Origin of the sequence: Pseudomonas ekonensis, from assembly GCF_019145435.1 — a bacterium.
In the GTDB taxonomy this organism is placed as follows: Bacteria; Pseudomonadota; Gammaproteobacteria; order Pseudomonadales; family Pseudomonadaceae; genus Aquipseudomonas; species Aquipseudomonas ekonensis.
The window spans coordinates 387,566-502,908 of the sequence record NZ_JAHSTS010000002.1; the positions used below are offsets into that span (position 1 = coordinate 387,566).

The following is a 115,343-nucleotide window of genomic DNA, read 5'->3' on the forward strand; positions in this document are numbered from 1 at the left end:
GACGGGTGGCCAGGTAGGCGCCGTACTCATGGTCGATGCGCACCAGGTCCGCGTCCACGCCGTCCAGGCCACGGTCGACGATGACCATGGGGGTCTTCACCCCGGTCAGGCCCTGGACGAGGCCGTCATCCCCGCCGGCGGAGGCGACGATCAGACCGTCGATGCGTTTTTCCAGCAGAACCCGCAGGTAATTGCGCTGCTTTTCCGGATCGTCATCGGAGTTGCAGAGGATCACGCAGTAACCGTTGCGCTCGCAGTAGTCCTCGATCCCCCGCGCCAGCTCGGCAAAGTACGGGTTGAGGCTGTTGGGCACCAGCAGGCCGATGGTCGCCGTGGTCTTGGCCTTCAGCGAACGCGCCACCGCGCTGGGCACATAATCGAGGCTCTTGATCGCCGCCTCGACCTTCAGGCGCACTTCCTCGCTGACCGGGCGGGTCTTGTTCACGACATGGGACACGGTCGTGTAGGAAATCCCCGCGAGCGCCGCCACATCCTTGATCGTTGCCATGCTTCAGCCCCGCCGTGCAGCGCGTTGGCTGCGGTAGGTGTCCAGCACCACGGCGATGACGATCACGGCCCCGGTGATGATGCGCTTGGTCGGTTCGGTCGCACCGATCTGGGCCAGACCGGCCGCCAGCACGGATATGATCAGCACACCAAAGAAGGTGCTGATCACCGAACCGCGGCCGCCCATCAGGCTGGTGCCGCCGATCACCACGGCGGCGATCACTTGCAGCTCCAGCCCGGAACCGGCGTTCGGATCCGCCGCCTCCAGGCGGGAAATCTGGAACAGCGCGGCAATGCCCGCCAACAGCCCCATGAGGCTGAACACCAAGATCTTGTAGGGTTTAGGATTGATGCCCGCCAGGCGCACGGCTTCCTCATTGGTGCCGATGCCGATCAGGTAACGGCCGAACACGGTGCGCGTCAGCACCGCCTGGGCGATGAAGATCACCAGCAAGGCAATGATGAACGACGGCGAAATGCCGAAGGCGATCGGGTTCGACAGCCAGGCGAACGCATCGCCGATGTAGGCGGTCCGCGAACCGGTCATCTGATACGCCAGGCCGCGGGCCATCTCCAGTACACCAAGCGAGACGATGAACGACGGAATCCGCCAGGCCACGGTGATCGACCCGGTCACCGTGCCCGCCAATGCGGCCACCGCCATGCCCAATACGGCGGCCGGCAATACGCTCCAGCCCCAGCCGAGGATCGCGACGCTGACGGTGGAGGCCGACAGCGCCAGCACCGAACCGACCGACAGATCGATGCCGCCGATGATCAGCACGAAGGTCATGCCCACGGCCAGTACCATCAGGTCAGGGATCTGGTTGGCCAGCGTGGTGAAGGTGTTGTACGACAGAAAGTGGCTGCTCATGACCGAGAACAGCGCGACCATCGCCAGCAAAGCCCCGGCCAACCCCAGATAGGTGCCCAGGCCATAAAGATTGCCACTACGGATGCCGGCGGGAGATGCAGTTTTCATGGGAGATCCCTAGGCGCCGCTTCATTGAGCAACGCATCACGTTTTTGGTAGCCGGCGAACGCGGCGGCAAGCAAGTCATCCTGGGTCCAGCTGTCACGCTCGAAGGTGTCGATCAGACGGCCGGCCGACAGCACACCGATGCGGTCGCAGATCAGCATCAGTTCGCGCAGGTCGCTGGAGACCACCACCAGCGCCTTGCCCTGGCGCGTCAGTTCGCCGAGCAAGGCGTAGATGTCGAACTTGGCGCCGACGTCGATGCCGCGGGTCGGCTCGTCGAACAGCAGCACGTCACAGTCGCGTTCCAGCCAGCGGCCGATCACCACCTTTTGCTGGTTGCCGCCCGACAGCTCGGACACCCGTTGCGCCGGGCTCGAGCTGCGGATGCGCATGGCGCCGATCTGTCGTTGCGCCAGCGAGATTTCCTCGCCGTCATTCAGGACGCCGCCCCGGGAGATCTTCGGCATGTTGCCCAATGCGATGTTGGCGCTGATCGACTGAGTGAGCAGCAACCCCTCGCCCTTGCGGTCTTCGGTGATCAAGGCAATGCCGTTGCGCACCGCGTCGACCGGCGAGCGGACGCTCACCACTTGCGCCGGCGTGCCGAGCGCGATCGTACCGCTGTCTGCGGCATCGGCGCCGAAGATCAGGCGCAGCAACTCGGTGCGCCCTGCGCCGATCAGCCCGGAGATCCCGAAGATCTCGCCGGCCCGCACTTCGAAGGAAACGTCCTGCACCTTGTCGGAACGGCTCAGGCCGTTGACCGTCAGCAGCGGCGCGCCGATCTGGCGCGGCCCCATGTCGATGTGTTCGCCCAACTCCCGGCCGACCATCAGGGTGACCAGTTGCTCGCTGTTGTAATTGGCCATCGGCTCGACACAGACCAGATTGCCGTCCCGCAACACCGCGATGCGCTGGGCAACACGGGCCAGCTCTTCGAGCCGGTGGGAAATGTAGATGATCGAAACGCCACGGGCCTGCAGGCGGGTGATCTGCTCGAACAGCATCTCCACCTCGCGGGCCGTCAGCATGGCCGTCGGCTCATCGAGGATCAACACATGGCAATCGCCGATCAGGTTGCGGGCGATCTCGACCATCTGCTGGTGACCGATGCCCAGCTCACCGACCGGCGTGTCCGGGTCGATGGCCTCCAGCCCGACCTGGGCCATGGCCTCGATGGCGGCCTTGCGCAGTTGCTTGCGGCTGATCCAGCCGCCGTGGTTGGGCAGGTTGTCGAGAAACAGGTTTTCCGCCACCGACAAAGTCGGCAACAGATTGAGTTCCTGCATGACCATGCGCACACCCAGTTCTTCAGCCTGAGTGCGGCTGCCGGGGCTGTAGGCCTTGCCCTGGAACTGCATCTGGCCGGCGGTCGGCGTCACCAGGCCGCCGATGATCTTCGACAGCGTGCTTTTCCCGGCACCGTTTTCGCCGGTCAGCGCCAGGACTTCGCCTCTCATCAGCGTCAGGTCGATGCCGGCAAGCACCGGTTGCGCGTAGGTCTTGCCGATGCCGCTGACCGTGAGGACAGCGTTCGGGGCGGAAACAGACATAAGGAATCTCCATGCGCCTGCCGGAGTCGGCAGGCGCCGTTGTGTCGCCGGAAAACTATTGGGTGACCAGCTCGACCGGCGTTTCGATCACGCCGTTGGCGCCGCTGTCGACTTTCTCGCCCTTGAGGATCTTGAGCGCGGTCTCGATGCCGAACACGGCCTGCTTGGCGGCGAACTGGTCAGCGGTCGCCAGGACGCGACCGTCCTTGAGCATCGGCTTGATGGCATTGATGTTGTCGTAGCCGACCACTTTTACCTGCCCTGCCTTGCCTGCGGCCCGCACGGCCGACACCGCACCGACGGCCATGCTGTCGTTGCCGGCCAGCAGCGCCTTGATTTCCGGGTATTCGCTGAGCATCGAAGAGGCGACCTGGTTGCCTTTGTTGATTTCCCAGTCACCCGACTGCAGCGACACCACCTTGATCTGCGCCGCGTCCATCGCATCCTTGAAGCCTGCGGTGCGGGCCTGGGCGTTGGTCGTGGTGGAGACGCCCTCGATGATGCCGACTTCGTCGCCGGCCTTCAGTTGCTTGGCCAGGTACTCGCCGACCAGGCGAGCGCCCTTGCGGTTGTCGGGCCCCACGAACGGCACGTTGATGTTTTTGCTTTTGACGACAGCCGGATCCAGCTGGTTGTCGATGTTGATGACGGTGATGCCGGCATCCACGGCCTTCTTGATCACCGGCACCATGGCCTTGGAGTCCGCCGGGGCGATGACCAGGGCGTCGACCTTGGAGACGATCATCTGCTCGACGATGCGGATCTGGTTGGCGGTGTCGGTTTCGTCCTTGATGCCGTTGGAGACCAGGTCGAAATCGGCGGCGTGTTCTTTCTGGTACGCCTTGGCGCCGTCTTCCATGGTCAGGAAGAATTCGTTGGCCAGGGATTTCATGACCAGCGCGACCTTGGGTTTTTCGGGAGACTCGGCGAAAGCCGAAGAGACAGGCAGTGCGGCGGATGCGGCAGCCAGCATGGCGACAGCGAGAAGGCGTCCGGCAAATGGCAGCTTCATGGGTTCACTCCGATCTTATGATTATTGTGAGCAACGCTTGCGCTGACGTAAGCTTCGCGGCGTTCCAGAAGGCGAATACGCTACCGGGAATGCCGCGCAAACGTTTGCGTAGACCGAACTATGCGAACCCTGCCGAGATTTGTCAACGACTGGGAATCTGCTTTTTTTGTAGGGCGAATAACCGCAACCGCCCGCGACGTCACACCGAAGTGTTGACCAGATTGCCGCTTCCGGCCTCTTTGGCCAGCTCCTTGACCAGATCGCCAGCGACCTGCGCAATCGCAGCGGCGGTGCCCGATATCTGCCCCTGGATAGCCATCACGGCAGTGGATTTAGCTTCAGGCGTGGGATAGCTGGCGGCTTGCGCGGCGGCCAGTTGCTGTTGCTGCTCCTGCATTTGCTTCTGCAGTTCCTGCATCCGCTTGAGCAACATCTTGACGACAAGGCTGTGGGTGTCGCCGGCGTCTTCTTTGTCCTCGCTCGGCGCTGCGCCGCCGGTTCTGACCTTGCCGTCGTCTTCAACCTGCCCCAGCGCCTGCTCCGAGTTTTCGGCCGTCGCCTCGTTCAGGCTGGCGATCATGGCCGGAGTTTTCCCGCCGATGGTGACTGCGCTGGGATTTGAGAAACCGATGGTCATCGACATGTGAGCTCCTGAGAGAAATGGATTCCTTTGAAAGCAGCATCGGCCAACCGGCCTGTTTCTTTAATCCAGATCGCCAGGGTGGCCATTCCTCTGATTCGATCTGTTGCGTAGTACCTTTCGGAGAGCCGAACGCGAAATCGGGAACCGTTCGGAAAACCGGATCCAACATCCCGGCCATTTTTCACGCATCAAAAAATTATTGATGTAAATCATCAGCTTAAACGTTTCTCTCAAGCAGAGTGTGGCTGGTACAGATCCTGCTCCCCTCTTGCACCCCCGGCTTTCAGATGGGTCTGGGGCGCATCTAGATGAACCTGCATCCGCACCGTCTCACTACTAGAGAGAAAAATAATGAAGTCTGCTTTCAATACCCTGGTTCCAGGCGCCTTGGCGCTTCTCATGCTCCTGCCGACCGCCCTCCAGGCCAAAGAAGTCGAAACCCAGGCCAAGCTGGCCAACGTCGTGGTGCTCGCCACCGGCGGCACCATCGCCGGCGCCGGCGCCAGCGCGGCCAACAGCGCCACCTACCAGGCCGCCAAGGTCGGCGTCGAGCAGTTGATCGCCGGCATTCCGGAACTGAGCAAACTGGCGAACGTGCGCGGCGAACAGGTCATGCAGATCGCATCGGAAAGCATCAGCAACGAAAACCTGCTGCAATTGGGCCGGCGCGTCTCCGAACTGGCCGACAGCAAGGATGTCGACGGGATCGTCATCACCCACGGCACCGACACCCTCGAAGAAACCGCCTACTTCCTGAACCTGGTCGAGAAGACCGAGAAGCCGATCATTGTCGTCGGCTCGATGCGTCCGGGCACCGCCATGTCGGCGGACGGCATGCTTAACCTCTACAACGCCGTCGCCGTCGCGAGCAGCAAGGAAGCCCGCGGCAAAGGCGTGCTGGTGACGCTGAACGACGAAATCCAGTCCGGTCGCGACGTCAGCAAAATGATCAACATCAAGACCGAAGCCTTCAAGAGCCCTTGGGGCCCGCTGGGCATGGTGGTCGAAGGCAAGTCCTACTGGTTCCGCCTGCCGGCCAAGCGCCACACCATGGACTCGGAATTCGACATCAAGAACATCAAGAGCCTTCCTGACGTAGAGATCGCCTATTCCTACGGCAACGTCAGCGATACCGCCTACAAGGCCCTGGCCCAAGCCGGCGCCAAGGCGATCATCCATGCCGGCACCGGCAACGGCTCCGTCTCCTCCCGCGTGGTTCCGACCCTGCAGGCCCTGCGCAAGGACGGCGTGCAGATCATCCGCTCGTCCCACGTCAATGCCGGCGGTTTCGTCCTGCGCAACGCCGAACAGCCCGACGACAAATATGACTGGGTCGTCGCCCATGACCTGAATCCGCAGAAGGCCCGCATCCTGGCGATGGTCGCACTGACCAAGACCAACGACAGCAAAGAGCTGCAGCGGATGTTCTGGGAATACTGATGCCCCCTCGCCCGACCGGTTCCGGATCGGGCCTCCACCACCCGTCATTCGTGGCGGGTGGTTCCCCGGCAAAAAAATATCGCGTAATCCCTGCCAAAAACGGAAAACCGTTGTCAGAGGATCCTCTTGTTTTTTAAGCAGTTGCGAAATCGCCTACAGTTAAATACTGTATGCACGTACAGCTTAATAAGGATAACCTCGTGGCCACCTCCCCTGATGCTCCTGACGCTTACGAACGCATGGGCATGCGCATTCAAAAAATCATCAACGCCCCCACCGCACAAAAAGCCAGAGCCGCACTGATCTTTCGCTTGCCGGACGAACCGGTGGACGCATGGGAGCGCTTGCTGGAAGAGATCGACGAAAACGACAACGTCACCCTCGCCTACCGCGACGACGGTGGCGTACAGATTTTCTGGGTTGTACCGAAGGAAGACTGATCCAATGAGTGTCCGTTGCTTTGCCCTGCTGTTGCTGTTCATTTCCCTGGGAGCCCAAGCCGGCGCCCCACGCACCTTCACCGAAGCCAAGAAGGTCGCCTGGAAGCTCTACGCTCCGCAATCGACCGAGTTCTACTGCGGCTGCAAGTACACCGGCAACAAGGTCGATCTTGCCGCATGCGGTTACGTGCCCCGCAAAAACGCCAAACGCGCATCGCGCATCGAGTGGGAGCACATTGTTCCGGCCTGGGAATTCGGCCACCAGCGCCAGTGCTGGCAGGAAGGCGGACGCAAGAACTGCACCCGCTACGATCCGTCCTACCAAAAGGCCGAGGCCGATCTGCACAACCTGGTACCGAGCATCGGCGAGGTCAACGGTGACCGCAGCAACTTCAGCTACGGATGGCTGCCGGAACAGAAAGGCCAATACGGCGCATGCCTGACCCAGGTCGACTTCAAGGCCAAGAAAGTCATGCCCCGCCCCTCGATTCGCGGCATGATCGCCCGGACGTACTTCTACATGAGCAAACAGTACGGCCTGCGGCTGTCAAAACAGGACCGCCAGTTGTATGAGGCGTGGGACAAGACCTACCCGGTGCAGGACTGGGAACGGCAACGCAACCAGAGCGTGGCGTGCGTGATGGGACGCGGCAACGACTTCGTCGGGCCGGTGAACCTGAAAGCGTGCGGCTGACCGGTTACGCAATACAAAAGGCCTCGCGCTTGATGCCCGAGGCCTTTTTTGTGCTCAACTGCCGGCCTTGTTGTAGCGCCAATAGCCCATCAGGTTGAGCGATTCGCGAGGAATGCCGCGCTCCTTGATCAGATGCCGACGCAGGCTCATGACGGCAGCAGATTCACCGGCGACCCAGCCATAGAAACCTTCGGCGGACGCTTCAGCGATTTCCCAAAGAATCTCTTTGTCGATATCGACATCGGCCAATTCGACCGCCCGCCCCGCCGGCGACGAGTCGACAGGCAATGCCGCCGCCTTCACCGCCTCCACCATCAGCGCTCCCGCCACGGCGCCACCCGCCTGCTCCCGGACAAGCCACTGCACCGAAAGCCCAGGCCAGTCGGGAACCGGGAGCATGTCCTGCGCAGTATCGACCTCGAAGTAGGCCTGAACCTGGGGCGGCTCCGCGAGCGGCGCCAAGGCTTCAAGGATCCCCATGGCCGCCGGCAATGCTGTCGGATCGGCGACCAGCAGAACGTGCCTGAGCGCCTGCGGCGGCTTCCATTCGAAGCCCCCGGCCTCCTGGGCCGAAAAACGCCGGTCGGGCGCCAGCATCTGCATGGACGCTCCCGGCTGCGCCCTCAACGCCCAACGGGAAGCCGGGCCGGTTTCGCCATGCAGGACAAAATCGACATCCACCTCGCCAAGATCCGCACGCAGCTGGCGAATGGTGTAGGTGCGCATCGCCGGACGCCGGTCGGCCAGCATCGCCCGGAAGCGACTGTACCAGCCTTCCCCCTGCGACAGCTTCGAGGGCGAACCGTCAGCCGCCGGAAAGAACAGCTTCACCCGCTGATCGGGCGCCCATGTCGCCATTTCCGTGACGGCGGAACCGGCCAGCGTGATCCTCATCAGATGCGGAGTCAGCTGGACCTTGCGGCGCAATACGACATCGAACAGCTTGTAGGGGTTGGCGGAGGCCATGGATCGCTCCTTCTGGAAATCGTCGGTGACTCTCAAGAAAACGAGTCAGACAAGACTTCCTTTACCCGGCTCCGCCAAACGAGCCTGTCACTGCACCGCATTGCGCTCGATGATCAGCGATTCGATGTTCTGCTTTTTCGCCCGCACCAGCGCAGCGCTCAGATCTGCCTGGCGCGCCTCGGCTTCGGCCTTGGAGTTGAACGGCCCTAACAGGATGCGGGTATTGCCGGCGGCATCCTTGATGACGTTAGGCACGAAGGCATGCTCGATCAACCAGCCGCTCAGGTCGCTGACCGCCTGCGTGGTTTCACCGCGCACTTCCAGATCCCACTGGGCAGCAGGAGCGACAGCGGACGACGTCACCGCAGCCGGCTGCGGCTTTTGCCCCGCGACATTCTTGCCCTCTCCACAACCCGCCAATGCCAATGCCGCGACGACCCAGACCAGTTTGCGCACAACACTTCCCCCGAAAATCACAAAGGCGGCATCTTAACATTCGCGAATACTTCACGAACGCCGCAAAATCACCACAAAACAACGAGATTGATGATTGCGGCCCCTGTATAGTGACGCGCTGGGAATTAATGCCTCGTCTGCACGTCAGAAAGATGCACCCAAACCGCGAGACTTCGCACTAATCTATACGTACCACCGACTCTGCACTGTCCGAATCAGGTGCCCTACAAAGCTATCAAGGAGAACACCATGCTGATACTCACCCGCAAAGTCGGTGAAAGCATTAACATTGGCGATGACATTACGATCACCATCCTCGGTGTCAGCGGCCAGCAGGTCCGAATCGGCATCAACGCTCCAAAGAACGTTGCAGTGCACCGCGAAGAGATCTATCAGCGCATCCAGGCCGGCCTGACCGCTCCGGACAAGCCGCAAACCCCTTGAGCCCTGCCGCAGTCGCTAGCCAGTCCGCTGCCTTCATGTGATGGCTGGCTAAAGATTCAGCGCCGTATTGCCTCTGCTTCATTGGTCACGGCGCCTGCCATGCCCCCCTTCCTTTGCCCCGCCCAATAGTAACCACACCGCTCAAGGTTGGCTGTCAGACATTTCCCTTAAACAGCGGGGAATTCCACTCTCCTAAGCGAAGACCACCCCTCGCGCCATTCCGGTAGCCGCCACCACCATCAGCACCAGCAACAGCGCCTCGGCATGACTGATGCGCGCAAACAGCCTGGCGCGGCTCGAATCGGGCACCCCGCCGCGCGCCAGAGCGATGCGCCATTTGATCAACGTCACCATCGGCGCAAGCTCCAACAGCAGGATCAGCACGAACAACGTCATCTTCAGGTGGAACAGCGGCTGATGGAGATAGTAGTCGGTGCCCTTCTCATAACCCCCAAAGGCGCGCATCCCTCCGCTGACCAACAGAATCAACGCTGAGATCCCCCACAGGTTGTCGGCAAGCAGCACACGCCCCACAGCCCCCTCTCCAGCGGCAAGACGACTGAACGCCGTCCCACGGGTCAGCACAGCCCAGAACCCCAAAGAGACAGCCAACAAATGAACCGCAGCAAGAATCCAGTGAGCCAGCATCGATGCACTCCCGTCAGGCAGCCTTGTCATTCGGCCAGACAGTAGTAGTTGAAAAAGCGCGAACTCGCCCGATGCCGACGCACATGCAAAGGCGCCCGGGCGGCTTTTAAAGGAAGGAGGCAAATCGCAGGCAAAAAAAAATCCCAAGCAGCTGATGGAAGCTTGGGATTTAAAAATGCATAAACCGTGGTGGTGAACGCGGGGCGAATGTTACTGAATTATACGAGCTGTAACAACGTATTTTTGATAACCGGTCAGTTAAAAAGAATCGTAACCCCTTAAATATCCACATGTTTTCATGGGCGCTTGAAGAAAAGGCACAAAGTCGGTGCACATCCTTGCGAATTGCATACAAGGGAAAAGGATTATCGAGGAGAACTCGGAAAGTCGGATTCGTCGAGATCAGCGATCTGGCGACTGAAGTGAGGTTTGCAAAGCTTTGCAAATGACAGAAAGCAAAAAGGGGCCACCGTTTCCGGTGACCCCTTCCAGACCGCCCAGCAGAGCGGATTTTTGTTTGGTAGGCACGATTGGACTCGAACCAACGACCCCCACCATGTCAAGGTGGTGCTCTAACCAACTGAGCTACGTGCCTGCTGTGAGGCGGCATTCTACGGAATTCCGGAGGGGTGTCAACACCTTTTTTTCACCTAACCCTATGAATATGCAAAATTTTTAATTTCGCCCCGATAAAGAAGATTTTTCGGTGGCTGGCGGAGGTTTTTCAAACCGGGTAGGATCGTCGCACTCGTAAAATATATTAAACAGAGGCAGCAGGATGGCGAACACCCCTTACCCAGAGTCTTATTACGCTGCGTCGGCCAACGCCGCACCGGCCCGCCCGGCCCTGCAGGATGACGCGGAGACGGATGTCTGTGTGATCGGCGCTGGCTATACGGGGCTGTCCTCTGCCCTGTTCCTGCTGGAGAACGGCTTTCGCGTGACGGTGCTGGAAGCCGCCAAGGTCGGCTTCGGCGCTTCGGGCCGAAACGGCGGGCAGATCGTCAACAGCTACAGCCGCGACATCGATGTGATCGAACGCACCGTCGGCCCGAAACAGGCGCAACTGCTCGGCCAGATGGCCTTCGAAGGCGGCCGGATCATCCGCGAGCGCGTCGCCCGGTACAACATTCAGTGCGACCTGAAGGACGGCGGCGTGTTCGCCGCGCTCTCGGCCAAGCAGATGGGCCACCTGGAGTCGCAGAAGCGCCTGTGGGAACGTTTCGGCCATACCCAACTGGAACTGCTCGACCAACGCCGCATCCGCGAAGTGGTGGCTTGCGATCAATACGTCGGCGGCATGCTCGACATGAGCGGCGGCCACATTCATCCGCTGAACCTGGCGCTGGGCGAAGCGGCCGCCGTGGAGTCCCTGGGCGGCACCATTTACGAGCAGTCGCCTGCCGTGCGCATCGAGCGCGGCGCCAATCCGGTGGTGCATACACCGCAGGGCAAGGTCAGGGCCAAGTTCATCATCGTCGCCGGCAACGCTTACCTGGGCAACCTGGTGCCGGAGCTGGCGGCCAAATCGATGCCGTGCGGCACCCAGGTGATCACCACCGAACCGCTCGGCGAGGAACTGGCGAGATCGCTGCTGCCGCAGGACTACTGCGTCGAGGACTGCAACTACCTGCTGGACTACTACCGCCTGACGGGCGACAAGCGCCTGATCTTCGGCGGCGGCGTGGTGTACGGCGCCCGGGATCCTGCGAACATCGAGGCGATCATCCGTCCGAAAATGCTCAAGGCTTTCCCGCAGCTCAAGGATGTGAAGATCGATTACGCCTGGACCGGCAATTTCCTGCTGACGCTGTCGCGCTTGCCGCAGGTGGGGCGCCTGGGCGACAACATCTATTACTCCCAAGGGTGCAGCGGCCACGGTGTGACCTACACGCACCTGGCGGGCAAGGTGCTGGCCGAGGCATTGCGCGGCCAGGCCGAGCGCTTCGATGCGTTCGCCGACCTGCCGCACTATCCGTTCCCAGGCGGCCAGATGCTGCGCACGCCGTTCGCGGCGCTGGGCGCCTGGTATTACGGATTGCGCGACAAGCTGGGCGTCTGACCGCAGCTCCAGACTTCAGAAACACCTGTGGCGAGGGAGCTTGCTCCCTCGCCACAGGCGTCAGAGATGGTTGCGAGCGATGCCGCTGCGGATCCGCAGGATATCGGCAAGCACCGCCAAGGCAATTTCGGCAGGCGTCTTGCTGCCGAGGTTGAGCCCGACGGGCGCATGGATCCGCGCAAGCTCCGCCTCGCCCAACCCGCCGATCCGACGCAGGCGCTCGAAACGCTTCTGCGAGGTCTGCACCGACCCCATCACGCCGATGTAGAACGCCTCGGTGCGCACCGCCTCCATCATCGCCAGATCATCGATGCGCGGATCGTGCGTCAGGGCCACCACCGCGGTGTCGCGATGGCAGCCTCCTTCGGCGATGAACACCGACGGCAATTGCCGGCGGATCTCCACCCCCTCGAGCACCACCCCTTCCAGCACCTCGTCACGCGGATCGCACAGGATCACTTCGAAGCCGAGGCCCAACGCAAACTCGGCACACGCCTGCGCCACACTGGAGTAGCCCGCCAGCAGCAAGCGCTGCGCGGCGCCGATGCGGATCCTGACCCGGTCGATTTCACGTTCGATCCGCGCGCCTTGCTCGGCATCGGCCAACAACGCACGGGCACCGCTCGCCAGGTCGACCTCGCGGATCAGACGGGAATGCCCCAGCAGCGCCGACTCCAGTTCGCGCAAATGCGCCTGCACGTGGCAGCCGGCGTCAAATTTCTCTACCAGCACATCGAGAATGCCGCCGCAGGGCAGGCTGACCCGCGAACGCGGATCCTCGCCCTCCCCGTAGCGCACCACATTCACCGCCTCGAGAAACGCACCTTCGGCGACCCGTTCGAGAAAGTCTTCCTCGACGCATCCGCCGGACAACGAACCGATCCATTGCCCGCTGTCGCTCACCGCCAGCAACGAGCCCGGCGCACGGGGTGCCGAGCCATAGGTGGCCAGCACCGTGCACAACCACAGGCGCTGGCCGGCGACGGACCATTCCAGCGCCCGACGCACGACTTGCAGGTCCAGATGCTGCATGTCAGTGCGCCTTGTGCTCGACGGACGGCGCATCGGCCCGCAGCTTCTGCACGTCGCCCACGGCCAGATCCCCGGCCTGACCGCCCCAGCCTTCGCGCAGGTAGTTCAGCAGGTCGGTCAGTTGCCCGGCACTGAGCTTGTCGGCGAAGCCCGGCATCGGCTGCATGTGTTCGAAGCCGGCGAACTTCTGTTCGCCGATACCGTCATCGATCACCCGCAGCAGGTTGCGCGGATCTTCCAGGCGCAGCGTGGTATTGCCGCGCATGGCCACCGCGATGTGCGGTTTGCCTTCGCCGCCGGCAGCATGGCACCCGGCGCAGACGTTCAGGTATGCCTGACGGCCGCGTTGGGCGCTCGGGCTGAGCTTGTCCAACGGCACTTCGGCCAACTCTTTTGCCTTCGGCGGCTGATCGCCAAGCAGGAACGTCGCCATCGCCGCCAGGTCCGGATCGCTCAGGCCCTGGGTGCTGTTGTGGAACACCGGGAACATCTCGTTGAACATCGTGCCCTGGGCGCTCATGCCGTGCTTGAGGAACGCGCTCAGATCCTGATGATTCCAGCCCCGCGCGGCCAGGTCGGTGGCCAGCAGGCTCGGCGCCAGGTAGCCGTTGAGGATGCCGCCGGTCATGCGTTTGTCTTGCTGCATCGCGCCCGGCAGGCCCCGCGGCGTGTGGCACTCGCCGCAGTGGCCAAGGACGTCGACCATGTACTGGCCGCGCTTCCAGGCCTCGCTTTTGCCCTCCGCGGACTCCAGCTTCACGTCCTTGCCGTAAAGCATGTTCCAGCCGGTCAGGCCCAGGCGCACGTTGAACGGAAAGCTCAGGGCCGTCACCGGTGCCGGGCGCTCGATCGGCTCGATGGTCTTCAGGTACGCATGAATCGCGTCCGAGTCCGCACGCGGTATCAGGTGATACGAGGTGTACGGCATCGCCGGGTACAGGTTGGCGCCGTCACGGCGCTTGCCTTCGGTGAGCGCGGCGAAGAACTCGTCATCGGTGTAGAGACCGATGCCGTGCTCCTTGCTCGGTGTGATGTTGGTGCCGTAGATCGTGCCGAACGGCGAGACGATCGGCAGCCCGCCGGCAAACGGCGCTCCGCCCGGCGCGGTATGGCAGGCCATGCAGTCGGCGGCGCGGGCGAGGTACTCGCCGCGCTTGGCCTGGTCGTCCGCATGGGCCAGGAACGCCGGCGCAGCCAGCCCGACCGCCAGGGCCAGGCGGGTCAATGTACGCTTCATGCTCAACCCTCCTTGACCAGGCCGAGATCGGTCAGCACGTTGCGGGTGGCGTTGTAGTAACGCACGTACCCGGTGCAGCGGCAGACGTGATGACCGAGGCTGTCCTCGATGACCTGTTCCAGCTTGCTTTTGGCCACCGGCTGGCGCTGAAGCTTTTCCACCAGCACCGTCGCGGCGTTGACGAAGCCCGGCGCGCAGTAGCTGCACTGGAACGCGAACTCATCGACGAAACGCTGCTGGATCGGGTTCAGCTCGGTGACGCGCCCTTCCTCGTCACGCTTGGCGTGGCCTTCGATGGTTCGGACTTTCTTGCCTTCGAAATAATGCGCACCCGTGATGCAGGTGCGCACCTCTTCGCTGGTGCCGTCCGGGTTGTCGACGATCACCACGCAGGCATGGCAGATGCCCTGGCCGCAGCCCAGGCGCGAGCCGGTCAGGTTTTCGTGTTCGTGCAGGTAGTCGATCATCGGCAGGTCATCAGGGATGTCCACCGGACCTACGGATTGACCGTTGAGGGTCAGTTGAAGCGGACGGTTAGCCATTGAGGGCCTCCTTGATGCGGGCAGCGGTGATAGGCAAGTCGCGGACACGTTTACCGATGGCATGGGCCACGGCGTTGCCGATGGCGCCGACCACCGGGATCATCACCACCTCGGCGATGCCCTTGGACGGGTCGCTCGGCGACAGCGGCGGCAGGATCTCCGCCGTCTGCTTCCATACGGCCACGTGACGCGCCATCGGCAAGCGGTAGCGGTTGAAGTTCCAGTCGCCCTCCCCCGGCCCGCCTTCGTACAACGGCATCTCTTCCATCAAGGCGTGACCGATGCCCATGGCGATGCCGCCTTCGAGCTGCCCCTTGACCAGTTCCTCAACCAGCACACGTCCGCATTCGAGCCACGAATGGTGGTTGAGCACTTCGACTTCAGCCGAACCTTTGTTGACCTTAAGCTCCACCAGCGTCGCCACCGGGCTGTAGTAGGTCACGGCCGCGTTGTTCAATTGAACGACCGGGTAAGCGACGTTCTGCCGATCCAGCAGGTGGAATCCGGCGCTGGTCATCTGCGCCTGTTTCGCCTTCGGCGCGCCGTCGCCATACTTCACCGCCAGGCCGTCGAGCGGCAGACGCTCGCGCACGCCATCGATGCTGAACTCGGCCTCGGCCCAGCTCCAGCGGTTGAAGCCATGCACCGTCGCACCGGTGACCAGGCCGCGCTCGTGGGCGCGCCGGGCCAGCTCTTCGAAACTCAACGGCTGCATGCCGTTGGCGGTGAGCTTGCCGTCGATCCAGTGCGCGTCTTCACGGCGCACCACATAAGGGTTGGCCTGGCCGCCGTACGGGCCCTGCCGCCAGATCTCCAGCGCCGCCGGCCACAGGCCATGGTTGAACAGCACGCGCGCCGCTTCACGGGTGGCATGGCTGAAGTAGTACGCGGAGTTGGTCGCCGACGAGGCCGACGCGAGCTTGCCGACCCAGCGCGGGTTGCGCAGGAAGTTGTCCTGCTCGGCCTGGCTCATGATGTAAGGGTTGCCGGCGGTGACCAGTTGCATTTCCTTCCATTCGGTTTCGCCGGTCTTCACGTCGTGGGCCGGGCTGCCGAGGAAATCGGCCACCACCAGCGCTTGCGAAGTGGACATGCCGGTGCCGATCTCGATGCCGATGTGGCGCAGGGAAATGCGCCCGTCGGCTGTGAACTCGATGCTCGCCATCGGCGCTTCGGAACCGGTGCCGAAGTCTTTCTGGCAGATGGCGAAGCCGACGCCGTACCAGTTGTCCGGATCCGCCGCCTCACGCTGCTTCTTGATCGCATCGCGGTTTCGCCAAACTTCGTGCAGCGAGGCCTTGTCGAGAATCTCATGCAGGCGCAGCGCCCCGGCCGGAATCGCGCCCTGGGTGTTCTTCATCCCCGAGCGCAGCGCATTCTTGCGACGCAGGTCGATGGCATCGACACCGAGACGGCCGGCGATTTCATCGACCATCATTTCGGTGGAGGCCATGCTCTGCAGGGTGCCGTACCCGCGCATGGAGCCGGCTTCGACGGCGCGGGAATGGTAAGCGGTGACCTGCAGGTCGTTCTGCGGCATGTAGTAGATCGACTGCGCCGCCGTGGCGCCCACCGCCGCCACCGAAGGGCTGTAGTTGATGCGGCCGCCGCCGTCGACGCTCATTTCGGCGCGGAAGATCTTGAAGCTGTGGTCGTTCTTGTCCACCGCCAGTTGGTAGCGGATGTCGAACGGGTGGCGCTTGATGCCGCTCTGGAACTGCTCGTAGCGGTCGTTGGCCAGGCGCACCGGCACACCGGCGCCATACAGCGCAGCCAGGGCTGCGTAGTAGACGAAAATGTTATGGTCCTTGGAGCCGTAACCCACCGTGTAGCCCGGGTGCATGTTGAGATGGGCCAGGCCGAAGCGCGACGGCGCGATCATTTTCGCGGTCTCGGTGGCGGTCTCCAGCGGGCATTGGGTGGCGACCACGAAGTGCAGGGTCTTGGTCGCCGGGTCGTACCAGCCGTTGCCGTTGTCCGGCTCCATGGCGGCCGGCTCGATCGACGGCGTCTTGTAGCGTTCGTCGAACACCAGCCAGTTGTCCGGCGGCGTGTCGATCTGCTGCTTCATGCGATCGGCGTAGAACAGGCCGCGCTCGGTGAGATTGCCGTGCAGGTTCGGCTGGGCGTTCCAGACCGGACGGCGGTTGCGCAGCATCGGGAACAGGATCGAATCCTTGAGGCTGGCGAACTCGTCTTCGTCCGCCGAGGTCGGGCCGCCGACGCGCACATAGCGGAAACTGCCGTAAGGATCGCCTTCGTAGAACGGCACCTGGGCGCCGTAGCGGATCGCCTTGTCATTGAACTTGAGCCTGGCCTTGGCCTGACGGAAGCGCTCGAAGTCGTTCCAGATCAGGATCGCCACGGGATGACCGATGAACATCGGCACCTTGCCCGGCGGCAGCAGCGGATCCGGGGCGTGTTCTTCGGGGAACACGATGCCGTCCTTGTCCAGGTCGGCGGCGGTGACGATGCGGTCAGGCTGCAGCTCGGCACCGAGCCACGACAGGTCGTAACCGTCATAGATGCGGTCGGCCTTGATGGTCTTCAGCAGCATGGCGTGGCCTTGCTGGTGAGGCCAGCCCGGCATGTCCTTGGCGCGGATGTCGCGGGCAAAGACCTTGCTGCCGCAGACCTTGGACAAGGCATCGTTGCGTTGGCGCGCCTTGCCGTTGTGGCCGAGCCACTGCTCGGACGGCACGGTCACGCTGTTTTCCATCAAGGCCGCCAGCGCCGGGCTGCCGATCGGCGCGAGCGTGACGCTCACGCCGGCTACGAGCCCGCCCTGAAGGAACGAACGCCGGGATATTTCACGGTTGGACATGGATCATCCTTTGGGCGGTTATGAATCCGCCCTTCTGGTTATCTACGGGGAATCTCGAGTCTTGCAGAAGCCCTTTCAGGCGAAGCGAAGGGCTGTGACGAGCATGCAAAGCTGACCGAAAGGTTAACTTTAAAGGTTTCTACGCCCGCAGCAAACAACTGGACACAAAAAATTGACTAAAGAATCAAAAAAACTGCTTGCGAAGGCGTCGGGCCATTCCGCGTTTGCCTCGACTGGAGGAAGTTATCGCGAGCAGGTTCGCTCCCACCGGGATTGGCGTGGAATACGGGTGGCGTCAGGGAGGGAAAGGAGGAAAGGACAAATTTCAGGCACAAAAAACCCCGGTCTATCGACCAGGGTCCTTGTTATCGATCCGAATCAGCCAGTGGCTTGTTTCGGCGTTTCAAGGCGTTCAGTAGTCCTCGAAACAGATATGGCGCAGCGGACGGGACTCGAACCCGCGACCCCCGGCGTGACAGGCCGGTATTCTAACCGACTGAACTACCGCTGCGTATCGCTGTGGACTTGCGTCCGGATAACTCGTTTTGATTGAAAGCTTCGGTGCTTTCCAATCGCGAACCAGGCATTGCCTGAGTCGTGAAAAATGGCGCAGCGGACGGGACTCGAACCCGCGACCCCCGGCGTGACAGGCCGGTATTCTAACCGACTGAACTACCGCTGCGCGTCGGTGGAGGCATTTCAGCCTTCCATCTTGCTTTCGCAAGACTCTCGGGAGTGGTGGGTGATGACGGGATCGAACCGCCGACATTCTGCTTGTAAGGCAGACGCTCTCCCAGCTGAGCTAATCACCCGTTTGCATCTCCGAGGCCGCGAAATTTACGCAGATGCCGAAGCTAAGTCAATACCCTGCTTGAAGTTTTTCTGAAAAAGACGAAATCGTTTCAATCGGGGCACCGCAAACAGCCGCTCGAACCCACCACCTATTCGGAATAGATCATCTTCTTGGTCATGCCGCCATCGACCACAAACTCCTGGCCCGTGACGAACCCGGCGTTCTTCGACAGCAGCCAGGACACCATCGCCGCCACATCTTCGACCGTCCCTACCCTGCCTGCCGGATGCTGGGCGTGATCGGTATCGGTCAGCGGCTCGGCGCGACGCACGGAAGGATCCCGCGCATCGATCCAGCCGGGGCTGACGGCATTGACGCGGATCTCCGGCCCAAGGCTGATGGCCAGCGCATGGGTCAAGGCCAGCAGGCCGCCCTTGCTCGCCGCATAGGCCTCGGTGTCCGGCTCCGATTGCCGCGCACGGGTCGACGCCAGATTGACGATGGCGCCGCTGTGCGCGCGCAGGTACGGCGCACAGTGCTTGGCCAACAGCATCGGGCCGCTGAGGTTCACCGCCAGTACCCGGTTCCACCAGGCCAGATCGAGGCTTTCCAACGTGATGTTGTGCGGATCGGCCACCGCCGCATTGCACACCAGCGCGTCCAACCGGCCGAACTGCCCCAGCACCTCGGCCACGCCCGTCGCCACCTGGCCCTCGTCCGCCACGTCCATGGCAATGAACCAGGCGTTTTCGCCCAGCACCTTGGCCACTTTGGCGCCGCGCACGCGATCCAGGTCGGTCAGCACCACCCGCCAGCCTTCGCTGATGAGCCAGGCCGCGATGCCCAGGCCGATGCCGCGCGCCGCGCCCGTGACCAGTGCGACACGCCCATGGGCGCCTGCGGCCTGAGCCGGCAGCTCGATCACAATGCCGCCAGTCCGCGGGACAGGTCGGCCTGCAGGTCCGCCACGTCTTCCAGGCCGACCGCGACGCGGATCAGGCTGTCGCGGATGCCCGCCGCCTCACGCTCCTGCGGCGCCAGGCGACCGTGGGACGTGGTGCTCGGGTGGGTGATGGTGGTCTTGCTGTCGCCCAGGTTGGCCGTGATCGACACCAGCCGGGTCGCATCGATGAAGCGCCATGCCCCTTCCTTGCCCCCCTTGACCTCGAAGCTCACCACCGCACCGAAGCCCTTCTGCTGACGGCGCGCCAGCTCATGCTGCGGATGGCTTTCGAGGCCGGCGTAGTGCACTTTCTCGATGCCGTCCTGCTTCTCCAGCCATTCGGCCAGTTGCTGGGCGTTGGCGCAGTGCGCCTTCATCCGCAGGTTCAGGGTTTCCAGGCCTTTGAGGAAGACCCAGGCATTGAATGGGCTCAGGGTAGGCCCTGCGGTGCGCAGGAAACCGACCACTTCCTTCATCTGCTCGCCGCGGCCGGCGACCACGCCGCCCATGCAGCGGCCTTGGCCGTCGATGAACTTGGTCGCCGAATGCACGACGATGTCCGCACCCAGCTTCAGCGGCTGCTGCAACGCCGGGGTGCAGAAGCAGTTGTCGACCACCAGCATCGCGCCCTTGGCATGGGCGATCTCCGACAGCGCGGCGATGTCCACCAGCTCCGCCAGCGGGTTGGACGGCGACTCGACGAACAGCAACTTGGTGTTGGCCTTGATCGCCGCATCCCAAGCCGACAGATCCGCCAGCGGCACGTAATCGACTTCTACGCCGAAGCGCTTGAAATACTTCTCGAACAGGCTGATGGTCGAACCGAACACGCTGCGCGAGACCAACACATGGTCGCCCGCACTGCACAGGCTCATCACCACTGCCATGATCGCGGCCATGCCGGTGGCGGTGGCGACCGCCTGCTCGGCACCTTCCAGCGCGGCGATGCGCTCTTCGAAGGCACGCACGGTCGGGTTGGTGTAGCGCGAATAGACGTTGCCCGGCACTTCCCCGGCAAAGCGCGCCGCCGCATCGGCCGCGGTGCGGAACACGTAGCTGGAGGTGAAGAACATCGGATCGCCGTGCTCGCCTTCCGGCGTACGGTGCTGACCGGCACGTACGGCCAGGGTATCGAACGCTACGCCTTCGAGGTCGCTGTCCAGCCGACCGGCATCCCATTCCTGACTCATGCTGTCACTCCTTGCCCTGATCCTGATAAATGAACGTCTTGCGACAGATGCAAAACCGGCCCCTCAGGGCCGGTGGAAACTCAGTTGTTGTACAGATCGATGATCGCGCTGACCGCCTGGGTCTTGGCCTTGGAGGCATCGTTGCGCGCCTGCTCGATCTTGTTCAGGTACGCCTCGTCGACGTCGCCGGTGACGTACTTGCCGTCGAACACCGCACAGTCGAACTGCTCGATCTTGATCTTGCCGCCGCCGACGGCTTCGATCAAGTCAGGCAGGTCCTGGTAGACCAGCCAGTCGGCGCCGATCAGGTCGGCCACGTCCTGGGTCGAACGGTTGTGAGCGATCAGCTCGTGGGCGCTCGGCATGTCGATGCCGTACACGTTCGGGAAGCGCACGGCCGGGGCCGCGGAGCAGAAGTAGACGTTCTTCGCGCCGGCTTCGCGGGCCATCTGGATGATCTGCTTGCAGGTGGTGCCGCGCACGATGGAGTCGTCCACCAGCATCACGTTCTTGCCGCGGAATTCCAGTTCGATGGCGTTGAGCTTCTGGCGCACCGATTTCTTGCGCGCGGCCTGGCCGGGCATGATGAAGGTACGGCCGATGTAGCGGTTCTTGACGAAGCCTTCGCGGAACTTCACGCCCAGGTGGTTGGCCAGCTCCAGGGCTGCGGTGCGGCTGGTGTCCGGGATCGGGATGACCACGTCGATGTCGTGGTCCGGACGCTCGCGCTGGATCTTCTCCGCCAGTTTCTCGCCCATGCGCAGACGGGCCTTGTACACCGACACGCCGTCGATGATCGAGTCCGGACGCGCCAGGTAGACGTGTTCGAAGATGCACGGGGTCAGGGACGGGTTGGTCGCGCACTGACGGGTGTGCAGCTTGCCGTCTTCGGTGATGTATACAGCTTCGCCCGGCGCCAGGTCGCGGATCAGGGTGAAGCCGAGCACATCCAGGGAGACGCTTTCGGAGGCGATCATGTACTCGACGCCTTCGTCGGTGTGACGCTGGCCGAACACGATCGGACGGATGCCGTGCGGATCGCGGAAACCGACGATGCCGTAGCCGGTGATCATCGCCACCACCGCATAACCGCCGACGCAGCGGTTGTGCACGTCGGTCACGGCGGCGAACACGTCCTCTTCGGTCGGCTGCAGCTTGCCGCGCTGGGCCAGCTCGTGGGCGAACACGTTGAGCAGCACTTCCGAGTCGGAACTGGTGTTGACGTGGCGCAGGTCGGACTCGTAGATCTCCTTGGCCAACTGTTCGACGTTGGTCAGGTTGCCGTTGTGCGCCAGGGTGATGCCGTACGGCGAGTTCACATAGAACGGTTGGGCTTCGGCCGAGGTCGAGCTGCCGGCGGTCGGGTAACGGACGTGGCCGATCCCCATGTGGCCCACCAGACGCTGCATGTGACGCTGCTGGAACACGTCACGCACCAGGCCATTGTCCTTGCGCAGGAACAACCGGCCGTCATGGCTGGTCACGATACCGGCAGCGTCCTGGCCGCGGTGCTGGAGCACGGTTAGCGCGTCATACAGCGCCTGATTGACGTTCGACTTACCGACGATACCGACGATGCCACACATGCGACGCAACCCCTACTTAATGGATCTGAACTGAACAACACTCACTGCGGCGTTTTGGCCGACGGCAAGAGCTGCTCCTTGAACGGTATTTCAGCGGGTACGCTGATACCGCTGGCAAGCCACTGACTGCTCCACCCGAGAATCAGGTTCTTGGACCAGTCGGCGACCAATAGAAACTTTGGCACGAGCTGTGATTCTTTCCACCAGCCGTCCTGCTGCACCGGCCCCAGGCTCAGCAGCCCGACGGCCACGACCACCAGCAGCACGCCACGCGCCGCGCCGAAGGCCATGCCCAGGAACCGGTCGGTGCCGGACAGTCCGGTGACGCGAACCAGCTCGCCGATGAGGTAATTGATCATTGCGCCTACGATCAGCGTGGCGACGAACATGATGGCACAGCCCGTGATCACACGGGCCGATGGTGTCTGGATGTATCCGGCGAGGTACTCGGACAGTGAGCCACCGAACATCCAGGCAACCGCTCCTGCGATGATCCAGGTCACCAGCGATAGCGCTTCCTTGACGAAGCCGCGGCTCAGACTGATCAAAGCGGAGATGGCGATGATTGCAACGATCGCCCAGTCAACCCAGGTAAATGGCACAGTGCAGCCTACAGACGGATAAGGCGGCGCATTTTAGCAGAGCCCAGGGCTGTCGGTAAGCTGCGATTGTCAGTGCATTTCAATCGGGACGATAGTTTTCAGCCGCGCTCAGGCTGGAAACGCACGACGAAGCCCTTGAGGTTCTGCTGACGGCTGAGCAGATCCCGCAGGCGGTCGGCCTCGGCGCGCTCGATCAGCGGCCCCACGAACACCCGATTCTTGCCGTCGGCGGAACGGATGTAGGCGTTGTAGCCCTGGCTGCGCAGGGTTTTCTGCAGGCTTTCGGCGCTGGCGCGGCTCGACAGGCTGGCCAGTTGCACCGACCAGCTCACCGACAGGCCGTTGGCATCGACGCGACTTGCGCTGGTGTCCGGCTTGGTCGCTGCCGCGGCAATCGGCTGGGCCGGAGCCGGTGCGGGCTTGACCACCGGCGCCGGCGCAGGGGCCACCGGTTTCGCCGCCGCGACAGGCGCGGCCGGCGCAGGGGCTGGTGCAGGCGCAGCCGGCGCAATCGGCATCGCAGGCGCCGACTGCTCGGCGACGTCTTCATCGCTCGGCACCGGCTCTTGCGGCAAGGCTTGCGGCTCAGGCACCGCCACCGGTTCCATCTGCACTTGCGCCACGGCAGGCGCCTGCGGCGCGGTCGGGGCATCGACGGTCACCTGACGCTGCTCGTCCTGACGGGAAAACAGCATCGGCAGGAAGATCACCGCCAGCGCCACCAGCACCAGGGCGCCGACCATGCGCTGTTTGTACGCCTTATCCAGCAATGCCATCTGCCGCTTCCTCCGTGGAGCGCCGGGCCAGCCATTCGAGGGCCTCGGCAACACAATAAAATGATCCGAACAACAGAATCTCGTCTTCGTCCGTGGCCACAGCGCACTGCCCTTCCAGGGCGGCCGCCACGCTGTCGTAAGACGTGACGGACGCACCCAGCCCCTGCAACGCCGCGTGCAGCTCGGCGACCGGGCGGGCCCGCGCCGAATCCAGCGGCGCCACGGCCCAGTGCTGGACACTAGCATTCAACGCGCCGACGACGCCATCCAGATCCTTGTCCGCCAGCAGCCCGAACACCGCCAGGCGCTTGCCGGCCGGTGGCCGCGCCGCCAGGCGCCGGGCCAGGTATTGCGCCGCATGCGGGTTGTGGCCCACATCCAGCAACAGATTCAGACGCTTGCCGTTCCAGTCGAACGAGCGCCGGTCGAGACGGCCGACCACCCGGGTGGCCTGCAACGCACCGACGATCTGCTCACGCTCCCACGGCAGGCCCGACACGAGATAGGCCTGCAGCGCCAGCGCGGCGTTTTCCATCGGCAGGTCGAGCAGAGGCAAGTCCGGCAACTCGACGACCTGCCCCTGGCTGTCCGTCCCGCGCCATTGCCAATGCCGGTCGGTCACGCCCAGGTCGAAATCACGCCCGCGCAGGAAGAACGGGCACGCCAGCTCGCGGGCCTTGTCGAGCAACGGTTGCGGAGGGTTCAGGTCGCCGCACAGCGCCGGCTTGCCGGCGCGGAAGATGCCGGCCTTTTCGAAGGCCACGGATTCGCGGGTGTCGCCCAGGTACTCGGCATGATCGACGCCAATGCTGGTGACCAGCGCGATATCGGCGTCCACCACGTTGACCGTGTCCAGACGCCCGCCCAGGCCGACTTCCAGCACCACCGCATCGAGCCCCGCGCGCTGGAACAGCCAGAACGCCGCCAGGGTGCCCATTTCGAAGTAAGTGAGGGAAGTGTCGCCGCGCCCTGCCTCGACCGCCGCAAAGGCTTCGCACAGTTGCGCGTCGGTGGCTTCGACGCCGTTGAGTTGCACCCGCTCGTTGTAGCGCAGCAGGTGCGGAGAATTGTAGACACCGACGCTCAGGCCCTGCGCCCGCAGCAGCGAAGCCACGAATGCGCAGGTCGAACCCTTGCCGTTGGTGCCGGTGACCGTGATCACCCGAGGCGCCGGCTGGCCCTGCCCCATGCGGGACGCTACCTGTTGCGAACGCTCAAGCCCCATGTCGATGGCCGAGGGATGCAACTGCTCGAGGTAGGCGAGCCACTCGCCAAGGGTGCGCTCGGTCATACGTTGGCAGGCACCGGCGGAACGACGATCGGCTCGACCGGAGCGGCGACGTAGGTCGGCGTCGGCTGGCCGGTCAGTTGCGCCAGCAGGTTGCCCAGACGCGGACGCAGCTTGCGGCGGTCGACGATCATGTCGATGGCGCCATGCTCCAGCAGGAACTCGCTGCGCTGGAAGCCTTCCGGCAGTTTTTCGCGCACGGTCTGCTCGATCACGCGCGGGCCCGCGAAGCCGATCAGGGCCTTCGGCTCACCGACGATCACGTCGCCGAGCATCGCCAGGCTGGCGGATACGCCGCCGTAGACAGGGTCGGTCAGCACGGAGATGAACGGGATGCCTTCTTCGCGCAGGCGAGCGAGCACCGCCGAGGTCTTGGCCATCTGCATCAGCGAGATCAGGGCTTCCTGCATGCGCGCGCCACCGGAGGCGGCGAAGCAGATCATCGGGCAACGGTTTTCCAGGGCGTAGTTGGCGGCGCGCACGAAACGCTCACCGACGATGGCGCCCATGGAACCGCCCATGAAGTTGAATTCGAACGCCGACACCACCACCGGCATGCCCAGCAGGGTGCCGCTCATAGAGATCAGGGCGTCTTTTTCGCCGGTCTGCTTCTGCGCAGCGGTCAGGCGGTCCTTGTACTTCTTGCCGTCGCGGAACTTCAGACGGTCGACCGGCTCCAGGTCGGCGCCCAGTTCGCTGCGGCCTTCGGCATCCAGGAAGATGTCGATGCGCGCACGTGCGCCGATGCGCATGTGGTGGTTGCACTTGGGGCAAACGTCCAGGGTCTTTTCCAGCTCGGGACGGTACAGCACAGCCTCGCAGGACGGGCACTTGTGCCACAGGCCTTCAGGCACCGAGCTCTTCTTGACCTCCGAACGCATGATCGAAGGGATCAGTTTGTCTACCAACCAGTTGCTCATGCTTTCTTTCTCCAGTACCGGCGGCCCGAACGCTCTGGTTCGCGGCCCCGCGTATGCCCTTCAGCTAAATTCATTGTGTGCGGCGATGACCGGTGGACTGCCGGGTCGGCGGGAAGCGACCTTGCGCGCAATCCAAACATCCTCAGCCGCGCCTGCTTGTTGCAAGTGCAGTTATGGACGGCGGCAGTCTGCCAGCCGTCACATCGGTGCTGCGTTGCCGCGTGCGGCGTTGATGAACGCCCGGATCCTGGCGTGATCCTTGATGCCCTTGCTCGCTTCCACCCCGCCGCTGACATCGACCGCATACGGCCGCACCCGGGCGACGGCGTCGGCGACGTTGTCCGGCGTCAGGCCGCCGGCGAGGATCAACGGCTTGCTCAAACCCTGCGGAATCAAAGACCAGTCGAACGCCTCGCCGGTTCCGCCCGGCACGCCTTCGACGTAGGTGTCGAGCAGCACGCCGCTGGCGCTCGGGTAGGCATCGCAGGCAGCGGCGATGTCGTCACCGGCCTTGACCCGCAGCGCCTTGATGTACGGCCGGTGCCAGCCTTCGCATTCGGCGGCGGTCTCGTCGCCATGGAACTGCAGCAGGTCCAGCGGCACGGCGTCGAGGATCTCCCCCAGTTCGCACCGGCTGGCGTTGACGAACAGGCCCACCGTGGTCACGAACGGCGGCAGCGCCCGGATGATCGCCCGCGCCTGCTGCACGGTCACCGCCCGCGGACTCTTGGCGTAGAACACGAAACCGATGGCGTCGGCCCCGGCCTCGACGGCCGCCAGCGCATCCTCTAAGCGGGTAATCCCGCAAATCTTGCTGCGAACGGCTGACATGTCGATAGAACCCCAAGGCAAATCCGTGAAAGTCCCGGATGGTAGCAAATGCATTCGAGGGCGTCAGCCGTCCAGTTCAGCGAAACCGGTCAGGAAATGCGGCCCGATGAAACGCTCCGGCAACGGGAACTCGTCGTGGTACTCGACCTGCACCAGATAGAGCCCGAACGGGTGCGCCGTCACCCCGCCGGAGCGCCGCTCACGGCTTTCCAGCACCTCTTTCATCCACTCCACGGGGCGCTCGCCGGCGCCGATGGTCATCAGCACCCCGGCGATGTTGCGCACCATGTGGTGCAGGAACGCGCTGGCGCGGATGTCGATCACGATCATCTTGCCGTGGCGGGTCACGCGCAGGTGATGGAGTTTCTTGACCGGCGACTTGGCCTGGCACTGGCCGGCGCGGAACGCGCTGAAATCGTGGGTGCCCACCAGGCACTGCGCCGCCTGCGCCATGCGCTCGACGTCCAGCGGACGGTGGTTCCAGGTGATTTCCTCATTGAGGTGCGCCGGACGGATCTGATCATTGTAGATCACGTAGCGGTAACGCCGGGCGACGGCCTTGAAGCGCGCATGGAAGTGGGCCGGCATCACCTGGGCCCAACTGACGCTGATGTCGTGGGGCAGATTGATGTTGGCGCCCATGACCCAGGCCTTCAGCGACCGCACGGCCTGCGTATCGAAGTGCACCACCTGCCCGCAGGCGTGCACCCCGGCGTCGGTGCGGCCGGCGCACTGGATCGCCACCGGCGAATCGGCGACCTTCGACAGAGCCTTTTCCAGCTCTTCCTGCACCGACGGCACGCCTGTGGCCTGGCGTTGCCAGCCGCGGTAGCGCGAACCTTTGTACTCAACGCCCAGGGCGATGCGGAAAAAGCCTTCGGGGGCCATTTCGGCGGCCGGGTTATCTATGTTTGCCAAAGCGGGACAGCCTGCAGATCCACAAAGGCGGGCATTATAAGGCCATGAATGGGGGATGCCAGAAAGTTCTCCAGCGGGTGTTCCGGCCTCATCGCGGGCAAGCCCGCTCCCACACTGACCGTATCGTGCACAAGACCTGTGGGAGCGGGCTTGCCCGCGATGAGGCCGGAACAGTCACCCAATGCCTGCCACCGAAACAAAAACGGCAGCCCCGATGGGCTGCCGTTCTCATTACCGCCGAACGCCGGATCAGGCCAGGTGCGAAAGCATCTCCCGGGCCTCGTTCTTCTGCTTGTCGTCACCCTCGCTGAGCACTTCGTTGAGGATGTCGCGCGCGCCGTCGTTGTCGCCCATGTCGATGTAGGCCTGGGCCAGGTCGAGCTTGGTGGCGGCCTCGTCGGTGCCGGAGAGGAAGTCGAAGTCATCCTCGCCCAGCTCACCGAGGTCACCGCCCATGGCCGCGTCAGCTTCGCTGAAGCTCGGCTCGCCGAGGCTCTGGGACAGGCGGTCCAGCTCTGCGTTGACGTCGTCCAGCTCGGCGGAGAACGCATCCGGTTCTGCAGGGGTCGCGTCCATTTCGTCCGCCAGGGACAGGTCGAAGTCCGCCGGCAGATCCAGCTCGTCGATCGGCGCCTGGGCCACGGCCGGCGCTTCGACCGGCGGCAGATCCTTCGCGCCGTCGTCCAGATCCAGCAGGAAATCGTCTTCGGCCAGCGTGGCCGGCGACGCTTCGGCGCCCAGGTCCAGGTCCAGGTCGAACTCCGGCAGGTCGTCGAGGTTTTCCTTGATTTCGGTCTGCTGCTGCAGCACGGACTCGAAACTCAGGTCGTCATCGGCCGGGAACTCGTCCAGCTCGACCGGCGCCTCGGGCTCGACGAGCGCAGCAGGCTCAGGCTCAACCACCGCCGCCGGCTCCACCGGTTTGATGTTGTCCAGATCGTCGAGACTCAGGTCGAACGCGCTGTCCAGCTCGTTGTCGGTTTCGGCCGGGGCCTGCGGCTCGTCGAGCAGCAGTTCCTTGACGTATTCGGCATCCAGCTCGGCGGCCATGGCCGCAGCGGCCAGCCCGGTGGCGGCGACGACCGCCATGGCCGGGAAGCGCTTCTTCAGCTCTTCGACCTTGGCGAAGTTCTCGCCGTTGGCGACCAGCTGACGCTCCTGACCGACGAACATGTCGCGGTCGCCCTGGCGGCCGTAGACTTCCATCAGCTTCAGGCGCAGATCGCTGCGCTGCGGCTCCAGGCTCACGCCCTCCTCCAGCAGCGCGGCGGCCTGGTTCAGGCGACCGCCGTCGATGTGCGACTGGGCCTTGGCCAGCACGTCATCGGTGCGCTCGGCCGCCGGCGCGACCAGCGGCGCGGCGATCGGCTGCGCCACCACGACAGGCTCGACGGCCGGGGCCGGGGCTGGCGTTGGGGCTGGCGCCGGAGCAGGTGCGGGGTTCAGCTTGACGCTCGCCGCCGGCGTTTCCAGGCCTTCGAAGCTGCTTTCCGGCAGATCGAGTTCAGGCTCGAAGGATTGCTCCTCCAGGGCCCGGGCCATGCGCAGGTGCTTCTCGGCTTCCTGCTGGGCCTTGCGCCGGCGGGCCAGCAGCAACAGCAGAAGCAGCAGGACGATGGCGCCGCCGCCGGCCAGACCCAGCAGGATCGGGTTGGTCAGCAGTTCGTTGAAGGCTTTGTCGTCATCGGCGGCCGGTTTCGGCTCGACCACAGGCTCGGCGGGCGCAGGCGCAGCCGCTTCGGGCGCCGGAGCGGCCGGGGCGATTTGCGCCGGGGCGACCGGCGGCGTGGTGGCCAGCTCGGCGGTGATGGCCGGCACCGGAGCCGGCGCAGGCGCAGCTTCCGGTGCGGCGGCCGGCGCAGCCCCTTCGGCCTGCATCTTCGCCAGTTGATTGTTCTTCAGTTCGATCAGGCGCTGCAGCTTGTCCAGCTGGCTCTGCAGGTCTGCCATGCGGCTTTTCAGCTCGGCATTGTCGCGACGGGTCGTGTCGAGGCTTTCCTGGGTCACCGCCAGCTTGTTGCTCAGGGCCTTGGCGTCGCCGGCCGGGCCTTTGCCGCGGGCCTTGCCGCTTTCGGCGGAGACCAGGCTCAGGTTGTCCTTGGGGTTCGGCGCAGCGCCCGCGTTGCTGCGGCCACGCTTGGTCGCGTCCAACTGCTGCTGGCCGCTGCCCGGCTTGGCCACGTAACGGCGACCCTGGCGCCAGGCGGTGTTCTGCGCCGCCACTTCGGCGATCGCCTTCGATTGCGGCAGCGCCGTGCTTTGCACCGAATCCGGCAGGCGCAGCACCTGGCCGGTCTTCAGGCGGTTGATGTTGCCGTCGATGAACGCATCCGGGTTGAGGGCCTGGATCGCCAGCATGGTCTGCTGCACCGATCCGCCGTTGCGCGCCTTGGCCGCGATTTCCCACAGGGTGTCGCGCGGCGTGGTGGTGTATTGCGCCGGATGGGTGGCGCCGGTGGTCGGCGCGGTGATGGTCTGCACCGGGGCCTGTTGGGCGGCGTCGGCGGTCTGCGGGGAGAACTTGGACGGATCCAGCAGCACGCTGTAGTCGCGCAGCAGGCGGCCATTGGGCCACATCACCTGCACCAGGAACTTCACCATCGGCTCGGACAGCGGCTTGCTCGACGTCACGCGCAGCACGCTCTTGCCGCTGGCGTTGAGCACCGGGGTGAAGGTCAGGTCGTTGAGGAAGACCTGGCGGTCGACACCGGCCTTGGCGAAGTCTTCGGGCGAGGCCAGGCTCGGCACCACTTCGGCGGCGGTGAGATCCTTGACGTCGAGCAGCTCGATCTCCGCCACCAGCGGCTGGTTCAGGGTCGACTTCAGGGTCAGCTCCCCGAGCCCGAGGGCATGCGCCATACCGGATGACAGCGCCGAGGCGGCCGCTATTGCTAACACCAGTTTGCGAACTTGAACCATAGCCTCTTCCTTTGTCTGAACATTCCTCGGCCAGCGAGAAGTCTTGAATACCGCTGCCGCAAGGCATTGCGCGCGACGACGGAAACGGGCCGCGCGCGATCATTTCTTTGATGCCCCGGAAAGTCCCGGAGAGTGACTCGTTGCCAAGCGCTCCGGCCAAGCATAGCGCTCGGCTAGATTCAGTCGACAAATTGTTGCCAAGTATCTTTTACAGCAGGCCTTTTATCAACAATTCGGCGACCTGCACCGCGTTGAGGGCCGCGCCTTTGCGCACGTTATCTGACGTCAGCCACAGATTTAGTTCCGCCGGCTCGTCGACACCGCCGCGCACCCGCCCGACATAGACCACATCCTGCCCCACCGCGTCACCGACCGCCGTCGGATAATCGCCGGCTTCGACCAGCTCAATGCCGGGCGCGCGCTCAAGCGCGGCGTTGACCTTTTTCAGGTCGACCGCGTCCGCTGACCGCAAGGTCACGCTAAAGCTATCGCCAAAAAACACCGGGGCTTGAATGCAAGTCGCGGAAATCTTCACGGAAGGGTTGGCCAGCACCTGACGCAGCTCGCGCACCAGGCGTTTTTCCAGGGAGGTGTGGCCGTCGGCGTCCGGTGCGCCGACCTGGGCCAGCAGGTTGAAGGCAATCTGACGGTCGAAGAACGACGGCTCCAGAGGGCGCATGTTCAGCAGCTCGGCGGTCTGGCGCGCCAGCTCGGTGACGGCTTCGCGCCCCAGGGCGGATACCGCCAGGCTGGCGGTGACGTGCACGGACTGCAGGTCGAGCAGACCGCGCAACGGCGCCAGCGCCACCGCCAGCGTCGTGGCCGACGGGCTCGGGCTGCCGACCTGGAACGGCGCCTTCAGGCCGTCCAGCACGCCGGCGTTGGCTTCCGGCACCACCTGCGGCGCCCGCTCGGCCGGCAAGGCGCCGGACAGGTCGATCAGCGAGCAGCCGGCGGCATGGGCGCGGTCGGCGAAGCTCAGGGTGACGGCAGGGCCGGCGGCGAAGAACGCCAGTTTGACCTTGCTGAAGTCGTACGCATCGACTTCCCGCACCCGCACGTTCTTGCCGCGAAAAGGCACCGAACTGCCGGCGGATTCGCTGCTGGCCAGCAGGTGCAGGTTGCCGACCGGGAAGTCGCGCTCCTCGAGAATCTGCACAAGGGTTTCGCCGACGGTACCGGTGGCGCCGATCACGGCAATATCGATGGGCTGGCTCATGGTGCGACCTCAGGCAGAACGGGGGGGAGCGGCACTTTACCGGGTGGCCGGCACGCAGGCAATTTCTGCCGAAGCCCAGCCATGCCGGCGACCGCCCCGCCCTCCCCGAAGGCCTCGCATCACGGCATCAGGATGACCTTGTCCCCACTGCCCTGATTCACCTCGGCGTAACGGGCCAGCCCCTGCTCCAGCGGCGCTTCCACCAGCCCCTGCGGCAACGGCAGCAAGCCTTCGTCGAAGTAGCGGCCGAATTGCTCGAGCATCGCCGCGCAGGCCTGCACGCCGTACAGCAACGAGTTGATCCCGACCACCGAGCCGCCCTTGCGGTACAGGGCCAACGCCGGCAGTTGCACATGCCCGTCCACCGGTGCGGCGATGATCGCGATCCGCCCGAACGTCGCCAGCGCCGCCACCGAGGCCGGCAGCCAGAATCCGGTGGTGTCGAAAATCACATCGGCCCCGCCGCGGTACACCGCATTGACCTGAGCGCCCAGCGCCTGCGGCGTGTCCAGCAGGATCGTCCGGTAGCCTTGGGCCTGCAAAGCCTCTACCTGCTCTGGCCGGCGCGCCGCCGCCAGCACCTGGGCTCCGCGCACCTTGGCCAGGGCCAGCGCCGCCGTGGCCACCGCCCCGCCGCCGATCACCAGCAGCCGCGTTTCGGCGCTCACCAGGCTGCGTTCCAATGCGTCCCACGCCGTGGTGTACGGCACGCCGAGGCTGGCGGCCTGGGTAAAGCTCAGGTGCGAAGGCTTATGCGCCACACCGTTGGCCGGCAGCTTGACGAATTGCGCATGGGAGCCGTCGGCGAAGAAGCCCAGCTCACGGCCCGTGCCCCACACTTCCCGGCCGATCAGCGCCGACGGCCCTTCGACCACCACCCCGGCGAAATCCCGGCCGGGAATGCGCGGCAGCGTGGTGTAGGGAAAACGCCCGAGCACGTTCTTCACGTCGCTGGGGTTCAGGCCCGCCGCCTTGATCTGCACCAGCACCTCATCGGCGCCCGGCACCGGGGTCGGCACCTCGACGAAGCGCAGGGAAGCCAAATCGCCCGTTTGATCGAACTGCAATGCTTTCATGGGTACATCCACCGATTGGAAAAAAAGGGATTCAGGACAGCCAGCCGGCCACCAGTTGCCGGCCCATCGGCCACAACTGCTCACCGGCCAGCATGCCGAGCAGACCGACCAGGGCAATCGTCGGCGGCGCCGGGGAGCGGACATCCAGCGCACCGTACAGCAGGCCGACGCCCAGGCCGACCGCCAGGGAAATCAGGTAATTCATGGGACAGCTCCGCCTGAGGAAGGGAATGGGCAGAGTCTAGGGAAAGGCGTGCGGCGGCATCGGCCAAGGACTTCCGAATTTCGGCCAATCCTTCGGCGCCCTCAATGGCGCCATCGCCAGCCGCCTATTCACTTTCGGTCAAAGGTCCGGATCCGGCGCGACCACTGTGGGAGCGGGCCTGTTCGCGATCGCGTCGGAACATCCGGCACAGGCTTCGACTGAAAGACCGCCATCGCGAGCAGGCTCGCTCCCACAAGGGACCGCGATCAACCGGAGCCCGTGCCCGCACCGTACTGCGAAGGCGCCACGCCCAGCTCGCGGCGGAACATGTCACTGAAGCTGCTCGGCGAATACCCCAGCTCCCGGGCGATGGCGCTCACCGGCACGCCCTGGATCAGCTCCGCCGCCGCGGTCGCCAGTTGCACCTGCCGCCGCCATTCGGCGAAGCCCATGCCCAGGCCGTCCTTGAACAGCCTCGCCAGGGTGCGCACGCTGGCCCCGGCGTTCTCCGCGTGCCGCTCGAACGGGATGTCCAGCGAAGGCGCGGCCATGACCGCCTGGCACAGGTTCATCAGGCGCCGGTCGGAATCGTCCGGCAGCGGGATCTTCAGTTGCGAGCGCCGGGCGCGCTTGAGCTCCAGCAGGGCCAGGCCGACCAGCGCGTCGTAATAGGCCGGATCGCCGCTGTCACCCTCCTCCACCAGCCCGACGATCAGCTCGCGCAGCAGACCGCCGACCTCGATCACCTGCACCGTGGCGTCGAGCGTCGCGGCCAGCGCCGGGCGCAGGTAGATGTTGCGCATCTGCAGGTCCGACACCACGCGGATCCCGTGGGGCACCCCCGGCGGCAGCCATACCGCCCGCTGCGGCGGAACCACCAGCGCCTCGTGGGGCGTCTCGACCCACATCACCCCGCTCATGGCATACAGCAGTTGGCCCCAGACATGCTCATGGGGCTCGATGAACAGCCCGCGCGGATAGGTGCGCGCCAGCGGCTGCACCGGCACATCGGTATCGCTCAGGTCAGGGGGCGCGGCAAGGGCCATGGCGGACGGTCATCGGTTTGGAGGAAAGCGCATGGTAACCAGTCGCCGATCCGCCCGCCAACGCGCCGCCGGACCATCCGAGTGAATTTTCCCGGCGCGCCGCGATCCCTCTATAACAACAGGGAGGAACCGGGGCTTTATGAACAACGCAAAACTGTTTGTCATCGAATACACCCTTCACGGCGCGCCGAAGTCGTTCATCATCCGTTCGGAGAAAATGGACAACGTCGAGGCCTGGCACTGGGCGAGCTGCGACGCTGGCGTCGGCCGGATCCCGCGCTTCGGCCGGGAAAAGGTGCAGAAGACCAGCAAGCCGACGGCGGAGAAATTCGGCGTGGAGAACGTCACCTGGCGACCGGCAAGCTAAGCTTGTCCGGTCACCGGCAGACACGGGGGATAGCCGCCATGACATCGATCAGCAGCCTGGCGCGGCTCGACTACGGGCTGGAGACGCCGTCCGGGCACGTCATCAAGAGCGTCGAGTGCCGGGTCGGGCTGGAATCGGTCGCGGACGACCCCTACCGGTTTGCGCTGTGCGTGTCCGCCCCGCTGCCGCAGGGCCTGGAACAGGCCAGCACCGTGGATGTGCGGGTGCAGGGGCGACGCCTGCAAGGCACTGTCTTGCGGGTCGAACACCTGGACGACGCGCGCCTGAAACTGGAAGTGGAGCCCGATTAGGCTCCACTTCCGGTTTCAGCTCAGTGGGCGCACTTGCAGCCCTGGCTTGAACATTCCTCACCGTGCTCATGGTGCTTGGCGCAGGCCTCGCAGCAATAGTGCTTGCCGTGCCGCACGACGGGATGCTCTCCGAGCTTGCAGTTGCATTTGGGGCAATCGCAGATTTTGTCGGCCATGGGTCAGACTCCTTTCGTGGTGGTGGTCTGGGGCTTGGAGGTCAAGCCGTACCACCAGTGTAGAAGCTGCCGCGGATATCCGGTCTTTCACAGCAAGTGCGCACGAGACGAACCCGGTGGACGGCGCCCGTCCGGGCGCCGCATGGCTTCAGATGCGGAACTGCCCCACCAGCCGGCCCAGGCGCTGGCCAAGTTCGGCCAGGCTGCGCGAGGTCTGGGCGCCGAGCTGCGTCTCGTCCGCCACGCTGTCCACGGCCACGGCGATCTGGTGCACGCTGCGGTTGATCTCTTCGGCCACGGCGGTCTGCTCTTCGGCGGCGCTGGCGATCTGGGCGTTCATCGAGTTGATGGTCGCGATCAGTTCCGCCATCGCATCCAGCGATGCGCCGGCCTGATTGGCCTGGGCCGAGGTGCCGTCGCCGGCCTCGCTGGAGCGGCGCATGGCCTCGACCGCCGATTGGGTGCCGGCCTGCAATCGGTCGATCATGCCCTGGATTTCCTGGGTGCTGATCTGCGTGCGGCTGGCCAGCGCCCGCACTTCGTCCGCCACCACCGCAAAACCGCGCCCGGCCTCGCCAGCCCGCGCCGCCTCGATGGCGGCGTTGAGCGCCAGCAGGTTGGTCTGCTCGGCGATGGAGCGGATCACCCCGAGCACGCCGACGATCGACGACACGTCCTGCTGCAGGCTGTCGAGGGACACGCCGCTGTGGCGGATGTCCTCCACCAGCGCATGGATCTGCTCGATGCTGCCGGCCACGACCCGCTTGGCGGCCTGGCCTTCTTCGTCGGTCTGACGGGCGGCCACGGCGGCGTTCTGCGCGCTCTTGGCCACTTCCTGGGCGGCGGCGGACATCTCGTTGATCGCCGTGGCGACCTGATCGGTCTCGTGGCGCTGGCGCTCCATGGCCTGATCGGAGCGGTGCGCCTGGTCCGACACCTGGGTCACCAGGCCGGTGAGCTGGGACGTCATTTCGGTGATCTGCCGCACCAGGCCGTGGATCTTGTCGACGAAGCGGTTGAACGAGCCGGCCAGCTCACCGAGCTCGTCCTGGCTGGTGATGGTCAGGCGCCGGGTCAGGTCGCCCTCGCCCGCCGCGATGTCGTCGAGGTTGGCTTTCATCAGGTTCAACGGGCGCAGGATGGTGTTGGCCAGCAGCATGCCCGCCGCGGCGATCACCAGCAGCACCACCACGGCCACGCCGACGATGCTCAGCACCACGCCCTGCATGCGCTCCTGCACCGTGGCCTCGACCGCCGCCACTTGCGCTTCGATGCCGTCCAGGTTCACCGAGGTGCCGACCGCCATGTCCCACTTGGGCAGGTATTCGGTGTAGCCGAGCTTGGGCACCAGCACTTGGGCATTGCCCGGCAGCGGCGAGCTGTATTGCAGGTAATGGCTGCCGTCCTTCGCCACCTTCACCAGGTCGCGGTTGACGTAGACGCCGTTCGGGTCGCGGTTGTCCTTGAAGCTCTTGCCTACGCCGTCGGGGTCGTTGGCCTTGAACAGGCGCACGGTCTCGGAGTCGTAGCCGAAGAAGTAGCCGTCCTTGCCGTACTTGATGCTCGACAGCAGCTTGATCGCCTGGGCCCGGGCGGCGGTGTCGCCGGGCGCGGCGGCGTCGTACAGCGGCTTGATCGTGGTCATGGCCACGGCGACGTAGCTTTGCAGCGTGGCCTTGGCGTCGCCGAGCAGGCGTTCGCGGGTCTGCTCGACTTCCTTGTGCGCCTGTTCCTGAAGGATGAACAGCACGGTCAGGCTGATCACCAGCGCAAAGAGCAACACCGGAAGGACGGCAAGGGACAGGACTTTAGCCTTGAGGCTCAGACGCATGGACGGGCTCACTCTTTTGGTTTTATTGGCGTGGATAAAGGCGTTAACGGCCTGCCGAACCAAAAGTTGAGCCGGGGGCTCCCACCCGTGCCTGCGTGAGAGCCAACAAGCGACCGCTGGAGGTCAGAGCACCATCGCGGCCAGCCACCCGGCCGCCAGCAGCGGCAGGTTGTAGTGCAGGAAGGTCGGCACCACGGTGTCCCAGATGTGGTGGTGCTGGCCGTCGATGTTCAGGCCGGAGGTCGGGCCCAGGGTCGAGTCCGAGGCCGGCGAGCCGGTGTCGCCCAGGGCGCCGGCGGTGCCGACGATGCAGACGATCGCCATCGGGCTGAAGCCCAGCTGCACGCACAGCGGCACGAAGATCGCCGCCAGGATCGGCACCGTGGAGAACGACGAGCCGATGCCGATGGTCACCATCAGCCCCACCAGCAGCATCAGCAACGCGCCGATGGCCTGGCTGTGGTCGATCCACGCCGCCGCGCTTTCCACCAGGGTGCGCACCTCGCCCGTGGCCTTCAGCACCTCGGCAAAGCCTGAGGCCGAGATCATGATGAAGCCGATCATCGCCATCATCTTCATGCCTTCGGTGAACAGGTCGTCGGTCTCGCGCCATTTCACGATGCCGGAGGCGGAGAAGATCAGGAAACCGGCCAGCGCCCCGATAATCATCGAGTCCAGCAGCAACTGGATCATGAACGCCGCCGCGATGGCCAAAAAGGCGATCCCCAGGGTCATCGGGTTATAGGCGACGCTGACCTGTTCCACCTGCTCGATCTTCTCCAGGTCGTAGACCCGCTTCTTGCGGTAGCTGAAGAACACCGCCAGCAGCAGGCCGAACACCATGCCCGACGCCGGAATGGCCATCGCGTGCATGACGTTGACCTGGCTGATGTCCACCCCGGCCTTGCTGACGTTGGCCAGCAGGATCTGATTGAGGAAGATGTTGCCGAACCCCACCGGAAACACCATGTACGGGGTGATCAGACCGAAGGTTATCACGCAGGCGATCAGGCGCCGGTCCAGTTGCAGCTTGGTCAGCACGTAAAGCAACGGCGGCACCAGCAGCGGAATGAACGCGATGTGGATCGGCAGGATGTTCTGCGACGCGATCGCCACCACCCACAGCAGGCCGATCAGCAGCCACTTGACGCTGCCGCCGCCGCTGGTGTGCTGACGGTCGACCATGGCCAGGGCCTTGTCGGCCAGCGCGTGGGCCAGGCCGGACTTGGCGATGGCCACGGCGAACGCGCCCAGCAACGCGTAGGACAACGCCACCGTCGCCCCGCCGCCCAGGCCGCTGTTGAACGCCTTGAGCGTGGCGTCGATGCCCAGGCCGCCGGTCAGGCCACCGACCAGCGCACCGACGATCAACGCGATCACCACGTGCACACGGGACAGGCTGAGGATCAGCATGACGCCGACCGCAGCAATCACTGCATTCATTTCACTACCTCAAAAACACGGCGATGGATGCGTTTCACCGCCAGACAGGATGAGTCCGCCCGGCAACGCCCGGAGGCCGCCAGCGGATTTGGATCGAGGGTCTTGTTAGAAGGGCGCGCACTGTGACGGATGCAGCGGCAAGCTGCAAGTGACAAGCTGCAAGCTTTCGCCATTTGCAGCTCACCGCTCACCGCTTGCCGCTTACCGCTTACCGCTTGCCGCTTGCCGCTTACCGCTTACCGCTTACCGCTTGCAGCTTGCAGCTTGCAGCTTGCAGCTTGCAGCTTGCAGCTTGCAGCTTGCAGCTCAAGAATTCCCCCCCCAAGCCGTTACAGTGCAAAGTCTCAGATAAATATCGAATAAGGACGTCTCCATGTCGCTCAGACAACTTTCCATCCAATGGAAAATCACCCTGCTCGCCGGGCTCTGCCTGGCCGGTATCGTGACCCTGTTGGTGGGTCTTTCGCTGTACCGCATGGAGCACAGTTCCGAGCTGGTGAAGGCGTCGAGCATGGAAATGCTCACCGAATCGGCCCAGGCGCGCATCGAATCCCAGGGCGAGGTGCAGGCGGCGTTCATCCGCCAGCAGTTCATGGACGCCTATCAGTACGGCCACGGCTTTTCGCGCCAGGTGCTGTTCCTGCGCGAACAGGCCGAGAAGCGCTTCCTGGATGCCTTCGACCTGCGCGAGGACATGACCCGTCAGGTCAAGTCGGCCTTGCAGGCCAACCCTGAGCTGCTGGGCCTGTCGCTGGTGTTCGAGGCCAACGCGCTGGACGGCAAGGACGAACTGTTCGCCGGCCAGGCAGAACTGGGCAGCAACGACAAGGGCCGCTTCGCCCTGTACTGGTCGCAGCCGACGCCGGGCAAGGTCACGTCCATGGCCCTGCCCGAGAGCGACATGGCCGACACCAGCACCGGCCCCAGCGGCCAGGCCGCCAACGCCTGGTTCACCTGCCCTCGCACCACGCTCAAGCCTTGCGTGATCGAGCCCTACTTCTATGTGATCGACGGCCAGAAGGTGCTGATGACCAGCATCGTGTTCCCGCTGACGGTCAACGGCAAAGTCATCGCCTCGCTGTCGGTGGACATCAACCTCAACAGCTTGCAGGCCATCAGCCAGAACGCCAGCAAGAAGCTCTACGACGGCCAGACCGCCGTGAGCATCATCAGCCCCGCCGGCCTGCTCGCCGGCCACAGCCCCGACGCCGGCAAGCTCAGCCAGCGCCTGGACGCCGTGGACAAGGCCAGCGGCGCCGAACTGCTGGGCCTGCTGGCCTCCAGCAAGACCGTGAGCAGCCTGCACAGCAACCAGCAATTGAAAGTGCTGTCGCCGTTCCAGCCGATCCCGGGCGGTCCGTCCTGGGGCGTGCTGCTCGATGTGCCGGAAAAGGTGCTGGTCAGCCGCGCCGAAGCCCTCAAGCAGCAACTCGACGCCAGCAACCGCTCGGGCACGCTGATCGAGCTGAGCCTCGGCGCCCTCGCCGCCCTGCTCGGCCTGCTGCTGGTGTGGCTGATGGCGCGCAGCGTGACCAAGCCGATCCTCGGCGTGGCGCACATGCTCGAAGACATCGCCAGCGGCGAAGGCGACCTGACCCGGCGCCTGGCCTACGACAAGAACGATGAGCTGGGCCAGTTGGCCGGCTGGTTCAACCGCTTCCTCGACAAGCTGCAGCCGATCATCGCCCAGGTGAAGCGCTCGGTGCAGGATGCGCGCAACACCGCCGACCAGTCCTCGGCCATCGCCACCCAGACCAGCGCCGGCATGGAGCAGCAATACCGCCAGGTGGACCAGGTCGCCACCGCGTCCCACGAGATGAGCGCCACCGCCCAGGACGTCGCCCGCAGCGCAGCGCAAGCCGCCGAAGCGGCCAAGGACGCCGACCGCGCCACCCGTCAGGGCCTGACCGTGATCGACCGCACCACCGCCAGCATCGACACCCTGGCCGCCGACATGAGCGCGGCGATGGTGCAGGTCGAAGGCCTGGCCGCCAACAGCGAGAAGATCGGCACCGTGCTGGAGACCATCCGCGCCATCGCCGAGCAGACCAACCTGCTGGCGCTCAACGCCGCCATCGAAGCGGCCCGCGCCGGTGAGGCCGGACGTGGCTTCGCGGTGGTCGCCGACGAAGTGCGCAACCTCGCCCGCCGCACCCAGGAGTCGGTGGAAGAGACCCGCCAGGTGATCGAGCAGTTGCAGAGCGGCACCCAGGACGTGGTCGGTTCGATGGGCAACAGCCACCGCCAGGCCCAGGGCAGCGTGGAACAGGTCGGCCAGGCCGTGACGGCGCTGCGCCAGATCGGCGACGCGGTGACGGTGATCAGCGACATGAACCTGCAGATCGCCAGCGCGGCGGAAGAGCAAAGCGCGGTGGCCGAGGAGATCAACAACAACGTGGCCACCATCCGCGACGTGACCGAATCGCTGTCCGGCCAGGCCAACGAATCGGCGCGGGTGAGCCAGTCGCTCAACAGCCTGGCGAACCAGCAGCAGGGCCTGATGGATCAGTTCCGCGTCTGACCCACCGCTGGAACAACCTGCAGGAGCGAGCCTGCTCGCGATAGCGGCCGGTCAGTCACCTCAAGGCTGAACATGACGCCGCCATCGCCAGCAGGCTGGCTCCTACAAAGGGCCTGGGTGGTCGCAGACGCTGTGTTCACCGTCAAAACCTGTGGGAGCCGGCTTGCCAGCGATGGCGTCGGTCAAGGCGCCGCCGCAGCTCCCGCCAGCCCTCAACGCTTGGGCAGTTCGATCACCACGCTCAACCCGCCCCACTCGCTCTCGCGCAGCGCCAGTGTCCCGCCCCAGGCCTCGACGATGTCGCGCACGATCCCCAGCCCAAGCCCATGGCCGTCGGTCTGTTCATCCAGCCGGGTGCCGCGGCTGAACACTTGGTCGCGCTGGGCCTCGGGGATGCCCGGGCCGTCGTCCTCGACGTTCAGCACGAAACCACCCGCGGCCTCGACCACGCTCAGGCGCACCTCGGCGTCGGCCCACTTGCAGGCGTTGTCCAGCAGGTTGCCGAGCAGTTCCAGCAAGTCTTCCCGGTCCCATGGCAGTTGCAGGCCCGCAGGCGCCGTGAAGCTCAACGCCAGGTGTTCGCCGTGGATCATGTTCAGCGTCGCCAACAGCCCCGGCAGCTCCGCGTCGCAGTCGAACAACGCCCCCGGCAGCGCATCGCCGGACAGCCGTGCGCGGTTGAGCTCGCGGTTGAGCCGCTGCTGCACCTGCGCAAGTTGCTCGGTGAGCATCTTGCGCAGCTGCGGATCCCCGTCGAGCCGTTCGCTCGACGCCAGGCTCAACAGCACCGCCAACGGCGTCTTCAGCGCATGGCCGAGGTTGCCCAAGGCGTTGCGCGAACGCTTGAGGCTGTCTTCGGTGTGGGCCAGCAAATGGTTGATCTGCGCCACCAGCGGTTCCAGCTCGGTCGGCACTTGCTCGTCGAGCTGCGAACGCTGGCCCTGCTGCAACTGGGCGATCTGTTCCCGTGCGGTCTCCAGCGGGCGCAGGGCCCGGCGCACGGTGAGCCGTTGCAGCAACAGGATCAACAGCAGCCCGGCCAGCCCGAGCCCGAGCCCGACCTGGCGCATGCGCCGGAAGCTCTCGCGCACCGGGGTGTAGTCCTGGGCGACGCTGATGGAAATCGACTGGCCCAGGCGCCGGTAGTCCGAACGCAGCACCAGCAACTGCTGGCCGCCGGGGCCCAGTTGCAGGTTGCTGTGCAGGCCGGGGTGATCCAGCAGCGGCAGGTCCTGGTCCCACAGCGAGCGCGAGCGCCAGTGGCTGTCGGCGAAATCGATGCGAAAGTAATGCCCGGAAAACGGCCGCTGATAGGCCGGCGACAGGTGCCGCTCATCCAGCTGCAAACCCTGCGGGCCGCGCACCAGCGCCACCAGCAGGCTTTCGCTGTCGTTGCGCAGGCCGGCCTCGAGGTAACGCTGCAGGCCCACTTCGAACAGCCACAGGCTGACCTGCGCCAGCACCAGGCCGACGATCACCATCACGCTGATCAGGCCCAGGCTCAGGCGCCGCTGGATCGACCTCACGAAGCCTGCCCGCCGAACAGGTAACCCTGGCCGCGGCGGGTTTCGATCACGCTCTTGCCGAGCTTGCGCCGCAAGTGGTTGACGTGGACTTCCAGCACGTTGGAGTCGCGCTCGGTCTCGCCGTCGTAGAGGTGTTCGGCAAGGTGGCTCTTGGACAGGATCTGCTGCGGATGGAGCATGAAATAGCGCAGCAGGCGGAACTCGGCGGCGGTCAGCTGGATGTCGGCGCCGTCGCGGGTCACGCACTGGCGGCCTTCGTCCAGGTGCAGGCCGGCGGCCTTGAGGGTCGGCTGGTTGGCCTGGCCCTTGGAGCGGCGCAGCAGCGACTGGATCCGCAGGAACAGTTCCTCCGGGTGGAACGGTTTGGTCAGGTAATCGTCGGCCCCGGCCTTCAGGCCTTCGATGCGCTCGGCCCAGGAATCCCGGGCGGTGAGGATCAGCACCGGCACGGTCAGCCCGCCGGCCCGCCACTGCGCCAGCACCTCCAGCCCCGGCACGCCGGGCAGGCCGAGGTCGAGGACGATCAGGTCATAGGGCTCGCTTGCGCCCTGATAGACCGCATCGCGCCCGTCCGCCAGCCAATCGACCGCATAGCCCTGGCGCTGCAGGCCGGCGAGCAGCTCATCGGCCAACGGAACGTGGTCTTCCACCAATAGCAGACGCATCGGTCAATCTTCCTTGTCTTTGAGCAGTTGCCCGGTGTCGGCCTTGAGGTGCAGCTCGCGGGCCACCCCTTCGACCGTCAGCAGTTCGACTTCATAAACATAGACGTCGTGCTTCTCTTCCAGCTCGACCTCCAGCAGCTTGGCGCCGGGATAACGGTCCAGCGCCTGTTGCAGCACCTGCTCCAGCGGCAGGATCACGCCCTGCTGGCGCAGGCGCAGGGCCTCATCGGGGCCGAGGTCGCGGGCCGCCGCCAGCGAGCAGAACGCCAACAGCGCCAGGGCCAGACGGCTCCCGACGCGCGGATACAGAAAATACGGCTTCATTACGTGTCCTGATGGTCCTTGAGCACTTGCCCGCTGACCGCGTCCAGTTCCATGTCCCACGCCTGGCCCTGCGGATCGCGCAGTTCGATCTGGTAGAGGTACTTGCCGTACTTCTCTTCCAGCTCGGTGTCGGTGACCGTTGAACCTGGGTGTTTGGCCAGCGCTGCGGCGTTGAGCTTCTCGAAAGACTGGATAGTACCAGCGTCGCGCAGGCGCAGGGCCTCATCGGGGCCAAGGTCGCGGGCGTGGGCGAGGCTCGCGGTCAGGCCGATGATCGAGGCGATGGACAGGGCAGTCAGGGTTTTCATGGGGTGTCTCCGTATTTTTATGTGCTGCGGGGCGTCACCTTAGCGGGGTGAACTTAATTGAAACTGAATGGCCATCATTGCCCTGCCCGACACAACCTCCTGCCGGACTTCCTGTGGGAGCTGGCTTGCCGGCGATAGCGATTCTGCGTGCGACATCGCAGTGACTGTCCTTGCGTCCTCGCTGGCAAGCCAGCTCCCACAGGGTCCGCAGTGGCTCTATAATCCCCGCTCGCCATCGACCGAGGCCGACATGACCGCCATCCACATCAAGTTCCCCGCCCTCACCCTCAAGGCCGGCCCCCGGGCCATGGCGCGCATCCGCGCCCGAGGCCTGAGCGCCGCCGACGTCGGCACCCTGCCCGGCGCCGCCGGCGGGCCGAAGGCGCTGGGGATCCAGGGGTTGGACCTGGCGCTGTTCGGCGAATGGCTGCCGGCGGCGCCGCGGGAGCGCTCGCTGATCGGCGCGTCGGTAGGTTCCTGGCGCTTCGCCAGCGCCTGCCTGCCGGACGCCGCCGAAGGCATCCGCCGCCTCGGCCACCTGTACACCGAGCAAAACTTCAACAAGGGCGTGACCGTCACCGAGGTCAGCCGCAGTTCCCGGCGCATGCTCGATGACCTGCTGGACGGCCGCGACGCGCGCCTGCTCGACAACCCCCACTACCGCCTCAACATCATGGTGGTCAAAAGCCATGGCCGGCTGGCGGACGATCACCGTGGCCGACTGGGCCTGGCGCTGGGCTCGGTGATCGCCGACAACCTGCGCGGCCGGGCACGTCTGGCGCGGCACTTCGAACGGCTGATCATCCATGACCCGCGCCTGGCGCCCCCGGTGGACGCGCTGAACGACTTCCCCTCGCGCTTCATCGCCCTGAACGCCGGCAACCTGCGCCAGGCGCTGCTGGCCTCGGGCTCGATCCCGATGGTGATGGAAGGCGTGCGCGACCTGCCGGGGGCCGGCGCCGGCACGTTCCGCGACGGCGGCCTGCTGGACTACCACCTCGACCTGCCCTACAGCGGCGACGGCATCGTGCTGTATCCGCACTTCACCGACCGGGTCATCCCCGGCTGGTTCGACAAGACCCTGCCCTGGCGCCGGGCGTCGACCCAGCGCCTGCAGGATGTGCTGCTGCTCGCCCCGTCGAAGGAATACCTGGCGCGCCTGCCCTACGGCAAGCTGCCGGACCGCAACGACTTCAAGCGCTTCATGGGCGATGCGCCCGCCCGGCAGAAATACTGGCGCGCGGCGATGGACGAAAGCCAACGGCTGGGCGATGAGTTTCTCGAACTGGCCGCCAACGGTCGCCTCGCCGAACGCCTGCTGACCCTTTAGTCAGCGTTTTGCCGCACGGCCGCAGACAAGCTGGTAAACTCGCCGCCTGCCCGAATCGCTGACGCGACGCCATCTGAACAGAGCCGACATCACCGTGGAAATCTTCAAGGAATTTACGTTCGAATCCGCCCACCGCCTGCCCCACGTGCCGGACGGCCACAAGTGCGGACGCCTGCACGGCCATTCGTTCAAGGTGGCCATCCACCTGAGCGGCGACATCGATCCGCACACCGGCTGGATCCGCGACTTCTCCGAGATCAAGGCGATCTTCAAGCCGCTGTACGAGCGCCTGGACCACAACTACCTGAACGACATCCCCGGCCTTGAGAACCCGACCAGCGAAGTGCTGGCCAAGTTCATCTGGAACGAGCTCAAGCCCCTGCTGCCGGAGCTCAGCGCGATCCGCATCCACGAGACCTGCACCAGCGGCTGCATCTACCGCGGCGAGTGACACCAGCGGCACACCTGAAAAACCACCGGGAACGGTGGTTTTTTTGTGCCTATGCTTTTTGGCTCAACCCGCCAAGAGGACAGGCCCATGACAGACTGGCTGCTGGATCAGGTCTTTGACTTCAACGGGCGAGGCGTTCGCCATGCGGTCCGCGGCGACGGGCCGCCGCTGGTGTTCGTGCACGGCACACCGTTCTCGTCCTGCGTATGGCACCGCATCGCCCCGCACTTCTACAAGACCCACCGGGTGCACTGCTTCGACCTGCTGGGCTACGGGCAGTCCGAGCAGCCTGATGCCGACGTGTCCCTCGGGGTGCAGAACGAACTGCTGGCGCAGCTGCTGGATCACTGGAACCTGCAACGTCCGGACGTGGTGGCCCACGACTTCGGCGGCGCCACCGCCCTGCGCACCCATCTGCTCAACGGCAAGGACTACCGCAGCCTGACGCTGATCGACCCGGTCGCGCTGTCGCCCTGGGGCTCGCCATTCGTGCGGCACGTGCGCCAGCATGAGGCCGCGTTCAGCGGCCTGCCCGACTACATCCAGCAGGCCGTCGTCCCGGCCTACATCCGCGGCGCCGTCCACCGCGACATGCCCGACCGCGAGCTCGCCCCCTACGTGCAGCCCTGGCTGGGCGATCCGGGCCAGGCGGCGTTCTACCGGCAGATCGCGCAGATGGACGAGCGCTACACCCGCGAAGTGCAGGACCTGTACCCGACGATCCGCTGCCCGGTGCAGATCCTCTGGGGCGAGGACGATCAGTGGATTCCGATCGAGCGCGGCCGGGCGTTGCACGGGATGATTCCCGGATCGCGGTTCCACGCCATCCCGAACGCCGGGCACCTGGTCCAGGAAGATGCCCCGGAGGCCATCGTCGCGGCCCTGCTGCGTTTCCTCTGATGTCCCAGCGGGTGCGGGTATTGCGCTAAGGTACGACGCAGTGACCGCACCCGATCCATGAAAAGGATGAGCCGATGCACATCATCAACGCCCGCTTGCGCAACCAGGAAGGCCTGCACGAACTGCACCTGGAAGACGGCCTGATCCGCAGCGTCGCACGCCAGACCGAAGCCCCCACCCTGGGCCCCGACGACCTCGACGCCGGCGGCAACCTGGTGGTGCCGCCGTTCGTCGAGCCGCACATCCACCTCGATGCCACCCTGACCGCCGGCGAGCCGCGCTGGAACATGAGCGGCACGCTGTTCGAAGGCATCGAATGCTGGGGCGAACGCAAGGCCACCATCACCTTCGAAGACACCAAGGCCCGCGCCGGAAAAACCCTCCAGGCCCTGGCCGCCCACGGCATCCAGCATGTGCGCACCCACGTCGACGTCACCGACCCGCAGCTCACCGCGCTCAAGGCGATGCTGGAGGTGCGCGAGGAAAACCGTCACCTGGCGGACCTGCAGATCGTCGCGTTCCCCCAGGAAGGCATCGAGTCGTTCCGCAACGGCCGCGACCTGATGGAAGAAGCCATCCGCCTGGGCGCCGACGTGATCGGCGGCATTCCGCATTTCGAGTACACCCGCGACCAGGGCGTGAGTTCGGTGAAGTTTTTGATGGACCTGGCCGAACGCACCGGCTGCCTGGTGGACGTGCACTGCGACGAAACCGACGACCCGCATTCGCGCTTTCTCGAAGTGCTGGCCGAAGAGGCCCGCAGCCGCGGCATGGGCGCCCGGGTCACCGCCAGCCACACCACGGCCATGGGTTCCTACGACAACGCCTACTGCGCCAAGCTGTTCCGCCTGCTCGGCCACTCGGGCATCAGTTTCGTCTCCTGCCCCACCGAGAGCATCCATCTGCAGGGGCGCTTCGACACGTTCCCCAAACGCCGGGGCGTGACCCGGGTCAACGAGCTCCTGGAGGCGGGGATGAACGTCTGCTTCGGCCAGGACTCGATCGTCGATCCGTGGTATCCGCTGGGCAACGGCAACATCTTGCGGGTGCTGGAGGCCGGGCTGCACATCTGCCACATGCTCGGCTACCGCAACCTGCAGAACGCCCTGGACCTGGTCACCGACAACAGCGCCAAGGCCCTGCACCTGGGCGAGCGCTACGGGCTGGAGCCGGGGCGGCCGGCGAACCTGCTGATCCTGTCGGCGGACAGCGACTATGAAGTGATCCGCAGCCAGGGCCTGCCGCTGTATTCGATCCGCGGGGGCAAGGTGCTGATGAAGCGGCAGATGCCGGTGGTGGAGTTCAGCGAAACCGCTCGCTGACCTTGTGTAGGAGCGAGCCTGCTCGCGATGGCGGTATGGCCTTGGACATCGAAGTGTCTGACCGGACGTCATCGCGAGCAGGCTCGCTCCTACAGGGTTGGGTGTGAGGTTTCAGTTCAGCAGGTGCGCGGTGCCGAACAGGCTGACGCGGGCCAGTTCCCCTTCGACCTCCTCCAGCAGCAGCGGCGCCGTGCCGCCGGGCATCACCACCTGCACCTGCCCCGCCTTCACCCAACCGACCCGCCAAGCCGCGCACGCCACCGCACTGGCGCTGGTGCCGGAGGACGCCGTGGGGCCTTCGCCGCGTTCGAACACCCGCGCGATGACGCGCTGCTCGCCGCCGCGCAACGCCCATTGCAGGTTGACCCCGGCCGGACAGGGCTCGCCGGCGCCTTCGGGCATGGCGTAGGCGATCCGGGTCAGGGGCTGGTTCAGCGGCGCATCGCGCAGTTGTTCGTTGTCCGGCAGGTGCGCGCCGTCGGCCACCAGCGTGACGCCATGGGGATTGCCGATGCGCACGAACTGGCTGCGGCCCCAGGCCGGATCGAGTTGCGCCAGCGGTTCGATCCGGCTGAGCTCGCGCCCCTGGAAGACCACTGTTCCGACGCCTTGCGCGCCCACCGCGGCCGGACCGAACCCCGGTCGGCCAAGGTCCAGCCAGAAGCCTTGCGTGCCGTCGACCTGCGCCGGTTTCACGGCGGTGGCCACAGGCGAGACGGCGTCCTGCTTGTCGTGATGCACCCGCAGCAACGCGCCCTCTTCCGGCATCAGGCCTTGTTCGAGCAGCGCCTGGGAAAAGATCGTCAGACCGTTGCCGCTGCGTTCGGCCAACGAACCGTCGGTGTTGACGATCAGCACGTCGAACGGCGGCGCGGACTGGAACGGGCCGATCAACAGGCCGTCGCTGCGGTGCGCCTTGGCCCCCGCCGGGCGCTCGCCTTCAGGCCACTCGCAGCAGGCCGCCACTGCGGCGCGGCTCCACGACGACCGCGACGCCGCGCAATCTTGCGCCGTGGCGGGCAACGGCACGCCGGCCTCCCGCAGCGCCTGGGGTGAAACGACGGCGTAAAGGTTGCCCCGTGCATCGTAAAGCGGCGTCATCGGTCGGTTCCCGGATGGTTCAAAGCCATAACTGTACCCCGTACGGGCGCAAGCCTGCTCGCGCCCGCTGGCTCACTGTGCAAGGATGTCCGCCTGCTGTAACGATTCTGCCAAGGATTCCCATGACCGACCTCAACGCCCAAGCCGCTTTCATTCCCGGACGCCTGCAACAGATGTCCACCCGCATCGCCTTCTTCATCGCCGGCCTCGGCATTGCGGCGTGGGCGCCGTTGGTGCCTTACGCCAAGGCCCGGGCCGGGCTCGACGAAGGCACGCTGGGCCTGTTGCTGCTGTGCCTGGGGGTGGGGTCGATCCTGGCGATGCCGCTGGCGGGCATCCTGGCCACCCGGTTCGGCTGCCGCAAGGTGGCCACCGGCGGCACGCTGCTGATCTGCGCGGCGTTGCCGTTGCTGGCGACGGTGTCGTCGGTTCCGGCGCTGATCGCCACGCTGTTCATGTTCGGCGCCGGGCTGGGCACGGTGGATTCGACGGTGAACCTGCAAGCGGTGATCGTCGAGCGGGCCAGCGGGAAAAACATGATGTCCGGGTTCCACGGCCTGTTCAGCCTCGGCGGCATCGTCGGCGCGGCGGGCGTCAGCGCCCTGCTGGGCCTGGGCCTGTCGCCGCTGGCGGCGATGCTGGTGGTGGTCGCGCTGCTGGTCGCGTCCCTGTTCAAGGCCGTGCCGCACATGCTGTCCTACGGCAGCGAAAGTTCGGGGCCGGCGTTTGCGGTGCCCCATGGCATCGTCCTGTTCATCGGCGGCATGTGCTTCATCGTGTTCCTCACCGAAGGCGCGGCGCTGGACTGGAGCGCGGTGTTCCTGGCCGAGGAGCGCGGCATCGACAAGGCCTATGCCGGCCTGGGCTACGCCGCGTTCGCCCTGACCATGACGGCGGGCCGCCTGACCGGTGACCGCATCGTCCAGCGCCTGGGCGCCACCCGGGTGATCCTGTTCGGCGGCCTGACGGCGGCGGCCGGCCTGTTCCTGGCCACGTTCGCGCCGTCCTGGCAGGCGGCCCTGATCGGTTACGCGCTGGTCGGAGCCGGTTGCTCGAACATCGTGCCGGTGCTGTACACGGCGGTGGGCAAGCAGACGGTGATGCCGGAAAGCATCGCGGTGCCGGCCATCACCACCCTGGGCTATGCGGGGATTCTGGCGGGGCCTGCGGTGATCGGGTTCGTCGCCCACGGCAGCAGCCTGAGTTTCGCCTTCGGTCTGATGGCGGTGCTGCTGGTGGCGGTGGCGATCGGCGGGAAAGTGCTTAAGGTCTGAAGGGGTAAGCTTCAAGCCTCAAGCCTCAAGCCTCAAGCCTCAAGCTTCAAGCTTCAAGCCGGGTGCTGGAAACACTGTGGCGAGGGGGCTTGCTCCCTCGCCACAGGTTCAGGTCAGAAGCCGACGCTGGCCTGCACGAAGAACGTACGCGGCGTGCCCACGTAGATCCCCGAGTTGTTGTCGCTGGAGCGGGTGAAGTACTGCTTGTCGAAGATGTTCTTCACCCCGGCGCCCAGCTTGAGGTTCGACAGTTGCGCGCCGAAGTCGTAGCCGCCGCGCACGTTCCACGTCACGTAGCCCGGGATGTCGCCGTACTGCCCGTCCGCCGTGCCTTCGGTGATGTAGTTGCCGCTGAAGCTGCCGTCGGCGTTGACCCCGGTGCCCGGCGAGCGCTGTTTGGACTGGGCGAAACCGTCCAGGTTGTAGGTCCAGCGGTTGATGTCGTAACGCAGGCCGACGGTGGCCACCTGGCGCGAATAGAACGGCAGGTCACGGCCCTTGAAGCCCGGGATCTCCCCTTCGTAGGTCGCCCGGGTGTAGGTGAAGCCGGCGTTGGCGGTCAGGCCGTCGAGGCGCGGATCCAGCGCCGCCATGTCGTAGTGCACGGACGCTTCGACGCCCTGGTGCTTGGTCGCGCCGAGGTTGGTCCAGCCCACGTCGTTGCTGATGTATTGCAGTTCGTCGTCGAAGTCGATGTAGAACAGCGTCACCTCGCCGCCCCACACGTCATCGTTGTAGCGGGTGCCGATCTCGTAGGTCTTGGCCTTTTCCGGGTTCAGGCCGTTGGCGGTCTGGTCGCCCGAGCCGCCCTGGCCGAGCTGGAAGTACTGCAGGCTGCCGAACGAAGTCTCGTAGTTGGCGAACAGCTTCCACGCATCGGACAGGTGGTACATCACGCTCAGGGCCGGCAGCGGCTCGTTGCTTTCGATGCTGCGGTTCTTCTCCGGCACGCGCTTGCCGGCGGTGTCGAGCACCGCGCGGTCGTGCCAGTCGGTGCTGATGTGCTCGAAGCGGATGCCCGGCGTCACGGTCCAGTTGCCGACGTCGATCTTGTTGTCGACGTACACCGAATTGGCTTCGGTGCCGCCGGTGCGGTCCTGGAACACGTGGCCGTCGGAGGTCTTGGTCACCACCGGCTGGTTGTCGACCAGGGCCAGGCGGCTGGACTGCTCGTGCATGGCCTCTTTCAGGTAGCGGTAGCCGACGCTGACTTCCTGGGTGGTGGGGCCGACGTCGAACACCCGCGACACCCGCGGCTCGATGCCCAGCGTGTAGTAGGAGCGCGGGAACGAGCTGAGGGTCTTCTGGTCGCGGGCGGCGATGGTGCTGCCGCGGAAGCTGTCGGAATAGTAGGTCAGCACTTCGGCCTGGGTGCGCTCGTCGATCTGGCGGATCCACTTGAACGACACGTCCTTGCGCCGGCCGCTGAAGCCGTCGTAGTCGCGGTCGGACTGGAATGGCTTGTCGTCGTACTGCTTCTGGGTCAGGCCGCCGGGCATGTCGGCGCTGGCGTCGTAGTAATGGAAGTTGAGGCTGAAATCGTCCTGCTCGGTCGGCGCCCAATGGGTCTTGAGGATGACGTCGTCGATGTCGTTGCCGTTGTTGCGCTCGCGGTAACCGTTGCCGTTGACGCCGGAGTACAGCAGCGCCATGCCGATGCCGTTGTCGGCGGTGCCGCCCAGGAACGCGGTGTCGATGTGTTTCCAGCCGCCGTGCCGGGAAGTCTCCAGCGTCGTGCCGATTTCGCCGGTGGCTTTTTCGGGGATGGCGCGGGTGACGAAGTTGATCACGCCGCCGACGTTCTGCGGCCCGTAGCGCACGGAACCGGCGCCGCGCACCACGTCGATGCTGTCGAGGTTGCCCGACGAGATCGGCGCCATCGACAGCTGCGGCTGGCCGTAGGGGGCGAAAGCCGCCGGCACGCCGTCAATCAGCACGGTGGAGCGCGGCGACAGGCGCGAGGTCAGGCCGCGCACGCCGACGTTCAGCGAGATGTCGCTGCCGCCGGTGCCGTTGGCCTCCTGCACCTGCACGCCCGGCACGCGACGGAGCACGTCGCCGACGTTCATGGCGCCCTGCTCCACCATGGCTTCACGGCGGATCACGGTGCGGGCGCCGGGATGGTTCTGCACCACGGCGGCGTCGGCGTCGCCGAGCCAGTCGCCGACCACCTTGATGTCGGTCACGCCCAATTCCAGCGGGCCATTGGCGGCGGCCGTCGGCGCCGGGGACAGCGTCACCGAGCCTTCGTTGATCTGGTAGTCCAGGCCGCTGCCCTGCAGCAATTGGCGCAGGGCCTGTTCCGGCGAGAGGTTGCCGTCCACCGCCGGGGCCTGTTTGCCGGCGACCAGGTCAGGACTGAAAAACACTTGCAGCGAGGTTTGCTGGCCCAGTTCGCTCAGGGCCTGGCCCAGCGGCTGCGCGCGGATGTGAATGGCGTCGGCGGCGAACGCCAGCGGCACGGCAGCGTTGACCGCCAGCGCGAGCGCCAGCGGCAGCCAAGGGGATTTCTTGTTGTTGGCGGTGGTGTTTTTCACGTCGAACGTAGTCCTGTGGATCGCAAGTGTATGCGTCTGTTAATGCAAACCAGTTGCAGTTGAACAGGAAGACGATGAACTCGAAAAAAACCTGAATTTTATTTTGAAATTATTTCCTGGCTGCCGTCGGCCAGCGTGCGCACGGCCACCGGCAGGATGTTCGGCAAGGCCTTGAGCAAGGCGTCGGTGTTGTCGGTGCGGAACACGCTGGTCAGGCGCAGGTTGGCCACGGCGGGGCCGGAGACCTTCAAAGGCTTGTCGCGGTAACGGGACACCTGCGCCGCCACGTCGCTCAGGCTGGCGTTGTTGAACACCAGCTTGCCGCTGCGCCAGGCGGTCAGCTCGGCCGGATTGACCGCATAGGCCGGCGCGACGGCGCCCTGGGCATCGACATGGGTGCCCAGGCCGGCGGTCAGGCTGACGAAGGCGTTGTCCGGCGCGTTGCGGCCCTGCACCTTGACCGTGCCCTGCTCCACCGCGACCCGGGTCTGCGCCGGGTCGCGGCGCACGTCGAAGCGGGTGCCGGTGACCGTGACCTTGCCGCTGCCGGCCTCGACCACGAACGGGCGCGAGGTGTCGTGCTCGACGCTGAACATCGCTTCGCCTTCGGTCAACTCGACGACGCGGCGATCCTTTTCAAAGCGCACCTTCAGGGCGCTGCGGCTGTCGAGGTCGACGACCGAACCGTCGGGCAGCGCCACATGCCGCCGTTCGCCGGTCTTCGTCGCGAATTCGGCGCTGTAGCCCGCCGGTGGGTTGAGCCCGCTGAACAGCCCCAGCCCGACCGCCACCGCCAGCACCCCGGCGGCCACCGCATAACGCAGCGCCGGCCGGCGCCCGCGACGGGCCGGCGGCGCGTCGCACAAGGCCTTCAGGCGCGGCGCCGGCAGCAGGTCGGCGGCGCTCCATACGCCTTGCAGCAACAGGAACTCGTCCCGGTGCGGGGCATGTTCGTTCAGCCAGGCGTCGAAGCGCTGCCGCTCGTCCACGCTGACGGCAGCCTCCTGCAGGCGCACGAACCAGCGTGCCGCCTCATCGCGCACCGTTGCCTGCCCGCACGCGCAATCACGGGTTTCCATCATGGAATGTCCTGTCTGGCCGGGGATGAATGACGGCGCCCGCTCATGGCTGCAACCCGTCCAGACGGTCGCGCAGGTGCCGCAGGGTGCGGATCATATACTTTTCCACCATGTTCCTGGACAGCCCCAGGCGCTCGGCGATTTCCGCCTGGGTCAGGCCTTCGAGCTTCTGCCAGACGAAGATCCGCCGGCAGTTGACCGGCAGCTCCGCGAGCGCCCGTTCGATGGAATCGGCCAGCTGGATCGCATGCATGTAATGCTCCGGGTCGCCGGTCGGCGACTCACTGAGATCGATCGCCTCCGACTCCATGGCGCCCCGTCGGTCCTCACGCCGAAAACCGTCCACCGCAATGTTGCGCGCGGTCTGGTGCAGGTACGCCCGTGGCTGCTGCACCGTCGCCGCATCGGTTTCGAGCACCCGCACGAAGGTGTCGTGCGCCAGATCCTCGGCCTGCTGACGATTGCGCAGGCGACGGGTCCAGGTGCCGATCAACTCTTCGTAATGCTCGAAAAAGCCGGGTCTGCGGGGCAGCATGGGGATCATGGCGGCGTGCTGAGGAAAGGGGCGTGAATAGTAATGTTTCGTATTACGCCCGGCAATCGTTCCTTGGCCCTGTCGACGGGAGGCGGCATCTGCCCTATTTGGATTTGCCCTTGACCTTGCCCTGATCCGGATCGACGATGCCGAAGCAGCCCACCGGCGGGTTCAGGTACTGGTACAGCGGATTGACCAGCAGGTGCGCGTCGCCGCAGGTGATCAGGTGGATGTGATCGCGGTAGGTGTCGATCAGGCGCTGGATCGCGGGGGCGATGTGCGGATGGATGCCCGTGCGCAGCTCCATGCCGGCCCGCACGTAAGCGGAATACAGATCCTTGAACTTGAGGCCGTCCTTGGGCGGGATCAGGCTCTTGTCGGCCGGCAGAGAACTGAAGACACCCGCCAACCCGGTCTTTGCCACGACGTAAGGTTTGGCGAACGTCACGATGTCCTGATGCTCGGCCAGCAGGAAGCCCATCTTCGCCACGTTCCCGCTGTCGACCAGCATGCCGCGCAGGAAGCCCACGGAGATCGTGTTGGGAAACGCATGGGCGTTGTTGTAGTAGTTCTTCATCAGGTTTTCGAGGATCGGGAACACCGCGTGCTCCCAGCCGAACACCTTGCCGTGGTCGAACACCGGGCCGAACAGCGGCGGCACCGAATCACGGGTGACCGCCCTGGGGTACTGCTCGACGTGGCAGACGATCTTGTTGTCCTCGATCAGCGGCTCGAAGAAGTTCGCCCAGACACCTTGCGCCGCCCACTGGAACGGCGGCTCGCGGTGGGCATCGCCGGTGAGGAAGATCATCGGGTCGTAGTCGTCCGGGAAATGCTTGGCGGCGGCTTCGAGATCCGTCGCGCGCTCGTCGGACATCAGCACCCCTTCATCGATCCACCAGCCGTTGCCGAACTTCTTGCCCATGTCGTTGCACCCCGTCAGTCCCTTGCAGTGAGCGTCCGTTCTCACACGCTAGTTGCCGTCCTGCGGGTTTTCCAGCGGGGGCGAAGAAATCGACGCTGGCCAGACCATGCCCCCCCTGTAGGAGCGAGCCTGCTCGCGATGGCGATGGAACAGGCACCTTTGCAGTGACTGGTCCGACGCCATCGCGAGCAGGCTCGCTCCTACAGGGTTAGACGGTGGATGGGGCTCATCCACCGTGGGTGCTTCAGCCGCGTTCGTCGATGCCGGCCTGCAGCGTCTGGCTGTCGAAGTGACCGCTGACGGTGACCGGGCCGGCCTTCAGCGTGCCGTTTTCAACCGAGACCTTAGGTGCGTTCTCTTCGGCCTTGTGCGGCAGGGTCAGCCCGGCCTTGGCCCCGTAATCACGGTTGTCCAGCCCCGTCTTGTTGACCTGCGAGCCACCCAGGCCAACCCGACCGTCCGCTGCCGAGATCCGCGCGCCGGTCAGTTGCGTGGCGCCGCCGACGTTCAGGTTCACGCCTTGCTGGCCGCTGATGCCGGACGCCTGGCCGACGCTGTCCTTGTGGGCGTATTCGCCCTGGGCGGTGAGCGTCGGCTTGTAGTCGGTGCCGGCCAGTTCCTTCTTGTCGCTCGGCGGGTTCTTTTTGCCGGTCAGGCCCAGATCCACATCGACCTTGGCGTGGTTCTGCGTGTCCTGGCGGCTTTCGACGGTCAGGTCACCGGCAACCTTGCCGCCCACGGTCTTGCCCTCCACCTGCGCACCGCTCAGGCGGGCGTCGCCCGCGCTGTTCAACGCCACCGCATCGGCCTTGATCCGGCTGTTCTGCTGCGTGGTGCCCTGCACATAGTCCACGCCCACCTTGGCCCCGGCGTTGAAGCCATGGTCGCTGCTGGCCTTCTCGTCGGCGGCGGTCGGCGTGCTTTGGCTCAGGTTGCCGCCGGCATTCAGGGCGACGTTCCAGTTGTTGCGGCTGTCGCTGGACTGCGCGGACTCCAGCACGACGCCACCCTTGCCGGCATCGAGGCTCACGCTCGGCGCACCGACCTGGGTGCCCTGCTGGCGGACCGAATCGCCGCTCAGGGCGATGCCGGTCCGGCTGTCGAGCTGGCCGCCCTTGAGGGTCTGGGTGTTTTCGTTCACCCGGCCGATGTTGAAGTTGCCGCTGAGGTTGCCGCCCTGATCGCGGCTTTTCTCGCTGCTGGTCTTGCTGCCGCCCGCCTTCAGGCCGCCGCCGAGGTTGCCGCCGGTGGCGACGTGGGTGTCGGTGGCCGCTTGCAGGTCGAGGGTGCCGCCGGCCTTCAGGTCGATGGCGCCAGCGCTGTCGATCTTCGCGCCTTGCTGGACCTGGTTGCCGCCGCTGGTGAACTGCACAGGACCGTTGCCCTGGACGCTCGCCACACGGGCCTGGCTGTCGTTGACCTGCTTGCCGGTGTGGTCGAGCTGGAACCCGGCGCCGAGATCGACGTTGGTGCCGTCGGTGCCCGGCAAGGTGCCGACGGTCAGCGAGCCGTTGCCGCGCAAGCTGGAGCTGTCGCTGCCCTGACGGTCGTTGGCCTGGTTCAGGGCCAGGTCGCCGCCGGTCTTGACGTTGACGCCGCCCTGGCCGCCGTCGAACCGGCTGCCCTCGAACTGCGCGTCGCCGCGCACGTTGACGTTCACGCCCTGGCTGCCGGCATAACCGCCGACCACCGACGTCGAACTGTCTGTGCGGGTCTGGCTGCTGCCGCCGGCGCCGCTGCCGGCGACGTTCACGTCCTCGCCTGTCTTGGTGTAGACGCGCACATCGACCTTGGCGTCCACCGCCTTGTCGCGGCTGCTGCGGGTATCGGCCGCCGCGTCGGCCACCAGTTTGCCGGCGTCGATGTTCACCTTGCCGGCGCTGGCGTTGTATTGGGTGCCTTGATCCTTCAGCGTGCCGGCGACGTTCACGTCCACGGTAGCGCCGTCGAAGCGGCTGACCACGGCGGTGCTGCCCTGCTCGGTCTTGCCGGCGCTGGCGTGGCCCACTGCGACATCGATGCCGACGTTCGGCTGCCCGAGGTTGGTCAGGGCGTCCTTGTCCGGCACCTTGCCGGCGAGCACGTCCTTGACCGCTGCGACGACCGGCCGGGCGATGTCCTTGTACTCGACGTTGGCGCCGACGTCCGCCGACCAGTGGCTTTCGTCGTGGGTGCTGCTGGAGGTGTTGCCGGCCGCACGGTTGTCCACCTCGTTGGCGACCACATTCAGACCGTTGCCGGACTTGAGCTGCGCGCCTTCGGTGACGAGTGTGCCGGCATTGATGGTCAGGCCGCCGCTGCTCTGCACGCCGGTGGCCTGCGCGGTGGTTTTGCTGGAGGCGTCGTGCGCCGTGTCGCGGGCGAAATCGATGCCGCTGCCGGCGCGGTCAAGGCCGCCGGTGTAGTAGAAGCCGCCGCCGGTATTGGCTGTGTCGGTGGAGGTCTGGTGGCTGTCCTGCTCCGCCAGCAGCGACACGTTCTGACCGCTCAGGGCCGTGTCGCCGGCGGTGGATTTCACCTCGCCGCCCTTGACCGTCAGGTCGCCGCCGGCCTTCACCTGCACGGTGCCGCCGCTGAGGCTGGCGCCCTGCTGGCTGACATCGCTGGCGGTGACGGTCTTCTGCTTGTCTTCGTAATGGATGCCGGCACGGTACTGCCCGGCGTCCGGCGCGTTCTCTTTGGCATAGGCGTCGAAGCCGCGGGTCTGGGTGCTGTCGCTGCGCTCGCGGGTGTTTTGCGTAGCCTTCACGTTCACATCGCCCGCCGCGTCGGCGGTCAGCGCCGCGCCGGCCTTGACCGAGGCGCCGGCGACTTCGATGTCCTTGGCGCTCTTGAGCTTGAGGTTGCTGTCGGACACCAGTTCGCTGCGCACCGTGGTGCTGTCCTTGGCGTTCTGCCGGGACTCGTCCTTGGTGATGCCGAAGAACTTGCTGTCCTTGTCGTGGCTGTTGCTGTGGGACGTGTCCTGCACGCCATCGACCACCAGCGAACCGCTGTCGCTGATCACGCTGGCGTCGGTGCCGCCGCGCACCTGACTGCCGCTGATGCGCACATCGTCGGCCTTGACCGTCAGTTTGCCGGTCGCGTTGACCTTGCTGCCCTGGTGACGGGTCTGGCCCTTGTCGGCGTCGCCGGTCTTGCCGAAGAAGCCGCCGCCCACCAGATCGCCCGCGTAGCGGTTGTCGCTGCTGCGGTCGGTGCGGCTGGCGGTGGTGATGTCCACTTGCTTGCCGGCCAGTTGCAGGTCGCCCCGGCTGGTCAGCTCTGCGCCTTCGGAGCGCAGCAACGCGGCGGTCTGCAGGGCGATGTTGCCGCCCTTCAGCTGGCTGGTGACGCTGCGCTGGGTCTCGCTGCTGCTGTCCCAGTCGGCCTTCCACAGGTGTTTGCGGTGCTTGCCCTGGTCGGTCTGCACGTGGCGCTCGGTGGCGGCGGTCAGGCGCAGGTCGCCGCCGCTCTGCACGCTCAGGTCGCCGGCCGCTTCGACCTTGGCGGCGGTAAGTTCGGTGTCCTTGCCGGACGACAGTTGCGCATCGCGGCTGGCGACGATCTGGCTGCCGTGCTGGCGCGAATCGCTGTCGGTGCGGGTGCGCTCGTAGGTTTCCCAGGTGATGCCGATGGTGTTGTTGCTCCAGTTCTCGCGCTGTTCCTGGAGCTTGCGGCTTTCCACGGTGGTGAGGGTCAGGTTGCGCTTGGCGTCGGCCTTCACGTCGCGGCCGCTGACGTCCGTGGCGGCCAGGGTCAGGTCCTTGCCGCTGTGCAGGCCGACATCGCCCTGGCTGCTGCGGATGCCGGCACGGGTCACGTCGAGGCTGTCGGCGACGGCCTGGCCGCTGACGCTCAGGTCGCCGGCCGAACGGATCTGCACGCCGTCACGCCCGGCCACCTGCACCGCCCCCACCTTCACACCGGCGCCTTCGGCGGTGCTGACGATGTTGATGCGCCCGGCCTGCATCGCGCCGAACAGGCTGGCGTCGATCCGCTGGTCGGCGGTGTGGCCGCTCGGGTCCACGGTCTTCACCTGGCCGCTGGCGTAATCCACCTGGTTGCGTCCGACGGTGAGGTTCAATTGGTCGCGGGCGCTGAGGTTGCCCTGACTGTCGATGCGCGGAGCGATCAGGTTGACCGAACCTTCGCCGTTGCGCAGGCCGCCGGCCTGGATCTGCAATTGGCCGCTGGCGTCGCGGGTATTCAGCGATTGCAGCTTGCCGTCGTTCAGCTCCGGACGGCCGACCACCAGGCTGGCGTTCGGCGCGTTGATGAAACTGCCGCCGTTGACCGAGATGCCGTTGGGGTTGGCCAGCACGTAGTCGGCAGCGCGGCCGAAGATTTCCTGAGCGCCGTTGATGGCCGACGGGTTGCGGCTGATCACTTCGTTGAGGATCACGCTCGCGGCCTGGCCCTGCAATTGCGGGTTGGCCGCCAGTTGCCCGGCGAGCTGCGACTGCCCGGCCTGCAAGGCGTTGTTCAGCACCACGCCCTGGCGGTCGACGTTGTAGTCCAGGAACTGGTTGTGCGACAGGCCCGAGCCGTTGGGCGCGACGATGTTGACGATGGGCACACCGCCCTGGGTCTGCAATTGCGCGGTGCCGCCGGGGCCGGGGGCGACCACCACGCCGCCGGCCAGGGCGCTGGGCAGGTGGGCGGCCAGGAACAGGCTGGCGATGGCCCAGCGCAATTGGCCCCGGGGCGAAAGGTTGAATGCGAAGGTGTGTGCTGGCATAAAAACGTCTCCATGTAAGTACGGCATCACGTCGCGCGTTTTGGTCTTGGCCGGGGCTGTCGCGCTCAGATCCGTCGGCTGTGGGTTCACTGCGTTGTTCATATCTGCACCCCCACCCGCATCAGCCAGGCGTCGGGCTCATGGGGCAAGCCGCTGGGGGTGTCGAGGCTGCGCTGGTAGTCGATGTCCACCTGCAGGTTCTTCCAGCCCAGATTGAGGCCGACGCTGGCGCCGCTCAGGCGTTGGCCCGGCGCACCGTGGTCGGCCTTGATCCAGCCGTGGTCGAGCCCCAGGCGCGGGGTGACCTGCACGGATCCCCCCGTCGCCAGCGGCAGGCGCAGGGTGTTGCGCCAGATCGCGCCGCTGGCGCCGGACGCACTGGCGACCCGGTAACCGCGCACGGCGGAATCATCGGTGCCGAGCATCTGTTCGATGGCCGGCAGCGGGTCGGGGCTGTATTGCAGGTTGAGCTGGCTCTGCCATTGCCAGGCCTGATCGCCGAGCCGGCCGTTGCGCCATTGGCTGAGGCCGGCGCGGTATTTGCGAAACTGCGCCTTGGGCAGGTTGCTGACCTGGCGCCCGGCGTCATCGTCGGCACCGAACCAGCGCAGGCCCTGGGCATAGTTGACGTCCAGGTTCCACACCGCGCGGTCGAGCCAGAACAGGTTGAGCCCGGCCTCGGCCACGGTCAGGGTCGGGCTCTGGATGCCCAGGCGGGCGTCCGCCAGATAGCTGTCGACGTCTTTGTGGGCCAGTTGCAGGTTGGCGCTGAGCTGGCGGCTCTGGTCGCGCCAGAGCACGCGGTCGGCGCGCAGGCTGAGCTGGTCGGTGATTCCGGTGCTGTACAGGGTCGTCGTGCTGAGCTTGAACGGCGCCCGGTACTCGGCGTGGCTGGCGAACGCGCTGTAGGTCCAGTAGCCGTAGGGAATCGCGTAGTACAGGCTGGCGTTGCGGCTGTAGCGGTCGCCCCGGTTGAGGGTGTCGCTGGCGCTGAGGCTCAACAGGTCGTTGAGCTCCAGCGGGCTGTCGAAGCTGAGGCTGACGGTGTTGCGGTCGCGCCCGGTGCTGGCGCTGCCGAGGTTGTCGGCACCCAGCCCCAAAGCCCAGCGCGACTGCCCGGCGCTGCGCGAACGCAGGACGATCCGCGAAGCGCCGGACTGGCTGCCGGGGGCGATGTCGGCGGTCAGATCCACCGAACGCAGGCGGTTCAGTTGGTCCAGCCCCTGCTCCAGGTCGCGCAGGTTCAGCGGCTTGCCGAGCATGTGGGGAAAGGCGCCGCCCAGCGACACCGGCAAGCTCTGGTCGGCCAGTTCGATGGACTCGACGTAGCCCTCGTCGACCAGGATGTCCAGCGACTGCCCCGCCGCCGGCGCGCTGCTCAAATAGGGACGGCTGGCGATGTAGCCCTGCTCGACGTAGATCGCGGTGATGTTCGCCAGCAGGTGGTTGATCTGGTTGACGCCCATGCACGGCGCCAGCAGTGGTTTGATCCGCGCATTGAGCGCGTCCCTGTCGATCAGGGTGACGCCGCCGATGCGCGTGCCGCTCAGGGGCCAGCAGCGCTCGTCGGGGGTGACGGGCTGGGCGGTGGCCGTGGGGGCCGACGCCGGGCCGAACGCGCCGCGTTCCAGTTGCCGGCGCCGTTGTTCGAGCTGCAGCTGTTGCAGGTCGCGCTGTTGCTGTTGCTGCTGACGCAGCGCTTCCTGGCCGGCGGACGCCGGTTCGGCAGCCCCGGCCGGGGAGGCGCACACGCTCAGCACAAAGGCCGACAACAGCGGGCGACGCAGGGAACGACAACGGGAAACAGCGCGGAACGAATACGGCACTCAACTTCCTTGCGATCATCAAATGGCGTAATGCCACTTCATCAATGATCGTGATAGTCGGAGCCCTCCTACGCAAATGCAAGACGCTTCCTACAGCGGTTACATTTCTTAAACAATTCAGTGATTTGCCGTCATCGACCGCCATCACGGAGGGTTTTGCGCACCCTCAGGGTTTCCCTGAGGGGCGGATGCGAGCCTTGAAGCAGTGCTCAAAGGGTGTTGGCCGATTGCCGGGATTCGTCATTGCGACGGCGGCATGCTCCATTGCCTGAGGCGTTTGCCCGTGGGTCGAACGTGTCGGGCAACCCTCTGTCGGCCGGCAGCAGAAATGAATTGCCACAAAATATTACCTGCGTCATATTACAGCCGTAATAACAGCCCGCTTCCACAGGTACTTCCCCATGACCAGCATGCCCACCGTCGAACCCGACCTCGCCGTCCCGGTCAGCGCCGCCAAGTCTCCCCTGCTCAAGCGCCTGCTGTTGCCCGCCGCCGGGATCGCCGCCCTGGCGTTCGCCGGACTGTACGCCGCCCATTGGTGGAGCGCCGGACGGTTCCTGGAAGAGACCGACGATGCCTACATCGGCGGCGACGTCACGGTGATCGGGCCGAAGGTCGCCGGCTACATCGAAGAAGTGCTGGTCAGCGACAACCAACCGGTCAAGGCCGGCGACGTGTTGATCCGCCTCGACTCGCGGGACTACCGCGCCAGCCTGGCCAAGGCCGAAGGCGCGGTCGCCGCCGAAGAGGCGCTGCTGGCCAACCTCGACGCCACCGAACAACTGCAGCAGGCCGTGATCGGCCAGGCCCGCGCCGGCATCGACGCCGCCGGTGCCGAAACCGCCCGTTCGCGGGACGACAACGCACGCTACAAACGCCTGGTGAGCACCAACGCCGTCTCGGTGGAAAGCGCGCAACGGGCCGACGCCACGTTCAAGACCGCTCAGGCCCAGAGCGCCCGCGCCCAGGCCGAACTGCTCGCCGCGCAGCGCCAGCTCTCGGTCATCGAAACCCGCAAGCAGCAGGCCCGCGCCGCGTTGATGCAGGCGAAGGCCGAGCGCGACCTGGCGCAACTGAACCTCGGCTACACCGAGCTGCGCGCGCCGGTGGACGGCGTGATCGGCAATCGCCGCGCCCGGGTCGGCGCCTACGCCCAGGCGGGCTCGCAGCAGTTGTCGGTGGTGCCGGCCAGCGGCCTGTGGGTGGACGCCAACTTCAAGGAAGACCAATTGGCCCGGATGAAACCCGGCCAGCGCGTGAGCATCCGCGCCGATGTGCTGTCCGGCCAGGAATTCCACGGCCGCCTCGACAGCCTGGCCCCGGCCACCGGTTCGCAGTTCAGCGTGTTGCCGCCGGAAAACGCCACCGGCAACTTCACCAAGATCGTCCAGCGGGTGCCGGTGCGGATCCTGCTCGACCCCGCCGACGGCGTGCTCGGCCACCTGCGGCCGGGGCTCTCGGTGACCGCCGAGGTCGACACCCGCGCCCGGCCTGACACCGCCGCCGTGGCCAGCGCGCCATGAGCCGCGCCCAGGCCGTCCCCGCGCCCGCGTTCAATGCCGCCGACATGGCGACGGCGACCAAGGTGTTCGCCTTCGCCACGATGTGCATCGGCATGTTCATCGCGCTGCTGGACATCCAGATCGTCTCGGCCTCGCTGCGCGACATCGGCGGCGGGCTGTCCGCCGGCACCGATGAGACGGCGTGGGTGCAGACCAGCTACCTGATCGCCGAGATCATCGTGATTCCGCTGTCGGGCTGGCTGTCCCGGGTGTTTTCCACCCGCTGGCTGTTCTGCGCCTCGGCGGTCGGCTTCACCCTCGCCAGCCTGCTGTGCGGCATCGCCTGGAACATCCAGAGCATGATCGCGTTCCGGGCGTTGCAGGGTTTCCTGGGCGGTTCGATGATCCCGCTGGTGTTCACCACGGCGTTCTTTTTCTTCACCGGCAAGCAACGGGTCATCGCGGCGGCGACCATCGGCGCCGTGGCCTCGCTGGCGCCGACCCTGGGCCCGGTGATCGGCGGCTGGATCACGGATCTTTCGTCCTGGCACTGGCTGTTCTACATCAACCTGCTGCCGGGGATCTTCGTCGCCGTGGCGGTGCCGATGCTGGTGAAGATCGACCGCCCGGAACTGTCGCTGCTCAAGGGCGCGGACTACCCGAGCATGATCCTGCTGGCGCTGTTTCTCGGCTGCCTGGAGTACACCCTCGAAGAGGGCCCGCGCTGGAACTGGTTCAGCGACCGCACCATCCTGACCACCGCGTGGATCAGCGGCCTGGCCGGCCTGGCCTTCATCGGCCGCACCTTGCGGGTGGCCAATCCGATCGTCGATCTGCGCGCCCTCAAGGACCGCAACTTCGCCTTGGGCTGCTTCTTTTCCTTCGTCACCGGCATCGGCCTGTTCGCCACCATTTACCTGACGCCGCTGTTCCTCGGCCGGGTGCGCGGCTACAGCGCGCTGGACATCGGCCTGGCGGTGTTCTCCACCGGCGTGTTCCAGATCATGGCGATTCCGCTGTACGCCTTCCTGGCCAACCGCGTCGACCTGCGCTGGATCATGATGGCCGGCCTTGCCCTGTTCGCTCTGTCGATGTGGGAATTCAGCCCGATCACCCACGACTGGGGCGCCGGGGAACTGCTGCTGCCGCAAGCCCTGCGCGGCATCGCCCAGCAACTGGCGGTGCCGCCGGCGGTGACGTTGACCTTGGGCGGCCTCGCGCCGGCACGGCTCAAGCACGCCTCGGGCCTGTTCAACCTGATGCGCAACCTGGGCGGCGCCATCGGCATCGCGGCGTGCGCGACCATCCTCAACGACCGCACCAACCTGCACTTCACACGGCTGGCGGAGCACCTGAACAGCAGCAACGAAGCGCTGAACCAATGGCTGGGCCAGGTCGGCGGCAACCTCGCAGCGTTGGGGCAGCACGGGGATGCGGGCATGACCGCCAGCCTGCGCCAACTGTGGCTGCTGACCTACCGTGAGGCGCAGACGCAGACCTATGGCGACACGTTTCTGGTGATCATGGTGTGCTTCGGCCTCGCCACGGCGATGGTGCCCTTGATGCGCAAGGTGCTGCCGCCGCCCGCGCCGAGTGCCGACGCACATTGAAGGTGGCCTTGGGAGATTGCAGTGATCCCGGATGCGACGTTCAACCGGGATCACTGCAGGAGCCGGCCTGCTGGCGGCAGCGTCAGTGCAGCCACCGCCGGGCAGGGTCAATGCCGTTGGATCAGGCCTGCGGGGTCTTGCGGAAACCGACGGCCAGACGGTTCCAGCTGTTGATGGTGCTGATGGCCACGGTCAGGTCGACCATTTCCTTGGGCGAGAACTGGGCGCTGACGGCCTCGTAGTCTTCGTCGGGCGCGTGGGTCAGGCTCAGTTGGGTCAGCGATTCGGTCCACAGCAGGGCGGCGCGCTCGCGGTCGGTGAAGAACGGGGCCTCGCGCCAGGCGGTCACGGCGAACAGGCGGCGCGGGGTCTCGCCGCCCTTGATCGCATCGCTGGTGTGCATGTCGATGCAGAACGCGCAGCCGTTGATCTGCGAAGCGCGCAGTTTGACCAGTTCGATCAGGCTCTTTTCCAGCGGCAGTCTGGAGACGGCGCTTTCCAGGGCCATCATCGCTTTGAGTGCGTCGGGGGAAGCGGTGTAGAAATCGATGCGGGCTTTCATGGCAGGTTTCCGGGTCAAGTGAATGTGCGGTTACGTTAAGCCCGTTGCCCCATTGCACAAATAGCCAATCCGGCAGAAGTCCGGGTGACCACTGCGCAGGTGCCCGAAAAAGAAAACCGGGACGGCAATTGCCAACCCTGGCGGCGCGCCACTAGAATGCGATCAATTCTTAATTGCACTCAGGCCACGGATGCCCGCACCGAGTATCTGCCCGTCATGTCGTCCATCGACCCGCCGTTGAACCAGCAAATCCATAGTCTCTACAGCGACCATCACGGCTGGCTGCAAGGCTGGCTGCAGCGCAGGCTCGGCAACCGCTGCGATGCCGCCGACGTGGCCCACGACACCTTCCTGCGCCTGCTCACCCGGCAAGCGGCCAGGCCGTTGGGCAACGAGCCCCGGGCACTGCTGACCCACATCGCCAAGGGGCTGATGATCGACCGCTGGCGGCGCCAGGACATCGAGCGCGCCTACCTTGAGACCATCGCACAGCTTCCCGCCGCCGAAGTGCCGTCGCCGGAGACCCGCTACCTGATCCTCGAAACCCTGTGGCGCATCGAGGCGCTGCTGCGCGAACTGCCGGCGCAGACCCGCGACACGTTCCTGATGTCGCAGATCGAAGGCCTGACCTACGCACAGATCGCCGCCCGCCTGGGCGTGTCGCTGATCACCGTCAAGCGTCACATGCGCGCCGCGTTCGTGGCCTGCCTGAGCGTCGCCTGATGACGGCGCCGATGATCGACCCGCAGATTCTCGGCGAAGCGGCCGACTGGCTGGTGCAACTGCATTCCGGCACCGCCACGCCGTCCGATCACCGGGCCGTCGCCCAGTGGCGCAGCCGCAGCGCCGAACACGCCATGGCCTGGCAGCGGGCCGAAGCACTGCTCGGGGACTTTCGCAGCGTGCCGGCCAATGTCGCCCTGAAGACCCTGCAACGGGCCTCGCGCAAGGAAGGCCTCAGCCGCCGGCAGACCCTCACCCGCCTCGGCCTGTTGCTGATGGCCGGGCCACTGGGCATCGCTTCGCAGCACCTGCCCTGGCAGCAGTGGACCGCCGACCAGCGCACCGCCGTCGGCGAGCAGAAGCACCTGCAACTGCCGGACGGCTCGCAACTGCTGCTCAACACCGACACCGCCGTGGACATCGCCTACAGCCCGGTCGAACGCCGGGTGTCGCTGCTCAACGGCGAAATCATGGTGAGCACCGCCGCCGACGTCAGCGCCCGTCCGTTCATCGTGGAGACCGCGCAAGGCCTCGCCCGCTCGCTCGGCACACGGTTCTGCGTGCGCACCGAAGGCTCGCGCAGCCAGGTCCAGGTGCTTGAGGGCCAGGTGCAGATCACCCCGCAACTGCTCCAGCAAAGCCATACGCTCAAGGCAGGCGAGCGCCAGCGTTTCCGGTTGAGCGGCTTCGACGGCGCCGAAACCTTCGACACGGCCACCCTGGCCTGGGACAAGGGCATGCTGCTGGCCAGCGGCATGCGTCTGGACGAACTGCTCGCCGAGCTCGCCCGCTACCGCCACGGCGTGCTGCGCTGCCATCCGGATGTGGCGGCGCTGCGCGTCTCGGGGGCGTTTTCCCTGCGCGACACCGACGCCAGCCTGCGCCTGCTCAGCGACACCCTGCCGCTGAGCATCCACAGCCGCACCCGCTACTGGCTGACGGTGGAGCCGCGCGTCTGAGCCCGAGAAAAAAACCGCTGTGCCCTGATACCTTTTCGTCGCTCGTCCGGTGTGTGGATAGACCCTTGCGATTCCACGCCCCGACAGGAACACCGAATGACCGCAACGCCACCGTCCCGCCCTGCCCTTTTTCCGCTCAAGGCCCTGAACCTGAGCCTTGCCCTGGCCTTCGGCGCCCTCGTGCCTGCGCTCGTCCAGGCCGCCGACAGCCTCAACGAAAGCGCCGGCCTCAGCGTGAACATCGGCCCCGGCCCGCTCGGCCACGTGCTGGCGCAGTTCGCGGTGAGCGCCGGCGTGCCGCTGTCGTTCGACCCGGCACAACTGGGCGACCGCCAGAGTCCCGGGCTGCAAGGCACCTACACCGCGCAGGCCGGGTTCGCCCGGCTGCTGGAAGGCAGCGGCTTCGAACTGATCCGCAGCGGCGCCAGCGGCTATACCGTGGCACCGACAGTCGCGGCGCACGGTGCTCTGGAACTGGGCGCCACCACCGTCAGCGCCCTGCGTGACGACAACAGCGACACCTACGGCGGCGGACAGGTCGCCCGCAGCGCGCAGGTCGGCGTGCTCGGCAACCAGGCGGTCAATGACCTGCCCTTCAGCGTCACCAGCTATACCGCCACCGCCATCGCCGACCAACAGGCGCAGACCGTCGGCGACGTATTGCTCAACGACGCGTCGGTGCGCCAGTCGTCGGGCTTCGGCAATTTCTCCCAGGTGTTCATGATCCGCGGCCTGCCCCTGGCCTCCGATGACATTTCCTATAACGGCCTCTACGGCGTGCTGCCGCGGCAGATCATCGCCACCGAGGCGCTGGAGCGGGTCGAGCTGTTCAAGGGCCCGAACGCCTTCGTCAACGGGGTCACCCCCAGCGGCAGCGGGATCGGCGGCGGGGTCAACCTGCAGCCCAAGCGTGCGCTGGACACGCCGACCCGCAGCGTCACCCTCGACTGGAGCGCCGACGGCCGGGTCGGCACTCACCTGGACCTGGGCCAGCGCTTCGGCGAGGACAACCGCTTCGGCGCACGGCTCAACCTGTTGCAGCGCGAGGGCGACACCGCCGTGGACGACGAGGATCAACGCACTTCGTTGTTCAGCCTCGGCCTGGACTACCGCGGCGAACGCCTGCGGGTCTCCACCGACTTCGGCTACCAGAAGCAGGTGATCAACCAGGGCCGTTCGGTGGTGTACGTCGATTCGGCCCTGAAGAAGACGCCCAAGGTGCCGGACGCCAACGCCAGCTATGCGCAGCCCTGGAGCTACTCGCAACTGGAAGACACCTTCGGCATGGCCCGCGCCGAATACGACCTGAACGACGACTGGACGGCCTACGTGTCGGGCGGCGCCAAGCACACCCGGGAAAACGGCGTGTACTCGTCGCTGACCGTCACCGACCTCAACGGCAACGCCCGCGGCGGCATGCTCTACCCGCCCCACGACGAAGACAACCAAAGCGCCATGGCCGGCCTCAACGGCCGTTTCGACACCGGCGCAGTCAGCCACCGGATGAACCTCGGCTGGGCCGGGATCTGGGGCGAGCAGCGCTCGGCCTTCGAGACCATCGGCGCGGCATCGCGCTACAGCACCAACCTGTACGACGTCACCGACAAACCGCGCCCGACCGCCACCTCGTTCGGCAGCGACATCAACGACCCGCGCATCGTCGGCAAGAACACCCTGCGCAGCGAAGCGCTTTCCGACACCCTCGGTTTCCTCGACGATCGCCTCCTGCTGACCCTTGGCGTGCGCCGCCAGACCCTGAAGGTCGACGGCTGGAGCACCACCACCGGCGCCCGCACCTCCAGCTACGAAGAGTCGGTGACCACCCCGGTCTACGGCCTGGTGATCAAGCCCTGGGAACATGTCGCGTTCTACGCCAACCGCATCGAAGGCCTGGCCAAAGGCCCGACGCCGCCGACCACCGCGATCAACCGCGACGAAACCTTCGCCCCGGTGCGCAGCAAGCAGGTCGAAGCCGGCGTGCGCCTGGACATGGGCCGCTACGGCGGCAACCTCGGTGTGTACCGCATCGAACAGCCGTCGAGCTACACCCAGGACGGCGTCTTCCGCGTCGACGGCCAGCAGACCAACAAGGGCGTGGAACTCAACGTCTACGGCGAACCGCTGGACGGCCTGCGCCTGCTCGGCGGCGCCACCGTGATGAAGACCGAACTCGAAGGCAGCGCCAACGGCGTCAATGACGGCAACCGTGCGGTCGGCGTGCCGCGCTTTCAGTTCAACCTCGGCGCCGATTGGGACATTCCGGGCCTTGAGGGCGCCGCGCTCAACGCCCGCATGCTGCGCACCGGCGGCCAGTACCTGAACGCGGCCAACACCCAGAGCATCCCGGCCTGGAGCCGCTTCGACCTCGGTGCGCGCTATACCTTGAGGTTCGATGAACGGCAGGTCACCCTGCGCGCCAACCTGGAGAACGTCGCCAACGAGGCCTACTGGGCGTCGGCCTACGGCGGCTACCTGACCCAGGGCACGCCGCGCACCCTGAAGGTGTCGGCGACCGTGGACTTCTGAGGCGCCGGGACAGGATGAAGCGGCATCAGACGTGATGCCGCAGCCAGTGCAGGAAACCCTTCTTCGTCACCACCACCGGCATTTCCTGGGTCAGGCTCTTGGCCTTGAGCAGGCGGAAATCCAGCAGCGCCTTCATGGCGTCGCTGATGTCGTGGCGGGCATCCAGGCAGGGCTTGAGGTAAGCCTTTTCGATGCGGTACAGCGTGCAATAGGTCTTGGCCGAGAACGTCGCCGGCAAGGCCGAGTCGCTCAGGATGCCGGCCTCGCCGATCACCTCGCCCGGCCCCATGCGCCCGGACTCGAACGGCGTGCCGTGGCGCAGCAGCGTCACCGAGAGCACGCCTGACTCGATGATCAGCAGATGGTCGCTGACCTGCCCCGCCTCCAGGATCACCTCGCCGGCGCGGAAGGTCTGCAGGGTCATGTTCTGGCTGAACGTGTCTTTTTCTTCCTCGCGCAGGGTGGAGAAGATCGGCGAACTCTCCAGCAGGGCCCGGGGCCGCGACAGGTCGGCGGGCACCAGGGGTTCGACGCTCGACAGCAGGTTGACCCCGCAGGCCTGCAGATGCCGGTACGCCAGATCGAACAGCTGATTGCGCACCGAGCGCTTTTCGCTCATCGAGGCGACGAAGCCGCCGATCTCGTATTCCACGCCGGTGCTGGTGGCGTTCTTCATCGCCACGCTGGGCGCCGGGTCGTCCAACAGGAAGCGGCACCCCTGCACCGCCCGCTCCAGCGCCTCGAGCACCGTGTTGGGCCGCGAATGCGGGCTCACCTGCACGCTGACGGACACCCCGAACATGTTGCTCGGCCGGCTGAAGTTGATGATCTTGGCCTTGGCCGCCAGCGAGTTGGGGATCACCGCCATGCTGCCCTGGGATGTCTGCAGGCGGGTGGCGCGCCAGTCGATGTCGGTGACCCGGCCTTCGGTGCCGTCGATGGAGATCCAGTCATCCAGTTGGTAGGGTTTGGTGGTGTTGAGCACGATGCCGGAGAACACGTCGCTGAGGGTGCTCTGCAACGCCAGGCCGACGATGATCGCCAAGGCGCCGGAGGTCGCCAGCACGCCCTTGACCGGCAGGTCGAGCACGTAGGCCAGCGCCGCGATGACCGCGATCAGGAAGATCACGGCCCCGAGCAGGTCCTGCAGCAGCCGCCCGGTGTGCCCGACCCGCTGCATCATCGCCGCGCCGATCAGCACCGTCAGGGTGCGCGCGCCGAACAGCCACCAGCCGATCTGCAGGCCGGTCGCCGCCAGGTGCAGCGGCACGTTGTCGGCCCAGGGCGCGGTCTCCATCGGGTTGAGGCCTTCGTTGAACAGCAGGATGCTGAACAACGTGAAGATCACCACCCGCACCAGCAGCTTCCACCCGCTGCCGCGGGAGCTGATCAGGCGCCACAGCCCCAGATCGACCAGGATCAGGATCAGCGCGCAAATCAAGGGATGATCGGTGAGCAGTGACAGCATCAAACAACTCCGGCAGAGACCAATCGGCAGAAGATCTCACAGATCGGTTCAGTGTAGGAGCATTTGATTCGCGCCAGAGAAACTGTAGGCGCCAGCCTGCTGGCGAGGGCGGTGGGTCAGGCAACAAAGATGTCGACAGTGCCGGCCTCATCGTCAGCAAGTCGCGCCTGCAGGGGACGGTAGCGTTGGCGAAGCGGGGTCAGTCCTGCATCCGGCCGAACCGCCCCGACTGGAAATCGGCGAACGCCTGATGGATTTCCGCTTCGCTGTTCATCACGAACGGGCCGTGGCCGACGATCGGCTCGTCGATCGGTTCGCCGCTGAGCAGCAGCACCACTGCGTCGGCGTCGGCCTTGAGCGTCACTTGCCGGCCGTTGCGTTCGAACAGCGCCAACTGACCGACAGCGGCCTGCTCCCGCCCGTTGATCTGCACCGAGCCGCGCAACACCACCAGCGCGGTGTTGCGGCCTTCGTGCAGGTCCAGATCCAGGGCCTTCCCGGCGTTCAGCCGGATGTCCCAGACATCCACCGGCGTGAAGGTGCGCGCCGCGCCCTTGCGGCCGTCGAACTCGCCGGCGATCAAGCGCAGACGGCCGGCCCCGTCCTTGAGCTCGATGTCCGGAATGTCGCCATCGAGGATCGTCTGGTAACCGGGCGCGGCCATCTTGTCCTTGGCCGGCAGGTTGACCCACAGTTGCACCATTTCCATCCTGCCACCGGTGCGGGCGAAGTCCCGGGAATGGAATTCCTCGTGCAGGATCCCGGACGCGGCCGTCATCCACTGCACGTCGCCGGGGCCGATCTTGCCGCCGCTGCCGGTGGAGTCCCGGTGCTCCACTTCACCGTCGTAGACGATGGTCACGGTCTCGAAGCCGCGGTGCGGATGCTGGCCGACGCCGCGGCGTTCCTCGGTGGGGGTGAACTCGGCGGGGCCGGCGTGATCGAGCAGCAGGAACGGGCTGATGTGCCGGGCCAGGTTGTCGTAGGAGAACAGCGTGCGAACCGGAAATCCGTCGCCCACCCAATGGCCGCGAGGACTGGTGTAAATGCCGATGAGGTCTTTCATGGTGCCTCCCGAAAGATGGTTTCAATGGATTGATGTTAAATCCGCCACCTATTCGGCACTAGTCGGGCAAAAGCAGCTTCATCGTTCCATTCATGGAACGATAAAAACCCGCACTGTCGATTCGTGACTTGCACTCAACAGCCACGCCACCGTCCCGGAGCGGGACTGACCCGCTACCCCTGAAGGTGCCGCGCCAGGCCGTTCATGGCCTGGCGCAGCGATTCGACGGCGCCCGCCAGCGCCACCGTTTCGGCGTCGCGGCACGCCTGTTCCAAAGTGTGGCAAGCCGCCACGACCTGCCCGGCACCGACCATTTGCGCACCGCCCTTGATGTGGTGGGCCAGGTCGCGCAAGCCTCCCCGGTCGGACGTCCGGCTCAAGTCATCCAGCCGTTTCAGGTCGTCGCGCAGGCTGTGCGACACCTGCTCGCGCAAGTGCAGGACCAACCCACGGTTGTCGCCCGCCAGACGTTCCAGAGTGGTCAGGTCGAGCTCGGCGGATACCGGCCCTTGCTCAATGGGTTCTGCGCCGGGCTCGGCAACAGACAGCGCCCGGCCCAGATCGCGCAGGCCGATGGGCTTGAACAGGCAATCATCCATCCCCGAGTCGCGGCAACGTTGTTTTTCCTCGGCCTGGGCGTTGGCGGTGAACCCGAGCAACAGGCAGCGGCGCCGGCCCGTCGCAGCCTCCTCCTGGCGGATCGCCCGCGCCAGTTGATGGCCGCTGAGCCCCGGCAGGTTGATGTCGACGATCAGCACATCGAACGCCTGCCCGAGCCACGTGGCCAGGCCCTGTTCGCCGTTCTCCACACCCATGCTCCGGTGCCCGAGCTCGCTCAACTGCCAGCCCAACAGCAAGCGGTTCACCGGGTGGTCATCCACCACCAGCACGCTCAGCGGCGCCGACAATGCGAGCGCGTCCCCTTCGGCCTCAGGTGCAGGCAGCGGATCCAGCACCGGGAACCGCAGCAGCGCCCGGACCTGCGTGCCGCGCCCCGGCTCGCTGTCCAGCTGCAGGTCGCCGCCCATCATCCGGCACAGGTCCCGGCTGATCACCAGCCCCAGGCCGGCCCCGCTGCGCACCGGCTGCGCAGCGTCGCGGGCCTGCACGAAGGGACTGAACAGGCGCCGCCGGTCATCGGCGCCGATGCCGATGCCGCTGTCTTCGATGACCACGCTCAGGGCCAGCCGGCGGTCGCGCAGCGACGTCACCCGCAGCACCAGGCTGACCTCACCGCTGGCGGTGAACTTGACCGCGTTGCTCAGCAGGTTCGACAGCACTTGCTTGAACCGCGTCGGGTCGACCAGCACATCGACATCGCTGCGCGGATCCAGCTCGACGTGCCACAGCAGTTGCTTCTGCCGCGCCGGCCCTTCGAACACCCGGCAGACCGAAGCCACCAGGCCGCGCAGGTTGGCGCGCTGCGGGGCGAGTTCCATGTGCCCGGACTCGATGCGGGCAATGTCGAGGATGTCGCCGATCAGCGCCAGCAGTTGCTGCCCGGCGCTGGAGGCGATCTCGATGGCCAGGCGATCGGTCACGCCCTCGTCGGCCCGCTTGAGCGCCAGTTCGAGCATGCCGATCAGGGCGTTCATCGGGGTGCGGATTTCATGGCTCATGGTCGCCAGAAACGTGGTCTTGGCCCGGTTGGCCTCATCGGCCGCCTCCTTGGCCTGTTGCAGCCTGCGCAACCAGCCCTGGCGCTGACGCAGCTGGCGGCGCTGCCAGCCGATCCACGCCAGCGCCAGCATCAGCAGGACGGCGGCCGCCGCGAACCCCGAGAGGATTTCCCGGCGATGGCGCTGCCAGTAACTGTCCTCGACCACCACCCCGTGGCTCCAGCGCTCGACCAGCTCGTCCATCTCCTGGGGCGCAATGCTCAACAGCGCCTTGTTCAGCAGCGAATGCAGCAACGCTGCGTCCGGCGCCGTGGCCAGCGCGATCCGGGCCGGCTGATCCCCCACCGTGGTGACGATGCGCATGCGCCCCTTGTACTGGCGGGCGATCAGGTAGCGGGCCACCAGCAGCGAACCCAGCGTCGCGTCCGCCTGCCCGTTGGCGATGGCCGCCATCCCTGCGGCGGGGCTGGCCACGTCGACCAGCCTGATCTGCGGCACATGCTCGATCAGGTAGTCGCGCAAGGGATGGCCGCGGTAGATCGCCAGCCGCTTGCCCGCCAGGTCGCCCAGCGAACGCAGACGGCCGTCCGCCGCCGCGATCAGCACGAACGGGTTGTTCAGGTAGGCCCGGGTGAACCGCAGTTCGAGCTCCCGCTCGCTGCTCGGCGTCACCACCGGCAGCACATCGAGCTCGCCCGCTTTCAGTTGCGCCATCTGCCGGTCCAGCGACTGCCCCCGCACGATGTCGAACGTCAACCCGGTGCGCTGGCCGATCATGTTCAGCAACTGCGCGGTGAGCCCGTGCAGTTGCCCGTCCGCATCAAAGAACGTCAGGGGCGCGAAATCCTCCACGGCCCCCACCCGCACCACCGGGTGCCCGTCGCGCCACGCCTGCTCGGCGGCGCTCAGGGTGACTTTCGCCTGCCCGCTCATGTCGGCGAGGCCGGCGCTCCAGCGTTGCTCCATCAGCAGCCGCTGTTGGAGGGGAATGGCTGCCAGCGCCCGGTCGATAAGACGCTGCAACCGCCCGTTGCCCCGGGCCAGGGCAAAGCCGAAGGGGTTGGCGTCGAGCCCCGAAGGCCCGGCCAGTTGCAGGTCGTTGCGGTAATTGATGTTGATCAGGTAGTTGGCGCTGATGAGGTCCCCCAGGTACAGGTCGTCCTGGCCGAACGCCACTGCACCGAGCGCGTCGAGGATGGCGGGATAGCGCACCAGGGTCGCCGTCGGGTAGGCCTTGCGCACGGTCGCCTCCGGCAGGTAGTCCTCGGCCATGGCGATGCGCTTGCCGGCCAGGTCCGCCGGCAGCGGCTCGTTGAGCCGGGTCACCCACATGGGCTGGTCTTCGGCGTAGGCACGGGACAGCATCACTTGCGGGTCGGCCAGTTCGAACAGGTTGGAGGTGCCGAGCAGATCGAGCTGGCCGCCCTTGAGCGCCGCCATCGCCCCTGTGCGGTCGCGGTAGCGCTGCACCGTGACCGCAACGCCGAGCAGGCGCCCCAACAGGTCGCTGTAGTCGGCGGTGATGCCTTCCAGCTCATGGCGGTTGCGCGTCAGTTCGAACGGCGGGTAGTCGGCGCCGGACACGCCCACCCGCAGCACGGGATGCTCCCGCAGCCATTGCCGGTCCGCATCGTCCAGGCGGATCGGGGCCGTGTCGGGGCTGCTGCGGGCCAGCACCTCCAGCATCTGCGGCGGCTCGCCTGCCCGGACCTGGGCCGCGACCAGCATCAGCGACAGGAGGAAAAGACGCCACGCTCCCATGCCCGCCCCCTTCAGATCAGTTGGTTGCGCAAGGCGAATTCCCGCAGCAGCACCAGCGACCCCACCCCCAGTTTGGCCATCAGGCGGGTCTTGTAGGTGCTGACGGTCTTGTGGCTCAGGCTCATGCCTTCGGCGATGTCCTTGTTCGCCCGGCCCTGGGCCAGTTGCACCAGGATGTGCAGTTCGCGGTCGGAGAGCAGGTCGATCAGCTGTCGCTCGTTGTTCTGCAGCATGCCGCTGCCGGCGGCAAGGTCCGTGGAACCGGGAAAGTAGGTGTACCCGGAGCGCACGGCCTTGATGGCGTTGCGCAGTTGGTTGAGGGAGTCGGACTTGGTGACATAGGCCATCGCGCCGGCGCGCATGCAGCGCATCTGGTAGTGCGCCGGCTCATGGGAGGTGAACACCACCACGCGGCACTCCAGGCCGTTGGCGCGGATGCGCTCCAGCACCTCCAGGCCGTTCATCCCTTTGAGGTTGAGGTCGAGGATCACCAGCTCCGGCGAATGCCTGCGGATCGCCGGCACCGCTTCGACGCCGCTGGCGACCACCTCCACCTGCCTGAAACCCTCCGACTCCAGGATCAGGCCGAGGGTGGCCCCCACCACCGGGTGATCGTCGACGATGAGCGCTCTCTTCATGACCACTCCCAGTGCAATGCCGGGACGCCGGTGCCACAGGCGTCGCCCGGCTCGGACAGACCCTGGCTGCGCCAAGACTGTTGCACGGGATGCGGGAGGAATCTACCTGTCAGATCTGACAGTTGCGACAAACGGATAACCGTGCTCAAACGCCGACGGCCTGCCCGACCGCCTCCTCGATCTGTGCCATCAGGCGCTCGATCTGGCGGATGTCCGGCAGCTGCGCCTCGCTGATCCGGATGGGCCGGCAGGCAAACCCGGCAACCGTCGACGCCGGCGCGTTGTAGACCAGGGCATGACGGACACGGGGGTTGTCGCACAGAAAGTCCGCCAGGTCCATCGAGCCCGCCGCCAGCCCGGCATTGGCGGCGACCACGTCGAAGGCGCCGCAGTCACGCTCGACCAAGGTCAGCAGTTCGGCCAGGTGGCGCACCGGCGCGATGCGAAAGTACCCGAGGCGGTTGAACGATCGCTCGAGGGTCATCCGGTAAAAATGCTGCGGATCGGCAATCAGGATGCGCAAGGCTTTTTGGGGCACGGTGGACTTCCCGGTCGGTGTCGGCTTCACGAGGCGCCAAGGTTACGCAAGCGCCACGGAACACTCTGTAGGACTTTTCCGAAAAATCCGGCCACCCATCCGGGGCCGCACCGCCGCGCGCAGCGACCTCACTCGGTGGTGCTCGGGCTCCAGAAGGCCTGCACCACCAGGGCCGACGTCGAGACCCGCGCCACCAGCGCGTCCAGCTCATCGCCGTCCACCGAGGTGGTGGCCAGCGTCGCCTCGATCTCCACCTCATCGCTGCCGAAGGCATGCACGTCGACGTCGCTGGCCGGGTAGTTGCTGCGTTCCAGTTCCGCCTCGAGCAAGGCCAGCACGGCCTTCTGCTGCGAACGCCGGGCGATGACGTAGACGATGTTGGTGACTTCCGCCGAGACCACGTCCAGCGGCTGGCGGTTGATGTTGTTGACGATCGGTCGCAGCAGCGTGTTGGCCGCCAGCACGAACAGCGTGCCGAGCACCGCCTCGGCCAGCAGGTCCGCCCCGGCGCAGGCCCCCACCGCCGCCGAGGTCCAGAGCGTAGCGGCGGTGTTGAGGCCGCGCACGTTGCCCTCTTCGCGCATGATCACCCCGGCGCCGAGAAAGCCGATGCCCGACACCACGTAGGCGACCACCCGCACGGCCCCTTCGGCGCCGCCGAGGCGGTTGGCCATGTCCACAAAGATCGCCGCGCCCACCGCAACCAGCACGTTGGTGCGCAGGCCTGCCGTGCGTTGGCGGTACTGGCGCTCGAAGCCGATCAGGCCGCCGAGGATGAACGCCGCGCAGAGGCTGACCAGGGTGTCGAGCAGCGAGGTCAGGTTGAGGTTGTCGATGGCTTGCATGTCCAGCTCCTTGAAAAATCTGCCGTCCGTTGTGGGAGCAGCGGTTCAGTCACCACAGATGGCGGCTGTGCCGGCCTCATCGCCAGCAGGCTGGCTCCCACAGGTATTTCTGGTGTCTGCAAAATCCCTGCGCACCACAAAACCTGTAGGAGCTTGCCTGCTGGCGATGAGGCCGGCACAGACACCGCAGAGCAAGGAGAAGCCCCTTGCTCCCGCCGTGTCGTCCCCGGTCTTACTGCCAGCCGAAGCGGCGGATGTAGAAGCCCTTCACTGCTTGGGTCAGGGCCATGTACGCCAGCAGGATCACCGGCAGGAACACGAAGTACAGCGACGGCAGCGCCTGCAACTTGAAGTAGTTCGCCAGCGGCCCCATCGGCAGGAAGATCCCCACCGCCATGATGATGCCGGTCATCACCAGCAGCGGCAGGGCCGCGCGGCTTTGCAGGAACGGGATCTTCGGCGTGCGGATCATGTGCACGATCAGCGTCTGGGTCAGCAGCCCCACCACGAACCAGCCCGACTGGAACAGGGTCTGGTGGTCCGGGGTGTTGGCATCGAACACGTACCACATCAAGGCGAACGTTGTGATGTCGAAGATCGAACTGATCGGCCCGAAGAACAGCATGAACCGGCCCACGTCCGCCGGCTGCCAGCGCTGCGGCTGCTTCAGCATCTCGTCATCGACGTTATCGAACGGAATGGCGATCTGCGAAATGTCGTAGAGCAGGTTCTGCACCAACAGGTGCATCGGCAGCATCGGCAGAAACGGAATGAACGCACTGGCCACCAGCACCGAGAACACGTTGCCGAAGTTGGAGCTGGCGGTCATCTTGATGTACTTGAGCATGTTGGCGAAGGTGCGCCGCCCTTCGAGCACGCCCTCCTCCAGCACCATCAGGCTCTTTTCCAGCAGGATGATGTCCGCCGCTTCCTTGGCGATGTCCACGGCGCTGTCCACCGAAATGCCGATGTCGGCGGTGCGCAGCGCCGGCGCGTCGTTGATGCCGTCGCCCATGAATCCGACCACATGCCCGTTGCCCTTGAGGATGCGGACGATGCGCTCCTTGTGCGACGGCGTCAGTTTGGCGAACACGTTGGTGGTTTCCACCGCCACCGCCAGTTCGGCATCGCTCATGCGCTCCACGTCGTTGCCCAGCAGCAGGCCCTGTTGGGCGAGGCCCACCTCGCGGCAGATCTTGGCCGTCACCAGTTCGTTGTCGCCGGTCAGCACTTTCACCGCCACGCCATGCTCGGCCAGGGCCTTGAGCGCCGGCGCAGTGCTTTCCTTCGGCGGATCGAGAAACGCCACGTAACCGATCAGCGTCAGGTCCCGTTCATCGGCCAGGCTGTAGGTGTCGCGCCCCTGGGGCATCGGCCGCGCCGCCACCGCCACCACCCGCAGGCCTTCGGCGTTGAACGCGGCGGTGACCTGGCGGATGCGGGCCAGCAGGTCCGCGCTCAGCACTTCGTCGGTTTCGCCGTGGCGCACATGGCTGCACACCGCGAGCACTTCTTCCACTGCGCCCTTGCAGATCAGCCGGTGCGGCTGGCCGCGCCCTTCGACCACCACCGACATGCGCCGGCGGTTGAAATCGAACGGGATCTCATCGACCTTGCGAAACGCCGTGCCGACCTTGAGTTCGCGGTGGATCTCCACGTGCTCCAGCACCGCCACGTCCAGCAGGTTCTTCAGGCCGGTCTGGTAGTAGCTGTTGAGGTACGCCATCTCCAGCACGTCGTCGGAGTCTTCGCCCCAGACGTCGACGTTGCGCGCCAGGAAGATCTTGTCCTGGGTCAGGGTGCCGGTCTTGTCGGTGCACAGCACGTCCATCGCGCCGAAGTTCTGGATCGCGTCCAGGCGCTTGACGATGACTTTCTTGCGCGACAGGAACACCGCACCCTTGGCCAGGGTCGAGGTGACGATCATCGGCAGCATTTCCGGGGTCAGGCCCACGGCGATCGACAGCGCGAACAGCAGCGCTTCGGTCCAGTCACCCTTGGTGAAGCCATTGATGAACAGCACCAGCGGCGCCATCACGAACATGAAGCGGATCAGCAGCCAGCTAACCTTGTTGACGCCCTGCTGGAACGAGGTCACCGCCCGGTCGGTGGCCCCGACCCGCTGGGCCAGCGCACCGAAATAGGTGTTGTTGCCGGTGGTGAGGATCACCGCCACCGCCGTGCCGGACACCACGTTGGTGCCCATGAACAGGACGTTGTCCAGTTCCAGCGGGTTGCGCGTGTCGCGGTCCTGCTGGCGCGGGAACTTCTCCACCGGCATCGATTCGCCGGTCATGGCCGCCTGGCTGACGAACAGGTCCTTGGCGCTGAGCACCCGGCAGTCGGCGGGGATCATGTCGCCGGCCGACAGCACGATCAGGTCGCCGGGCACCAGTTGCTTGATCGGCAGCTCGATGCGCGGCGCATCCCGACGGATCACGGTGGCGGTGTTGCTCACCATGGCCTTGAGCGCGTCGGCGGCCTGGTTGGATTTGCTTTCCTGCCAGAAGCGCAGCAGGGTCGAGAGCACCACCATCGAGAAGATCACGATGGCCGCCTTCAGGTCCTCGGTCAGCCACGAGATCACCGCCAGCAGGGTCAGCAGCAGGTTGAACGGGTTCTTGTAGCAGTGCCACAAGTGAGTCCACCACGGCAGCGGCTGTTCGTGCTCGACTTCGTTCAGGCCGTGCTGCGCGCGCAGCGCATCGACCTCGAAATCCGTGAGGCCGTCGGCGTGGGTGCCCAGCGACGACAGCAGCGCGCCGCTGTCGCAATGGGCGGCGTCCACCAGGGTGTTGGCCAGGCTGGGCGGCACTTCACGGCTGACCGTGGTGTCGCTGATCGATTCCAGCAACGCCAGGCGCCGGAAGTGGCGGGCGATGTGGCGGGTCCGCAGGAAGCCTGCGAAGAATTCCTTGAGCGTCAGTTTCATGGCTGCTACCCCTCTGGTCAGCCGGGAAACCGTCAAGCAGGCATGTCCACGCCCCGGCCGCCGGGAAGACCGGCACGGCAGGGCCTGGCACGCCGGTCACCGAAGACAGGCGTGTCGATAGGGCTGCGGCAGCGACGCAAAGGTCACGGCCACGCTCTGTTCAGCGTCGATGAGAAGGACGTCGGGACATGGCCTCAACCGGCCATGATCGGGATGCCGCCGCTCGCTGTTCGGCGAGACAACGGCATCAGGGAATGCGCGTTATCTTGCCGAGAATCTGCCGGTTACCGAGACCGGCCGACAACTGTCACTCGAACAAGTACCCACTGTGGGTCTCCGCTATTGATGAAAACGCGCGAAGCTTACGCCCCGGTATCTGGAGAGTAAACCCGCAAAGGAAAGTGTGACGGGGAATGTCAGCGCTTTTCAGGAAAGGTTCAGGAAAGGTTCAGGTTGGCGGGTCGAGGGGCGAACGCGAGCAGGCTCGCTCCCACACCGGATCGCCGTTCGGCACACATTTCGAGTGCGCTGGAGATCCCCTGCGGAAGCGAGCCTGCCCGCGATGACGGGCTTGGAGGCGACGTCTCAGCTGGCGGTCGCCAACAGCAGGTCCGCCACCGAACGACTGTGCCCGCGGTGCTTGCCGTGTTCGTAGAGGGAACCGGCGATCTCGTCCGCACGCACCGGCAGCACCGACAGCAGCGTGTCGCTCAGGCCGTGGCTGGCCTGGCAGAAGCCCTGCATGTACAGGCCGGCCTTGCAGCGTTCGTCGGTGATCAGGCGGTAGTTGCGGTCGACCTCGAAGTCGCCCAGGTACTCTTCCAGCGGCGCCAGCAGTTGACGGTGCAACTGGCGTTCGTAACCGGTGGCCAGCACCACGGCGTCGTAGTGGCGCACGGTGACTTCGCCGGTGGCGTTGTTGCGCACGGTCAGCTCGATGCCGCGGTCGGTGGCGACGGCCTTCTCGACGGTGGTCAGGGTGCGGAACATGTGACGGGCGACGCCCGAGACCTTCTGGCGGTAGAAGATGCCGTAGATGCGTTCGATCAGGTCGATGTCCACCACCGAATAGTTGGTGTTGTGGTACTCGTTGACCAGACGCTCACGCTCGCTGCTCTTCTGCTGGAAGATCAGGTCGGTGAATTCCGGCGAGAACACTTCGTTGACGAACGGGCTGTCGTCGGCCGGCTTCAGGGCCGAACCGCGCAGGATCATGTCCACCTGCACCGACGGGAAGGAATCGTTGAGGTCGATGAACGCTTCCGCCGCGCTCTGCCCGCCGCCGATGATCGCGATGCTCATCGGCTGGTTGTTGACGCACGGCTGCTTGGCCATCTGCGCCAGGTACTGGGAGTGGTGGAACACGCGGGCGTCGCCCTTCAGGCCCTTGAACGCCTCCGGAATGCGCGGCGTGCCGCCGGCGCTGACCACCACCGAACGGGCGGTGCGCACGAACTGCTGGCCCTGGACGTCACGGGAGATCACCCGCAGCGCTTCGACCTGCTGGTTGTGCAGCACCGGCTCGATGGTCAGCACCTCTTCGCCGTAGCGGCTCTGCTCGGTGAACTGCCCGGCGACCCAGCGCAGGTAGTCGTTGTACTCCATGCGGCACGGGTAGAAGGTGCCGAGGTTGATGAAGTCCACCAGGCGCCCGTGCTGCTTGAGGTAGTTGACGAACGAGTACGGGCTGGTCGGGTTGCGCAGGGTCACCAGATCCTTGAGGAAGGAGATCTGCAGCTCGCTCTGGGTCGACAGGGTATTGCCGTGCCAGCTGTAGTCGGCCTGCTTGTCGAGGAACAGCACATCCAGTTCGCCCTGGGTCGGGCCGCGCTCTTGCAGAGCGATGGCCAGCGCCAGGTTCGAAGGTCCGAAACCGACGCCGATCAGATCGTGAACGATGGGCGATGCAATTGCCTGTGTCATTTCCAGTGTCCTCTGGATGAACCCCAACGCAGCGGGGAGGAAGAGCCTACGTGACCGGCCGGCCCCGAGCGGGACAGCAGGTCGTCTGTTGAGTAGGAACGAGGACAGTGAAATAAAATTTAACGACGACGGCTCAATGGGCATCCCATTGCTTGATGCGCACCCGGCAGTGCTTCATGGCATTGACGATGTGCTTTTCCACCAGCGCCTTGGAAATGCCCAGGTGCTCGGCGATCTCGGGGTGCGACAGGCCTTCGATCTTGCGCAGCAGGAAACTGTCGCGGCACAGCGGCGGCAGTTCCGCCAATGCACGCTGGAGCATCTCCAGGCGCTGGCCGTGGTCGAGGGTGCTGTGGGGGGACGGAGTGAAATAGCGCTCTTCGCTGTCGAGCACTTCAAGGGACTCGACCTGACGCAAGGCGTTGCGACGGTGGTCGTCGATCACCAGGTTCAGGGCCGTGCGGTAGAGAAAGGCCCGGGGCTGCTCGATCGGCGTATCGCTGGAGCGCTCCAGCACCCGCACATAGGCGTCATGCACCACATCTTCGGCGACCTGGCGGTTGCCGAGCCTGGCATTCAGGAAACTCACCAGCTCGCGATAGTAGTTTTCCAACATGGCTCCCCGCCGCAGCGGTGCGGTTTCTGTCCTTGGGCGCACTGATCCGGGAACCCGCGAAGGTCGCTAGCGAGATAGTGGCAACTTGAGGCGCGTAATTTATAGTAATTCTCATATAGATTTAAAGTGATGTTTCACGTTGCCCGACAAATAGTCCCGTCCTATACCTGTAACATCGTGTGTCCCCGCTTAAATTCCCTCGCCCACCCCTCGTTAACAGGACAGCTCCCCGTCTCTGCCGCGCCCCGCGACAGCGTTCAGCGGTGCCCGCTCCTGCGCACCCCCGTGAACGACGGGCCGATTCCCACTGGCCGGAACCCTGCATGAAACGTCCCCGCCCCGCCCGACGCGCCCTGCTCGCCACCCTTTGTCTGATTCCCGTCGCCGCCTATGCGGCCTGGCAGATGCTGCCCCCCGGCCGGGACAAGTTCGCCACCGTGCAAGTCACCCGCGGCGACATCGAAAGCAGCGTCACCGCCCTGGGCACCCTGCAGCCGCGACGCTACGTCGACGTCGGCGCCCAGGCCTCGGGCCAGATCAAGAAGATCCATGTGGAGGTCGGCGACACGGTCAAGGAAGGCCAGTTGCTGGTGGAGATCGACCCGTCCACGCAAAAGGCCAAGCTCGACGCCGGACGCTTTTCCATCGAGAACCTCAAGGCGCAGCTGCAGGAACAGAAGGCCCAGCACGAACTGGCGCAGCAGAAGCACCAACGCCAGCAGAACCTCGCCGCCGGCGGCGCCACCCGCGAAGAAGACGTGCAGACCGCCCGCGCCGAACTGAAGGCCACCCAGGCGCGCATCGACATGATCCAGGCGCAGATCCGCCAGGCCGAGGCCAGCCTGCGCAGCGATCAGGCCGAACTCGGCTACACGCGCATCTTCGCGCCGATGGCCGGCACCGTCGTCGCCCTCGACGCCCGCGAAGGCCAGACCCTCAACGCCCAGCAACAGACGCCGCTGATCCTGCGCATCGCCAAGCTGTCGCCGATGACGGTCTGGGCCGAAGTCTCGGAAGCCGACATCGGCCACGTCAAACCGGGCATGACCGCCTACTTCACCACCCTGAGCGGCGGCCAGCGGCGCTGGAGCAGCACCGTGCGGCAGATCCTGCCGGTGCCGCCCAAGCCGCTGGACCAGACCAGCCAGGGCGGCGGCAGCCCCGCCAGCACCAGCAAAAGCGGAAGCGCCCGGGTGGTGCTCTACACCGTGCTGCTGGATGTCGACAACGCCGACAACGCCCTGATGGCCGAGATGACCACCCAGGTGTTCTTTGTCGCCGGCCAGGCCAAGGACGTGCTCACCGCGCCGGTCGCCGCCCTGCAGGGCAGCGCCGGCGCCGGCCTGCAAACCGCCCGGGTGGTCGCCGCCAACGGCGAGGTGCGGCCCCGCGAAGTGCGCACCGGCCTCAGCGACCGCCTGAACGTGCAGGTGCTGGAAGGCCTGAGCGAAGGCGATCACCTGCTGATCGGCCCCGCCGACGGCAACGGAGGCTGAATGCAGACGCCCCTGATCGAACTGCGGGACATCCGCAAGTCCTACGGCGGCGGCGACGCCCCTGAGGTCCACGTGCTGCGCGGCATCGACCTGTCGATCCACGCCGGCGAGTTCGTGGCCATCGTCGGCGCGTCGGGCTCCGGCAAATCGACGCTGATGAACATCCTCGGCTGCCTCGACCGGCCGACGTCCGGCGAATACCGTTTCGCCGGCGAAAACGTCGCCGGCCTGGACAGCGACGAACTGGCCTGGCTGCGCCGCGAAGCGTTCGGCTTCGTGTTCCAGGGCTATCACCTGATCCCGTCCGGTTCGGCCCAGGAAAACGTCGAGATGCCGGCGATCTACGCCGGCACGCCGGCGGCCGAGCGGCACGCCCGCGCCGCCGCCCTGCTCGACCGCCTCGGCCTGGCCTCGCGCACCGGCAACCGTCCGCACCAGCTCTCCGGCGGCCAGCAGCAGCGGGTGTCCATCGCCCGCGCCCTGATGAACGGCGGCCACATCATCCTCGCCGACGAACCCACCGGCGCCCTCGACAGCCACAGCGGCAAGGAAGTCATGGCGCTGCTCGATGAACTGGCGGGCCAGGGCCACGTGGTGATCCTCATCACCCACGACCGCGAAGTCGCGGCCCGGGCCAAGCGCATCATCGAAGTCCGTGACGGCCTGATCATCAGCGACAGCGCCGCCGGCGCCCCCGCCGTCCAGGCCGCCGCCAACCCCGGCGCCCTGCAGGCGGTGGACCTGCGCAAGCGCCTGGCCGAAGGCGCGCAGGCCACCGGCGCCTGGAAAGGCGAACTGGTGGACGCCCTGCACGCCGCCTGGCGGGTAATGTGGATCAACCGCTTCCGCACCGCCCTGACCCTGCTCGGCATCATCATCGGCGTGGCCTCGGTGGTGGTGATGCTGGCGGTCGGCGAAGGCAGCAAGCGCCAGGTGATGGCGCAGATGGGCGCGTTCGGCTCCAACATCATCTACCTCAGCGGCTCGGCCCCCAACCCGCGCACGCCGCCCGGCATCGTCACCCTGGACGACGTCGCGGCGCTGGCCAGCCTGCCGCAGGTCAAACGCATCATGCCGGTCAACGGCGCCGAGGCCGGGGTGCGCTTCGGCAACGTCGACCACCTGAGCTACGTCGGCGGCAACGACACCAACTTCCCGGCGATCTTCAACTGGCCGGTGGTCGAGGGCAGCTACTTCACCGAGGCCGACGAACGCAACGCCACGGCCGTGGCGGTGATCGGCAAGAAAGTGCGCGACAAACTGCTCAAGGATGTCGCCAACCCGCTGGGCCAATACATCCTGATCGAGAACGTGCCGTTCCAGGTGGTCGGCGTGCTCCAGGAAAAGGGCGCCAGCTCCGGCGACCAGGACAGCGACGACCGCATCGCCATCCCCTACTCCGCCGCCAGCGTCCGGCTGTTCGGCACGCGCAATCCGGAATACGTGGCCATCGCCGCCGCCGACGCGCGCAAGGTCAAGGAAGCCGAGCACGCCATCGAGCAACTGATGCTGCGCCTGCACAACGGCAAGAAAGACTTCGAGCTGACCAACAACGCCGCGATGATCCAGGCCGAGGCCCGCACGCAGAACACCCTGTCGCTGATGCTCGGCTCGATCGCCGCGATCTCGCTGCTGGTGGGCGGCATCGGCGTGATGAACATCATGCTCATGACCGTGCGCGAACGGACCCGCGAGATCGGCATCCGCATGGCCACCGGCGCCCGGCAGCGCGATATCCTGCGCCAGTTCCTCACCGAGGCGGTGATGCTGTCGGTGGTCGGCGGCCTCGCCGGGATCGCCCTGGCGCTGATCATCGGCGGCGTGCTGATCCTCAGCGAAGTCGCCGTCGCGTTTTCCCTGATGGCGGTGCTGGGCGCCTTCGGCTGCGCCCTCGTGACCGGTGTCGTCTTCGGCTTCATGCCCGCCCGCAAAGCCGCCCGGCTCGATCCGGTCACGGCCCTTACCAGTGAATGATCGCTTTATGAAACCGCGCCTCAGCCTGTTGACCGTGTGCCTGATGCTCAGCGCCTGCGCCAGTCCCGTCCAGCGTCCGGACAGCGGCCTGCAGCCGCCCGCCGCCTGGCAATCGCCCCACTCCGACGCCCCTGCCCGCCACGACGCGCAGTGGTGGACGCAATTCGGCAGCCCCGAGCTGGACCGCCTGATCGAACAGGCCCGGCTCGGCAGCCACGACCTGGCCGCCGCCATGGCCCGGGTGCGTCAGGCCCGTGCCGCCACGGTGATCGCCGGCGGCTCGCAACTGCCCGAGATCAAGGCAGGGGGCAACGCCAACCGGCAGAAGCTGCTGCGCGGCAACGGCTACAGCCAGCTCGACGCCGACAACAGCAACAAGGCTGTGGACTACTTCGACGCCAGCCTGAGCGCCAGCTACGAAATCGACTTCTGGGGCGGCAAGCGCGCCTCCCGGGACAGCGCACGGTTCAGCCTGCAAGCCAGCGAGTCCGACCGGGCGACCGTCGAGCTGACGCTGCTGGGCAACGTCGCCGACACCTACGCGCAAACCCTGTCCCTGCGCGAGCGCAGCCGCATCGCCGAACTGAACCTGACCAACGCCCGCAGTGTGCTGAAGCTGGTGCAGACCCGCTTCGACGCAGGTTCGGCCACCGCCCTGGAACTGGCCCAGCAGAAAAGCCTGGTGGCCGCCCAGGAGCGTCAGGTGCCCCTGGTGCAGCAACAGGCCCAGGAAGCGCTGATCAGCCTCGCCGTCCTGCTCGGCCAACCCGTGCAGGCGCTGGCGCCGTCGCCGGAGCCGTTCGACCGGCTGACATGGCCGACCATCGCGGCCGGCGTCCCCAGCGACCTGCTCAGCCGCCGCCCCGACATCGCCCGCGCCGAAGCGCAACTGGCCGCCGCCGAAGCCGACGTGAACGTGGCCCGGGCCGCCATGCTGCCCACCGTCACCCTGACCGCCCAGCTCGGCTCGGGCGCCAACCGGTTCAGCAACCTGCTCCGCAGTCCGTTCTACAACCTGACCGCCGGGCTGGCGGCGCCGATCTTCAACAACGGCCGCCTGGGCGCCGAGCGCGACAAGGCCACGGCCCGCCAGGAAGAACTGCTGGAAACCTACCGCGGCGCGATCGTCAGCGGTTTTGCCGACGTCGAAAAGGCCCTCAACAGCATTCAGGGGCTCGACGAACAGCGCCAGTGGCAGACCGAAGAACTGAACCAGGCCCAGACCGCGTTCAACATCGCCCAGAGCCGCTACCAGGCCGGCGCCGAAGACTTGCTGACGGTGCTGGAGACCCAGCGCACCCTGTACGCGGCACAGGATTCGAACGTGCAACTGCGGCTGTCGCGATTACAGGCGAGCATCGCCCTGTACAAGGCGCTCGGGGGCGGTTGGCGGGCGCTGTGACGCGTCGCAACGCGGGCCGCCTGATGCAACGGCGTCGGGCGTGCCGCCGTCTTCGCGGGCAAGCCCGCTCCCACAGGGATTCGCGGCGCTGGCTCCCACAAGGGATCCGGGACAGCCACAAATGCACCGCACACCCCAAAAACCTGTAGGAGCCAGCCTGCTGGCGAAGGGGCCGGCGCTGCCGACATCTGCGATGTCGGCAGCGCGCGAATGAACGGTGACGCGCAGGTCAGGCCTGGTTCTGCTTGGCCTTCAGGTTGCGCGCATACCACGGCCGCTGCGGCACGCGCCGGAACAGTTCGGCCAGTTTCTTCTCGTCTTCGCCGAAGGTGATGCGCAGCGCCAGTTTCATGGTCTCCGGATCCATCTCCACCGACTTGCCCACCTGCAGCCCCGGTGTGGTGCTGCAGCCATGGGTGGTCGGCCCCAGCCACGGATCGGCCACCTCGACCCAACGCCCTTGCGCAAACCACCGCACACCGTTGACCTCAAGCCGCTCGACCTGGCCCGGATGGAAGCGCTCGTGGGCGCGGAACCAGTCCTCCACGCGGTCGTCGATCCAGCCGTGGAAATGCCAGAACACCGGGTTCACATGGGAGGAAAACGGATCGCCGAGGAAGTCGTTCTCCGGCGCGAACCAGCGGGCGGCGAAGTCGTCCAGGTCCCGGGCCAGCGGCACCGGCTGACCGTTGGAAGGATCCCGCGGCACCGAAGCCCAGCGCATGTGCAGCCAGTCATGCAGGCCCAGTTCCATCTCCGAGCCCAACTGGCCCAGGGTCAGCTTCGACAGGTACTGCGGATCGCGGTACTGCGACTCCCAGACCTCGAAATTGCTCTGGTACGTCTCGGCCGTCTTGATGTCGCTGACCCACTGGCTGTACTCATCGTCGCCTTCGGCCAGCCAGGTCGGCGGCAGCGCCGTGCCGTCGTGGTTGTCGAAGTAGCGGGCGAAGCCCTGGCGGTCACGCACCAGCTCCGGCTGCGGCAGCGGGAAGAATGCCCATGACGGCAGGTCTTGCATGGAGCGGGCCGTGCCGAGCATGTGCCGGTGCATGAAAAAGAAGTCGATCCCCGAGCCGTTGCGGTCCTTGCGCGTTCCGCGGGCGTCACGCTCGCGGTCGCGCGGGCCGGGCTGCCAGCCGAGGCCGCGCAGGGCGTTGCGCTTGTCCTCGGACAAGGTGTGCCACTTGTCCCGGGTCGCATGCCAGACCTGATGGAACAGGCGATGCTCGGGCGACACCAGCCAGGCCAGCAGCGTCGGGTTCAGCGGCGTGCGCTGGCGCGCCTCCGGGAACAGGCACTTGACCGCGATGAAGCGGTTATCCTGGCCCGGCAGCGCCAGCGAACGGTCCAGCCGCTGCACCGTGCCGCTGAGACTGCCGCTGCCGGCGTTGCCGAAATCGGCCCAGACCTCGTCGAGCACCATGTTCAATTCATAGTCGACCCGGCCGCCGGCACCGATCAGGCGCCAGCTGAGCGTCGAGGCGTCGGCCCCGGCCAGGTCGCCGAGAATTCGGTAACGGGGTGTTTCGTCCGAGCGCAGGCGCTCCGGTGTGTCGAGAAAGCCGCACACGCCCCGGCCTTTCTGGCCGATGTCCAGAAACACTTCGAGCCCCTTGGGCGGCAGCCCTTCGAGGCCGGCGTCGGCCCCCGTGAAGCGGATCTTCCAGACCCCGCGCAGCGCATTGGCCAGACGTTGCCCGGCCACGTCGGCCACGTCGAACGACGCCTCGCCGGGGGTGACCGCCGGATCCGGCTTCGTCCATTCGCGATGCCCGAAATAGGCCGCCGGTACGGCAGCGCCGGTCAGTGCCAGGCCTGCCATGAACCATCGTCGAGAAATTCTCATTGCCCTACCTGTGTCAGCCTTGAAGCAGGCCTTATCCCAGCAAGAACGTTTGCTGCGCGGACAAATTTACGGTGCGCGCGCGAATGGGCTGCCGCTCCTGCAAGGGGCACCGCGCCGGGCACTTCGCCGGCCGGCCTAAATTCCGTCGCCGACCGCTCGTTCTTCCCAGATAGCGAAGGCCTCTGCGCCTGCATCCCGACAGCGAACCTGACTGAGACGGCAATGACAAAACCACGTTCGAAAAAGGCTCTTTTCATCGGCCTGCCGCTGGCCCTGGCGGTTGCCGCCGGTGCCGGCTTCGCGGTCTGGGACACTTTCTTCAAGGACAATCCCGGCTACCCGCACAAAGTGATGCAACAGGCCGAGGCGCTGCACGAGCACATGCTGTCGTTCGACAGCCACATCACCATCACCCAGGGCTTCGGCACCACCGGCAACGAGATCGACAAGGACGGCAGCGAGCAGTTCGACCTGGTCAAGGCCAACCGCGGGCGGCTGTCGGGCGCGGCGCTGACCATCTTCGGCTGGCCGGAGATCTGGAACGGCGCCAACGCCCCGCACCGCCCCACCGCCGGCTTCGTCGACGAGGCGCGCAACCAGCAGGAAATCCGCTACAAGATCATTTCCGGCATGGTGCGCGACTTCCCCAACCAGGTCGGCATCGCCTACACCGCCAACGACTTCCGCCGCCTGCACGGCGAAGGCAAGTTCGCCATCTTCATCAGCATGCTCAACGCCTACCCGCTGGGCCACGACCTGAACCAGCTGGACCTGTGGACCGCCCGCGGCATGCGCATGTTCGGCTTCAGCTACATCGGCAACAACGACTGGGCCGACTCGTCCCGCCCGCTGCCGTTCTTCAACGACTCGCCCGACGCCCTCGACGGCCTCTCGGACCTGGGCAAGCAGGCGGTCAAACGCCTGAACGACCTGGGCGTGATCATCGACGTCTCGCAGATGTCCACCAAGGCCCTGGAGCAGGTCGCCCAACTGAGCCGCACCCCGCTGGTGGCGTCGCACTCGGCGCCGCGGGCCATGGTCGACATTCCGCGCAACCTCAGCGACAAGGAACTGCAACTGATCAAGAACAGCGGCGGCGTGGTGCAGATCGTCGGCTTCTCGCAGTACCTGCGCCCGCTGACCCAGCAGACCCAGGACAAGCTCAACGAGCTGCGCAAGCGCTTCGACCTGCCGCCGCTGCCGAACCTGGCCGTGGCCCTGATGCCGGGCGACCCGATCATCGCCGCGTGGCCCGAGCAACGCTTCGGCGAGTACGCCGGCCAGCTCTACGCGATCCTCGAAGAGGAACCCAAGGCCAGCCTCAAGGACCTGGGCGACGCCATCGACTACACCGTGCGCAAGATCGGCATCGACCACGTCGGCATCAGTTCCGACTTCAACGAAGGCGGCGGCGTCAAAGGCTGGGAGAACGTCGGCGAGATCCGCAACGTGACCGCCGAACTGCTGTCGCGCGGCTACTCCGAGGCGGACATCGCCAAACTGTGGGGCGGCAACTTCCTGCGGGTCTGGGACCAGGTCGAGAAATCCGCCAGGCCTGCGCTGGCCCAGAACCGGGAAGCCGCCAAGCCATGAGCAACCGTCGCGAATTCCTGAAACAGGCCGGGCTGCTGGCCGCCGCGCTGCCGCTGGGCGCCGGCCTGCCGGAACTGGCCGTTGCCGCCCAGCCGCCAGCCGCTGCACCCGGCGATAAGTGGACGCAGTTGCGGCAGCTGTTCGACCAGGATCCGGATTACCTGCACTTCTCCAACTTTCTGGTGACCACCCACCCGCGCCCGGTGCGCGATGCCATTGCCCTGCACCGGGCGGCGATCGACAAGAACCCCGGCCTGTCGATGGACTGGGACCTGGGCGTCACCGAGCAGCGCGAGGAAGAAGTTCGCACCTGGGCCGGCAAGTACGTGCAGGCCGACGCCCGGCAGATCGCCCTGACCGGCAGCACCACCCAGGGGCTGGCGATGATCTACGGCGGTGTGCGGGTGCGCGCCGACCAGGAGATCCTCACCACCGAACACGAGCACTACGCCACCCACACCATCCTTGAGCTGCGCACCGAGCGCGAAGGCACCCGGGTACGCAAGATCCGCCTGTTCGACGACCCGCAGAAAATCGACAAGGCACAGCTGCTGGCCACCATCGACCGCAGCATCCGCCCCGAAACCCGCGTGCTGGGCATGTGCTGGGTGCACTCGGGCAGCGGCGTGAAACTGCCGCTGGCCGACATCGGCGCCCTCGTCGACAAACACAACCAGGGCCGCAGCGAGGCCGACCGCATCGTTTACGTGGTGGACGGCGTGCACGGCTTCGGCGTGGAAGACCTGAGCTTCCCGGCGATGAACTGCGACTTCTTCATCGCCGGCACCCACAAGTGGATGTTCGGCCCGCGCGGCACCGGGATCGTGGTCAGTCGCACGCCGGAGGTGAAATACGTCACTCCGATCATTCCGACCTTTTCCGAAGCCGAGCATTTCTCCACCACCATGACCCCCGGCGGCTTCCACGCCTTCGAGCACCGCTGGGCCTTGAGCGAGGCGTTCAAGCTGCACCTGCAACTGGGCAAGGCCGATGTGCAGTCGCGCATCCACGCGCTCAACAGCTACCTCAAGCAACGCCTGCTGCAGCGGCCGCAGATCGAACTGGTCACGCCGCTGAGCCCGGCGTTCTCCGCCGGCTTCACTTTCTTCCGGGTCAAGGGCAAGGACAGCGACAAGGTCGCCGCGCACCTGATGGCCAACCGAGTGGTGGCCGACGCCGTGCACCGTGACGTGGGCCCGGTGATCCGCACCGCCCCGGGGCTGCTCAACGACGAGGCGCAGATCGACCGCCTGCTGGCCGTGCTCGACCGGGCCTTGTGACCCCGCCCTTCCCGCTTCCTTTTGGCGAATTCCTTTTTTTGAGAGGCATGAAATGAACCGAGAACCGCGACGTTTTTCCCTGATGGCCCTGCCGGCCCTGGCGCTGACCGCCCTGGCCGCCGCCCTCTTGCCGGGCGCCGCCCAGGCCGCCACCCCGCCGGCGCCGGGCAAGGTGTTCAAGGACTGCAAGGACTGCCCGGAAATGGTCGTGCTGCCCACCGGCACCTTCACCATGGGCACCCCGGACGATGAGGTCGGCCGCGAACCGGACGAAGGCCCGATGCACGAGGTGACGTTCGCCAAGCCGCTGGCCATCAGCCGCTTCCAGGTGCTCAAGGGCGAATGGTTCGCCTACCTCAACGAGACCGGCTACCGCATGCCCGACGGCGACGATCGCCCGGGCCGTGCGTGCAAGGCCGGGATTCCCGACTACGCGGGCAGTGACCCGCGCAAGCAGTACACCGACCGCCATCCGGCGGTGTGCATGGACTTCGCCGAGGCCAACGCCTACGTGGCGTGGCTGTCGAAAAAGACCGGCAAGCAGTACCGCCTGGTCAGCGAGTCCCTGCGCGAATACGCCGCCCGCGGCGGCACCCCAGGGCCGTTCCCGTTCCCGTTCGATGAAGGCAAGGAATACAGCATCGCCAAGCACGCCAACACCTACGGCGCGGCGGACGGCTACAACTTCACCGCCCCGGCCGGCAGCTTCCCGGCCAACGCCTTCGGCGTGTACGACATGCACGGCAACGTCTACGAGTGGACCGCCGACTGCTACAACGAGAACTACGTCGGCGCACCGAACGACGGCAGCGCCTGGCAGACCGGCAAGTGCGAATTCAAGCGCATCCGCGGCAACGACTGGGGCGAAGCGCCGGTGTTCTCCCGCTCCGGCAACCGCAACGCGCTGGTGCCGACCGAGCGCGGCGACTGGATCGGCTTCCGCGTCGCCCGGGATCTGTGAGCCCGCAGCACCGCTAAATTAACCCTCCCTCCAGTCGTTCTACAGGTGGGCGCGATCCGTTGCGGCGCGCCCCCGCCCTCTTCTACGTCACCCAGGCTAAGCCGCCACCGCTGTCGGCCTTCGCCGCTTTTTCAAGCAGGGAACCTCCATGAGCAAACCAACACGCGGGGTGATCAATGAATTGTTCGCCCTGCTCAAACCCTTTCGGCTGATCGTCGCCGGCTCGATCCTGCTCGGCATGGTCGGCGGCCTGAGCGTCACCGCCCTGCTGGCGACGATCAACGGCGCCCTGCACGACGAAGGCGGCCTGACCAGCACCGTGGTCGCCGCCTTCGCCGGCCTGTGCCTGCTGGCGCTGGCCAGTTCGATCTTCTCCGACATCGGCACCAACTTCGTCGGCCAGCACATCATCGCCAGGCTGCGCAAAGAACTGGGCGAAAAGGTGCTGTCGGCGCCCATCGAGCAGATCGAACGCTACCGCAGCCACCGCCTGATCCCGGTGCTGACCCACGACGTCGACACCATCAGCGACTTCGCCTTCGCCTTCGCGCCGCTGGCCATTTCCCTGACCGTCACCCTCGGCTGCATGGGTTACCTGGCGATGCTGTCGTGGCCGATGTTCCTGTTGATGGCGGCGGCGATCCTGATCGGCACCGTCATCCAGTACATCGCCCGCGGGCGCGGCATGCAGGGTTTCATGAAGGCCCGCGACCACGAGGACGAACTGCAGAAGCACTACAACGCCGTCGCCGAAGGCGCCAAGGAACTGCGCATCCACCGCCCGCGCCGGCACCGCATGTTCGTTTCCGGCATCGAGGCCACCGCCGACCGCATCTGCGACACCCAGGTGCGCTCGGTGAACATCTTCGTGGTCGCCAAGACCCTGGGCTCGATGCTGTTCTTCGTGGTGATCGGCCTGGCGCTGGCCCTGCAATCGCTGTGGCCGAGCGCCGACAAAGCCGTGATGAGCGGCTTCGTGCTGGTGCTGCTGTACATGAAAGGCCCGCTGGAGCACATCATCGGCACCTTGCCGATCGTCAGCCGTGCGCAGATCGCGTTCCGCCGCATCGCCGAACTGTCCGAGCAGTTCTCGTCGCCGGAGCCGCACCTGCTGCTCAGCGACCAAGGCAACCGCAAGACGCCGGTGCACAGCCTGGAACTGTCCGACGTGTCGTACAGCTTCCCCACCGTCGAGGGCGCCGCGCCGTTCCGCCTGGGCCCCGTGAACCTGAAGATCGAACAAGGCGACATCATCTTCATCGTCGGCGAAAACGGCTGCGGCAAGACCACACTGATCAAGCTACTGCTGGGCCTGTACGCGCCGCAGCAGGGCGAGATCCGCCTCAACGGCCAGGCGGTCACCGCCCTCACCCGCGACGACTACCGCCAACTGTTCACCACCATCTTCGCCGACTACTACCTGTTCGACGACGTAGTGCAGGGCGACACGCACATTCCCGACGACGCCAACAAATACCTGCAGCGCCTGGAGATCGCCCACAAGGTCAGCGTGCGCGACGGCTCGTTCACCACCACCGACCTGTCCACCGGCCAGCGCAAGCGCCTGGCGCTAATCAACGCCTGGCTCGAAGAGCGTCCGGTGCTGGTGTTCGACGAGTGGGCCGCCGACCAGGACCCGACCTTCCGCCGGATCTTCTACACGGAGCTGCTGCCGGACCTGAAGCGCCTGGGCAAGACCATCATCGTCATCTCCCACGACGACCGTTACTTCGACATCGCCGACCAACTGGTGCGCATGAACGCCGGCAAAGTGGTCACCGAGCCGCAACCCGCCTGACTGTGAAAAATTCGTAAAAAAAGTGCGTTGGGCCTTTCCGGTTTTCCGGAGGCTCAACGTCTTACTTACAGTTAATAGAAATAGTTCTCAGTCAACACTTTGAAGAGTAGAAGAACAATGCCCGCACCGCACGGACTCCACCCGCTCGCCAAGGCTCTGCTGATCCGCCGCTCCTTCCGCCCAACGCTTCCGGCCCTTTGCGCGCTGGCCATGACCCTGCCGATGACCGGCATGGCCCAGGCCGCCGCCGTGGCGATCGACATTCCTGCCCAGTCGCTGGGGAGCGCCTTGCAGGAATTCGGCCGCCAGACCAACCTGCAAGTGCTCTATAGCCCGGATGAAGTCAGCGGCCTGCGCAGCACCGCCGTCAGCGGCAACCTGGAACCGACCGCCGCCATGGCGCAGCTGCTGCAAGGCACGGACATCGCCTACAGCGTCCAGGGCAACAGCGTCGCGTTGCGCGTGCGCAGCAGCGGCGCCAGCCTGGACCTGGCGCCGACCAGCATCACCGCCGCACAGGAATCGGCCTGGGGCCCGGTCGACGGGATCGTGGCCAAGCGCAGCGCCACCGGCACCAAGACCGACACCCCGCTCAACGAGATCCCGCAGACCATCAACGTCGTCACCCAGGACGAAATCAAGATGCGCGGCTCGCAGTCGGTCACCGAGGCCCTGCGCTACACCGCCGGCATGACCGGCGGCGGCTTCTCCGACCGGGTGAAGATCTTCGACGAACCGACCTCCCGCGGCTTCTCGCCGACCCCGCTGTACCTCGACGGCCTGCACCTGCCCTACGGCGGCGGCAGCACCGGTGGCTCGCTGCAGATCGACCCGTACACCCTGGAGCGCATCGAAGTGCTCAAGGGCCCGGCGTCGGTGCTGTACGGCCAGAACCAGCCCGGCGGCATCGTCAACATGGTCGGCAAGCGCCCGACCGCCACGCCGCTGCACGAAGTGATCATCGGCGGCGGCAGCTACGACCGCAAATACGGCGCCTTCGACCTCGGCGGCCCGATCGACGACCAGGGCGAGTTCCTCTACCGCCTCACCGGCGTGATCAACGACAGCAACTCGCAGATCGACTACGCCGACCAGAACCGCATGCTGCTCGCGCCGAGCCTGACCTGGCTGCCGAACGACAGCACCAGCCTCACCGTCTACGGCCAGTACCAGAAAGACCGCGACACCCCCGAGGCGCAAGGCCTGCCGGCCGACGGCACCGTGCACCGCAGCGCGAACGGCCGCATCAGCCGCAGCCTGTTCCTCGGCGAGCCGGGCCTGAACAAGTACGACCGCGAGCAGTTCGTGGTCGGCTACGAGCTGGCCCACGAACTCAACGACGTCTGGACCCTCAAGCAGAACGCCCGCTACGCCGACCTCAACGACCGTTACGTCGCGCCGCTGCACGGCTACTCGTTCCTGCCCAACCCCAACACCGGCATCGACGACGGCAGTTACCAGACCCGCTACGGCGTGGACTGGGCCCAGCACAACACGGTCTACGGCATCGATAACATCGCCCAGGCCAAGTTCAAGACCGGCGAAGTGGACCACACCCTGCTGCTGGGCGTGGACTACTACCACTTCAACTCCAAGTTCCTCGGCCGCTACGACCGCACCGGCCCCGCCATCGACCTGTACAACCCGGTCTACGGCAGCCAGTTCAACTTCCGCCAGCCGTACAAGTGGGACAACACCGTCAAGCAGACCGGCCTGTACACCCAGGACCAGATGCGCTGGAACCAGTGGTTCCTGACCCTGGGCGGCCGCTACGACTGGGCCGAGACCATCAACAAGGAACCGCTGGGCGGCAACCACTCCAACATCAAGGACGAGAAGTTCACCGGCCGCGCCGGCTTCGGCTACGAGTTCGAGAACGGCATGACGCCGTACGTGAGCTACGCCGAATCGTTCCTGCCGCAGACCGGCGCCGACCTCAACGGCCGCGGGTTCGAACCGACCGAAGGCAAGCAGTACGAAGTGGGCATCAAGTACGAGCCGAAGTCCATCGACGGCTTCATCCAGCTGTCGGCGTACCAGATCGACCAGAACAACATGCTCACCAACGACCTGCTCAACCCTGGCTTCAGCATCCAGAGCGGTTCGGTGCGTTCGCGCGGCGTTGAGCTGGAAGGCAAGGTCAACGTGACCCAGAACGTGCGCGTGCTGGCTTCCGTGTCGCGCAACCAGATCAAGTGGCGCAGCGTGAACGACGGCCGTGAAGGCCGCACCCTGGCCATGAGCCCGCCGCTGACCGCGTCGGCCTGGATCAACTACGACTTCGACCTCTCCACCTCGCTGGCCGGCCTGGGCATGGGCCTGGGCACCCGCTACGTGCGCAGCAGCTACGGCTCGGACTACGAAGAGGATTCCTTCCAGATCCCGTCGTACACCGTGTATGACGCCATGGTCTCCTACGACCTGGAAAAATCGCCGCTGCACATCAAAGGCGTGAAGGTGAAGATGAACCTGGAAAACCTCACCGACGAGAAATACGTCGCCAGCTGCAACAGCACCCTGGACTGCTACTACGGCGAAGGCCGCACCATGACCGCCGACGTGACCTACAACTGGTAACACGCCCCGCGTCACGCAAAACGCCGGCATCTGCCGGCGTTTTGCCGTCTGTGATGCCATCGGCCACAAAATCCCCGCCCACAAAAAAGGCCGCTGTCAGCGGCCTCTCCTTCCCTCAACGTGCAGCCTACAGGCCGAACACCGCCCTCAACCGCTCGGCGATGTGCTGCTGCGCCTCTTCGGCCTCATCGACGATCGCGCCCATGCGCATGAAGTCGTGGGTCATGCCCTCGTAGACCTTCAGTTCCACCGCCACCCCCGCCGCCTGCAGATGACGGGCATACGCCACGCCCTCGTCGTGCAGCGGATCGCATTCGGCCAACACCAGCAGCACCGGCGCCACCTGCGCCGACGGCTCGCCCAGCAGCGGCGAGAAGCGCGGGTCGAGGCGGTCTTCGGCGCTGCGCTGGTAATGGCTGTAGAACCACTCCAGGGACGCCTTCTCCAGCAGATAGCCCTCGGCATAGCGCTCGATGGTCGGCGTGCTGCGGCTGGCGTCGGTGACCGGGTAGATCAGCACCTGCAGCAGGGGCCGCACCGGCGCCTGGGTCAGTTGCGCGGCGAGCACCGTCGCCAGGCTGCCGCCGACGCTGTCGCCGGCGATCGCCAGGCGGGCGGTGTCGATGCCCAGGTCCTGGGCGCTGCCCATCAGCCAGTCCCAGGCGTCCCGCGCATCGTCGGCGGCGGTCGGGAAACGGAACGCCGGCGCCAGCCGGTAAGCCACCGACAGCACCACGCAGTCGGCCATCGACGCCAACGCCCGGCACAGCGAATCGTGGGAATCGAGACTGCCGACCACGTAGCCGCCGCCATGGAAATACAGCAGCGCCGGGCGTTTCGCCCCAGGCTGCAGCGGTTTATCGCTATAGATCCGCGCGTCCAGCAGCGCGCCGTCACGCACCGGCAAGCGCAGTTCGTCGACGACGGCGAGGTCTTCGCCGCCGGCGTCCATCAGCAGCGACGATTGATCGAACTGCTCACGGGCCTGCTCCGGGCTCAGCTCATGCATGCCCGCGCGCTTGCCGCTGGCCCGGCCGTTGCCGACCAGTTGCAGGAACGCGGCGATATCAGGATTCAACGACATTCAATTCTCCAAACCGAACGGGCGCCATGGGCGCCCGTTCGGTGTTTCCGGTTTCAGGACAGGTTTCAGGACATGACTACAGGTTCAACGATCTCGCCGAGCATTTCTTCAGCCTCCGACAGGAAAGTTTCATGGCGCGGGATCTCGAAGTGCCCGCAATCGAGCCATTCCCCGCCCATGCCCGGCTGCTCCAGTTGCGCCGCCAGCTCCATGGCCTCCTCTTCCCGGCCCAGCGTCCACCAGCACGCCGGCGAGACGGCCAGCGGCGGGCAGCGCTCCAGCTCCAGCGACAAGCGCTTGAGCCGGCGCGCGACGCTGAACACATGGGCCAGTTCGTCGGCGCCCAAGGCCACGTAGGTCGACGCCCCACGCTCGGCCCCCAGGGCGGCCTCGAACACGGCCCGTACGGCCTGCGCCGACTCCTCGCCGTCGATGGCCGCGCCCGCGGCCGCCTGCGGCAGGGTCACCCGCAGGAAGTCGCGCAGGTCGGCCTGCCAGTCGTCCACCGCCCCGGCGTTCACCGCCGCCGACGGCACGAAGCTGTCCACCAGGCCGACGAACTCGACCTGTTGGCCGGCCTGCTCCAACTGCGCGGCCATCAGCATCGCCAGCGTCCCGCCCAACGACCAGCCCAACAGGTGGTACGGCCCCTGCGGCTGCTTCGCGCGGATCTGCGCCACGTAGTCGCTGGCCATGCGCTCCAGCGACACATCGCTGAAGGCCGGATCCAGCAGCATCCGCGACTGGATCGCCAGCACCTGGCGCCGACCGCCCAGACGGCGGGCCAACGGCTCATAGTCGAACACCGTGCCGAAGCCTGCGTGAATGCAGAACAGCGGCGCCCGGCCCTTGACCTCGGCGTTCATCGCCAGCAGCCCGGAAGCCTTTTCGGCGCTGCCCTGAACGCCGGCCACCAGTTCGGCGATGCTCGGCTTCTGCATCAGGTCGCGCAGCTTCAGGCTCAGGCCCTGGGCCTTCAGCACGCGGCTGCGCGCCACCACTTGCAGGCTCAGGATCGAATCGCCGCCCAGCTCGAAGAAGTTGTCGGTCAGGCCGACGCGCTCGATCTTCAGCACGTCCTGCCAGATGCCCGCCAAGGCCTTCTCCAACTCGGTGCGCGGCGCCACGTAATCCTGACGCTGTTCGGCGCCAGGATCCGGCAACGCCTTGCGGTCGAGCTTGCCGTTCGGGGTGAGCGGCATGCGTTCGAGCAGCATCAGGTGCGCAGGCACCATGTAGTCCGGCAGGCTGGCCTTGAGCTGTTCGCGCAGGCGTTCGCACAAACCGTCCGCCGGCGCATCGGCGCCGGCCAGCACATAGCCGAGCAATTGCTTGCCGCCGGCGCCCTCGCGGGCCACCACGGCGGCGTCGCGCACGCCCGGCAGTTGCTTGAGCCGCGCCTCGACTTCACCCAGTTCGATGCGGAAACCGCGGATCTTCACCTGATGGTCGATCCGGCCCAGGTAGTCGACGGTGCCGTCCGCACGCTGGCGCACCAGGTCGCCGGTGCGGTACAGGCGGCTGCCGTCGGCGCTGAACGGGTTGGCCACGAAGCGCTCGGCGGTACCGCCCGCGCGCCCCAGGTAACCCCGGGCCAAAGCGCCGCCCAGGTACAGTTCGCCCGCCACCCCGACCGGCAAGCGGTTGAGGTCGCTGTCGAGCACATACCCGCTGCGCTCACCGACCACGCTGCCGATCGGCGCGTACGCCGCCCCGCACGTGTCCTGCGCGCCGGCCTTCCAGATCAGCGGCGTGACCACGGTTTCGGTCGGACCGTAGCCGTTGATGATGTACTGCGGCTTGAGCGCACGCTTGGCCAGTTCGAAACTCGCCACCGGCACCGCGTCGCCGCCGAAGCAGTAGATGCGCACCGGCGGCGGGTTGCCGTCCTGCTCGGCGTGTTCGGCCAACTGCTGCAGGTAGACCGGCGGGAACGCCGCCACGGTCACGCCGTGCCGGTGCATCGCGTTGTAGGTCTGCTCGGCGGTCCACAGGCTGTCGTCGCGGATCAGCAGGCGCGCACCGTGGGTCAGCGTGGTCAGCCAGCGTTCATGGGCGCCGTCGAAGGCGAACGACATGAAGTGCAATTCGCAGTCGGCTTCGCTCATTTCGTAGCGCTCGCCGATGGCCCGGCAATGCATCGCCAGCGGCCCGTGGGCGACACCGACGCCCTTGGGCAGGCCGGTGGAACCGGAGGTGTAGATCACGTAGGCCAGGTTGCCCGGCCGCACCGCGACCTCTGGCGTGCGGTCCGGCCGGTCGCCCAGCTCCAGGCGATCCAGCTCCAGCACCCGCAGACCGTCCTGCACCGGCATCACCTGACGCAGGCCCGAATCGCTGAGCAGCAACGCGATGCCCGAGTCGCGCATCAGGTAGCTCAGGCGCTCACGCGGGTACGTCGCGTCCAGCGGTACATAGGCGCCGCCGGCCTTGAGCACCGCCAGCAGGGCGACGATCATGTTTTCGCTGCGCGGCAGCGCCACGCCGACCCGCACTTCCGGGCCGACGCCTTCGGCTATCAGCGCATGGGCCAGACGGTTGGCCCGGGCCTCGATCTGGCCGTAGCTGAAGGCCTGGTCATTGAACACCACGGCGGTCTGTTCGCTGCGCTGGACCGCCCACTGCGCGATGCGCTCATGCACCGCCGGCGCCGGCGGCCGTTGCGCGGCCACGGCCGGCTCCGACGCCTGGGCGGTCGGCAGGCCGATGCGGCCCAGCGGTTGCGCGGCGTCCTGCGCCAGCGCCTCCAGCAGCCCTTCCATGTCGCTGCGGATGCCTTCCACGGTCGCCCGGTCGAAGTGCTCGCGCAGGAACATGTATTCGATCACCAGACCGTCTTCGAGGGTGACCATCAGGTCCATCGGGAAGTTGGTCAGGCCGGCGCTGTCGCTCTCGCCGAACGTCAGCGAATCGTCGCGCCACTCGCGCAGCGCCTGGTCGATCGGATGGTTCTCGAACACGATGATGCTGTCGAACAGCGACTGCCCGGTGCGCCCGGCCCAGCGCTGGACGTCGGACAGCGGCGTGTACTCGCGCTCGCGCATTTCCAGGTTGAAGTCCTGCAGGTCGCGCAGCCACGGGCCCACCGCCTGTTCGGCCGGCACGTCCTTGATCACCGGCAAGGTGTTGATGAACAGGCCCAGGATCGACTCCGACGCCGGCAGGCTCGCCGGCCGTCCGGCCACGGTGGCGCCGAACGTCACGGTACGCTGGCCGCTGTAGCGGCTGAGCAGCATCAGCCACGCGCCCTGCACCAGGGTGTTGAGGGTGACCTGCTGGGCCTGGGCGAACGCCTTGAGCCGCTCGGTGCGGGCTTCGCCCAGACGGCTGTACAGCGCCTCGTGACCGCGCCCCTCGCCGGTGCGCGCCACGGTGTCGGCCAGGTACGTCGGTTCGTCGAGCAGGCTCAGGTGCCCGCGCCAGAAACCTTCGCTGGCGTTGGCGTCCTGCTGTTGCAGCCAGTTGATGTAGCGACGGTAAGGCACGGCCTCGGCCAGCGGCTGGCCGGAGTACTGGCTCAGCACCTCGCCGATCAGCTGCGAACTGCTCCAGCCGTCGATCAGGATGTGGTGATAGGTCCAGATCAGCTGATGGCTGTCCTCGCCCACCCGCACCAGCGTCAGGCGTTGCAGCGGCGGACGGTCGAGGTCGAAGCCCTTGGCCCGCTCGCCGGCGGCCAGCGCCTGCAAGGCCGCTTGCGAATGGTCCTGGTCGCGCCAGTCGAGCAGGCTGACCGGCAACTGCGGATCGGCCAGCACGAACTGCAGCGGCTCGGCCATGTCCTGCCAGAGGAAACCGGTGCGCAGGATGTCGTGACGGCGGCTCACCGCCTCCCACGCCTCCTTGAACCGCGCAGGCTCCAGACCCTGCACCGGAATGCTCACCTGGTTGATGTACAGGTCGGCTTCCGGCGAGTTCAGGCCCAGGAACAGCATGCCCTGCTGCATCGGCGACAACCGGTACAGGCCGTCGAGCCGGCCTTGCGGCAACGGCAGCGCGGCGACCTGAGCCTCGCTCAAGCCATGCAGCGGCATGTCCACCAGCGCGGTCTGCGGCGCAGGTGTGCCTTCAGCGGCCTGGGCACGCAGGGCCAGTTGCTGGATGGTCGGTTGCTGGAACAGGTCTTTCGGGCTCAGTTCGATGCCCTGCTGACGGGCACGGCTGACCACCTGGATCGAGACGATCGAATCGCCGCCCAGGGCGAAGAAACTGTCGCTGGTGCTGACCCGCTCAAGGCCCAGCACCTCTTTCCAGATGTCCACCAGCGCCTGCTCCACCGCGCCGGACGGCTCGACGTGGTGCTGCGCCGCCGAGAACTCCAGGGCCGGCAGACGCTTGCGGTCCAGCTTGCCGTTGGGGCTCAGCGGCATCTGCGCCAGCCAGACCCGGTGCGCCGGCACCATGTAGTCCGGCAGGCTTGCGCCCAGCCAAGCCGACAGGCTGTCGTGCAGCGCGTTGCGCTCGGCCTCGGCGGCATCCACGGTCGCCGGATCGCTCGGCACCAGGTAAGCCACCAGTTGCTGGCTGCCCAGCACGTCACGGGCGACCACCACGGCTTCGCGCACGGCGGCGTGTTCCACCAGCCGCGCCTCGATTTCGCCCAGTTCGATGCGCAGGCCGCGCAGCTTGACCTGATGGTCGATCCGGCCGACGTATTCGATCACGCCGTCGGCGCGGTAGCGCGCCAGGTCGCCGGTGCGGTACAGGCGCTCGCCGGCGCCGAACGGGCTGGCGACGAAACGCTCGGCGCTCAGCCCCGGCCGGCGGTGGTAGCCACGGGCCAGGCCGACGCCGCCCAGGTACAGCTCGCCGGCCACGCCCGCCGGCAGCGGATTGAGCCCGCTGTCGAGGATGAAGGTCGACAGGTTGGCGATCGGCTGGCCGATCGGCACACCGTCGCGGCTCTCGTCGCGGCACGTCCAGTGGGTCACGTCGATGGCCGCCTCGGTCGGGCCGTACAGGTTGTACAGGCCGGCCCGGGGCAGCTTGGCGAACACCTGCACCTGCGCATCCACCGGCAGCGCTTCACCGCTGCACACGATGCGGGTCAGGCCGGTGCAGCTCGACACCCCGGCGTCCTGCAGGAAGGCCTGGAGCATCGACGGCACGAAGTGCAGCGTGGTGACGCGCTCGGCGTTGATCAGCGCGATCAGCTTCGCCGGATCGCGGTGGTCGCCCGGTGCGGCGACGACCAGCCGCGCACCGGTCATCAGCGGCCAGAAGAACTCCCACACCGACACGTCGAAGCTGAACGGGGTCTTTTGCAGCACGGTGTCGGCAGCGTCCAGGCCATAGGCCTGCTGCATCCACATCAAGCGGTTGGTCAGCGCCCGGTGCGAGTTGCCCGCGCCTTTCGGCATCCCGGTGGAACCGGAGGTGTAGATCACATAGGCCAGGTTGGCGGCGTCGTACGGCACCTGCGGGTTGTGGGTCGACAGGTCGGCGAAGTCCGCACCCGCAGGCGCCAGGCACACGGTCTGCACGCCCTCGGGGATCGGCAGGCTGGCCAGCAAGTGCGGCTGGGTCAGCAACAGGCCGATGCCGCTGTCGCCGATCATGTGGCTGAGGCGGTCGCGCGGGTACTCCGGATCCAGCGGCACGTAGGCGCCGCCGGCCTTGAGGATCGCCAGCAGGCCGACAACCATCTCCAGGCTGCGCTCGACCGCGATGCCCACCAGCCCGTCCGGGCCGACGCCGCGGGCGATCAGCCCGTGGGCCAACTGATTGGCACGGGCGTTGAGCTGGGCGTAGCTCAGGGTCTGGCCGGCGAACACCAGCGCCGGGGCGTCCGGGGTGCGCAGGGCCTGGGCCTCGATCAGGCGGTGCACGCCCTGCTCCAGCGGATAGTCGATGCCGGTGGCGTTCCACTGCTCGACCATCAAGCGGCGGTCGGCGGCGTCCAGCAGGTCCAGGGCGCCGAGACGGGCGTCCCCCGACTGCACCATTTGCGACAGCAGGTTGTTCAGTTGCGCGCTCAGGCGCTCGATCACCGAGTCGGTGAACGACCCGCGCCGGTAGCTGTAGTGCAGCGCCAGCTCATCGCTGACGTTCACCGCCAGGGTCAGCGGGTAGTTGGTCTGCTCGTGGTTGTCGACGCCGCCGAAGCGCAGCTCCTGCGGTGCGCCCTCCTCCAGCGCCTGGGACACCGGGTAGTTCTCGAACACCAGAATGTTGTCGAACAGCGCCTCGCCGCTCTGTCCGGCCCAACGCTGGATGTCGAACAGCGGCGTGTGCTCGTGCTCGCGCAGGGCGATGTTCTGCGCCTGCACGCTCTGCAGCCACTGGCCGACGCTGTGCTCGGAACGCGGGCTGGCGATCACCGGCAAGGTGTTGATGAACAGACCGATCTGCTGCTCGACGCCCTTGAGCTCGGTCGGACGGCCGGCCACGGTGGCGCCGAACGCCACGCTCTCCTGCCCGGTGAGGCGTTGCAGCAGCAACAGCCACGCCGCCTGGATCAAGGTGTTGAGGGTGACCTTCTGCTGCCGGGCGAACTCGCCCAGACGGCGGGTCTGCGCGGCGTCGATGAACACGTAGCGTTCGCCGTGACCGTCGCGCGGCTCGTCGCCATGCGCGGCGGTGATCGCCTGGGCCAGGCGCGTCGGCTCTTGCAGGTGGGCCAGTTGCGCGGTCCAGAACCGTTCGCTGACCGTGGCGTCCTGACGCTGCAGCCATTCGATGTAATCGCGGTAGCGTCCGGCCGGCGCCGGCAGCGTTTCGCCGGCGTAGCGCTGAAGCACTTCGCCGAGCAGCTGCGAGTTGCTCCAGCCGTCCATCAGGATGTGATGGTTGGTGTAGATCAGGTGGCAGCGCCGGTCATCCAGACGCACCACCGCCATGCGCAGCAACGGCCCCTGGCCGAGGTCGAAGCCCTCGGCCTGCTCGTCGGCCGCCAGCGCGTCGAGCGCGGCTTCGGCGCCGTCGCGACCGCGCCAGTCGAGCACGCGGAACGGCATCGGCAGCTGCTTGTGCACCACCTGCACCGGCCGCGCCAGGTCGCCCTGCCAGACAAACCCGGTGCGCAGGATGTCGTGGCTGTCCACCGCCGCTTGCCAGGCCTGTTGGAAGCGCTGCGGGTCGAGGCCTTCGACGTCCAGCCGCACCTGGTTGATGTAGTCGCCGGAGGCTTGCTCGTAGAGGCTGTGGAACAGCATGCCTTGCTGCATCGCCGACAGCGGGTAGATGTCGGCGATCTGCCGGGCCGGCCACGGCAGGCTGTCGAGCTGCGCCTGGGTCAGCCCGGCCAGCGGGAAGTCCGACGGCGTCAGGCCTTCGGCGCCCGGCGTCACGCAATGGGCGATCAGCGCGGCGAGTTCGTCGGCGTAGTCCTGGGCCAGCTGTTCGATGGTGGCGCTGTCGAAGCGCTCGCCGCTGAAGGTCCAGCCGACGCTCAGTTCGCCGCCGTACACCTGACCGTTGAGGGTCAGCCAGTTGCCCATCGGCGCATCGGGGCTCTGCTCCAGGCCGGCGTTGTCCGGGGCCGGCGCGAACAGCGCGCCGTCGTCGGCCTCGAAGCTGCCGTCGAACTGGCCCAGGTAGTTGAAGGTGATGCGCGGGCTCGGCAACGCCCGCAGGCTGGCCTGGGCCTGGGCATCGCCCAGGTGGCGCAGGGCACCGAAGCCGATGCCCTTGTTCGGGATCGCCCGCAGTTGCTCCTTGATCCGCTTGATCGACTCGCCCGCCCCTTCGGCCGGGGTCAGGCGCACCGGGAACAGGCTGGTGAACCAGCCCACGGTGCGGGTCAGGTCGACGCCGTCGAACAGCTCTTCACGGCCGTGGCCTTCCAGCTGGATCAGCGTCGATGGCTGGCCGCTCCAGCGTCCGATCACCCGCGCCAGTGCCGTCAGCAGCAGGTCGTTGACCTGGGTGCGGTAGGCCGCCGGGGCCTCTTGCAGCAGTTGCCGGGTCAGCTCGGCGCTGAGGCGCGTCTGCACGGTCTGCGCCAGACGGTTCTGCTGGCCGGCGTCGAGACGCTTGCACGGCAGGTCGGTGGCGGCGCCGCTCAGGCAAGCCTGCCAGTAGGCCAGTTCCTGCTGCAACGCCGGGCCGTTGGCGTAGCGCTGCAAGTGCGCGCTCCAGTCCTTGAACGCCGTGGTCTTGGCCGGCAGTTCCGGCGCCCGGCCGTCGACCGCTTGCCGGTAAGCGTTCTGCAGGTCTTCCAACAGAATCCGCCACGACACGCCATCCACCGCCAGGTGATGGATCACCAGCAGCAGACGCTGGCTGCCGTCGGCCAGCGTGGCCAGCACCGCACGCAGCAACGGGCCGTTTTGCAGGTCGAGGCTGCGCTGGGCACGGTTGCCCAGGGCTTCGAGCGCCGCGATGTCGGCGATGTCTTCCTGCCAGAGCAAGGCCTGCGGCAAGTTCTCCACCGCCAGGTGCTCGGCCTGCCAGGCTTCGCCCTCACGGCGAAAGCTCAGGCGCAGGGCATCGTGGTGCACCGCCAGGGCCCGCAGCGCCTGCTCGACCTTGTCGGCCTGAAGCGGCTGACGCGGATTGAGCAGCACCGACTGGTTCCAGTGGTGACGCTCGGGGATGTCATCCTCGAAGAACTGCTGCTGGATCGGCAGCAGCAACGCCCCACCGGTGACCGCTTGCTGGTCGATGCCGCAGGCGTCCTCGCCGATCTGCGCCACCAGGGCCAGACGCTGCACGGTCTGGTGCTGGAACAGGTCTTTGGGGTTGAGGCGGATGCCGGCCTGACGGGCGCGGCTGACCACCTGGATCGAGATGATCGAATCGCCGCCCAGTTCGAAGAAGTTGTCGTTCAGGCCCACTTGCTCAAGCTTGAGCACGTCCTGCCAGATGTCGGCCAGTCGCCGCTCCAGCTCGCTTTGCGGGGCCTGGTAGGCCTGCTGCGCCTGGCTCGCGTCCGGCGACGGCAGGCTGCTGCGGTTGAGCTTGCCGTTGGCGGTCAGCGGCAGTTTCGCCAGCGGCAACAGGTGCGCCGGGATCATGTGGTCCGGCAGGTTCTCCTTGAGCGCGGCGCGCACCTCGTCGCGCCAGCGGGCTTGCTCCGCCGCGTCGGCGTCGAGCAGCGCGGCGTCGGCCGGCACCAGGTACGCCACCAGTTGCTGGCCGCTCGGGCCCGGCTGCGCCAGCACCACGGCCTGGGCGATGGCATCCTGCTCCAGCAGTTGCGCTTCGATCTCGCCCAGCTCGATGCGGAAGCCACGGATCTTCACCTGATGGTCGATCCGCCCGATGTATTCGATCACGCCGTCGGCGCGGTAGCGGGCCAGGTCGCCGGTGCGGTACAGGCGACCGCCGTCGGTGCCGAACGGGTCGGGGATGAAGCGCAGCGTGGTCAGGTCAGGCCGGTTCAGGTAGCCCCGGGCAAGGCCGGCACGGCCCACGTACAGCTCGCCGATGCAGCCCCTGGCGACCGGGTTGAGGTCACCGTCGAGCAAGTACCACGACAGGTCCGGGATCGGCTCGCCGATCGGGCTGCTGGCGTCGCGCGAAAGATCCGCCAGCGAGATCGGCCGGTAGGTCACGTGCACCGTGGTTTCGGTGATGCCGTACATGTTGATCAGTTGCGGGGCGCGGTCGCCGAAACGGTCGAACCACGGCCGCAGGCTCTTGACCTCCAGCGCCTCGCCGCCGAACACCACGTAACGCAGCGCCGGTTGCAGCGCCGCGTGTTCCGGGGCGCAGGCCACTTGCATCAATTGCTTGAACGCCGACGGGGTCTGGTTGAGCACGGTGATGCCTTCGCGGCACAGCAAGGCGTAGAAGTCTTCCGGCGACCGGCTGACCTCGTAAGGCACCACCACCAGTTTGCCGCCGTACAGCAGCGCGCCGAAGATCTCCCACACGGAGAAGTCGAAGGCGTAGGAATGGAACAGGCTCCAGGCGTCCCGGGCACCGAAGCCGAACCAGGCGTCGGTGGCCTCGAACAGGCGCAGCACGTTGCGGTGGGCGAGCAAGGTGCCCTTCGGCTGGCCGGTGGAACCGGAGGTGTAGATCACGTAGGCCAGGTTGTCCGGGCTCATGTCCACGTCCGGGTTGGCGTCGCTGTAGCCTTCCAGGCCGTCGCGCTCCTGATCGAGCATCAGGCTGCGCACCGATTCCGGCACCGGCAAGCGGCCGAGCAGGTGGCTCTGGGTCAGCAGCAGGCCGATGCCGCTGTCGCCGATCATGTAGGCCAGACGGTCCTGCGGATAGGTCGGGTCGAGCGGCACATAGGCGCCGCCGGCCTTGAGGATCGCCAACAGGCCGACGAGCATGTCCAGGCTGCGCTCCACCGCCAGGCCGACGCGCACGTCAGGCCCCACGCCGCTGGCGATCAGCTTGTGCGCCAGCGGGTTGGCGCGGGCGTTGAGCTCGCCGTAGGTCAGGGCCTGTCCGTCGCAGGTCACGGCCACCGCATGCGGGGCCCGCTCGGCCTGGTCTTCGATCAGCCGGTGCAGGCAGCGCTCGCCCGGGAAGGCCGCAAGCGCCGGGTTCCACTGTGCCAGCGTGGCCTGAAGTTCGGCGGCGTCCTGCACCGGCAGGTCGGCGATGCGCTGGCCGCAGTCGGCGACGATGCCGTGCAGCAGTGTCGTCCAGTGCTGCGCGAAACGCACCATGGTGGCGGCATCGAACAGGTCGGTGGCGTAGGTCAGTTCGGCCCAGACGTTGTCGGCCGACTCGAAGGTGTCCAGGGTCAGGTCGAACTGGGCGGTGTGCGACACCCAACTCAGGCCCTCGATCCCGACCTTCGGCAGGCGCATCGCGCCCGAGGCGCGGCGGGCCTGGCTCTGGTGGTTGTGCAGCACCTGGAACAGCGGGCTGTGGCTGAGGCTGCGCTCCGGTTGCAGGGCGTCCACCAGTTGCTCGAACGGCAGGTCCTGGTGGGCCTGGGCGCCGAGCACGGTGTTCTTGACCTGCTGCAGCAGGCTGCGGAAGGTCTGCTGGCTGTCGAATTCGGCCTTGAGCACCTGGGTGTTGACGAAGAAGCCGATCAGGCCTTCGGTCTCGACCCGGTTGCGGTTGGCCACCGGCACGCCGACGCGGATGTCGGCCTGGCCGCTGTAGCGGTGCAGCAGGGTCTGGAACGAGGCCAGCAGCAGCGCGAACAGGGTGACGTTCTCCCGTTGCGCCACCTGCTTGAGGCCGGCGGCCAGTTCCGCGCTGAGCGCAATGTCCTGGCGCGCGCCGCGGTGGCTTTGCTCCGGCGGACGCGGGCGGTCGGTCGGCAGCTCCAGCAGCGGCTGCTCGCCGTCGCCCAGTTGCGCGGTCCAGTAACCCAGTTGGCGCTCGCGTTCGCCGGCGTCCATCCACTGGCGCTGCCACACGGCATAGTCGGCGTACTGCACCGGCAACGCCGGCAGTTCGACGCTCTGGCCCTGGCTGTAGGCGGCGTACAGCGCCACCAGCTCATCGACCATGATGCCCATCGACCAGCCGTCGGAGACGATGTGGTGCAAGGTGATGATCAGCGCATGGTCATCGGCGGCCAGGCGCAGCAGTTTGACCCGCAGCAGCGGGCCCTTCTGCAGGTCGAACAGGTGCAGGGTCTCGGCGGCGACCAACGCTTGCAGCGCGGCGTCGTCCAGACCGCCCTCGATCACGTCGACCGGCAGCTCCAGCGCCATCTGCGCCTGGATCACTTGCAGGGTCTGGCCCTGCTCTTGCACAAAGCAGGTGCGCAGGGATTCGTGGCGGGCGATCAGCGCATCGAAGCTGCGCCGCAACGCTGCCAGGTCCAGCTCGCCGCGCAGGCGCAGCGCCGCCGGTACGTGGTAGGCGGTGCTGGTCGGCTCCAGCTGCCAGAGGAACCACTGACGCTCCTGGGCGTAGGACAGCGCCAGCGGTTGCTGGCGCGGCAACGCCACGATCGGCGGCTCCTGATGGGCCTGACCGACCCCGAGCGCAGCGACGAAGTCCGCCAGGGTGCTGTGCTCGAACAGGGTGCGCAGCGGCACCTGCACGTTCAGCGCCTGACGCACCCGCGACACCACCTGGGTCACCAGCAACGAATGCCCGCCCAGTTCGAAGAAGTTGTCGCCGAGGCCCACTTGCTCAAGTTTCAGCACCGCTTGCCAGATGCCGGCGACGGTGTGCTGGGTCGCGGTCTGCGGCGCGATGTAGGCCGATTGCAGTTGGCTGGCGTCAGGCGCCGGCAGTGCCTTGCGGTCCACCTTGCCGTTGGGCGTCAGCGGCAGTTGCGCAAGGAACAGCAGATGCGCCGGCACCATGTACTCCGGCAGTTCGGCCTTGAGGCTGGCCTTGAGCGCGGCGCGCAACGCGGCCTCGCCGTCGGCGTCCAGGCTCGCGTCGCCGGCCGGCACCACGTAGCCCACCAGTTGCGGGCCGGTCGGGCCGTCCTGGGCGACGACCACGGTTTCGCGCACGCTGTCCAGGGCCAGCAGGCGCGCTTCGATTTCCCCCAGCTCGATGCGGAAGCCGCGGATCTTCACCTGATGGTCGATCCGCCCGATGTACTCGATCACGCCTTCGGCGCGGTAGCGGGTCAGGTCGCCGGTGCGGTACAGGCGCTCGCCGGTGCCGGAGAACGGATCCGGCACGAAGCGCTCGGCGGTCAGGGCCGGACGCTGGAAGTAGCCGCGGGCCAGGCCGTCGCCGCCGATCAGCAGTTCGCCCGGTGCGCCGAGGGGGTTCAGTTCCAGGTCGCTGCCCAGGATGTACAGCGCGGTGTTGTCGATGGGCTTGCCGAGGAACGGACGGCTGCTGTCCGGGCTCAGCGGATGCAGCGCCGACCAGATGGTGGTCTCGGTCGGGCCGTACAGGTTCCAGACCTTCGCCGAGCGCGCCAGCATGCGCTGCGCAAGCTCCAGGGGCAGCGCCTCGCCGCCGCAGAGGAAGGTGCGGCCGTCGAGGATGGCGGCGTGTTCGTTGTCCAGCAGCATGCGCCAGGTGGACGGCGTGGCTTGCAGCATGCTCACGCCGTGGCGGGCGATCAGCTCCAGCACCGCCTGCGGGTCCTGGTGCACGTCCTTGCCGGTCAGCACCACGGCCGCGCCGGCCAGCAGCGGGCCATAGATCTCAAGGCCGAAGATGTCGAACGAGAACGTGGTCAGCGACAGCATGCGGTCGGCGGCGGCGATCCCCGGTTGCCCGACCATGCTGGCGACGAAGTTGCTCAGGGCACCGTGGCGCACCATCACGCCCTTCGGTTTGCCGGTGGAGCCGGAGGTGTAGATCGTGTAGGCCAGGTGCTCGGCGTCCGGCGCCGTGTCGGGGGCCGATGTCGGGTAGTCCGCCAGCCAGTCCTGCGGCTTGTCCAGCAGCACGGTGGCCAGGCCGGCCGGGATCGGCAGCCGCGTCTGCAGGTGGGATTGGGTCAGCAGCAACTCAAGGCCGCTGTCCTCGATCATGTAGGCCAGGCGATCTTCCGGGTAGGCCGGGTCCAGCGGCACGTAAGCGCCGCCGGCCTTGAGGATCGCCAGCAGGCCGACGATCATTTCGGTGCTGCGCTCGACCGCGATGCCCACCAGCCGGTCCGGGCCGACGCCCAGCTCGATCAGCTTGTGCGCGAGGCGGTTGGCGCGGGAATCCAGTTCGGCATAGGTCAGCTGCGCGTCGCCGACGATCAGGGCGATGGCCTGCGGCGTTCGCTGCGCCTGCAAGGCGATGCGCTGGTGCACGCACGGCGCCGGCGCGGCGTGGTCGACCACGCGGTTCCAGTCCTGCAGCAGCACCTGGTGTTCGCTGTCGTCCAGCAGCGGCAGTTCGCCGACACGCCGGTGCGGCGCGGCGACGATGCCGCGCAACAGGTTGAGCCAGTGACGGGCCAGGCGTTCGATGGTTTGCGGCTTGAACAGGTCGGTGGCGTAGGTCAGTTCCGCCGCCACGCCTTCGCCGGACTCGTAGGTGCCCAGGGTCAGGTCGAACTGCGCGGTGCGGCCCTCCCAGACGATGTCCTCGACGCTCAGCTGCGGCAGTTGCACCTGGCTCTGGCGCTGGGCCCGGTCATTGACCGCCTGGTGGTTGTACATCACCTGGAACACCGGGCTGTGGCTGAGGCTGCGCTCCGGCTGCAGGGCTTCGATCAGTTGCTCGAACGGCAGGTCCTGATGGGCCTGGGCGGCCATCGCCGCTTGCTTGACCTCGGCCAGCAGACGGTTGAACGGCAGTTGCCCGTGCACCTCGGCGCTGAGCACCTGGGTATTGACGAAGAAGCCGATCAGGCCTTCGGTCTCGACCCGGTTGCGGTTGGCGGTCGGCACGCCGACGCGGATCTGCGGCTGGCCGCTGTAGCGGTGCAGCAAGGCCTGGAACGAGGCCAGCAGCACCATGAACAGGCTGGCGCCTTCGCGCTGCGCCAGGTGCTTGAGCGCGTCGGCCAGGTCCGTCGGCAGGTTCAGGTCCAGGCGCGCGCCACGGAAGCTCTGCACCGCCGGGCGCGGATGGTCGATCGGCAGTTCCAGCACCGGCTGCTCGCCGCCCAGGGTCTTGACCCAGTACGCCAGTTGCCGCTCACGCTCGCCGGCCTCCAGCCAGTGCCGTTGCCAGATCGCGTAGTCGGCGTACTGCACCGCCAGCGGCGGCAGGGTCAACGGTTGGCCGGCGGTGTCGGCGGCGTACAGCTTGATCAGCTCGCCGACCAGCACCTGCATCGACCAGCCATCGGAAATGATGTGGTGCTGGATCAACGCCATGACATGGTCGTCGTCCGCCACCTTCAGCAGCGCGACCCGCAGCAACGGGCCCTGCTGGAGATTGAACGGGCGCGCGGTCTCGCTTTCGACGAACGCCTTGACGGCGGCGTCCACCGCCGCCGCGTCCAGCCCCGGCGCCAGCGGCTCCACCGACACGCTCAACGGCATGTGCGGGTGGATCACCTGGCACGTCTTTTCCTCTTGCTCGACGAAGGTGGTGCGCAGGCTCTCGTGGCGGGCCACCAGGGCATTGAAGCTGCGCTCCAGCGCCGCGACGTCCAGAGCGCCCTTCAGGCGCAGGGCGCTGGGGATGTGGTACGCGGTGCTGTGCGGATCCATCTGCCACAGGAACAGCTGGCGTTCCTGGGCATAGGACAGCGGGATCGCCTCGAAGCCTGTACGGGTTTCCGGAATCGGCAGGTTGGCCGGCGAGACGCCCTCTTCGAGCATCTTTTCCAGGTACAGCTTACGTTTGTCCAGCGGCAGAGTGATAAAGCGCTTGGCAATCCTCAAAGCAACACTCGTGTCCATCAGACCTCCTCCATATCGTCAAGCAGGGCTTCCAGCTTGCTCAGTTTCTGTTCATTGATAGCCCCGCCTCCTTTATTGAGGTGAGCGACGAAGTCGCCCAGGACGGGGTGCTGGAATAGCAGTTGCGGAGTCAGGCTCAGCCCAAGTTCCAGGGCCATACGCGACACGACATTCACCGCCAGCAGCGAGTGCCCGCCCAGTTCGAAGAAGTGATCGTTCAGACCGATCCGCCCGACGGACAGCACCTGCTGCCAGATCGCCGCGACCTGCTGCCCGAGCTCCGACTGCGGCGCGACGTACGCGGCCTGCATCTGGCTGGCGTCCACCGCCGGCAGCGCCTTGCGGTCGAGCTTGCCGTTGGGGGTCAGGGGCAACTGCTCGAGGAACAACAGGTGCGCGGGAATCATGTAGTCAGGTAACGAAGACTTGAGGCCAGTCTTTAGTCCCTCTCGCAGTCGGCGTTGCGCCTCGCCGTCGGCCAGGTCCAGTTGCGCGGCGGCCACGTACGCCGCCAGTTGCGCGCCGCCCTCGCCGTCCACCGCCAGCACCGCCGCTTCGCGCACGCCCGGCTGGGCCAGCAGGCGCGCCTCGATTTCGCCCAGCTCGATGCGGTAGCCGCGGATTTTCACCTGGTGGTCGATCCGGCCCATGTACTCAAGCTCGCCGTCCTCGCGCAGGCGGATCAGGTCGCCGGTGCGGTACAGGCGCTCGCCGTCGCCGGCGAACGGGTTGGGCACGAACTTCTCGGCGGTCATCGCCGCCCGGCCCAGGTAGCCCCGGGTGACGCCGGCGCCGGACAGGTACAGCTCCGCCGACACGCCCTGGGGCACCGCTTGCAGATCGGCGTCCAGCAGATGGCTGGCGCTATGGTCGAGCGCCCGGCCGATGCGCGCCTGGCCGCCGGCGCGGCGGCGGGTCCAGGTCGAATAGGTGGTGTCTTCCGACGGCCCGTAGAGGTCGTAGACATGCTCGATGCCCGGCGTTTGGTACAGCGCCTCCACCAGCACCTGCTTCAACGGCTCGCCGGCCAGGTTGACGATCCGCACGCCCGGCGGGATCTGCCCGGCCCGTTGCAGCGCGGCGATGGCCGACGGCACGGTGTTGATCAGACGCACCTGGTCCCGCGCCGGCAAGTGCGGCAGCTCCAGGGCGTTGCGGGCGATGATCAGCGAGCCGCCATTGGCCAGGGTCACGAACAGCTCCCACACCGACAGGTCGAAGCACACCGACGTGGACGCCAGCACGCCCTGGATGTCCTCGCGGCGGTACACCTTCGCCGACCAGTCGATCAGCGCCATGACGTTGCGGTGGGCGATCGCCACCCCTTTCGGTTTGCCGGTGGAGCCGGAGGTGTAGATCACGTAGGCCAGGTTGTCCGGCGTCACGCGGGTGAGCGGCGCCTCGTGCGCATAGCCGTCCAGCGACACCTCGTCCATCAGCACCACGTCGGTGCCGGCGTCCAGGGCCAGGGTGGCGGCGATGTCCCGCTCGGTCAGCAGCACCCGCGCCCGGCTGTCTTCGAGCATGTAGGCCACGCGGTCGGCCGGGTAGTCCGGGTCCAGCGGCACATAGGCGCCGCCGGCCTTGAGCACCGCCAGCAACGCGACCGGCAAGTGCTCGGAACGCGGCATCGCCACGCCC

80 protein-coding genes, 4 tRNA genes and 1 pseudogene (2 of these 85 running past the window's edge) are annotated in these 115,343 nt (G+C 66.3%); 27 read left to right on the forward strand and 58 right to left on the reverse strand.

Annotated elements, in window-relative coordinates; genetic code table 11:
• The 5 genes from KVG96_RS14820 to KVG96_RS14840 all read right to left on the reverse strand — a co-directional run.
• Positions 1-508, reverse strand: partial view of a LacI family DNA-binding transcriptional regulator gene (locus tag KVG96_RS14820; protein ID WP_217892816.1) — the 5' end (the start) only. It extends 512 nt beyond the left edge of the window; only the first 508 of its 1,020 coding nucleotides appear in the window; the start codon lies at positions 506-508; the stop codon falls past the left edge of the window.
• Between the two features lie 3 nt (positions 509-511).
• On the reverse strand, positions 512-1,489 hold the full coding sequence (locus KVG96_RS14825) for an ABC transporter permease (RefSeq protein WP_217892817.1): 978 nt from the start codon (positions 1,487-1,489) through the stop codon (positions 512-514).
• Entirely contained in the window at positions 1,486-3,039 is a 1,554-nt protein-coding gene (locus KVG96_RS14830; RefSeq protein ID WP_217892818.1) for a sugar ABC transporter ATP-binding protein, read from the reverse strand. The genes KVG96_RS14825 and KVG96_RS14830 overlap by 4 nt, the downstream gene beginning before the upstream one ends.
• Positions 3,040-3,094: 55 nt before the next feature.
• Entirely contained in the window at positions 3,095-4,051 is a 957-nt protein-coding gene (locus KVG96_RS14835; protein WP_217892819.1) for a sugar ABC transporter substrate-binding protein, read from the reverse strand.
• A 199-nt stretch (positions 4,052-4,250) separates the two neighbouring features.
• Positions 4,251-4,694 (reverse strand): hypothetical protein, encoded by a 444-nt coding sequence (locus KVG96_RS14840; RefSeq protein ID WP_217892820.1) that lies wholly within the window; start codon positions 4,692-4,694, stop codon positions 4,251-4,253.
• A 351-nt stretch (positions 4,695-5,045) separates the two neighbouring features.
• Here KVG96_RS14840 and KVG96_RS14845 point away from each other — a divergent pair, with 351 nt between their 5' ends.
• The 3 genes from KVG96_RS14845 to KVG96_RS14855 all read left to right on the forward strand — a co-directional run bounded on the left by KVG96_RS14845 (position 5,046) and on the right by KVG96_RS14855 (position 7,268).
• A complete protein-coding gene (locus KVG96_RS14845) occupies positions 5,046-6,134 on the forward strand; it encodes an asparaginase (RefSeq protein WP_217892821.1) in 1,089 nt (362 codons plus the stop codon).
• Positions 6,135-6,304: 170 nt separating this feature from the next.
• Entirely contained in the window at positions 6,305-6,574 is a 270-nt protein-coding gene (locus KVG96_RS14850) for a DUF1654 domain-containing protein (protein ID WP_217892822.1), read from the forward strand.
• Positions 6,575-6,578: 4 nt separating this feature from the next.
• On the forward strand, positions 6,579-7,268 hold the full coding sequence (locus tag KVG96_RS14855; RefSeq protein WP_085631454.1) for an endonuclease: 690 nt from the start codon (positions 6,579-6,581) through the stop codon (positions 7,266-7,268).
• A 54-nt stretch (positions 7,269-7,322) separates the two neighbouring features.
• Here the strand turns inward: KVG96_RS14855 and KVG96_RS14860 are convergent, their stop codons facing one another.
• Together KVG96_RS14860 and KVG96_RS14865 are read right to left on the reverse strand one after the other, a co-directional pair.
• Positions 7,323-8,234 carry a siderophore-interacting protein gene (locus tag KVG96_RS14860; protein ID WP_217892823.1) on the reverse strand — a complete coding sequence of 304 codons (912 nt, stop codon included), beginning with the start codon at positions 8,232-8,234 and terminating at the stop codon, positions 7,323-7,325.
• 87 nt (positions 8,235-8,321) lie between these two features.
• Positions 8,322-8,690 (reverse strand): SPOR domain-containing protein, encoded by a 369-nt coding sequence (locus KVG96_RS14865; protein WP_217892824.1) that lies wholly within the window; start codon positions 8,688-8,690, stop codon positions 8,322-8,324.
• A gap of 249 nt (positions 8,691-8,939) precedes the next feature.
• Between KVG96_RS14865 and csrA the strand changes: the two genes are divergently transcribed.
• Positions 8,940-9,134 carry a carbon storage regulator CsrA gene (gene csrA, locus KVG96_RS14870; RefSeq protein WP_003179932.1) on the forward strand — a complete coding sequence of 65 codons (195 nt, stop codon included), beginning with the start codon at positions 8,940-8,942 and terminating at the stop codon, positions 9,132-9,134.
• A 192-nt stretch (positions 9,135-9,326) separates the two neighbouring features.
• Here csrA and KVG96_RS14875 read toward each other — a convergent pair whose 3' ends face one another.
• Both KVG96_RS14875 and KVG96_RS14880 read right to left on the reverse strand, forming a co-directional pair.
• Entirely contained in the window at positions 9,327-9,782 is a 456-nt protein-coding gene (locus tag KVG96_RS14875; protein WP_217892825.1) for a DUF2214 family protein, read from the reverse strand.
• 518 nt (positions 9,783-10,300) lie between these two features.
• Positions 10,301-10,377 (reverse strand) — tRNA-Val (locus KVG96_RS14880).
• Between the two features lie 183 nt (positions 10,378-10,560).
• On the opposite strand from KVG96_RS14880, the gene KVG96_RS14885 reads away from it, so the two are divergent.
• On the forward strand, positions 10,561-11,844 hold the full coding sequence (locus tag KVG96_RS14885) for an NAD(P)/FAD-dependent oxidoreductase (RefSeq protein WP_217892826.1): 1,284 nt from the start codon (positions 10,561-10,563) through the stop codon (positions 11,842-11,844).
• A gap of 60 nt (positions 11,845-11,904) precedes the next feature.
• Here KVG96_RS14885 and KVG96_RS14890 read toward each other — a convergent pair whose 3' ends face one another.
• The 21 genes from KVG96_RS14890 to KVG96_RS14990 form a co-directional block, all read right to left on the reverse strand.
• Positions 11,905-12,876, reverse strand: a complete 972-nt coding sequence (locus KVG96_RS14890) for an XdhC family protein (RefSeq protein ID WP_217892827.1) — start codon at positions 12,874-12,876, stop codon at positions 11,905-11,907.
• A gap of 1 nt (position 12,877) precedes the next feature.
• Positions 12,878-14,113: a c-type cytochrome gene (locus tag KVG96_RS14895; RefSeq protein ID WP_217892828.1), complete on the reverse strand. Its 1,236-nt coding sequence runs from the start codon at positions 14,111-14,113 to the stop codon at positions 12,878-12,880.
• Positions 14,114-14,115: 2 nt separating this feature from the next.
• Positions 14,116-14,655: a (2Fe-2S)-binding protein gene (locus KVG96_RS14900; protein ID WP_217892829.1), complete on the reverse strand. Its 540-nt coding sequence runs from the start codon at positions 14,653-14,655 to the stop codon at positions 14,116-14,118.
• On the reverse strand, positions 14,648-17,479 hold the full coding sequence (locus KVG96_RS14905; RefSeq protein WP_217892830.1) for a xanthine dehydrogenase family protein molybdopterin-binding subunit: 2,832 nt from the start codon (positions 17,477-17,479) through the stop codon (positions 14,648-14,650). Before KVG96_RS14905 ends, KVG96_RS14900 begins: the two co-directional genes overlap by 8 nt.
• A gap of 434 nt (positions 17,480-17,913) precedes the next feature.
• Positions 17,914-17,990: transfer RNA gene (locus KVG96_RS14910), tRNA-Asp, on the reverse strand.
• A 94-nt stretch (positions 17,991-18,084) separates the two neighbouring features.
• A tRNA-Asp gene (locus tag KVG96_RS14915) sits at positions 18,085-18,161 on the reverse strand.
• A gap of 54 nt (positions 18,162-18,215) precedes the next feature.
• Positions 18,216-18,291, reverse strand: a tRNA-Val gene (locus KVG96_RS14920).
• Between the two features lie 129 nt (positions 18,292-18,420).
• Positions 18,421-19,188, reverse strand: a complete 768-nt coding sequence (locus KVG96_RS14925) for an SDR family oxidoreductase (RefSeq protein WP_217894231.1) — start codon at positions 19,186-19,188, stop codon at positions 18,421-18,423.
• Positions 19,189-19,193: 5 nt separating this feature from the next.
• Positions 19,194-20,405 carry an O-succinylhomoserine sulfhydrylase gene (locus KVG96_RS14930; protein WP_217892831.1) on the reverse strand — a complete coding sequence of 404 codons (1,212 nt, stop codon included), beginning with the start codon at positions 20,403-20,405 and terminating at the stop codon, positions 19,194-19,196.
• Positions 20,406-20,485: 80 nt separating this feature from the next.
• Positions 20,486-21,991 (reverse strand): amidophosphoribosyltransferase, encoded by a 1,506-nt coding sequence (purF, locus tag KVG96_RS14935; protein ID WP_085577482.1) that lies wholly within the window; start codon positions 21,989-21,991, stop codon positions 20,486-20,488.
• 41 nt (positions 21,992-22,032) lie between these two features.
• Positions 22,033-22,593, reverse strand: coding sequence for a CvpA family protein (locus KVG96_RS14940; protein ID WP_065261445.1), 561 nt, complete (start codon positions 22,591-22,593; stop codon positions 22,033-22,035).
• 98 nt (positions 22,594-22,691) lie between these two features.
• The gene (locus KVG96_RS14945) at positions 22,692-23,369 is read right to left on the reverse strand and encodes an SPOR domain-containing protein (protein WP_217892832.1); all 678 of its coding nucleotides are present in this window, start codon (positions 23,367-23,369) and stop codon (positions 22,692-22,694) included.
• Positions 23,353-24,660, reverse strand: a complete 1,308-nt coding sequence (gene folC, locus KVG96_RS14950) for a bifunctional tetrahydrofolate synthase/dihydrofolate synthase (RefSeq protein WP_217892833.1) — start codon at positions 24,658-24,660, stop codon at positions 23,353-23,355. The genes KVG96_RS14945 and folC overlap by 17 nt, the downstream gene beginning before the upstream one ends.
• Positions 24,657-25,577 (reverse strand): acetyl-CoA carboxylase, carboxyltransferase subunit beta, encoded by a 921-nt coding sequence (gene accD, locus KVG96_RS14955; protein ID WP_217892834.1) that lies wholly within the window; start codon positions 25,575-25,577, stop codon positions 24,657-24,659. The genes folC and accD overlap by 4 nt, the downstream gene beginning before the upstream one ends.
• Before the next feature lie 198 nt (positions 25,578-25,775).
• Positions 25,776-26,408, reverse strand: coding sequence for a phosphoribosylanthranilate isomerase (locus tag KVG96_RS14960; RefSeq protein ID WP_217892835.1), 633 nt, complete (start codon positions 26,406-26,408; stop codon positions 25,776-25,778).
• Positions 26,409-26,471: 63 nt separating this feature from the next.
• Positions 26,472-27,296 carry a tRNA pseudouridine(38-40) synthase TruA gene (truA, locus tag KVG96_RS14965; RefSeq protein ID WP_217894232.1) on the reverse strand — a complete coding sequence of 275 codons (825 nt, stop codon included), beginning with the start codon at positions 27,294-27,296 and terminating at the stop codon, positions 26,472-26,474.
• A 279-nt stretch (positions 27,297-27,575) separates the two neighbouring features.
• Positions 27,576-30,245, reverse strand: coding sequence for a motility hub landmark protein FimV (locus KVG96_RS14970; protein WP_217892836.1), 2,670 nt, complete (start codon positions 30,243-30,245; stop codon positions 27,576-27,578).
• A 208-nt stretch (positions 30,246-30,453) separates the two neighbouring features.
• Positions 30,454-31,464 (reverse strand): aspartate-semialdehyde dehydrogenase, encoded by a 1,011-nt coding sequence (locus tag KVG96_RS14975; RefSeq protein WP_217892837.1) that lies wholly within the window; start codon positions 31,462-31,464, stop codon positions 30,454-30,456.
• Positions 31,465-31,583: 119 nt separating this feature from the next.
• Entirely contained in the window at positions 31,584-32,540 is a 957-nt protein-coding gene (locus KVG96_RS14980) for a quinone oxidoreductase family protein (RefSeq protein ID WP_217892838.1), read from the reverse strand.
• 31 nt (positions 32,541-32,571) lie between these two features.
• Positions 32,572-32,745: a DUF1427 family protein gene (locus KVG96_RS14985; protein WP_085577492.1), complete on the reverse strand. Its 174-nt coding sequence runs from the start codon at positions 32,743-32,745 to the stop codon at positions 32,572-32,574.
• Between the two features lie 266 nt (positions 32,746-33,011).
• Complete coding sequence (locus KVG96_RS14990) at positions 33,012-33,791, reverse strand: AraC family transcriptional regulator (RefSeq protein WP_217892839.1); 780 nt, start codon at positions 33,789-33,791, stop codon at positions 33,012-33,014.
• Between the two features lie 139 nt (positions 33,792-33,930).
• Between KVG96_RS14990 and KVG96_RS14995 the strand changes: the two genes are divergently transcribed.
• Entirely contained in the window at positions 33,931-34,158 is a 228-nt protein-coding gene (locus tag KVG96_RS14995; RefSeq protein ID WP_217892840.1) for a DUF6555 family protein, read from the forward strand.
• A 38-nt stretch (positions 34,159-34,196) separates the two neighbouring features.
• The gene (locus tag KVG96_RS15000) at positions 34,197-34,469 is read left to right on the forward strand and encodes a hypothetical protein (protein WP_217892841.1); all 273 of its coding nucleotides are present in this window, start codon (positions 34,197-34,199) and stop codon (positions 34,467-34,469) included.
• 20 nt (positions 34,470-34,489) lie between these two features.
• Here the strand turns inward: KVG96_RS15000 and KVG96_RS15005 are convergent, their stop codons facing one another.
• The 3 genes from KVG96_RS15005 to KVG96_RS15015 all read right to left on the reverse strand — a co-directional run bounded on the left by KVG96_RS15005 (position 34,490) and on the right by KVG96_RS15015 (position 37,919).
• Complete coding sequence (locus tag KVG96_RS15005; RefSeq protein ID WP_217892842.1) at positions 34,490-34,645, reverse strand: metallothionein; 156 nt, start codon at positions 34,643-34,645, stop codon at positions 34,490-34,492.
• A 148-nt stretch (positions 34,646-34,793) separates the two neighbouring features.
• On the reverse strand, positions 34,794-36,476 hold the full coding sequence (gene ctpM, locus KVG96_RS27930) for a methyl-accepting chemotaxis protein CtpM (protein WP_217892843.1): 1,683 nt from the start codon (positions 36,474-36,476) through the stop codon (positions 34,794-34,796).
• Between the two features lie 123 nt (positions 36,477-36,599).
• Positions 36,600-37,919 (reverse strand): Na+/H+ antiporter family protein, encoded by a 1,320-nt coding sequence (locus KVG96_RS15015; RefSeq protein WP_217892844.1) that lies wholly within the window; start codon positions 37,917-37,919, stop codon positions 36,600-36,602.
• A 1,516-nt stretch (positions 37,920-39,435) separates the two neighbouring features.
• Here KVG96_RS15015 and KVG96_RS27815 point away from each other — a divergent pair.
• Together KVG96_RS27815 and KVG96_RS27820 are read left to right on the forward strand one after the other, a co-directional pair.
• Positions 39,436-39,582 (forward strand): annotated as a pseudogene (locus tag KVG96_RS27815) (HAMP domain-containing protein); the annotation flags it as partial.
• 102 nt (positions 39,583-39,684) lie between these two features.
• Positions 39,685-40,440: a methyl-accepting chemotaxis protein gene (locus tag KVG96_RS27820; protein ID WP_437180520.1), complete on the forward strand. Its 756-nt coding sequence runs from the start codon at positions 39,685-39,687 to the stop codon at positions 40,438-40,440.
• A gap of 212 nt (positions 40,441-40,652) precedes the next feature.
• Here KVG96_RS27820 and KVG96_RS15025 read toward each other — a convergent pair whose 3' ends face one another.
• Genes KVG96_RS15025 through KVG96_RS15040 form a run of 4 tightly spaced genes read right to left on the reverse strand, consistent with a single transcriptional unit; the run spans position 40,653 to position 43,263 of the window.
• Entirely contained in the window at positions 40,653-41,966 is a 1,314-nt protein-coding gene (locus KVG96_RS15025) for a sensor histidine kinase (RefSeq protein WP_217892846.1), read from the reverse strand.
• Positions 41,963-42,631, reverse strand: a complete 669-nt coding sequence (locus KVG96_RS15030; protein WP_217892847.1) for a response regulator transcription factor — start codon at positions 42,629-42,631, stop codon at positions 41,963-41,965. The genes KVG96_RS15025 and KVG96_RS15030 overlap by 4 nt, the downstream gene beginning before the upstream one ends.
• Before the next feature lie 3 nt (positions 42,632-42,634).
• Positions 42,635-42,955 carry a PepSY domain-containing protein gene (locus KVG96_RS15035; protein WP_217892848.1) on the reverse strand — a complete coding sequence of 107 codons (321 nt, stop codon included), beginning with the start codon at positions 42,953-42,955 and terminating at the stop codon, positions 42,635-42,637.
• Positions 42,955-43,263 carry a PepSY domain-containing protein gene (locus KVG96_RS15040; protein WP_085577502.1) on the reverse strand — a complete coding sequence of 103 codons (309 nt, stop codon included), beginning with the start codon at positions 43,261-43,263 and terminating at the stop codon, positions 42,955-42,957. Before KVG96_RS15040 ends, KVG96_RS15035 begins: the two co-directional genes overlap by 1 nt.
• A gap of 250 nt (positions 43,264-43,513) precedes the next feature.
• Here KVG96_RS15040 and KVG96_RS15045 point away from each other — a divergent pair, with 250 nt between their 5' ends.
• The 4 genes from KVG96_RS15045 (at position 43,514) to codA (ending at position 47,266) form a co-directional block, all read left to right on the forward strand.
• Positions 43,514-44,593: a patatin-like phospholipase family protein gene (locus KVG96_RS15045; protein ID WP_217892849.1), complete on the forward strand. Its 1,080-nt coding sequence runs from the start codon at positions 43,514-43,516 to the stop codon at positions 44,591-44,593.
• Between the two features lie 94 nt (positions 44,594-44,687).
• Positions 44,688-45,044 (forward strand): 6-carboxytetrahydropterin synthase QueD, encoded by a 357-nt coding sequence (gene queD / locus KVG96_RS15050; RefSeq protein ID WP_085577504.1) that lies wholly within the window; start codon positions 44,688-44,690, stop codon positions 45,042-45,044.
• Positions 45,045-45,131: 87 nt separating this feature from the next.
• Complete coding sequence (locus KVG96_RS15055; RefSeq protein ID WP_217892850.1) at positions 45,132-45,944, forward strand: alpha/beta fold hydrolase; 813 nt, start codon at positions 45,132-45,134, stop codon at positions 45,942-45,944.
• Positions 45,945-46,018: 74 nt separating this feature from the next.
• Positions 46,019-47,266: a cytosine deaminase gene (codA, locus tag KVG96_RS15060; RefSeq protein ID WP_217892851.1), complete on the forward strand. Its 1,248-nt coding sequence runs from the start codon at positions 46,019-46,021 to the stop codon at positions 47,264-47,266.
• A gap of 111 nt (positions 47,267-47,377) precedes the next feature.
• On the opposite strand, the gene KVG96_RS15065 is transcribed toward codA, so the two are convergent.
• On the reverse strand, positions 47,378-48,367 hold the full coding sequence (locus tag KVG96_RS15065) for a diaminopimelate epimerase (RefSeq protein WP_217892852.1): 990 nt from the start codon (positions 48,365-48,367) through the stop codon (positions 47,378-47,380).
• Between the two features lie 122 nt (positions 48,368-48,489).
• On the opposite strand from KVG96_RS15065, the gene KVG96_RS15070 reads away from it, so the two are divergent.
• On the forward strand, positions 48,490-49,641 hold the full coding sequence (locus tag KVG96_RS15070; protein ID WP_217892853.1) for an MFS transporter: 1,152 nt from the start codon (positions 48,490-48,492) through the stop codon (positions 49,639-49,641).
• Between the two features lie 113 nt (positions 49,642-49,754).
• On the opposite strand, the gene KVG96_RS15075 is transcribed toward KVG96_RS15070, so the two are convergent.
• The 6 genes from KVG96_RS15075 to KVG96_RS15100 form a co-directional block, all read right to left on the reverse strand.
• On the reverse strand, positions 49,755-52,178 hold the full coding sequence (locus KVG96_RS15075) for a TonB-dependent siderophore receptor (RefSeq protein ID WP_217892854.1): 2,424 nt from the start codon (positions 52,176-52,178) through the stop codon (positions 49,755-49,757).
• Between the two features lie 98 nt (positions 52,179-52,276).
• Positions 52,277-53,260 (reverse strand): FecR family protein, encoded by a 984-nt coding sequence (locus KVG96_RS15080; RefSeq protein WP_217892855.1) that lies wholly within the window; start codon positions 53,258-53,260, stop codon positions 52,277-52,279.
• Between the two features lie 40 nt (positions 53,261-53,300).
• A complete protein-coding gene (locus KVG96_RS15085; RefSeq protein ID WP_085577512.1) occupies positions 53,301-53,801 on the reverse strand; it encodes a sigma-70 family RNA polymerase sigma factor in 501 nt (166 codons plus the stop codon).
• A 94-nt stretch (positions 53,802-53,895) separates the two neighbouring features.
• The gene (locus tag KVG96_RS15090; RefSeq protein WP_217892856.1) at positions 53,896-54,717 is read right to left on the reverse strand and encodes a hypothetical protein; all 822 of its coding nucleotides are present in this window, start codon (positions 54,715-54,717) and stop codon (positions 53,896-53,898) included.
• A 244-nt stretch (positions 54,718-54,961) separates the two neighbouring features.
• The gene (locus KVG96_RS15095; protein WP_217892857.1) at positions 54,962-59,437 is read right to left on the reverse strand and encodes a hemagglutinin repeat-containing protein; all 4,476 of its coding nucleotides are present in this window, start codon (positions 59,435-59,437) and stop codon (positions 54,962-54,964) included.
• A gap of 98 nt (positions 59,438-59,535) precedes the next feature.
• Complete coding sequence (locus KVG96_RS15100) at positions 59,536-61,263, reverse strand: ShlB/FhaC/HecB family hemolysin secretion/activation protein (RefSeq protein WP_217892858.1); 1,728 nt, start codon at positions 61,261-61,263, stop codon at positions 59,536-59,538.
• 401 nt (positions 61,264-61,664) lie between these two features.
• On the opposite strand from KVG96_RS15100, the gene KVG96_RS15105 reads away from it, so the two are divergent.
• Complete coding sequence (locus KVG96_RS15105) at positions 61,665-62,786, forward strand: HlyD family secretion protein (protein ID WP_217892859.1); 1,122 nt, start codon at positions 61,665-61,667, stop codon at positions 62,784-62,786.
• Complete coding sequence (locus KVG96_RS15110) at positions 62,783-64,375, forward strand: DHA2 family efflux MFS transporter permease subunit (RefSeq protein ID WP_217892860.1); 1,593 nt, start codon at positions 62,783-62,785, stop codon at positions 64,373-64,375. The genes KVG96_RS15105 and KVG96_RS15110 overlap by 4 nt, the downstream gene beginning before the upstream one ends.
• A 121-nt stretch (positions 64,376-64,496) precedes the next feature.
• Here the strand turns inward: KVG96_RS15110 and KVG96_RS15115 are convergent, their stop codons facing one another.
• Positions 64,497-64,937, reverse strand: coding sequence for a carboxymuconolactone decarboxylase family protein (locus KVG96_RS15115; protein ID WP_217892861.1), 441 nt, complete (start codon positions 64,935-64,937; stop codon positions 64,497-64,499).
• 216 nt (positions 64,938-65,153) lie between these two features.
• Between KVG96_RS15115 and KVG96_RS15120 the strand changes: the two genes are divergently transcribed.
• The 3 genes from KVG96_RS15120 to KVG96_RS15130 all read left to right on the forward strand — a co-directional run bounded on the left by KVG96_RS15120 (position 65,154) and on the right by KVG96_RS15130 (position 69,145).
• Positions 65,154-65,660, forward strand: a complete 507-nt coding sequence (locus tag KVG96_RS15120) for a sigma-70 family RNA polymerase sigma factor (protein WP_217892862.1) — start codon at positions 65,154-65,156, stop codon at positions 65,658-65,660.
• Positions 65,660-66,619 (forward strand): FecR domain-containing protein, encoded by a 960-nt coding sequence (locus KVG96_RS15125; RefSeq protein ID WP_217892863.1) that lies wholly within the window; start codon positions 65,660-65,662, stop codon positions 66,617-66,619. Before KVG96_RS15120 ends, KVG96_RS15125 begins: the two co-directional genes overlap by 1 nt.
• A gap of 96 nt (positions 66,620-66,715) precedes the next feature.
• On the forward strand, positions 66,716-69,145 hold the full coding sequence (locus KVG96_RS15130; RefSeq protein ID WP_217892864.1) for a TonB-dependent receptor: 2,430 nt from the start codon (positions 66,716-66,718) through the stop codon (positions 69,143-69,145).
• Positions 69,146-69,170: 25 nt separating this feature from the next.
• Here KVG96_RS15130 and KVG96_RS15135 read toward each other — a convergent pair whose 3' ends face one another.
• The 9 genes from KVG96_RS15135 to KVG96_RS15175 form a co-directional block, all read right to left on the reverse strand.
• Positions 69,171-70,613: a mechanosensitive ion channel family protein gene (locus KVG96_RS15135; RefSeq protein WP_217892865.1), complete on the reverse strand. Its 1,443-nt coding sequence runs from the start codon at positions 70,611-70,613 to the stop codon at positions 69,171-69,173.
• 199 nt (positions 70,614-70,812) lie between these two features.
• A complete protein-coding gene (locus KVG96_RS15140; RefSeq protein ID WP_217892866.1) occupies positions 70,813-71,679 on the reverse strand; it encodes a pirin family protein in 867 nt (288 codons plus the stop codon).
• A gap of 173 nt (positions 71,680-71,852) precedes the next feature.
• Positions 71,853-75,059, reverse strand: coding sequence for a transporter substrate-binding domain-containing protein (locus KVG96_RS15145; protein WP_217892867.1), 3,207 nt, complete (start codon positions 75,057-75,059; stop codon positions 71,853-71,855).
• An 11-nt stretch (positions 75,060-75,070) separates the two neighbouring features.
• Positions 75,071-75,697: a response regulator transcription factor gene (locus tag KVG96_RS15150; RefSeq protein WP_217892868.1), complete on the reverse strand. Its 627-nt coding sequence runs from the start codon at positions 75,695-75,697 to the stop codon at positions 75,071-75,073.
• A gap of 145 nt (positions 75,698-75,842) precedes the next feature.
• Positions 75,843-76,235: a chemotaxis protein CheY gene (locus KVG96_RS15155; protein ID WP_217892869.1), complete on the reverse strand. Its 393-nt coding sequence runs from the start codon at positions 76,233-76,235 to the stop codon at positions 75,843-75,845.
• 128 nt (positions 76,236-76,363) lie between these two features.
• Entirely contained in the window at positions 76,364-77,080 is a 717-nt protein-coding gene (locus KVG96_RS15160; protein WP_217892870.1) for an MgtC/SapB family protein, read from the reverse strand.
• A 232-nt stretch (positions 77,081-77,312) separates the two neighbouring features.
• Positions 77,313-80,012, reverse strand: coding sequence for a magnesium-translocating P-type ATPase (gene mgtA / locus KVG96_RS15165; RefSeq protein ID WP_217892871.1), 2,700 nt, complete (start codon positions 80,010-80,012; stop codon positions 77,313-77,315).
• A gap of 585 nt (positions 80,013-80,597) precedes the next feature.
• Complete coding sequence (locus tag KVG96_RS15170) at positions 80,598-81,935, reverse strand: lysine N(6)-hydroxylase/L-ornithine N(5)-oxygenase family protein (protein ID WP_085577527.1); 1,338 nt, start codon at positions 81,933-81,935, stop codon at positions 80,598-80,600.
• Between the two features lie 133 nt (positions 81,936-82,068).
• The gene (locus KVG96_RS15175) at positions 82,069-82,551 is read right to left on the reverse strand and encodes a sigma-70 family RNA polymerase sigma factor (protein ID WP_085577528.1); all 483 of its coding nucleotides are present in this window, start codon (positions 82,549-82,551) and stop codon (positions 82,069-82,071) included.
• A gap of 323 nt (positions 82,552-82,874) precedes the next feature.
• On the opposite strand from KVG96_RS15175, the gene KVG96_RS15180 reads away from it, so the two are divergent.
• The 3 genes from KVG96_RS15180 to KVG96_RS15190 are packed head-to-tail and all read left to right on the forward strand — an operon-like array spanning position 82,875 to position 87,423.
• Complete coding sequence (locus tag KVG96_RS15180) at positions 82,875-84,047, forward strand: efflux RND transporter periplasmic adaptor subunit (RefSeq protein WP_217892873.1); 1,173 nt, start codon at positions 82,875-82,877, stop codon at positions 84,045-84,047.
• Positions 84,048-86,021, forward strand: coding sequence for a MacB family efflux pump subunit (locus KVG96_RS15185; protein ID WP_217892874.1), 1,974 nt, complete (start codon positions 84,048-84,050; stop codon positions 86,019-86,021).
• A 7-nt stretch (positions 86,022-86,028) separates the two neighbouring features.
• Complete coding sequence (locus KVG96_RS15190; protein WP_217892875.1) at positions 86,029-87,423, forward strand: efflux transporter outer membrane subunit; 1,395 nt, start codon at positions 86,029-86,031, stop codon at positions 87,421-87,423.
• A gap of 229 nt (positions 87,424-87,652) precedes the next feature.
• On the opposite strand, the gene pvdP is transcribed toward KVG96_RS15190, so the two are convergent.
• Positions 87,653-89,272 carry a pyoverdine maturation tyrosinase PvdP gene (gene pvdP, locus KVG96_RS15195; protein WP_217892876.1) on the reverse strand — a complete coding sequence of 540 codons (1,620 nt, stop codon included), beginning with the start codon at positions 89,270-89,272 and terminating at the stop codon, positions 87,653-87,655.
• Positions 89,273-89,494: 222 nt separating this feature from the next.
• Here pvdP and pvdM point away from each other — a divergent pair, with 222 nt between their 5' ends.
• The 5 genes from pvdM to KVG96_RS15220 all read left to right on the forward strand — a co-directional run bounded on the left by pvdM (position 89,495) and on the right by KVG96_RS15220 (position 97,481).
• Positions 89,495-90,865, forward strand: a complete 1,371-nt coding sequence (gene pvdM / locus KVG96_RS15200) for a pyoverdine-tailoring dipeptidase-like protein PvdM (protein ID WP_085695040.1) — start codon at positions 89,495-89,497, stop codon at positions 90,863-90,865.
• Positions 90,862-92,145, forward strand: coding sequence for a pyoverdine-tailoring periplasmic protein PvdN (gene pvdN / locus KVG96_RS15205; protein ID WP_217892877.1), 1,284 nt, complete (start codon positions 90,862-90,864; stop codon positions 92,143-92,145). The genes pvdM and pvdN overlap by 4 nt, the downstream gene beginning before the upstream one ends.
• Positions 92,146-92,197: 52 nt before the next feature.
• Entirely contained in the window at positions 92,198-93,106 is a 909-nt protein-coding gene (gene pvdO / locus KVG96_RS15210) for a dihydropyoverdine dehydrogenase (protein ID WP_217892878.1), read from the forward strand.
• A 148-nt stretch (positions 93,107-93,254) separates the two neighbouring features.
• A complete protein-coding gene (locus tag KVG96_RS15215; protein WP_217892879.1) occupies positions 93,255-94,904 on the forward strand; it encodes a cyclic peptide export ABC transporter in 1,650 nt (549 codons plus the stop codon).
• 117 nt (positions 94,905-95,021) lie between these two features.
• The gene (locus KVG96_RS15220) at positions 95,022-97,481 is read left to right on the forward strand and encodes a TonB-dependent siderophore receptor (RefSeq protein ID WP_217892880.1); all 2,460 of its coding nucleotides are present in this window, start codon (positions 95,022-95,024) and stop codon (positions 97,479-97,481) included.
• Between the two features lie 127 nt (positions 97,482-97,608).
• Here KVG96_RS15220 and KVG96_RS15225 read toward each other — a convergent pair whose 3' ends face one another.
• From KVG96_RS15225 to KVG96_RS15235, 3 genes are all read right to left on the reverse strand, one after another.
• Entirely contained in the window at positions 97,609-98,565 is a 957-nt protein-coding gene (locus tag KVG96_RS15225; protein WP_217892881.1) for an alpha/beta hydrolase, read from the reverse strand.
• A gap of 65 nt (positions 98,566-98,630) precedes the next feature.
• Positions 98,631-113,702 (reverse strand): non-ribosomal peptide synthase/polyketide synthase, encoded by a 15,072-nt coding sequence (locus tag KVG96_RS27680; protein ID WP_217892882.1) that lies wholly within the window; start codon positions 113,700-113,702, stop codon positions 98,631-98,633.
• Positions 113,702-115,343, reverse strand: the 3' portion of a protein-coding gene (locus KVG96_RS15235; RefSeq protein WP_217892883.1) for a non-ribosomal peptide synthetase. The gene runs 10,769 nt beyond the window's last position; 1,642 of the gene's 12,411 nt are visible here — the last part of the coding sequence; its start codon lies beyond the right edge, outside the window; it ends in the stop codon at positions 113,702-113,704. The genes KVG96_RS27680 and KVG96_RS15235 overlap by 1 nt, the downstream gene beginning before the upstream one ends.

Bases quoted from the DNA above. Each gene is read 5' to 3' on its own strand.
- KVG96_RS14825 (WP_217892817.1), bottom strand. From the start codon at position 1,489: ATGAAAACTGCATCTCCCGCCGGCATCCGTAGTGGCAATCTTTATGGC.
- KVG96_RS14830 (WP_217892818.1), bottom strand. From the start codon at position 3,039: ATGTCTGTTTCCGCCCCGAACGCTGTCCTCACGGTCAGCGGCATCGGC.
- KVG96_RS14835 (WP_217892819.1), bottom strand. From the start codon at position 4,051: ATGAAGCTGCCATTTGCCGGACGCCTTCTCGCTGTCGCCATGCTGGCT.
- KVG96_RS14840 (WP_217892820.1), bottom strand. From the start codon at position 4,694: ATGTCGATGACCATCGGTTTCTCAAATCCCAGCGCAGTCACCATCGGC.
- KVG96_RS14845 (WP_217892821.1), top strand. From the start codon at position 5,046: ATGAAGTCTGCTTTCAATACCCTGGTTCCAGGCGCCTTGGCGCTTCTC.
- KVG96_RS14850 (WP_217892822.1), top strand. From the start codon at position 6,305: ATGCACGTACAGCTTAATAAGGATAACCTCGTGGCCACCTCCCCTGAT.
- KVG96_RS14855 (WP_085631454.1), top strand. From the start codon at position 6,579: ATGAGTGTCCGTTGCTTTGCCCTGCTGTTGCTGTTCATTTCCCTGGGA.
- KVG96_RS14860 (WP_217892823.1), bottom strand. From the start codon at position 8,234: ATGGCCTCCGCCAACCCCTACAAGCTGTTCGATGTCGTATTGCGCCGC.
- csrA (WP_003179932.1), top strand. From the start codon at position 8,940: ATGCTGATACTCACCCGCAAAGTCGGTGAAAGCATTAACATTGGCGAT.
- KVG96_RS14875 (WP_217892825.1), bottom strand. From the start codon at position 9,782: ATGCTGGCTCACTGGATTCTTGCTGCGGTTCATTTGTTGGCTGTCTCT.
- KVG96_RS14885 (WP_217892826.1), top strand. From the start codon at position 10,561: ATGGCGAACACCCCTTACCCAGAGTCTTATTACGCTGCGTCGGCCAAC.
- KVG96_RS14890 (WP_217892827.1), bottom strand. From the start codon at position 12,876: ATGCAGCATCTGGACCTGCAAGTCGTGCGTCGGGCGCTGGAATGGTCC.
- KVG96_RS14895 (WP_217892828.1), bottom strand. From the start codon at position 14,113: ATGAAGCGTACATTGACCCGCCTGGCCCTGGCGGTCGGGCTGGCTGCG.
- KVG96_RS14900 (WP_217892829.1), bottom strand. From the start codon at position 14,655: ATGGCTAACCGTCCGCTTCAACTGACCCTCAACGGTCAATCCGTAGGT.
- KVG96_RS14905 (WP_217892830.1), bottom strand. From the start codon at position 17,479: ATGTCCAACCGTGAAATATCCCGGCGTTCGTTCCTTCAGGGCGGGCTC.
- KVG96_RS14930 (WP_217892831.1), bottom strand. From the start codon at position 20,405: ATGAGTCAGGAATGGGATGCCGGTCGGCTGGACAGCGACCTCGAAGGC.
- purF (WP_085577482.1), bottom strand. From the start codon at position 21,991: ATGTGTGGCATCGTCGGTATCGTCGGTAAGTCGAACGTCAATCAGGCG.
- KVG96_RS14945 (WP_217892832.1), bottom strand. From the start codon at position 23,369: ATGGCATTGCTGGATAAGGCGTACAAACAGCGCATGGTCGGCGCCCTG.
- folC (WP_217892833.1), bottom strand. From the start codon at position 24,660: ATGACCGAGCGCACCCTTGGCGAGTGGCTCGCCTACCTCGAGCAGTTG.
- accD (WP_217892834.1), bottom strand. From the start codon at position 25,577: ATGAGCAACTGGTTGGTAGACAAACTGATCCCTTCGATCATGCGTTCG.
- KVG96_RS14960 (WP_217892835.1), bottom strand. From the start codon at position 26,408: ATGTCAGCCGTTCGCAGCAAGATTTGCGGGATTACCCGCTTAGAGGAT.
- truA (WP_217894232.1), bottom strand. From the start codon at position 27,296: ATGGCCCCCGAAGGCTTTTTCCGCATCGCCCTGGGCGTTGAGTACAAA.
- KVG96_RS14970 (WP_217892836.1), bottom strand. From the start codon at position 30,245: ATGGTTCAAGTTCGCAAACTGGTGTTAGCAATAGCGGCCGCCTCGGCG.
- KVG96_RS14975 (WP_217892837.1), bottom strand. From the start codon at position 31,464: ATGAGCCAGCCCATCGATATTGCCGTGATCGGCGCCACCGGTACCGTC.
- KVG96_RS14980 (WP_217892838.1), bottom strand. From the start codon at position 32,540: ATGAAAGCATTGCAGTTCGATCAAACGGGCGATTTGGCTTCCCTGCGC.
- KVG96_RS14985 (WP_085577492.1), bottom strand. From the start codon at position 32,745: ATGAATTACCTGATTTCCCTGGCGGTCGGCCTGGGCGTCGGCCTGCTG.
- KVG96_RS14990 (WP_217892839.1), bottom strand. From the start codon at position 33,791: ATGGCCCTTGCCGCGCCCCCTGACCTGAGCGATACCGATGTGCCGGTG.
- KVG96_RS14995 (WP_217892840.1), top strand. From the start codon at position 33,931: ATGAACAACGCAAAACTGTTTGTCATCGAATACACCCTTCACGGCGCG.
- KVG96_RS15000 (WP_217892841.1), top strand. From the start codon at position 34,197: ATGACATCGATCAGCAGCCTGGCGCGGCTCGACTACGGGCTGGAGACG.
- KVG96_RS15005 (WP_217892842.1), bottom strand. From the start codon at position 34,645: ATGGCCGACAAAATCTGCGATTGCCCCAAATGCAACTGCAAGCTCGGA.
- ctpM (WP_217892843.1), bottom strand. From the start codon at position 36,476: ATGCGTCTGAGCCTCAAGGCTAAAGTCCTGTCCCTTGCCGTCCTTCCG.
- KVG96_RS15015 (WP_217892844.1), bottom strand. From the start codon at position 37,919: ATGAATGCAGTGATTGCTGCGGTCGGCGTCATGCTGATCCTCAGCCTG.
- KVG96_RS27820 (WP_437180520.1), top strand. From the start codon at position 39,685: ATGGAGCAGCAATACCGCCAGGTGGACCAGGTCGCCACCGCGTCCCAC.
- KVG96_RS15030 (WP_217892847.1), bottom strand. From the start codon at position 42,631: ATGCGTCTGCTATTGGTGGAAGACCACGTTCCGTTGGCCGATGAGCTG.
- KVG96_RS15035 (WP_217892848.1), bottom strand. From the start codon at position 42,955: ATGAAGCCGTATTTTCTGTATCCGCGCGTCGGGAGCCGTCTGGCCCTG.
- KVG96_RS15040 (WP_085577502.1), bottom strand. From the start codon at position 43,263: ATGAAAACCCTGACTGCCCTGTCCATCGCCTCGATCATCGGCCTGACC.
- KVG96_RS15045 (WP_217892849.1), top strand. From the start codon at position 43,514: ATGACCGCCATCCACATCAAGTTCCCCGCCCTCACCCTCAAGGCCGGC.
- KVG96_RS15055 (WP_217892850.1), top strand. From the start codon at position 45,132: ATGACAGACTGGCTGCTGGATCAGGTCTTTGACTTCAACGGGCGAGGC.
- codA (WP_217892851.1), top strand. From the start codon at position 46,019: ATGCACATCATCAACGCCCGCTTGCGCAACCAGGAAGGCCTGCACGAA.
- KVG96_RS15065 (WP_217892852.1), bottom strand. From the start codon at position 48,367: ATGACGCCGCTTTACGATGCACGGGGCAACCTTTACGCCGTCGTTTCA.
- KVG96_RS15070 (WP_217892853.1), top strand. From the start codon at position 48,490: ATGACCGACCTCAACGCCCAAGCCGCTTTCATTCCCGGACGCCTGCAA.
- KVG96_RS15080 (WP_217892855.1), bottom strand. From the start codon at position 53,260: ATGATGGAAACCCGTGATTGCGCGTGCGGGCAGGCAACGGTGCGCGAT.
- KVG96_RS15085 (WP_085577512.1), bottom strand. From the start codon at position 53,801: ATGATCCCCATGCTGCCCCGCAGACCCGGCTTTTTCGAGCATTACGAA.
- KVG96_RS15090 (WP_217892856.1), bottom strand. From the start codon at position 54,717: ATGGGCAAGAAGTTCGGCAACGGCTGGTGGATCGATGAAGGGGTGCTG.
- KVG96_RS15095 (WP_217892857.1), bottom strand. From the start codon at position 59,437: ATGCCAGCACACACCTTCGCATTCAACCTTTCGCCCCGGGGCCAATTG.
- KVG96_RS15105 (WP_217892859.1), top strand. From the start codon at position 61,665: ATGACCAGCATGCCCACCGTCGAACCCGACCTCGCCGTCCCGGTCAGC.
- KVG96_RS15110 (WP_217892860.1), top strand. From the start codon at position 62,783: ATGAGCCGCGCCCAGGCCGTCCCCGCGCCCGCGTTCAATGCCGCCGAC.
- KVG96_RS15115 (WP_217892861.1), bottom strand. From the start codon at position 64,937: ATGAAAGCCCGCATCGATTTCTACACCGCTTCCCCCGACGCACTCAAA.
- KVG96_RS15120 (WP_217892862.1), top strand. From the start codon at position 65,154: ATGTCGTCCATCGACCCGCCGTTGAACCAGCAAATCCATAGTCTCTAC.
- KVG96_RS15125 (WP_217892863.1), top strand. From the start codon at position 65,660: ATGACGGCGCCGATGATCGACCCGCAGATTCTCGGCGAAGCGGCCGAC.
- KVG96_RS15130 (WP_217892864.1), top strand. From the start codon at position 66,716: ATGACCGCAACGCCACCGTCCCGCCCTGCCCTTTTTCCGCTCAAGGCC.
- KVG96_RS15135 (WP_217892865.1), bottom strand. From the start codon at position 70,613: ATGCTGTCACTGCTCACCGATCATCCCTTGATTTGCGCGCTGATCCTG.
- KVG96_RS15140 (WP_217892866.1), bottom strand. From the start codon at position 71,679: ATGAAAGACCTCATCGGCATTTACACCAGTCCTCGCGGCCATTGGGTG.
- KVG96_RS15145 (WP_217892867.1), bottom strand. From the start codon at position 75,059: ATGGGAGCGTGGCGTCTTTTCCTCCTGTCGCTGATGCTGGTCGCGGCC.
- KVG96_RS15150 (WP_217892868.1), bottom strand. From the start codon at position 75,697: ATGAAGAGAGCGCTCATCGTCGACGATCACCCGGTGGTGGGGGCCACC.
- KVG96_RS15160 (WP_217892870.1), bottom strand. From the start codon at position 77,080: ATGCAAGCCATCGACAACCTCAACCTGACCTCGCTGCTCGACACCCTG.
- mgtA (WP_217892871.1), bottom strand. From the start codon at position 80,012: ATGAAACTGACGCTCAAGGAATTCTTCGCAGGCTTCCTGCGGACCCGC.
- KVG96_RS15170 (WP_085577527.1), bottom strand. From the start codon at position 81,935: ATGACACAGGCAATTGCATCGCCCATCGTTCACGATCTGATCGGCGTC.
- KVG96_RS15175 (WP_085577528.1), bottom strand. From the start codon at position 82,551: ATGTTGGAAAACTACTATCGCGAGCTGGTGAGTTTCCTGAATGCCAGG.
- KVG96_RS15180 (WP_217892873.1), top strand. From the start codon at position 82,875: ATGAAACGTCCCCGCCCCGCCCGACGCGCCCTGCTCGCCACCCTTTGT.
- KVG96_RS15185 (WP_217892874.1), top strand. From the start codon at position 84,048: ATGCAGACGCCCCTGATCGAACTGCGGGACATCCGCAAGTCCTACGGC.
- KVG96_RS15190 (WP_217892875.1), top strand. From the start codon at position 86,029: ATGAAACCGCGCCTCAGCCTGTTGACCGTGTGCCTGATGCTCAGCGCC.
- pvdP (WP_217892876.1), bottom strand. From the start codon at position 89,272: ATGAGAATTTCTCGACGATGGTTCATGGCAGGCCTGGCACTGACCGGC.
- pvdM (WP_085695040.1), top strand. From the start codon at position 89,495: ATGACAAAACCACGTTCGAAAAAGGCTCTTTTCATCGGCCTGCCGCTG.
- pvdN (WP_217892877.1), top strand. From the start codon at position 90,862: ATGAGCAACCGTCGCGAATTCCTGAAACAGGCCGGGCTGCTGGCCGCC.
- pvdO (WP_217892878.1), top strand. From the start codon at position 92,198: ATGAACCGAGAACCGCGACGTTTTTCCCTGATGGCCCTGCCGGCCCTG.
- KVG96_RS15215 (WP_217892879.1), top strand. From the start codon at position 93,255: ATGAGCAAACCAACACGCGGGGTGATCAATGAATTGTTCGCCCTGCTC.
- KVG96_RS15220 (WP_217892880.1), top strand. From the start codon at position 95,022: ATGCCCGCACCGCACGGACTCCACCCGCTCGCCAAGGCTCTGCTGATC.
- KVG96_RS15225 (WP_217892881.1), bottom strand. From the start codon at position 98,565: ATGTCGTTGAATCCTGATATCGCCGCGTTCCTGCAACTGGTCGGCAAC.
- KVG96_RS27680 (WP_217892882.1), bottom strand. From the start codon at position 113,702: ATGGACACGAGTGTTGCTTTGAGGATTGCCAAGCGCTTTATCACTCTG.